Raw genomic sequence first — 99806 nt, 5'->3', positions numbered from 1 at the left:
AATATCCCGTTCTAAGCGCCATTTTATATGGTTAAATAATATTCAGTAAGAGCCTCGCGAATACGAGGCTTTTAATTTTATGTGACAAATATGCTGCCCTTAAAATATAAACTATTTATATATTTTAAAATCAGTCATTAGCAATAAATATATTTTTGACTATTTTTAAATCTCGTCTGTTTTTATATGTACATTAACGAATCACTCTTTTTTCATATAAAACAATAACGTAATAAAATAACTTGTTACGTCTTATTTTTCTATAACATTACCTAATAAATGGGTATATAGTTAATAACTTGTGGGTTACTGACGCGAACTATTAATGATTGCCTGCACTCATATATATGCCGTGAATGTATTCTCGCACTTGGTAAAATGGAAATTATATATAAAAGGAATTCGATATGCAGAGTGATATACTTATAGCCCTTCTTGCGCTTAATGGTGATTATCATTTTTTTAAGCAGGATGACTATATAACACGTAATCATTGGTCAGATGAAGACCCTACGAAACGCCAGGGTTCCTGGACCGGGAATCAATATGATGAACATGGGAAAGTGATTGCTTATGGAAATGGTGCAGGCGTCTGCGAAGGCTTAGTTGCTGCCTATATGATTTCAGGGAAAAGTTGGAGTAACTTTCAATCATATGTCGCAAGCGCAAGTGGTAAAAATTTAATACGTGGCTTGACCAACCTCCAGTGGATATCTCCAAAGGTGCGTTCTGCTAACGGGATTAAAAAGTCTGACATACGAGAAGATATTTTAAAGGCTCATCATGTGATTTATTTAAATGCAGCAACTCTACCCGCCAGTGCTATGTATGAAAATGGTGGGGCTGGAGTTTTCGATAATATTGACCCCTCAATTTGTTATATGATTGCTATGTGCAGCGGCCAAAGTGGTCACGCGATAAGCATGAGATTTAATGATGGTAGGATACGACTTTTTGACCCCAATTATGGTGAGTTTTCTTTTGCTTACGTTAATAAAAAAAGTAAGGGAATGAGTATTTTCATTAGTTTTCTTTTAAATGTGTATTATCCAGGTAAGTACACAACTTTTATTATAGAATCATATATGCCCACTAGAAAATAATCATATTTGTCACTTTATGAGAATGATTCGTGATAATGTGTTTTTTGCGATCATGATCTAAAATTTCCAATGAAAAAAGACGGGTCTAAAATATTTACGTTCTATTCAGTATATTGTTAATTAGATCCGGTCATTTCCATCTCAGTCATTGAAAACGGGTCAATGTTTTTTAATATCATGATGGGAAAATGTTAATTTTTCCCATCATGTTTGTTGTTTTATGTATAAATGTTCAGAGCTTCAAACCTTCCCCACCGCTCCAAACACCAGTCTTCCCTGATGGAACGTCGCTTTCACTTCAGACACCCGCGCCACGGCTTCTGCCGAGCAACTGGCGTCGACCAGGATCATTTCGGCGCTGTCGTTGACGGCCGGCCACTGCCGTTTACCGGCATCGTCAAGCGGCAGGACGTTGCCGGTGGCGATGGCGAGGGAGCGCGTGAGGCCGAATTCGTCGGAGTTACCATACAACTGGGCATAAAGGCTGGCTTTTTCCAGCATGCTGCCGGTGCCAAACGGTGACCAGTGGTCGATCACGCTGTCGGTGCCGGTCATGACGAAGACGCCGTTCTGGCTTAGTTGCGGCAGCGGCATATTCAGTTTGCCGAGTGGAATGGTGGAGGCGACAGTGAACTGCTGCTCGGAAAGCCCCGCGATCACTTCTTCAAGTTCCGTGCCCTGCATCATGGCCAGCGCGAAACCGTGGCTGAGCGTTACCTTGCCTTTCAGTTGCGGATTTTTCTCCACGGTATGAATCATGTATTTTACCGCCGCGATCCCGGCGGGCGTAGTTTCATGCAAATGAATATCCACGCCTTTTTGGGTATCCAGTGCAATCTGGAACATTGCGTCCAGCGACTTTTCCATCGCGCCGTCGACGTTGGTTGGATCCAGCCCGCCGACGTACTGCACGCCCATTTGCATCGCTTCGCGCATCAGGCCATCGACTTTCGAATGCAGTAAACCGTGCTGCGGAAACGCAACGATCTCACAACTGAAATCCTGCTGATGTTTTTCCAGCGCAATTTTCAGATGCTCGAGGCTTTTCAGGCCGCTGACCGGATCGATATTGCAGTGACTGCGCGCCACGGTCGTGCCTTTGGAATGCAACAGGCCAATGATTGCTTCGGCATGTTCGACCGACGTCGGCAGCAGTTTGGGGATCAGCACCTGCTCGCGGGCAATCATATCCATGATGGTTTTGCCTTTCCGCGGGCGTGGCGCTTCCCATTTGCCGCCGTAAAACGTCTTATCGAGGTGAATATGCATATCGCGCGTGGCGGGGAGCAGAAGCAGCCCTTTGGCGTCAAAAGCCGGTAACGTGCTGGCCGGTGCGCCGTTCGCGGGCTGAATGGCGACGATCTTGCCGTTATTGATTTCCAGATTATATAGCCCGGTTTGGGTGCCGATGATCATATCGCCTTCACGCTCGAAGCCTTCCTCCAGCCGGACTTTGCGCAATTGGTAGTGGGGCGCGGAAATTGCGGTGATCTGGCCAGTGTCCTCGCATTTTTCGGATTTATTGCCTGCGCTGACCGTCGATGCCGAGGCCATGCCGGTGGCCAGTAACGCGCTGGTCGCGGTGATTTTGGCGGTATGAGAGAGAAAGTTTCTGCGGCTTTGTTGCTGAGGATTTTGCACGTCGAATTCCTTAATCACGATGCTCAGAGGATGTTGCTTTTCCCTTCACCCTAAAAGATTACGCCGGTTCCGGCTGCGATATTTGCCACTGCCAGCCAGTGGCAAATGCAATGGCTAGCTGAGCTGACAAAATGCACGCAGTTTTCCGGCCAGTGCGATTTGCGCAGGCGTGGCATCGGGGCGATAAAACAGTGCCAGTTCGACGTTATCGATCGGCGGTAAGCCGCTCTCTGCGCCCAGAACCCTGTGCTCCGGCAGGCGGCAACGGGCGGGCAGCAACGTAACGCCTAATCCGGCGGCGCTCGCCGCGACCAGCGCGGCAAGGCTGGCGCTGCTGTAGCTGATCCGCCAGCTGCGCCCGATAGCATCCAGCGCCTGACACAGCTCGTCGCGATACAGCGCATTGAGTGGAAACAGCACCAGCGGCACCGGGTCGCGCTCAAATGCCGGAAACTCGGCGCTGTCGAGCCACAGCATCGGCTCGGGGCGCGACGCGTTGGCTTTCTCGCCGGTCAGTTGCTTCACCAGAATAATATCCAGCATGTCTTGTTGCCAGGCGCGGCGCAGCTCATGGCTCAGGCCGCTGGTGACGTCGAGACGAATATGTGGATGTTCGCGGCAAAACTGCGCCAGCAGCGAAGTCGTCGCGGCGGCAAAATCTTCGGGCACGCCGAGACGCACTACGCCGTCGCGCCACTGATCGCTCAGAGCGTCGTGCGCTTCGCCGTTGAGTGCGATGATCCGGCGGGCATAGCCGAGCAGCCGTTCGCCCTCTTCGGTGAGCTGGACCTGATGCGATGTGCGTTCCAGTAACGGTTTGCCGAGCGCCTCTTCCAGCCTGCGAATCTGCTGGCTGACCGTCGATTGTGATAAATAGACGCGATCGGCGGCGCGGGTAAAGCTGCCGGTCTCGGATACGGCCACGAAACTGAGTAACTGCTGCGGGCTAAACATCGGATAGCGATTCATTTCATCACTACTTCTGGTTGTGGTATTGGAAATCTGAATACATCGAAGAGTATCAACCTTCGCCGTCACGCACCAGACTGACGCATTACCACGCGATTGCCGCCCTCATGCTTCACTCCTGATCCACAACAGCGCCTCGTTTTAGTGCAATTCCTGCTTATTTCGCCTCTGACGATTTCGCTTAAGATTGTATACAAGCCATTCGTGGCAAATCGCGGTTGTGGTACAGAAATTGCTTTTTCCTTGTGAGACTTCAAGGAGAAAAACATGAAAGCGATCGTGATTGGTGGCGGTATTGGCGGTACGTGTGCGGCGATTGCGCTGAAGCGTTTTGGTATTGAGACCGCTGTATACGAGGCGGTGAAAGAGATCAAACCGGTCGGCGCGGCGATTTCCATCTGGCCAAACGGCGTGAAATGCCTGAATTATCTCGGCATGAAGGACGCGCTGCGTGCGCTCGGCGGACAGATGCGCTTCATGGCATACAAAGAATATCAGCAAGGCCAGACCATGACGCGATTCAGTATGGATCCGCTGATTCAGAGCGTCGGCGAACAGCCGTATCCGGTGGCACGCGCCGAACTGCAGTCGATGTTGCTCGATACCTATGGTCGCGACGAGGTGCAGTTCGGCAAGCGCGTGACGCACGTCGAAGAGTCCGCTGACAGCGTCACCGCCTGGTTTGACGACGGTACATCAGCTACCGGCGATCTGCTGATTGCCGCCGACGGCACCCATTCGGTGATCCGCCAGCACGTGCTGGGTTACGCCACTGAGCGCCGTTACGCCGGTTACGTTAACTGGAACGGGCTGGTGGATATCGACGAAAGCATCGCGCCCGCCGATCAGTGGACGACGTTCGTCGGCGAAGGCAAACGCGTTTCCCTGATGCCGGTGAGCGGTAACCGTTTCTACTTCTTCTTCGATGTGCCGCTGCCGAAAGGTTTAGCGGAAGATCGCGCCACCGTGCGCGAGGATTTACTGCGCTATTTCGCCGGATGGGCGGAGCCGGTGCAGAAACTGATCGGCATGATTAACCCGGAAACCACTAACCGCGTCGAAATCCACGACATCGATCCGTTTATGCAACTGGTGAAAGGGCGTATTGCGTTGCTCGGCGATTCCGGCCACAGCACCACGCCGGACATTGGGCAGGGCGGCTGCGCGGCGATGGAGGATGCCGTCGTGCTGGCCAATGTGCTGCAAACCAACTCTTTAGGGATTGAAGATGCGCTGTTGCGCTATCAGGAAAAACGCGCTTACCGCGTCAAGGATTTAGTGCTGAAAGCGCGCAAGCGCTGCGACGTCACCCATGGCAAAGAAATGGCGGTGACCGAGCAATGGTACGAAGATCTGAAACAGGAAACCGGCGAGCGCATTCTTTCCGGCATGTGCGAAACCATTTTGGGCGGGCCGCTGGAATAATCTCTCCGTTTTTGTGATCTGAAGGGGAATGTCCTGGGCATTCCCCTTTAATCAACCTTAAAGTTCTCTGCGTTTTTGCCGAAAATAGCATCAGTAGGATCATGATATCCACTGGCGTTATGCGCAAAAACATAGGGACTTATCGGCATGACAATCAATGCTCTGGCAGGAAATCAGTCGGTTACGCCGTTGGTAACCGCAATAAAAACAACGGCGACGGTGTCTTCCGCTGCGGCGCAACAGCAGGCTGCTACCACGCAGTCGACAGCTGTTACCCTCGGTCAGGCGACAACCAGTACGCCGGTTTACACCATCACCCGGCCCGCTTTGGCCTGGGAAAGTGCATCTGGCGATCTTCTTTCTTCCAAACTTGCAGGTAACTTCAGTGCCTCCGGGAATGCGGCGCGTTTTGCCGGTCTTGGCTCGGCGCTGATGGAACGCTTTGCACACAACGGCGGAAATTATTCGCAGTCGGTGATCAGACAGACAGCTTCTTCGCAGGCGGATTCCGCCACCTCGCTGGCGACCGTTTCCAGACAATCGCAACTGCACACCAAAGCCGATAATCAGATCAGCCTGAGCATCAAAACCGCCAGCGGCGCACTGGTGGATATCACGCTCGGCAGTGATACTGATGGCCTTGGCGTACAGGTCAACGTCAGCAAAGGCACGCTGAGTGATGCCGACCGGCAGGCGCTGGCGAAGATGGCGGACGGTTTTCAAAAAGCGATTGATGGCCTGACGGCGCAACCGCCAAAGCTGGATCTGAGTGGCCTGACGACGTTTGATACCTCGGTGCTGACGTCTGTCGATCTGCACGCCAGTCTGGGTACGGAAAATACGCAGACGCTGGATTTCCACGCCGACGCCAGTACCCGCTCGGTGAAATCCACCGGGATCGACGGCACTGTGGATATCAGCGTGGACATGAGTAAGCGCGCACTTCTGGGCAGCGAAAGTCAGCAGACGCAGGCGCTGAATCAGTATCTGAAACAGTTTGACAGCGCGGGAGTGCGCGGCAACGCCAATGATTCTCTGATGACGATGTTCAAAGATGCCTTCACGGCGCTGAACAGTCATTACGGTGAGACGTCGACGACGCACCAAAGCAGTGGCAAAGAGCCTGTCTATTTCTCACTGACGAAGACTGATAAAAACATGGTTTCCGGGCTGGCGGATTTCACGGCGTCAATCTCGCAGACGCCGGGGGATAAAACCAACCCAATGCGCCCTGATGAAGTGGACACCTTCTCCTATCAGGTCTCGCAATCGAGCAACATCAACGGGACCAGCTCGCAGGATCGCAACATCTCTCAGAAGCAGCAGTCACATCTGGTCGCCAGCTACCACAAATCGCTGACGACGGGTTTACAGCTCAACCTGACGACTGACCGAAACTCGCAAAATTACCTGTATTATCAGATTGATGATAAAGCCGAGAGCAGCACTAATATTCAGTATCAGAAGGGCGCCCTGGTGAGTGCATCGGTGGACCAGAGCGCCAGCACGTCCACGCGTATCCAAAAATATGTGAAGGGATGGCTGGAGTCAGACACCACCACGCCGGTGGAAACGTCGAAAACCACTGATCTGCTCGGTAAGCTGCAATCAGCATGGGAAAATGATAAATCGCGGATGTCATTCCAGGATTATCTGACTAAGCACACGTTGCCGGACCTGAGCGGTCTGGTGTTGCTGGAGTCTGATCCTAATCAGCTTCAAAAAAGTTCAGCGACGTTCTGATCGCGCTCCAGGCAGCCTCGCGAGAGGCTGTCAATCTTCCTCATACCATCTCAAACTTCGCGCCTTTCAGAACAATGTCTGCAAATTGCAGATGATGCATAAACTCGCGCAAAATCAGCAAAGTGGCGGCGAAATCATTGCCGTCGGGTAACCCTTCAAAGTGCGCAGGTCGGCCGTTAATCACCAGTGCCAGCCGGTCAAACGTGCGCTCGACGGCCTCGACGGACAGCGTCATGACTTCATTTTCCGCCACGCCGGCAATCCGGGCGAGCGCGCGGATATCGTTGTCGCTACTGAACAGATGCGCGCCTTGCGGAATGTCATGACGAATGCGGCTGACCTCATCTTCGACCACCATGATCGCCGTTTCCATTTCATCCGGGGTTGGCGGAGAGTGACGAAAATAGCCGACGGAGGTCAGCTGCGAGCCGAGCGTCAGCGGCAGAGTTTTGTCCTCGCCATCGGTATTTCTGACAGTAATCAGCGTTTCTTCGCTGCCGATATGCAGCAGTACAGCAGGTGTTGTCATCAGCGATTCTCCAAAACGTGTGTTTTCTAACTTACTCTGAATACCCCCGAACGGTCTATCCCGCCAGCAGCACATTACGTCGCGCAAACTCTTTCACCATCCAGTCGATAAACACCCTTACACGGGGCGAAAGCTGGCGGTTGCGCGGATAAAGCAGGGAAACCGGCATTGAACCCACCGGGAAATTCGCCAGAATTTGCACCAGTTTTCCCTGAGCCAGATCCTCTGCCAGGCCGTACTGCGGCACCTGAATGATCCCCATCCCGCGCCGTGCGGCTTCTTTCATGCTTTCTGCGCCGCTGACTGACAGGCTGGTCGGCAGCATCACTTCGCGTGGTTTTCCCTGGTGTCGAAATACCAGCGGTAACAGGCCGCCGGTCGCGCTTGAGCGGTAGCCAATCATCCGGTGAGTACTGAGATCGTCTGGCGTATCGGGTGTACCGAAGCGTTGCAGATACGCCGGGCTGGCGCAGGTGATTTCAGCCAGCGTCCCCAGCGGGCGGGCTACCATATCGCTGTCTTTCAGCTCTCCGGCGCGGATCACGCAGTCAATGCCTTCGCGCACCAAATCCACCAGCCGGTCACCTTCGCTGAGGTAAAACTCGATATCAGGATACTGCGCCAGAAAATGCGGCAGACCCGGCAGCAAGAAATGTCGTGCCAGCGTCCCGTGCGCATCTACCCGCAGCAGCCCTTTGGGTTGCGCACCCGCGAAGGCCATTTCAGCATCTTCCACGTCGGCCAGAATGCGCAGGCAGCGCTGATAATAGGCTTCACCATCCAGCGTCGGACTGACGTGGCGCGTCGTGCGTTGCAGCAGGCGGACATTCAGCCGCGCCTCCAGCTGCTTTATTGCATCCGTAACCGTTGAGCGTTTGAGGCTCAGATTCTCGGCGGCCTGCGTGAAACTGCGCAGTTCCACCACGCGGGTAAACAGCCGCATGCTGTCGAGTTTATCCATGATGATTGTTCGCCTTTTCCGGATAGTGATATCGAATATCGGGGAATTATCCGGCAGCGTCAATCCGCTATGCTTTGTTCACTGACCGACAATTAGCCTTAAGGAAATATTCTATGACTTCTTCGACTCAACACAAAGTGGCGCTGGTGACCGGCGCATCACGCGGTATTGGCGCGGCGATTGCTGAGCGTCTGGCGCAGGACGGCTTTACGGTGATCGTGAACTATGCACGCGGCGCAGCAGAGGCCGATGCGGTGGTAAGTAAGATCGAACAAGCGGGCGGAAAAGCGGTCAGCGCACAGGCTGATGTCAGCGATGCAGCCGCTGTCCGCCGGATGTTTGCCAGCGCAGAACAGGCGTTCGGCGGCGTTGACGTGCTGGTGAATAATGCCGGGATCATGATGCTCTCCGCCATTGCCGACACCGATGACGCCGCGTTTGACCGGCTGATTGATATCAACCTGAAAGGCACTTTCAACACCCTGCGTGAAGCGGCGAAAAATCTGCACGACGGTGGCCGCATCATCAATTTCTCCTCAAGCGTGGTGGGATTATATCAGCCGACGTATGGCGTCTACGCCGCGACGAAAGCCGCAGTGGAAGCGCTGAGCCGTGTCCTGACTAAAGAAATGCGTGGCCGCAATATTACCGTGAACACGGTAGCGCCCGGTCCGACGGCAACGGATTTATTCCTCAACGGTAAATCCGGGCAACTGATTGAAAACATCACCAAAATCGCGCCGCTCGAACGCCTCGGCCAGCCGCAAGACATCGCCTCCGTCGTCGCTTTCCTCGCAGGCCCCGACGGTGCGTGGATTAACGGGCAAACGCTGAAGGCGAACGGGGGGATTGTTTGAGGGGATTTGTATGCCGATAAGCACCAGCCTGCGTGGCGCGCCGGACGAAGTGCGGGTGAACAACCTCGGTTCACCCTGTGTTGTCGCTACCACGCACATCTACACGATGGGCTGGCGTCACCGGCAGGGAAACACTGTTGGCCTGAAGCGGCTTTACTCTGCTTAAATCACGCGTACTGCGCTTCACCGTTGCCGAAGGACCAGTTTTCTTTCGGCACTTCCACCAGACTGATGAAGACATCTTCCAGACGCAGACCGACTCTTTCATGCAGGCCATAGGCCACGGCGTGGTAGAAGGCTTTCTTCATTTCCACCGTGCGGCCGGTGTTAAGTGTTATCTGAATGACGATGCAGTTAGGGCTGCGCTGGATATCCAGATAATCCGGAGAAATCATCATTTCTTCCGGAGAGTGTTCGGCTATGACAATAAACCGATCGTTCTCAGGCACGTTCATCTGGGTACGCAATGCTTCGTAAATGGTATCGCCCACAGTTTTACGGTAGGTTTCGGGTTTTCCTTCAACCATATCAATTCGAACAAATGGCATCTTCGTATCCTCATTTTTATTTGCAGGGCGCGCATCTCGCTGGATGCGGCCTTTCAGGTATGCATGATAGGAAGAGATGTGTCGAGTTGAATTTTGTACGAATTATTTCTTTATGTTTTTTCTTTCTCTTAAAGTTATTTTTTAAATAGATGAAAACTAAGCATCCACTTAAGTGAAATAATGCAATTTACAATAAAATTAATAAGTGATGAAGAATGATATTTATCATGCCTTTATCATTTATTTTTTGGTATTTTATGTTTCCTTTTTCTGACAACAACAGTTTTCAGACTCCATCGTAATAATTTGTACAAGCTAAGGTATAAACCTTCGCTTCTGTATAGGTTTCAAAGGGATCATGATGCTATCAAAAGTGCTGGAATCTTTGCTGAGTACAATGAACTCGACAACGATCACTGATTGTTTTATTTGGGCTGTTATCGCGGTATTTTTAGGTGCTTTATATGCCAGAAAAAAAGGTAAATCATCACATTTCCTGGAATATGCACCTACTTTGATGACTGCGCTTGGGATCCTCGGAACCTTCGTAGGGGTTGTCATCGGGCTTCTGCATTTCGATACAACCAATATAGAACACAGTATTCCTGTTTTACTTGGCGGCCTAAAAACAGCGTTTATTACGAGTATTGTCGGAATGGTGGGTGCATTAGCTTTTAATATTTTAGATAGATTACTCCCGTCATCTAAGGCCAATGGTATCACTTCGCCAGTGACCGTAACGCCTGACCATATACATGAAGTACTCCAATCCCAGCACAAACTCTTAGAAAGAATAGCCTTTGGATTTGATGGGAATGATGAGGTTTCGTTAGTCGGGCAGCTTAAATTGTTGCGCACAGATATGAGTGATATTTCTAAATCTCAGAGAAAATACCATGAAGACTTCAGCGATAAGTTATGGGTAGAACTTACCCATTTTGGTGATTTAATGGCGAAGGGTGCCACTGAGCAAATCATTGAAGCGCTGAGAAAAGTGATTGTTGATTTTAATAATAACCTTACTGAACAATTTGGCGAAAATTTTAAGGCTTTGGACAGCTCGGTGAAAAAGCTTGTTGAGTGGCAGGACGCTTATAAAGATCAGGTCGACGTGATGGGCGAGCAATATAAGCAAAGTGTCGATTCCCTGATGGAGACAAAACAGTCAGTTGCGGGGATTTGGGAAGAGTGTAAAGAGATCCCACTCGCGATGGCAGAATTGCGAGACGTGTTGCAAGTTAACCATCATCAGATTGGAGAGCTTTCACGGCATTTAGAAGCCTTTGCCATATTACGAGATAAAGCAATAGAAGCCGTCCCTGCGATTCAGTCGAAGCTGGATGAAGTGGGTGAACATCTGAAAGCAGGGGCGTTGAGTGTCAGCACTTCCCTTGAGCAAACGGGGGGACAATTGCTTATCAATGCCAATGCAATGCGTATTGCTTTGGACGAAGGCGCCGAAGGTTTTAGAAATTCTGTGACACAGACTCAGCAATCATTTGCTTCGATGGCTCATGACGTTGCGAACTCTTCCGAGTCACTCACCACCACATTGGGCGATACCGTTGAGGAAATGAAATCCAGTGCTGTTGAACTGCTAAACGCAATGCAAAATTCAGTGAAGGAAATGGGAACTAAGTTACATGAGCATTCGGTCGGATTGTCGGGGATGATGAAAACTCAGTCTGATGAACTGGCAAGCGTGATGAAAAGCAACTCAAGTAATATGTTGGATAATTTGCAGATTTCTTTTGAAAAAGCTAATTCCGGTCTTAATGCACATGTCAGTGATTCCATCGGGCGTTTTGGCGAAGCTATTAACACTCAACTCAAGGCGTTCGAAGAGGCAACGGACCGAGAAATGAACCGTGAATTACAGAATCTTGGGAATTCACTCATCTCTATTAGTAAAGGATTTGTTAATAATTACGAACAGCTCATTAAAGAGTATCAATCTTATATGGTACAGGTGAAGTTGTTAATTGATGAAAAAGGCAGCCGCAGGTAAATAAAATGGAGAGAATTTTAGGGAAGTCGACAACTGTCACTAAGCAAGATAATGAACACTGGATATCCATGTCAGATCTGATGGCAGGATTAATGATGGTGTTTCTTTTTATCTCGGTGGCTTACATGCATTATGTGCAAGTCGAGAAGAATAAAATTAAAGAGGTTGCGGTAGCCTATCAAAATGCTCAGACAGAGCTCTATAATGCACTTGAGTCTGAATTCGCCAAAGATTTACCTAATTGGGATGCTGAAATAGATAAGCAAACTCTGGAGTTCAGATTTAAATCCCCTGATGTTTTATTTAAAACGGGTAGTTCTGACTTGCAGTTGGGATTTAAGTCAACGCTCGATAGTTTCTTCCCACGTTACCTGGCAGTATTGGATCAATTTAAAGACCACATTACCGAAGTCCGGATTGAAGGCCATACCAGCAGTGACTGGACAGGGACATCTAACCCTGATGTCGCATATTTTAATAACATGGAACTTTCACAAGGCAGAACCCGTACTGTGCTTGAGTATGTCTACGAAATGGATGACATAGTCACTCAACGTCCCTGGATAAAGGCTCATTTCTCAGCAGTAGGATATTCATCATCGCACCCTGTCATGACCGAAAAGGGGCGAGAAGATCCACAACGTTCAAGGCGAGTGACATTCAAAGTGCTGACTAACGCTGAACTCCAAATACGACGGATCATTCAGGAGTAATTCGATGAAACTCAAGATTGATTTCTCCGAACTCGTTAGTTTGGGAAAACGTATGCTTCCTGAGGGTGTGGATTTTTTTCTTGATAAAAAAATATCTGATTTTGGCCCGATAGATATTGAATTAAAGTTTGGGAAAGAAATCGAGATCGGGGAGTTAGACGCCGGTACGGGCTTAATTTCTTATCAGGGACGTCAGGTTTTGCTTTATATCAGAGATCATTCCCGCACTTACGATGCTGCAATTTCGGATCCCATTCAAGGAAGACGGTTTCATATTGCATGGTGTAAAACGCTTGAAGACATGAGAAGTAAAGGTCGGTTTGAAAAATATCATGCTACTAACCGACTCGATGGTTTTTTTGAAATTGATGATGGTCAGGGGCGACATCAGGATGTGGATTTACGCGTTTGCATGAACTGTCTGGAGCGATTAAATTATCGTGAAAGTGCTAATAGATCCATTAAGCGGACAGTATTCAATAGCTTTGTTTTAAAAGATTTTTTTGCACATTACAGTACATGTTTCCGCTATATGCCAGCCGGGTTATTTACAGAGCCCAATAGTGGCTATTCATCCGACTGGAAGACGATATCGGCTCGTATCAGGGCAAGAGAGAAATACATCTGCAATGATTGTGGTGTCGATATGAGTTTGCACCGAAACCTCTGTGATACTCATCACAAAGATGGTGTGAAATACAATAATTCCGATCTGAATTTAGAGGTTGTTTGCAGAGATTGTCATCGAAAAAAACCGCTGCATGGCGGAATGCATCTTACAGCCCATGATATGAAGATAATACAAATGAGTCGTTTACAACAAAAGCTTCTCACTGCCAAAAGTTGGAAAGATATTTATTCCCTAACGGACACTTCACTTCATGGTGATCTTCAAATTTTAGAAACTCAAAGATACTCTTTGCCTCAACTTTGCCATCAGGTCAACGATGAGCGAAATACGGTCATAACTCTGGACGCTGCGTGGGCCGCAGAGAAAATAGCTATTAATCTTGTCCCCGTTAAATTGCCGGGGTGGACAATTTTTACCGTAGGAGAAGCTGTGGCCTTTTTGAACGGAGCCTAAAGATTGCCTGCCAAGGGCAATCTTTAGGCTGCAAAATGACCGCTAACTTCTCACCACCGCCACTTTTCGTCTGAAGACTTCCAGCCAGCTCGGGCGGCAGAACATCACCAGATTACCGAGCAGAATGAGCGCCAGTCCGGCGACGGCGTTGGTGTGCCATTGATAGCCTTCGTAGAAGGTGGAAACCGTCAGGGCGACCAGCGGGAAGAGCAGGGTGCTGTAGGCGGCCTGACTGGCACCGATGCGGCCTACCAGCGTGAAGTAAATGCCGAAGGCGAGTACCGATCCGAATATCGAAAGGTAGACCAGCGAACCGAGGTACTGCGGGGTCATATCGATGGCAAACGAAGCGCCCTGAAACAGGCTCAGTACGCCCATCACCCCGGTGCCGTAGAACATCGCGTAAGTGTTGGTCGAGAGCACGTCCAGACCGCGGCGCTGATGGCGGGCGCTGATCATATTACCCAGCGAGAAACCGTAAGTGCCGAGCAGGCTGAGGCCGATGCCTTTCAGCAGTTCCGGTGCGATGTGGGCAGCGCTCAGGTCATGCCAGAACAGCGTGACGATCCCCGCCAGCCCGAGAAGGGACGCCGGGATTACCGCAGGTGCCAGCTTTTGACGGAAAAACAGCATACCGTTGAAGGCGTTAAACAGCACCGCCATCGAAAAAATCACCGATTCCAGCCCGCTGGTGATGTAAGCCGCCGCGTGATAGAAGCAGTAAAAGTTAAAGGCGAAGACGCAGCAGCCCTGCACCATGCAGAACAGGTGGTCTTTGAGCGCCAGACGACGCAGGCGACGTGCGGCCAGCAGCGCCACCAGCATGATCACCGCCGCCAGCAGGAAGCGGTAAAAAATCGACACCGTCACAGGCACATCGCCCTGTTGCAGGTAAATCGCAAACCAGGTCGTGCCCCAGATAATAATCACCGAGATATAAAGCAGTGCATTCATGGACTTCTCTCATTAAAAATATTGGCCTGAGAGAAGTGTGCGGGAAGGCGGCGGCGTTGGCGTTCAACGGCTTGCGGTGAGTTGCAGATTCTTGCGCATTTTTTCGTGCACAGCAGCAGCAAAATCTGGCTCTGATGCCGCCATAACCCGTAAACTGGGCGTCTTCTTTCTTCCACCGGTGCGTGCCATGACTAAGGTTTATCAGGCTTTCGACACGCTGCGTAAGCACAAAGCGGTTCTGCACGACAGTGTGGAGCTGGGTTCCGGCATCCAGCTGGCGGCCTGGTCGAATAAAAATGACACCGTGACGCAGGAAAGCCCGGATCACCATACGCTGAGCCTGTACGTCGCTGACGGTTACGAGTGCTATCACAAAACCCGCGGCGGCTGGCGCAACGGCGGCGGGCCGGACCGGTTCTGCATCATGCCCAAAAACAGCATGTCCAGCTGGGATGTGCGTGATGATTTGTCGTTCGTGCATCTGTATTGCTCCGACGAGCATCTGCGGCATCTGGTGGAGCAAACCTGGGATCGCAGCCCTGCGGCTATTCAGATGGAAGAACGCACGTTCGAGGAAGATCCGCAGATTACCCTGCTGTATCGCCACTTTTTACTCAGCAGTCAGTGGCAGGAAAACAGCAATCAGCTGATGCTCAGCAGCGCAGCAAATCTGCTAATGGCGCATCTGGTAAAAAACTATACCCATCTGCAATGGGCACTGCCGACGGTGCGCGGCGGGCTGGCTCCGCATATTCTTAATCGCGTGAAAGACTATATTCATGCCCATCTTGCACAACCCCTGATGCTGCCTGAACTTGCACTGCTGGCCGGGCTCAGCGAATTCCATTTTGCGCGCATGTTCAAACAAAGTATGGGCATGGCGCCACATCAGTACGTGATGAATGCCCGTTTGATCCGCGCGGAACAGCTGCTGAAAACCACGGGTATGGAGATCACTGCTATCGCGCTGGAATGCGGGTTCAGCTCCACCAGTCACTTCAGTAATCGCTTTAAATCCGTACGCGGGATGACGCCGACCGCGCTGCGCAGCGGCATTATCGTCTGAAATACTTCCCCTTCTCTTTTGCTCTCTTCCCGTCCGCTCGGTTCCGGTGCTAATTTAACGGCTGTCCACATTATCAGAAAAAATCTCAGGGAAAATCATACCTACCCAAGCCCCCGTTATTGAAACCGAACGCCTGATTTTACGCGGTCATCGTGCAGAAGATTTTGAAGCGATTGCTGCGCAGTGGGCCGATCCCGCCGTAGTGAAATATATCGGTGGAACGCCGTCGAGCCGCGAAGCCAGCTGGAGTCGCTTGCTGCGTTATCCCGGCCACTGGCAGATGCTCGGTTTTGGTTACTGGATCCTGTACGAAAAAAACAACGGCGCGGAAGGTGCGTTTGCCGGTGAGATTGGGCTGGCGGATTACCAGCGTGAAATCACCCCCTCGCTCGACGGCATGGCGGAAATGGGCTGGGTGATTGCGCCTGCCTTTCACGGAAAGGGTTACGCTTTCGAAGCTGCGCAGGCGGTGCTGAAATGGGCCGATACACATCTCGATCGTCAGCTATGCTGCATTATTGACCCGCAGCATCAGGCGTCAATCCGGCTGGCGGAGAAGTGCGGATTTGTCGCAGAAACCGACACCACTTATCACGGCTCGGCGACGCGGATTTTTCTGCGCCGCACGTAACCTCGCCAGTCATTCTGGTTGTTCCATTTAGCAGGGGAAATCATGCTGAAGATTCTGGGTAAATCGACGTCGATCAATGTGCGCAAGGTGTTGTGGACCTGTCACGAGCTGGGACTGGACGTTGAACAGGCGCAATTTGGTTCGGGTTTTCAGTCCACTCAGACGCCGGAATTTAAGGCGCTGAATCCGAACGCCATGGTGCCTGTGCTGCTCGACGACGAGTTTGTGCTGTGGGAATCCAACGTGATATGCCGCTATCTGGCGGCGAGGGAAGGGCGGGAGGATTTACTGTCGTCGGATCCGAAACGCCGTGCGCTGGCCGAACAATGGATGGACTGGCAAGCGGGCGAGCTGAACAATTCCTGGCGCTATGCGTTTCCGGCGCTGGCGCGCAACAGTCCGCAGCATACCGACCCGGCGCTGATTGATGCGGGTGTCAGCGAATGGAACCGCCATATGCAGATGTTGGAAGAACAACTCCAGCGCAGCGGCGATTACGTGCTGGGCGATAATTTTTCGCTGGCGGATATCCCGGTCGGGCTTTCCGTTAACCGCTGGTCGATGACGCCGATGTCGCGCCCGGCGCTGCCTGCGGTCTCGGCCTATTATGACCGGTTGAATCAGCGCGAGGGTTACCGGCTGTTTGGCCGAAATGGCATGGTATGAAGGGTGTCTGGTGATCTAAAACCGGAGAAATAACAAAATGACGCAGCACGGTATCGCGCTGCGTCATTATACTTTTTGTATTTTTAAAACAAACGCATCGGTTTATTTAAAATCAACTCTCATAAGCTCGGGAATGGTCTGGCCATGCGTCGAGTAAACGCATTTATCAATATAACTTTTAAACGCTGCGGGTTTGGGAATGCCCATATCCATCAGTCGGGAATTATCAAATTTCACATTTAATTGTGCGAAACCGCCGTAAAGCTTAATGGCGCGTAGAATAATCTTGTCATTACATGGGCCAAGTACATCTTTAAACTGTTTCCGGATGCCCGTGAATTCCTGATAACTGATCTGTTCATACTCGCTAATAATGCGCGGCGTATTATTGGCTTGCGCCACCGACGTATCAATTTCATGGAAAGGGGTACACATTTCTTCGCCGGAGGAAATATGGTAGAAGCTGTGACTGAGTTCATCGGCCAGGCATAATTTCACCAGCACCATGGCGCAGTAATCCACAGGAATAACATCGACTTCATCATCGAGGTTACAGGTGAATTTTTTGAGTTTAATCGCCATCATGAACACCCAGAAAATGCTGCTGGAAGGCTGGCAGCCATACTGGGTGTGACCGACGATAATAGACGGACGCGCGACCACAAACGGCAACGTCGGGCATTCTGAACGTACCAGATTCTCGATAGCGCGTTTGGAAATGGTGTACTGCACCAGATCTTCGTTGTGCTCGTTGTCCGGCATTCCTTCGTAGAACACGCTGTCTTTGTCCGGCATCGAGGCCATCGCCGTGCCGACGTGGACAAAACGCTGCAAGCCTTTCACCTGCGCCATGCGTTTGGCGAAGACCAGCGAGCCTTCGACATTCACCCGCCACATTGCCGGATTATTGCCGAACGAGGCAATCGCGGCGCAATTGATCACATGGGTGACGTTATCTAAACGCGCATCGTGAATAAAACTCTCCGGCTCGGCAAGGTCACCGGTCAAAATAGATTGTTCGGTGAGTGCGGAAAGTATTTCATCGCTTAATTCAAATTTTTTTAGATTATCGATAATTCTGGCGAGTCCCGTCGCATTATCGTCGGCCCTGACTAATAATAATATCTGGTTTTTTGCCGTAAGTTTCTGGCGTAAGAGATATTCGATAACTGCGCCGCCGACAAAACCGGTGGCTCCGGTAATTAAAATGCTGTTCATCTTTAAGACCTGCAACGGGAAAGTCCTGCGACAGTACCACCGGCATGATAAACGGAACGTATACCGTTTTTTGCGCTTATTAAACGGTAGCTCAACAGCACGAAAAGCTTAAAGATTTGGAAAAGTTCATTTTTATTTAAAAATTAAATAACTGGCATTTCTTACTTACACGGGGAAACATTTTAATTAAACGGTGATGGAATAATAAATCATCATTTAAGTCAAATTACACCGTAATCTCTCGATGAGGAAAGCCGAAGCGCGGACGACATTTTTTTGCAGGTAAAAGTGAGAAGATACGTGCAGAAAGTATCCACCATGCTGTCACTACGTTAAACTAGTGATGTTTAGGGGGTCTGTCTTTTGACCGGTCTATAGCGATAACGAGGATGACGCGAACGGCGTGTCTGGTGTGTAATGCAGGGAATATTGCGCAGGTCATTCCCTCACGCGCTGAAATAAGGTACAAGGCTGCATGAAAATCCCAAATAGAATCCAACCTCTGGTGGATGACGGCCTGATAGACGATGTGGTCCGTCGACTGAAAAGTGGCAAAGAAGCCGACGTTTACACTGTTTTATGCGGTGAAGAGATCCGTTGCGCCAAGGTTTATAAGGAAGCGACGCAGCGCAGCTTTAAGCAGGCTGTGCAGTATCAGGAAGGCCGAAAAGTCCGTAACAGCCGCAACGCGCGTGCGATGCAAAAAGGCTCGAAGTTTGGCCGTAAGCAGCAGGAAGAATCCTGGCAGACGGCGGAAGTCGATGCGCTGTTTCGTCTGGCAAATGCCGGCGTGCGCGTTCCGCAGCCCTATATCTGCCTCGACGGCGTGCTGCTGATGGAACTCATCACCGATGGCGACGGTGTTGTTGCGCCGCGTCTGAGCGATGTGATCCTGACAGAAGAGGAAGCCGTCGCGGATTTCGAGACGATGATCCGCAACATCGTGCGTATGTTGTGCGCCGGTATCGTTCACGGCGATTTATCAGAATTTAACGTGCTGATGGATGCCGAAGGGCCAGTGATTATCGACTTGCCGCAGGCAGTGGATGCGGCAGCCAATAACCATGCCGAATCCATGTTTGAGCGCGATGTGAATAACATGACCGAATACTACAGCCGCTTTGCACCGCAGCTGGCGACCACGCGTTTTGCGAAAGAAATCTGGGCATTGTATGAAGATGGCAAACTGACGCCGGAAACCATTCTGACCGGTGAGTTCGCAGAAGATACGCATAAAGCCGATGTAGATTCACTGCTCGATGAAATCATTGCCGCCGAAGATGAGTTTTACGATCGTCAGCGGGCAATGAAGGAAAGAGATTTCGACTGAGTTGCTCAGTCAGGCATCACCGCATGTTTCCCGCAAAAACCGGCGTTCTGCAAAATATGCTGGCCGGTTTCTGAAAGGATGAAATCCGCCAGCGGTTTCGCTTTTCCGGTACAGGTGGCAAGCGCATAGCTGGCGCGCACGTTATAATCCGCAGGAATATTAAAGACCTCCAGCTCATCGTTTTCCCGCAGCAGGGTGGCGTAACTGGTGTAGCCGATAAACACGTCGGCCTGCCCGGTGCAAATCAGCCATTCTGCCGCCAGTTTCCCCTCCGGCACTTTCGCCGAGTTCTCACCGCCCACCAGTCGTAAGGCTTTATTGCGCAGTATCGCACCGGCATCCGGGTGGCGGCGTTCGATCTGCTCGAACATCTTCCAGGTGTAATCGCCGGACGGATCGCTCAGCGGCGTCGATGTCGCGAGGCGAAAGCGCGGATCCAGCAGTACGCTCAGCCAGTTCAGCTTCTCCAGATCTGGCCCTTTACGCGCCGTCACACACAGACTGTTGCCGCAGAAAGTCTCCACGCTCAGCGCTTTACCGTGCTGCTGCAACGCCAGCGGATGCGTGGTGTTAGCCGAGGCGAATAAATCCGTTTTTTCCCCTTTTTCGATTCGCTCACGCAGCAGCCCGGCGGGGCCAAATTCCGTCACCACTTTGATGCCGGTTTGTGCCAGGAACGCCTCACACAGGGGCGCCCACGCCCGTCGCAGGCTGCCTGCGGCGAGCACTTTGATCGCTTTGGTCATCAGATCTCCTTGTCACATTGCTTGAAAATAAGCGCGATGCCGGAGAAGAGGATTATTTCCCGGCGTGCGGGGCTTCTGCGGCGGGTTTGAAATCCGTCCGGTAGAAACGCTGATAGTAGGCATCCGCCTGCTTTTGCATGTCGATGTCAGTGAATTTTTGCGGATAGAGTTTTTTCGCCATCCACAATTCACCGATCGCCATCGCTTCAGGCATCGGATAGCCCCAGGCCTTGGCGTATTCAGGCATCAGGTACACACGATGGTTTTTCACCGCGTCAATGCTTTGCCAGTTTGGGTCGCTGACTATCTGTCCGACCACTTCCGGATACCTGTCCTGTACGAAGATCACCTGTGGATCCCAGGCGATCACCTGTTCCAGCGACACCTGTTTGTAGCCTTTCACCGTCGCGGCGGCCACGTTCATCGCCCCCGCACGGGCCATCATCAGCCCGGTATATTTTCCGGAACCGTAGGTGGTCAGGTCAGGATTGGCCATGTACGTGCGGATGCGCTGGTCAGCCGGAATGGCTTTCAGCCGTTCGCCGGTTAACTGGCGCTGTGAAAAAGTATAGTCGATCAATGCCTGCGCCTGTTTCTGGCGGTTCACCACCTCACCAATCAACTGAATGCCCTTCTTCAGTCCTTCGGTATAAGCTTTGTCCTCATCCGGCAACGCCGGGTTCATTTTGTGTTCTTCGCCCTTCGGATCGTCACGCAATGAAACCGCCACCACGGCGATGCCGGTCTGGCTAATCTGGTCGATCATTTCCTGCGGTGCATAGTTGGTAACGAACACCACCTGCGGATGCAAAGCCACCACGCTTTCCAGATTTACGCTGGTCAGGTCGCCCACCACCGGCGTTTTCACCAGAGACGGCGCGAGACGCACGTAGCCGCTGCCGAGCTGCTGCTGCCAGTTATTGAGCACGCCGACGATGTCTTTCGTGGCGTCCAGTTGCACCAGCAAATTAAGGGTCTGATGTTGCAGCACGACCACGCGATCAACGTGATCGGGGATGGTGACCTGACGACCCAGCTGGTCGGTTATCTGGCGGGAAGCGAGAGCGGAATGCGAAGCAAGGCTCAGAACGAGTCCGAGTAGAACAGTGGATGAAAAAGCGCGCACGGGGAAATCCTCTGGTTTCGTTATGCAGAGGATTATATAGCGTTAAGGGCGTGATGAATATGACCGACGACAATGCCGCTTTTAGAAACAGCACTGTCGCAAAAGAGCAGGTTACTTACGGCCTTCGGTAAGCATTTTCACCGCCAGCCCGCCGAGCACGGCGCCCATCAGCCAGCGCTGAATGACCATCCACAAAGGACGCCCGGCCAGAAATGCCGCGATATAGCCCGCTGAAACCGCGATCAGCGCATTAAACGTAAAGCTGACCATGATTTGCGAACCGCCCAGCACCAGTGACTGCATCAGCACATGCCCTTGTGACGGCACAATAAATTGCGGCAGCAACGACAGGTACAACACTGCGGCTTTCGGGTTCAGCAGATTGGTCACCAGCCCCATGGTGAACAGCTTTTTGTTGCTGTCTCGCGGTAAATCTTTCACCTGAAACGGCGAGCGGCCGCCGGGTTTTACTGCATTCCACGCCATATACAGCAGGTATGCCGCGCCACAAATCCGCAGCGCATCATAGGCGAACGGCACTGCCATCAGCAATGCGGTGATGCCCAGCGCTGAAAACACCATGTAAAACAAAAAACCGACCACTACGCCGCCGAGCGAGATAAGACCTGCTTTCGGGCCCTGACACAGCGAACGCGAGATCAGGTAAATCATATTCGGTCCGGGCGTGAGCACCAGCCCGACGCAAATCAGTAAAAAGGGCAGCAAATGGGCGGCATCGGGCATGGCATTCTCCGGGGGAATCAGAAACGTTAAGCATAAAGATATAGAGGTTTTTAGGCTGTCTTGGCAAGCCTTCAGAAAATGATTATCACGCCGGTTGTCATCCTGCCTTCATCCTCTCCAGATAAAATCAGGTACATTCTATGAGAGCGACTTTCCCTTCAGACTATAAATCAGGATTGATAATGAGCAATACCACGATGTCGGCGCGTCTGGCGAAAGCCAGCCATATTGCGGCTCAGGCCGCTGAACTGGCGTTGGGATTTTTTAACCGCCGTGACAGCATCGAAGTCAGCAGTAAACGCACGCAGGATTTTGTGTCGGAGGCCGATGTGGCGGTAGAGCAGTTTATCCGTGCGCAGCTGGCTGAGCATTTCCCGCAGGATGCCGTCATCGGCGAGGAGATGGGCGGCGTGCTGACGGATGCGGCCTGTTGGGTGATCGACCCGATTGACGGCACGTCGAATTTCCTGCGCGGTTCGCCGCTGTGGGGCGTGTCTCTGGGGCTGGTGGAGAACAAGAAGCCGGTGATCGGCGTGGTGGCCCTGCCGGTGCTGAACGAGTTATTGGCCGCAGAATCCGGTAAAGGCATCTTCCACAATGGCAAACCTTTCCGCCGTGATGACCGTTTCGGCGATGTGCAAATTGTCTCACTGGGCGACAGTTCGGATGACAAGCTGGATGAAGCCTCGGCGTTTTATCGCGGCCTGCGTGCGGCTGAGTGGTCGGTGCATTGCTATCGTTGCACCACCATCGGCATGGTGTTCGCCGCGAAAGGAATTATCGACGGTCACCTGCAGCGCCGCACCACGCTGTGGGATATTGCCGGTGGCGCGGTGCTGTGTCAGGAAGCCGGTTTACAAACTGTCGTCCGCTTTACCGGCACCGCGGGAAACGAAAATTATCGTCATATGGCGGTCGCCACCGGAACACCTTCCCTGATGGCAGCGACAGAACCGTTATGGCCTGATTTCGAGCCGCGCTGAGGCTTTATTTTTGCTTAACTGCGCTCCCGGTTATTTTCGGGGGCACAGCGGAAAATGCGATTGCCATCCCTCTTTACTGACGTTAAGTAACATCCTGAATTCGTCCAGTAACCGGCTGATTACAGGATAAATAATTGAATTTAACAAAATGAAATATTGTTTCATTTCACCATAAAGTTCCCCTCCGCGCTGCCGTTATCTCTGATTCCCGTCACTCACCTTGTTGTGTCCTGATGAACAAATTGACCAAGCTTTCTATTCTTAACCGTCTCCTGGGAGCGTTTGCGCTCGTACTTTCCCTGATGCTGGTAATGGCGGCTACCTCCGCCTGGCAGTTGAAGAACATTAATCAGCAAATTGAAGACTACCGGGCATACCGTTTGCCGGGCGTGCAGTACCCGCTGGTGATGCGCGGCACGCTGGCCGAGCTGCGCCTGCAACAGGTGCAATATATTGCCTCCCCGCAGGGTGCGCCGCGCGACGGCCATCGGGTAGAAATCATGCAGGCGGTAGAGAACTTTAAAGCCGCTGAAAATGCTTACCGCAACCTGAACAGCGGCGGCAGTCAGTCGGCGCTGTTTAAGCAAATCGTCGCTAACTTTGAGCAGTTTTCGCTGGCTAACGATCAGGTCATTGAAGCGATGGCGCGCAATGATATTGCGCAGGCCACGCAAATCAGCGGTGACAACTCACGTAAATACCGCACGCAGCTGATGGCCGATTTGGCCCGGCTGGTCAAAGACGAAGTGAGCAACAGCGAGCAGGCGGCTGCCTCGGCGCGCAGTCATTATCACGCCGCCAGCGTGCTGTTTCTGGTGCTGGTGATTGTGGCGTTGCTGATGTCTCTCGGTATGGCGCTGTTGCTGGCGCGAAATCTTAACCGGCAACTGGGCGGCGAACCGGCATATGCGGCGTCAATCATGCAGGAGATTGCGGCGGGGAATCTGGCGACGGACATTATCCTGCGCCCTGGCGATACAAGCAGTTTGCTGGCGTCGCTGAGCAGCATGAATCAGCAGCTCAATCAGACCATCCATCAGATTATGAGCGGCAGCGAGTCGATCAATCATGCCGCCAGCGAGATTGCGCAGGGCAACATCGATTTATCGCAGCGCACCGAAGAGCAGGCGGCGTCGCTGGTGCAGACCAGCGCCAACATGCAGAACCTGACGACGACGGTCAGCCAGAATGCAGATAACGCGCGAGAAGCCAGCCAACTGGCGCATGCGACGTCTGAGACGGCATCGCAGGGCGGGTCGATCGTCAGCGGGATGCAGGCACACATGCGTGACGTTTCCGGCAGTTCGAAAGAAATCATCAATATCATCAGCGTAATTGAAGGGATTGCCTTCCAGACCAATCTTCTGGCGCTGAATGCCGCCGTGGAAGCGGCGCGGGCGGGCACTCAGGGCAAAGGTTTTGCGGTGGTCGCCAGCGAAGTGCGCGTGCTGGCGCAAAAAAGCGGGCAGGCGGCGAAGGAGATTAAAAACCTGATCCACGGCACCGTGACAAAAATCGCCGAAGGGTCGCAGCAGGCCGATCGTGCCAGCCAGGCAATGAACGAGATTGTGAATTCAGTGAATAAAGTGGCAGGGATCGTCAGTGAGATTTCCACCGCCAGCACCGAGCAACATACGGGCATTCATGAAGTCGGGATTGCGGTGGATCAGATGGACAGGGTGACGCAGCAGAACGCCGCGCTGGTGGAACAGGCCGCTGCGGCGGCGCAATCGCTGACGGAACAGAGTCTCGAATTGCGCAACGCCGTGCGGTTTTTCCGCACGGCGGTCGAATAAGTCAGAAGCGCTTCAGGGTTGCTGCGTAATGGTCAGCTGCGGCTCCCACGCCGAATCCGGGTGCCGGGCGATTTGCTCAGGCGTCATCGGGCGTCCGAGCAGGTAACCCTGAAGGGTGTCACAGCCCAGCTGGGTCAGGAAATCCTGCTGCTGGGTGGTTTCCACACCTTCGGCCACCACTTTCAGATTCAGCGTCTGGCCGAGGGCGATAATCGCCGAGACAATGCTGGCGTCTTCGCTTCCGGCAATCAGATCGTTGATAAAGGCGCCGTCGATTTTCAGCTCGCTGGCCGGTAAACGTTTCAGGTACAGCAGGCTGGAATAGCCGGTGCCGAAATCATCAATCGACGCCTTCACGCCAAACTGCGTCAGACGCTCGAGGATCGCCACGCTGACGTCCGGGTTGCGCATCGCGGTGGTTTCGGTCACTTCCAGCGTCAGCATCGCCGGTGGAATGTGATGACGTTCCACGGTATCGATCACCATCTCCACCAGATTTGCCTGCTCAAATTGCAGCGCGGAAAGATTAACGGCCACCGTCCAGGTGGTGTGCCCTTGGAGGTGCCATTCACGCAGCTGGCGGCAGGCTTCATTCAAAACCCATTCGCCGATGGGAATAATCAGACCGGTTTTTTCCGCCAGCGGAAGGAACACGTCCGGGCTAAGGGTTTTCCCATCACGTTCCCAGCGTAGCAGGGCTTCGAAACCGCTGACCGGCCCGTAAGGCGCGATAAATTTCGGCTGATAATGCAGGCGCAGCTCATGGTGTTCGATAGCCAGACGCAGATCGTTAAGCATCTGTAGCTGGTTCTGTGCATTGGCGTTCATCGACGGCTGGAAGAAGCTGTGGCCGTTGCGCCCGGAGTTCTTGGTGTGGTACATCGCCGCATCGGCATTGAGCATCAGCTCACGTTCGTTCTCGCCGTCGCCCGGATATACCGCGATACCAATACTGGCGGAAACCAGCAGCTCATAGCGGGAAACGTAGAACGGTCGCGCAATCAGATGCACCAGTTTATCCGCCAGCTGCGAGGCATCGGTAGGCTCGGTGATTTCGGTCAGCAGGACAAATTCGTCACCGCCCAGACGCGCCAGCGTATCCGATGCGCGGACATGCGAGAGCAGGCGTTCGGTCACCGAGATCAGCAACTGATCGCCAATGTGATGGCCAAAGGCGTCGTTCACTGCTTTAAAACCATCAAGATCGATAAACAGCACTGCAAACTCAGATTCCTCGCGCACCGCTTTCTGCACCGCCTGACCGAGGCGGTCTTCAAGCAGTAAACGGTTTGGCAGTTTGGTCAGGTTGTCGTGCAGCGCCAGTTGCGTCAGCTCGCGGTTGGCCTGCGCCAGCGAAGAGGCCAGTACCGAGGTGCGCGCCTGCATACGGCCATCGAGCACCGAGATAATCAGCGTGATCGCCAGTATCGCCAGCGTCACGACAATGACCAGCAACGCCAGCCAGTTGTTATCCACGCCGCTGTACTCCGCCATGCTGTGGCTCATTGGCGGGAAACTGGCCGCAGCCATGCCGATATAGTGCATTCCGACAATTGCGGTGCCCATGATCACCGCCGCGCTGATGCGCAACAAACGCACATTCGGCGACTGCTGGCGCAAATGGAACGCCATCCACAGCGCCGCGCCCGAGGCCACCACGGCCACCAGCACAGACACCATCACCCACGGTATGCTGTATACGATAGCGGGCATCATGCGCATCGCCGCCATGCCGGTGTAATGCATCGCGGCAATCCCGCCGCCCATCAGCAACGAACCGGCCAGTAAGCGCATCATCGGCAACTGTGGCAGGCACACCAGCCACAGCGCAAAGGCGGAAGAGATAATGGCGATGAGCATAGAAAGCAAGGTGATCAGAGGGTCGTAACCCATTGATATTGTAGAATTGAATGCCAGCATTCCGATGAAATGCATCGACCAGACACCGATCCCCATGGCGATGGCGCCACCGGTTAACCAGAGACGGGAGGCCTTTCCCTGAGTGGTCGCGACCCGACCGGCCATATCCAGCGCGGTATAAGAGGCAAGCATTGCAACAATGAATGAAAACATCACCAGCACATTGTTGTAATTACTGGAAAACATGTAAGGCTCCACACAAGCAGGGGTCAAAAACGACAGGCTATTTTTATATTCGGCATTAATCGCAGTAGAGTTATTAAACGCGAATGAAGTCACGAGAGAGTTTTTCGTGTAATTAAGATTAATCTGTAAGTGAATTTAATCAAATAAAAATATAGAGCCACACAATTACACCTGCGAACAGCGTGGTTTTTAAAAGCGTGATAAACAGAGAGCGAAACTGTTGTCTATAGTTAACAAATAATTAAACGTCACGGGATAGAACAGAATTATGATTAAAGTGCATCATCTGGATAATTCACGTTCACAGCGAATTCTGTGGATGCTGGAAGAAGTGAGCGTCCCTTATGAAATTGAGCGTTATCAGCGGGATAAATCCACTATGCTGGCGCCCGCTTCACTTAAAAAAGTGCATCCTCTGGGAAAATCACCGGTGCTGGAAGACAACGGGCTGATCCTTGCCGAGTCGGGCGCCATCATTGAATACTTGCAGGAAGTTTATGATGCCGAAGGGCTGCTCAAACCGGCCGCCTTTGCCGAGCGCCAGCAATACCGTTACTGGATGCATTATGCTGAAGGTTCGCTAATGCCGCTGCTGGTCATGAAGCTGATATTTGGCCGATTAGGTAAGCCGCCGATGCCGTGGCTGATCCGTCCGATTGCCGGTGCTATCGGGCAGGGGGTGCAGAAAAATTACATCGACAAGCAGCTGGTGACCCACATGGATTACCTCGAGCAACATCTCGCCACCCATCCTTATTTCGCCGGTTATCAGTTCAGCGCAGCTGACATACAGATGAGCTTCCCGGTCGAGGCCATCAGTGCGCGCGCCGGGCTGGGTAAATATCCTCATCTGAATGCGTGGTTATCAAATGTCACGGCGCGCCCGGCTTATCAAAAAGCCCTGGAAACAGGAGGGCCATTTACGATAATGCGCTAGGCTTTTTTAAACCCTCTGAGTTTTAACACTGCTGTTATTTTTATTTCTGGCGTTCATTAGTGAAATATTTTACTTAATGAGCGCTTCTAAAAATAACCCTTAAAAACAGTCATGCTATTTTTGATTTTCATTTGTCCGATCTCTGCTCTGGTTTTCTCTCTTCTTTTTCAGTGTCTGTTTTTAATTCTGATGCCGCTTTCCTTCCTTTTCCCCCACCCGCGATTTCTCCATTGCCGTGCCCGCGTGCGCAACCGATACCGTTCAGTAAATCGCCATGGGAGTGAAATTGCAGCAAATCCGCATTTTTATTGACCGGACAAAGGTAAATTGTCGGCAAACGGAGTTGAAAAGAGGGTATAAGAGGCCGGATAATCGTTTGCGCCAAATTTTAGTCCCGCCATACGCGATGTGAGTTAAACGTTTGCCCTGCGGTGTTGATGCCGGTTTCGCCGGTGTTCATCGCAGCAGGCAGGGAAGCGAACGTGAAGAAACGATTTCATAATGACCACGCAGGCTATTCAGTAAAGACATCCAGAGGATTTCCCATGTCGAGTCAACAACCTCAAACGGGCCGCGCGATTGCGCCAAAGGGCCCGCTTGATGCTTATTTCAAAATCAGTGCGCGTGGCAGTAACGTGCGTCAGGAAGTGATCGCCGGGTTAACGACGTTCCTGGCCATGGTGTATTCGGTGATTGTGGTGCCGTCGATGCTCGGCAAAGCGGGTTTCTCTCCGACCGCGGTGTTTGTCGCGACCTGTCTGGTCGCCGGTTTCGGTTCCCTGCTGATGGGGCTGTGGGCAAATCTGCCACTGGCGATTGGTTGCGCCATCTCCCTGACGGCGTTCACTGCGTTTAGTCTGGTACTCGGTCAGCACATCAGCGTGCCGGTTGCGCTGGGCGCGGTCTTCCTGATGGGCGTGTTGTTCACGATTATCTCGGTCACTGGGATCCGTTCGTGGATATTGCGCAATTTGCCGATGGGCGTTGCGCACGGGACAGGCATCGGTATTGGTCTTTTCCTGCTGCTGATAGCCGCCAACGGTGTTGGCCTGGTGGTGAAAAATCCTTTAGACGGTTTGCCTGTCGCGCTGGGTGCCTTCACCTCTTTCCCCGTGGTCATGACGTTGCTTGGTCTGGCGGTGATTTTCGGCCTTGAAAAACTGCGCGTGCCGGGCGGCATTCTTCTGGTGATCATCGCGATTTCGATTATCGGTCTGATTTTCGATCCGGCAGTGAAATATCAGGGCTTATTCGCGATGCCTTCTCTGGCGGGCGCGGATGGCAAATCAGTGATTTTCGATCTCGACATCATGGGCGCGATGAAAGCGGCAGTCTTGCCAAGCGTTCTGGCGCTGGTGATGACAGCGGTCTTCGATGCCACGGGCACCATCCGTGCAGTCGCCGGGCAGGCTAATCTGCTGGACGAAAAGGGTCAGATCATCAGCGGCGGTAAAGCTCTGACAGCCGACTCCGTCAGCAGCATTTTCGCCTCACTGGTAGGTGCTTCTCCCGCTGCGGTTTACATTGAGTCAGCCGCAGGTACGGCGGCGGGCGGCAAAACCGGCCTGACGGCCACCGTTGTCGGCGTGTTGTTCCTGCTGATGTTGTTCCTGTCTCCGCTCTCTTATCTGGTGCCGGCTTATGCCACCGCGCCAGCGCTGATGTACGTCGGCCTGCTGATGCTGAGCAACGTTAACAAGCTGGATTTCACAGATTTTGTCGATGCCATGGCGGGTTTGTTATGCGCGGTATTTATCGTGCTGACCTGTAACATCGTCACAGGGATCATGCTGGGCTTCAGCGCGCTGGTGATTGGCCGTATCTTCTCGGGGGAATGGCGCAAGCTTAACGTCGGGACGGTGATCATCGCGGTGGCGTTGGTGGTGTTTTATGCGGGTGGATGGGCTATCTAATGCCTGGCCGGGCATTTGGCGGCCTTAATTTTTGATCGAAGTTTTCGGTTTCTCAATAGCGGTGATCGTTTAACTTACCGCGCGTAAAACTAGCAGAGGAGAAAAGCTTTTCCCCTCTGCACTCTCCTCGCTTTTTCAAACACGTGCCATGCAGACGGGCTATTTTTCAGGTCAAGACCTTGGGTTGCCACCCAAACCGGCCTTAAGAGGCGCCTGTCGCCGCGCCTCTTAAGAATCTCTGGCTCTTTCAAACATGTGCCATGCAGACGGGCTATGTTTCAGCGGCTTCTGTGATTGCCGCAAAATCTCGCCGCTGCGCGGTGCCCTCCGGTCGGGTTACAACCCGCGCAAAAAAAGCCGCGCGGTTTTCCACCTCTCCCTCCGGCGTGATTTTTGAAAGCGGCCAAAGCTTTTTAGGTCACAACTCCACCGGCTCGGAACATTTGAGAAAACCCAATACGTTGAGCAAATTTTCTGGTTTTGTTTTTTTAAATGTTGAGATGGCGCGATCGAAAAATCCTGCCGAACGGAGCAGACTGAAGACTCAGTGCTTCAGCAACGAGCCCCCGACCGTGCGTTTAAATGCGGGTTTAAGCACGCTCTGATTTAAAAAAACGCCTCTTTTGATCTACTATTCCCCCTGTATGTGTCAGACGCTGTCTGATTGAAATCATAAAAACAAGAGTCTAAGGAAAGCATGGAAATATTCTTTACCATTCTGATTTTGATTCTGGTGGTGTCGCTCTCCGGTGTCGTAACCAGAATGTTGCCGTTTCAGGTTCCTCTTCCATTAATGCAGATCGCCGTCGGTGCCTTGCTGGCCTGGCCGAATTTCGGTTTGCACGTGGATTTCGACCCGGAACTGTTTTTAGTCCTCTTCATTCCGCCGCTGCTGTTCGCAGATGGCTGGAAAACCCCGACCCGTGAATTCCTCCACCACGGGCGCGAAATACTTGGGCTTGCGCTGGTACTGGTGCTACTCACCGTCGTCGGTATCGGCTATCTGATTTATATGATGGTGCCGGATATTCCACTGGTTGCTGCGTTTGCGCTGGCTGCCGTGTTGTCACCGACCGATGCCGTGGCGTTGGGCGGGATTGTCGGCAAGGGTCGCATTCCGAAGTCGATCATGAGTGTGCTGGAAGGTGAAGCGCTGATGAATGACGCGTCCGGTCTGGTGTCGCTGAAATTCGCCATTGCCGTGGCAATGGGCACGATGATCTTCACTGTCGGTGGGGCGAGCGTCGAGTTCCTGAAAGTCGCCATCGGCGGCCTGATGGCCGGTGTCGCGGTGACGTGGTTGTACAGTAAATCGCTGCGCATCATGAGCCGCTGGAGCGGAGATGACCCGGCGACGCAAATCGTGTTCCTGCTGCTGCTGCCATTCGCGTCTTATCTGATTGCCGAACACATCGGCGTATCGGGCATTCTGGCCGCCGTCGCCGCCGGTATGACGATCAGCCAGTCCGGTATTATCCGCAATGCGCCGCTGGCGATGCGTCTGCGTGCGAACAGCGTCTGGGCGATGCTTGAGTTTGTGTTCAACGGCATGGTGTTTATCATGCTGGGCCTGCAACTGCCGGGCATTCTGGAAAACTCGATCGATCAGGCAACGCATGATCCGTCTATCGTGACCTGGCACCTGTTCGCCGACGTCGGGATTATCTACTTCGCGCTGCTGATCCTGCGTTTCGTCTGGCTGTGGGTGATGAAGAACTTCAGCAACCGTTTCCTGAAAAAGAAACCGCTGCTGTTCGGCAGCTACAGTACGCGTGAGCTGTGGGTGGCCTCGTTTGCTGGTGTGCGTGGGGCCATTACCCTTGCTGGTGTGCTGTCGATTCCGCTATTCCTGGCCGATGGTTCTGCCTTCCCGTCGCGCTATCAGCTGGTCTTTCTGGCGACCGGCGTCATTCTGTTCTCGTTAATTGCCGGTGTGATTGCCTTGCCGTTCCTGCTCAAAGGCGTGGTTGTCGCCGATGGCTCGGCGTATCGCGAAGAAGAGCGCATGGCGAAATCCATTGCGGCGGAAGTGGCGATCGAAAGCCTGCATAAGATGGAAGAACGTCTGGCGGCCGATACCGAAGAGAACATTGATGAACAGACGCTGAAGGAAATCAGTTCGCGGGTGATCGGGACTCTGCGGCGAAGGACGGCGAACCGTGATGACATGGAAACCGCACTGAAGCTGGAAAACCTGGAGCGACGTTTCCGCCTGACCGCGCTGCGCGCTGAGCGTGGCGAGCTGTATCACCTGCGCGCCACGCAGAAAATCAGCAACGAGACGCTGCAAAAACTGCTGCACGACCTCGATTTGCTGGAAGCTCTCCTCGTGGAAAAAGAAGTGTAACGTCCGCCAGATGAGTGTAAAAAGCCCGCTTTAGCAAGCGGGCTATCACTAGCACAGGTGATACTTCGTGGCCTGCCTGCGCCATTAGCTTCAATGGCGCATTCCAGGGATAAAGGAATAAGCAACATCTTAAAGCGCAACGATTAGCGCATGCTGTTTTTAATAACATGTGTATTAAAACATGTTATTAAAAACAGTATTGACACTGTTTTAAAAATCCGTAAATTAGCCATCAACAGCGGCGTTATAGGAGTTTGCTGTTGAAGTTGAGTTGTAGTTGATTAGTTTTGAATAAGTGTAAAGTGTTATTTGCGATAAAGGCCACGAAGTGTTTTTGTATGGGATGTCCGAGGTTAAGAGAAGTTTAAAATCTTAAATCGGCAATGCTTTAAGGCTCTGTAGTTGATATATCAAATCGCAAAGTAGTGACGTTAGCGCGACGATGTAAGGCCATGATACAAAGAGTGATTGTTTGCGATATGGGTTTTAGGATTTTTTGGTTAAGTCATCGCAACGAAAGTAAGGCCATGCATCAAAAATATATGTCGCGAGGGGAAATGTACTTGTTTAAGGTGCCATTCTCGAGTTGTATTATCAGAGTGGTGTAGTTTAAACGGGAAATAGAGGGAGGTTTAGTTAGTATTAACCCGATATTATCTTAGTGAACGTGTGCATTTAAAAGCAGTACCATGAGCAGTAATAATCAGTAAGTCCATTAATGTTAAATCTTAAGTTCGTAGTACCTTAAAAGCCCTGACTGCAATGGTCAGGGCTTTTATTGTTTATGCATCAACACTGAATTTCCCTCTATCCTCCCCCCTTTTTTAATGCTTCGCCGCTATCTGCCTAATTATTCATCAAAAATTAATCCTTGCTTAAAAAATCAAACCAAGCCTATTATGATGGCATCGGTTTGGAACACAGACCTTATGAAAGCAGTTTTAGTAAAGCAGTCCTCATTTCAAGCGTTATCCTAGATACCCCTTCTTCATGAGCCTCCTCCTAAGTGCCCAATAAGTAAAACTCTGCAAAACAGGCCATCTTTGCTGCATAAGCGGCTCAAAAAAATGAAAGGAAGTATCTATGTCTAACAAAATGACTGGTTTAGTAAAATGGTTTAACCCTGAAAAAGGCTTCGGCTTCATCACTCCTGAAGACGGTAGCAAGGACGTGTTCGTACACTTCTCCGCCATTCAGAGCAGCGATTTTAAAACCTTAGACGAAGGCCAAAAAGTGGAGTTCTCTATCGAGAACGGCGCGAAAGGCCCGTCAGCAGTAAACGTTGTCGCGCTTTAATTGCCGATAATTGCACTAACATTTACGACAGCGATGAAGGCCTGAGCCTGAGCCTGAGCAGATAAGTGATAGTGATAAAAAAACCCGCCTTGAGCGGGTTTTTTCATTTTTATCCGTGTTGCGCCGGTTTCCAGTAATCCCGACACAGCGTAATCCATGCCTGTGCGCTGTTGGAAAGGTAACTGCCGTCGTGCCAGATTAGGCCGAGTTGCCACGGCAGCAGGGGCACCAGCGGCAGCCACATCAGCACGTTTTTATCCAATCGCTGACAGATGGGTTCGGGCAGGATCGCGACGCCCATGCCGGTTTGCACCATCGCAGCCAGGAAGTCCCATTGCCCGCTGCGGGCGGCGATTTTCGGAATGAAACCTTGCGCAGCAAAGGCGTCCATCAGTTGCCGGTAAAGCGCGAAATCTTCGTTGTAAATCAGGATGCTTTCTTCCGACAGCTCGCTAAGGGCGATGCTGGTGCGGTTCTGCCAGTGCGGTGTACGTGGCACCACTACGCACAGCGGATGGCTGAAGAGGAGAAGCGACGCGATAGAGGGGACGGCATCGGCGGGCAGGGCGGTAAGTGCCAGATCCAGTTCGCCGGAAATCACCGCCTGTTGCACGGTCAGCCCGCCAAATTCGGAGATGACCAGTTCGATGCCCGGATATTGCTGGCGGAAACTGCCGATCAGCGGCGCTATCTGTGTGCCAACCATCGGCGGAATGCCCAGCCGCAGGTGGCCTGATTTCAAGGCGTTAATGTCCTCGAGTTCGGCCTCCAGTTGCCGAAACTCTTCGAGGATATTCAGCCCGCGCTGATAAAGCGCCTGACCGCTGTCGGTCAGGCGTAAGCGCCGCCCTTCACGGACAATCAGTGTGCATTCCAGCTCTTCTTCCAGATGCCGCAGCATTTTGCTGATAGTCGGTTGGGTGACGAACAGCTTTTCCGCCGCGCGGGTGAAGCTTTGCTGGCGGACCACTTCGACGAAATAACGTAGCGTACGAACGTCCATCTTTGAGTATTCCGTTTTGGAATCATTTTTATGATTTTAATTCATTTCTTTACCGGTTTCCTGCCAGCGTATACTTCATTTCTTCTCTTATTTCGCCTTTCGAGGTCGTTCCCATGTTGTTGGCGTTGCGCACTAAAGCGCCGTCCCTGCTGATCCGCTGTCAAATCCCCGTTCAGGTGATTTTATATGCGCTTTTATTTGTAATTGCCGATCGTCTTGTCACCGCGCTGCATCTGCCGTTACCCGCCAACATTGTCGGCATGCTGATGCTTTTGCTGCTGATTATGTGCCGTGTGTTACCACTAAAATGGGTGAAGGCCGGTTCGCGCTGGTTGCTGGCGGAAATGCTGCTGTTCTTCGTGCCCGCGGTGGTCGCGGTAGTGAATTACGCGCAGTTGCTGATGATCGAAGGCTGGAAAATTTTTCTGGTGATTGGCATCAGCACTGTGCTGACACTCGGCGCAACGGCGTTAGTTGTCGATCGGGTTTACCGGCTGGAACAGCGTCTGGCGGCGAGGAAGGCATCCCGTGACTGATCTGCTCATCAGTATTATGTGTTTTGTCATCACGCTTGGCCTGTACTACGCCAATAAAAAACTTTACCGCCAGCGCCGCACGTTGCTGCTGATGCCGCTGGTGTTCACGCCGATCGTGCTGGTGGTGTTGCTGGTCGCGACGCACACGTCGTATCAGGATTATATCGGTGAAACCCACTGGCTGCTGTGGCTGCTCGGGCCGTCAACGATCGCCTTCGCGGTGCCAGTATATGAAAACATGGCGGTGATCCGTCGTCACTGGATGTCGCTCAGTGCGGGTGTGCTGACGGCTATCGTCGTGGCAGTCAGCAGCTCGGTCTGGCTGGCGAGAATGCTGACGCTGCCGGAAGAAATTCAGCGCAGTCTGGCGGTGCGTTCGATTACCACGCCGTTCGCGCTGGCTGCGGCAAAACAAATGGGCGGGCAACCAGATCTGGTGGCGTTGTTTGTCGTGATCACCGGCGTATTTGGTATGGCCGTCGGGGATATGTTGTTCCTGCGACTGGCGGTGAAAAGCGGGCTGGCGAAAGGTGCCGGGTTTGGCGCAGCATCCCATGGCGCCGGGACTGCACGGGCGTATGAACTGGGGGCTGAGGAGGGCGTTGTGGCGAGTCTGGTGATGATGTTGGCGGGAGTCGTGACGGTGGTGATGGCGCCAGCGATTGGGATCTTGATGTGGTAGCGACCCCCCGTGTCTTACGTAAAGGTCAAATTCTTCGGCTGCCGCCCAAACCCGCGTCACGGGTCGGCGGCAACCACTACTTTCTTAACATTGGCGCGATTAAACACCGCCCCGGTGTTTAACGTTAATGAATAACCTGCGATAAGAACTCCCGGGTTCTCGCAGATTTAGGATTCGCAAAGAACTCCAGCGGTGGCGCTTCCTCCACGATCTCCCCGCGATCCATAAAGATCACGCGATCAGCGACAGTCCGCGCAAATCCCATCTCATGCGTCACGCATAACATTGTCATGCCTTCTTCTGCTAACCCGATCATAGTGTCTAAGACTTCTTTTACCATTTCCGGATCCAGCGCGGACGTCGGTTCGTCGAACAACATGATCTTCGGCTTCATACACAGCGAACGGGCGATGGCAACGCGCTGTTGCTGGCCGCCGGAAAGCTGGCCGGGGAACTTGTGGGCGTGCTCGGCAATGCGCACGCGTTTGAGATAATGCATCGCCAGTTCTTCCGCCTCTTTCTTGGGCATCTTACGCACCCAGCACGGCGCCAGCGTGCAGTTTTGCAACACGGTCAGATGCGGGAACAGATTGAAGTGCTGGAACACCATGCCGACTTCCGTGCGTACGCGTTCGATGTTACGCAGATCATCGTTGAGCTCCGTGCCGTCAACGATGATGCGGCCCTGCTGATGCTCTTCCAGATGGTTGATGCAACGAATGGTCGTTGATTTACCGGAACCGGACGGGCCACACAGCACAATGCGCTCGCGCGGTTTGACGCTCAGATTGATGTCTTTCAATACGTGGAACTGTCCGTACCACTTATTCACGTTTTCCAGCGTGATCATCATATTTTGGTTTTCAGTGACTTGATGGTCGCTCATGGTTTACCTCAGTGTGCGGAACGTCCGGTGTGAAAGCGTCTTTCCAAATGCTGGCTATAACGCGACATGCTAAAACAGAAAATCCAATAAACGGCGGCGGCGAAGACGTAGCCTTCGGTCGACATACCGAGCCACTCAGGGTCGACGGTGGCTTGCTGTACGCTGCTGAACAAATCAAACAGGCCGATGATGATCACCAGGCTGGTGTCTTTAAACAGCGCGATAATGGTATTGACCAGACCCGGTATTACCATTTTCAACGCCTGCGGCAGAATGACTAATCCCTGCGTCCTCCAGTAGCCCAGCGCCAGAGATTCAGCAGCTTCGGTCTGCCCTTTAGGCAGCGCCTGTAAACCACCGCGTACCACTTCCGCGACATACGCCGACTGGAACAGCACCACACCCACCAGTGCGCGCACCAGTTTGTCGATGTTGGTTCCTTCGGTCATGAACAGCGGCAGCATCACCGAGGACATGAACAGCACGGTGATGAGCGGCACGCCACGCCAGAACTCGATGAAAATCACCGACAGGATGCGGACGATCGGCAGACGCGAACGTCGCGCCAGCGCCAGCAAAATCCCCAGCGGTAACGCCCCGGCGATACCCACGGCGGCAATGATAAGTGTCAGCGTCAGGCCGCCCCACTGGCGGGTTTCGACGCGGCTGAGACCAAAGAATCCGCCGTACAGCATGAACCAGGTGAAGATCGGAAAGAGGACGATCCATACCGCGATATAACGTCCGCGACGCGGCATCGCTTTAAAGAAGATCGGCGCAAGAGTCAGCAGCCCGACAATCAGCGTGAGGTTGATGCGCCAGCGCTGATCGCCCGGATACAGGCCGTACATAAACTGTCCGAAGCGCTGATGCACAAAGACCCAGCACGCACCGGCTTTGGTACAGTCTGCGCGCGTGGTACCCACCCAGTTTGCCTGGAAGACAATCCAGTTGAGCATCGGAGGGATCACCAGCCACATCAGCCACAAACAAAATACCGTCAGCAGGCTGTTGAACCAGCTCGAAAACAGATTTTTGCGCGCCCACAGCACGGCAGTCCCCAGCGGCGTGCCGGGCTTCACGGCTCTGACTCCCGGAGGAAGTGTTGTCATCGTCATGAGTTTCCCTTAACGCTCGACCAGCGCAATACGCCGGTTATAAATGTTCATCAGGAACGAGATCAGCAGGCTGATGATCAGGTAAACCGACATGGTAATGGCGATGGTTTCAATCGCCTGACCGGTCTGATTGAGCACCGTACCGGCAAACAGCGACACCATATCCGGATAACCGATAGCGGCAGCCAGCGAGGAGTTTTTGACGATATTCAGGTACTGACTGGTCAGCGGGGGAATGATGACCCGCATCGCCTGCGGTAAAATGACCTGACGCAGCGTGACCGGATTCGGCAGGCCGAGAGAACGGGCGGCTTCATGCTGACCATGCGATACCGACTGAATACCGGAGCGGATCACTTCGGCGATAAACGTCGAGGTGTAGACCGACAGCGCCAGCGTTAACGCCGCCAACTCAGGTATCAGCACCATGCCGCCACGGAAGTTAAATCCGCGCAGGGCAGGTACGTCCCAATGCACCGCAGGCCCGAAGAACAGGTGTGCGAGAGCCGGGAAAACCAGCAGCATCAGCACAGCCCAAGGCCAGATACGCCAGACGCGGCCAGTGTGAATCTGACGAAAATGGTTGTAACGCTTGAGGGCGAAAATGCCGAAAACGGCCAGCAGCAGGGCGATGAAACCGGCCAGACTGCCTGGCGATAGTTCCGGCGACGGCAGGTATAAACCGCGGTTGCTGACGAAGGCCAGATCAAATGCATTGAGACTTTGACGCGGGCCTGGCAGGTTACGCAGTACCGCGAAATACCAGAAGAAGATTTGCAGCAGCGGGGGAATATTACGGAACGTCTCAATATAGACCGTCGAGACTTTGCGAATCAGCCAGTTATCGGAGAGGCGTCCTAATCCAATAATGAAACCGAGAATCGATGCGAACACGATGCACAGCGCCGAGACCAGCAGGGTATTAAGCAGGCCAATGACAAAGACGCGGGCGTAGGTGTCGCCTTCCTGGTAATCAATGAGATGCTGAACAATGCCGAAACCGGCACCTTTTTCAAGAAACGCAAATCCCGAGGTGATCCCTCGTGTAGTCAGATTGGTAATGGTGTTGTGGAGAAGGTAACCGAGACAGGCTACCAGCAACACCACCGCGAAAATTTGGTAAATCCAGGCGCGGACTGCCGGGTTGGTCAGCGAGAACGAAGCCTTTACGGTTGGGCGTTGCGACATTATTAACCTCGACCTGCAGGTAAAACCCTGGAAGTGATGCACCGGGGAACGACCGGTGCATCAGCATCCTTAAACACTTTTCAACGTCAGGAACCAGGGATATTTAGCGAACCGGTGGTGCGTACTGGATCCCGCCTTTATTCCACAGGGCGTTCTGACCACGTTTGATTTTCAACTCGCTGCCCTGACCGACGTTGCGTTCAAAGCTTTCGCCGTAGTTACCGACTTGTTTAACGATTTTCACTACCCAGTCGTTAGGGACTTTCAGGTCAGCGCCGTAGGTCCCTGTTTTGCCCAGCAGATTGCTCATGTCCGGCGTAGTCGGGTTAGCAGCCAGCTGATCGACGTTGGCAGAGGTCACTCCCATTTCTTCAGCATTCAGCATGGCGTACAGAGACCAGCGAACAACGGCCAGCCAGTCTTCATCACCACGACGAACAACCGGGCCGAGAGGTTCTTTCGAAATCACTTCCGGCAGAACGATGAATTCATCCGGTTTGCCCAGTTTGATGCGCAGTGCATACAGCTGAGACTGGTCAGAGGCGAGGGTGTCGCAGCGGCCTGAATCCAGCGCTTTAGCACTTTCGTCAGAACGGTCGAAGGTCACCGGCGTGTAGGTCATTTTGTTGGCTTTGAAGTAGTCAGCGACGTTCAGCTCAGTATCAGTACCGGCCTGCAGACAGACTGTCGCGCCGTCGAGCTCTTTGGCGCTTTTCAGGCCGGCTTTCTGGTGCGTCAGGAAGCCGATGCCGTCGTAGTAGTTGACCCCAGCGAAGATCATTCCCATGCCCGCGTCGCGGGAAGAGGTCCAGGTGGTATTACGTGACAGGATGTCCACTTCGCCAGACTGCAGCGCGGTGAAGCGCTCTTTGGCGGTCAGCGGTGTGTATTTTACTTTCTCAGCGTCACCAAATACGGCAGCGGCGACTGCGCGGCAAAGATCTACGTCGATACCGGTGAATTTGCCTTTTGAGTCAGCGTAGGAGAAACCCGGTAAACCGTCGCTGATACCGCATTGTACGAAACCTTTCTTTTTAACAGCGTCCAGAGTAGTACCGGCATGCGCCTGACCAGCCAGTGTCACGAAGCTTGCTGCGGCAATCAGCGTTGAGAGCAATATTTTTTTCATAAAGCGTCCTGTGAGACAAAACTGAGAATTATTATTGTGTGAGTGCCGGGGCACCCTGTCTGTTTTGGGGCGTCGCCCTCTGCACCTGTCATTGCAAGGGGAGTGCCAACATCGAAAAACGGCCATCAATCTAGTCACAGTGAGGAATTGCTCAGTAACATTGATGTACGTTATGAAATGTATTGCCCTGTTTCAGTGCGCGGTCAATGTGACTGCCGTAAAAGGGTGCGGAGAATTTATTATTTGGAGTGCAGATCTCGTTGCTTCTTAATCATTCGAAAACAGAAGCATTTCGTATGATTAAGGCGCGGCAGGAAGGATTTATTTAGAGCAGGGCGTTGATCAGTGCGGCGCGTTACGGCTAAACAGGCAATAAAAAACCCACGCGAAGTGGGTTATTTTAAGCCGCGGCGGATATTATTCCGCCTGATCTTTACTGCCATTGATCAGTTTACGGGCTGCGGCGATTTGGTCGTTATCCGGCGTCTTAGGCTTGGTTTTGTTAAGCGCGGTGCTGAGGCTCGAACGTCCCCAGAGGTCAAAACTGTCGTCATCTTTAAGGTGATCAAAAATGGAAGGCGCAGCGTCGGATTTTTTAGCCATGAGGGTTACCGGTCTCTTATCAGATGTTGTTCAAATAAAAAGCCCGACGCGGTGGCATCGGGCTTGATGTAGTTATCACGTCTATAGGTAGAGCGAAGGCGTGCCCGCCGGGCGGGTTTTAAAGCGGCGATGGAGCCAGAGATACTGGTCTGGCGCGCGCATAATTTCGGTTTCAATGATGCGGTTCATGTAAGCCGCAGCGGCCAGTTCGTCATCGATAGGGTAATCCTGTAACGCCGGCTGAATCACCAGGTCATAACCTTTACCGGCCGGTTTACGCACCAGGACCACGGTTATTAACGCGGGTTTGGCCAGACGTGCCAGCATGTAGGTGCCACTGGTAGTGGCCGCTTCATCAACGGCAAACAGCGGGGCAAACACGCTGCCGCGCGGGCCGTAGTCCTGATCTGGTGCAAACCAGACGGCTTCGCCCTTTTTCAGCGCATGAACCATGCCGCGTAAATCTTTGCGATCCAGCATCGCTTTGTTAGAACGCATACGACCCCAGGTCTGCACGAATTCCATCGCTTTATTGTTATGCGGACGGTACATCGCCATCATCGGCTGACATAACCCCATCGCACGGCCACCCAGTTCCAGCGACATAAAATGTACGCCGATAACCAGTACGCCCTGATTGTTTTCCTGCGCCTTTTTCAGATTGTGCAGACCGCTGACGTCAAACCAGCGTTTAACACGGGCGTCTGACCAGAACCAGGCCATGCCGGTTTCAAGTAAGCCCATGCCAAGAGATTCAAAGTTGCTGACAATTCTGGCTTCTACCTGTTCTGGCGTGAGATCAGGGAAACATAATTGCAGGTTGCGGCGGGTGATCGACACGCGGCGTTTCAGAAAACGCATGGAAGTACGGCCAAGCCAAACGCCTAACCGGTATAAGACCGGATAAGGAAGCTGAACCAGAAGAAACAGAATGCCGAGACCGAACCAGGTCAGCCAGTAGCGTGGATGTAAAAACGAAGCCTGAAATCGTGGAGATGTCATAAATGCCTAATCATCTGCATAAAAAAACCGGTGTAACGCGTGGCGAATAGCGCGGCGCGGTACGGATTATCCTGCAAAGAGTGGGACAACACATGTCTGGCAATGTTTTATAAAAGCCGCCAATTGACGAAACTTTTACATTAACAGACGGTACATTGAGAAGACGGGATCGCGAAGCTGAAGGGCTGTCCGTAGGCGTTGAGCGGGCGAATACGACTCTTACGGAAAGTATAACATGTTCTATCATCGTTCCGGAGAGGGTAATTTTCTGATAATTACACGAATTTGCATCCAATTTTGGATGATTTAAAAGACCATTTTAAAACACCACGCAAAGCAGGGCTTTACCGTTGATAAAGCGCTCAGACCGGGGTGGGAGAGCGACATACTTTGGTGAAAAGGTATGCCGCAAACCGGCTTATCGATACAGCGGATTGCTCATCACCGAGTAACGGCCACTGCCGTAAAGCGCAATGACAATAGCGGCCATAAAGTAGTAAACAATATCTTCAATCGCCCATGCACCGACCGGTGACAGCGCGAACGTATGGTGAACCCCAACCATCAACCAGGCGACGACCATGGTGGCAGCGGCAGAAAGTGCCGCCAGACGGGTGAAGATCCCCAGTATCATCATGATCGGGGCAATCACTTCGCCGATGATCACGCCATACGCCACGAATGCTGGAATGCCATAACCCGCCAGCATCCCCTGAATGCCACTCAGCCCGTCGTGTAACTTATGCCAGCCATGAAAAATCAGCAGCCCGTAGGTGATACGTAACAGCAGAATTGCCAGATCAGGCTTATTCAGCGCGGCGGTAAAACGCGTATAAAGTTGCTTCATTGATTGCCACTCCCCAGAGATGATTTTTTTGTCACTCTAAAGTAATTCTTAATCGTTGAATGCGGGAGAGAATTATTCTCATTGCGGTTGATCTGGGTTAAGTTTTGAGCGGATATGACAAGCAGAATTCTTACGCGGATATAAACAAAAAAGGCGCTCCCCTTGCGGAAAAGCGCCTTTTCAAGACAACGACTGATTAGTATCAGTTCATGCCGTATTCTAACAATCATGGTATGTAGCGGTAAATCACAGTCCAGTGATTTGTATTTATTTACTTGATATTTATCAGTTATTTCATAATTCCCGTACATCCTTGTATATGTCGGTACAGGCTCATACACTTGACGGTGTATCACGTGGTGTATCACGTGGAAAATATGGACTGAGATTTTGGACGGTGAAATGGCTGGTGGCACAAACAAACTGAGCGATAAAAAGCTGAGGTCAATCCTGAATGTCTCGCGGGATGGTGAAGCACTTATCTCAGATGGCGACGGGCTAAGCGTTCGTGTATCCAAAACTGGTGTGATTAGTTGGGTGTACGCTTACCGGTTGGGCGGGCGCGGGGCAAAGCTGGAACGTCTAAAGCTCGGGAATTATCCGGACATGCCTTTGAAGTTGGCGCGTGAGAAGCGCGATCAGTGCCGCGCCTGGCTGGCAGATAGCAAAGACCCGAAGCACCAGTTGAGTTTCACCACCACGGAAACCCTAAAGCCGGTCACAGTTAAGGACGCGCTGCTTTACTGGATCACCGAGTATGCGACCGACAACCGGGCCAATGTCACGCGACATAAAGCTCAGCTCGAGAAGCATATTTACCCCTTTATTGGTTCCCTGCCGCTGGCGCAGTGTGAAACCCGGCATTGGCTCGAATGCTTTGACCGGATCAAGAAAGATTCGCCTGTGGCCGCCGGTTATGTCTTTCAGATGTCCAAACAGGCTTTGAAGTTCTGCCGGGTGCGGCGCTATGCCGTCAGCAATGCCTTAGACGACCTGACCATACCTGATGTAGGCAGTAAGCAGGAAAAAGGGGACAGGGACCACTCTGATGACGAGATAGGCCAGATCTGGCAGGCCAGCCAGCAATTAAAATTTAAAACTTACTACGCCTCGATGCTGCGCCTGCTGGTGACGTTCGGCTGCCGTTCTCAGGAGGCCCGGTTATCCACCTGGGCTGAGTGGGACCTTAAGAAATGGGTATGGACAGTGCCAAAGGCTCACAGTAAAGGCGGAACTAAGATTGTGCGCCCTGTTCCTGAGGCTCTCCGCACGTTTATAGAGGATCTACACCGACAGCATTCAGGTAGCGGCCTGCTGCTGGGGGAGGTGAAGGAATCATCTGCAGTGAGTCAGTGGGGACGTCTGATCTGGAAGCGGCTGGGGCATGCTGAACCATGGTCACTTCACGATATCCGGCGCACGTTCGCCACAAAGCTTAATGATCTGGGCGTTGCCCCGCATGTTGTTGAACAGCTTTTGGGGCACACAATGCCAGGCGTAATGGCCGTTTATAACCTGAGCCAATACATGCCTGAAAAACTGGAAGCGCTGAATATGTGGTGCGAGCGCCTATCTTTGCTGGCCGGTGAACATGAAAATGTTATTTTATTGCAGGTGAGAAAATGAATCTTCCAGAAAGATTATATTATCCATTACATGAAGCAGCTGAAAAATTAGGGTGTCAGATTAAAGATGTAATCCACTTCGGTGCCACAGGCGCGTTAAATATATCTATTTATATCAGGCAATGGATTGAAACAGAAGAATCGAAGTTTGTTGTCGTTTACGATGCTCTCAATGTTGATGCTGATCAGGGGAGCTCTGGTGATTTTAAATCAATAGAGGGTGATAGTTGGGGAGTTCATGGAATATATAAAAAGATTTTACCAGAAGACGATATAGCTCAAAGCGCAACCTTTGCTAAATGGTTTGGGGGTTTTTTTTACATATCACCAAGCGACTTAGTGGATTTCGAGTTTAACTATGATAGCGAAGTGATAACAATACATTTCCTCGACACGCATTGCTCAGAATATTTTGATGGATCAATTCAACTAAATAACATAAAAGGAATTGAAATACCTGCAAGATATATTTGCATTATGGAAGATGATATTAACTCAATTAATCACTCCGGTGAAATGCCACAGCCTTTGGAACAAACTTCGGTAAAGAGAAAACCTAATCATAATAAACAGAGTCAGTTCATTAAAGCTTTAATTGAAATACATTATGGAATCACTCAATCAGATAATGTTTATGAATTGATGAAAGAAGGAAGTAAGCACACTCCCCTCGGGCGGATGCGTGAAGATTTTGAAAACGTGGGATTTAGACTGCCTGCCGGGCATAAGACCGTTCAATTATGGCTAGATGGCGTTGACCTTGATCCCTTGGAAATTTCCAAATCACCCATGGAAATTTCCAAAAAGTAGAAAGTCGCCACGCTTAAATACCCTCACTTACAGCCATGTACGAGGGTGTTATCTATGGACAATCAACAAACTATCTCCGACCGTATAATCCGCGAATCTGAATGTCGCCAAATCACTGGCCTATGCCGTATGCACCGCTACAACCTGGAAAAGCAGGGTAAATTTCCGTGCCGCCGCCAGCTCGGCGGGCGCTCTGTGGGCTGGTTACTTTCTGAGGTAAATGGGTGGGTTCACAGCCAGCCAAAATCTCAGATCAGCCAAGTTGCATGAGGTGGAGCATGACAAATAAACCTGACGTGTCAGTACTCTGCTTTGAAGGGCATAAAGTCCGTGTCCTGCAGCTATCCGCTGAGCCTTGGTTCATTGCCAAGGATGTCTGCCAAGCCCTTGAGATAGTCAATCACCGCATGGCGCTTAAGGCTCTGGATCATGACGAAAAGGGGGTAAATTTAACTTACACCCCTGGCGGGCAGCAGTTAATGCGCATCGTTTCTGAGTCCGGTTTCTACAAGCTGATTGCGCGGAGCCGGAAAGCCAGCACACCCAATACTTTTGCCCACCGTTTTAGTAACTGGGTATTCCGCGAAGTTATCCCTTCCATCCGAAAATATGGCGCTTATGGCGTGCCCTGGGCGTTGCTTCATGATTTTACCCGCCGTTCCGCCGACTCAGTTGACCGAGGTAGCCAGGCTGGCAGGGCTTTGGTGATCCGGAAGATTGAAAAGCATCAGCTGGCGCATGAAGAAAAGCATTTATTGGATTGTTTCCAGCCGCGGCTGGCGCTTGGAGGGGAATCAGATGCTGAATAAAACAAAGGCGGCCATGCCGGGCCGCCAGTGGTACACATCAAAACGTATCGAAAACGATATTAGCATAGTGATCGATCAGGTCAATGCGTGCAATTTTGCTCACATCTCTTTTAACTACGGGAAATCCCCCGGGGTAACTGCGGCAATGGCACGGTTACCGACCGTGTTGCAAATCTGCAACTCACTTATTGCAGGGGGTATGCGCCGTTGGAGCACACCCCTATCTCCCAAGTTTTCGGGAGATCTCCAATCGGCGGAAAACTCCGCTGATACCTGGTTGGCCGAGAAGCCGGCTGATCAGCCTTTTGGTTCAATTCCCCGCCGCATTAGCTCTGCTCGGGCTAACCCCTTCAGCCAATTACCCAGGCTTACTCCCTCGCGGCTGGCCGCTTCATTCAACTGTTGTCGCAGTTCTGGGGTAATGCGGATTTGGAAAGTAGGTGATAGACCTTCGCCTTTGGGAGTTTTATCTCTTTTGATTGTTGACATGTACGTACGTAACCTCATAGTATGGGTTTTGTTATGTACGTACGTTATCACGTCGTATTTACAAAAAGCAACGCCCCGGACTGTTCGAGCAGTACCGAGGCGTCTCACCAAACCGTTAATCGAGGTAACAGTTATGGCTGATATCCAGTCTACCCAAACTCATCCTAAATTCACATGGCGTTTTCTGGCGCTCGATGCCAGAACCCGCAGCGTCATTCAAATAACCGCCACTACTGAACGCGAAGCCCGTGATCAGGCGCCGGTTGGTTGCGTGATGGTATTCGCTGGCCGCCTGCCTGTTCAGGGGGTATCTCATGCCTAATTTCAAATGGTCAGATATCGATATCGAAGACGAACTCCGGCTGATGGAAACCCTTCTTGCAGCACCGTTGTACATGAACGATGACAACGAGATAGAGCACGACATAGCGATCACCCTGATCGATAAAGTGCTGTTGCGCGTACGTGATTTGAAAAGAGCCAGTGAGGTGCGTCATGCGTGATATCTACCATGCTGTCGTGGGTAGTTCTGACCTACTCAAAAACCTCTCCCAAGAAGCGCTGACTGATTACAAAAACAACTGTGGGGACGCTGCATCAGGAATAGTTTTCGCACTTACCACACTGGGCTGCTTGTCCATGGAAGCTTGTGATAGTGACGAATATTCAGATGAAGAATGCCGAAGAGACATGATGGGTTTAAGTAGCGCTTTGAAGCACTTGCCACGACTGATGCAGGCCCTTGATCAGAACCGTGAGAACGCCGATTACGAATTAAAACGCCGGGGGGCAACCAAATGATCAGCCCAATCAAATTTAACGAGCTGGAAAAACGTGTTGCCGCCCTTGAGCTGGCGCTTGCTGCAATGTCCTGGAAGGATGCCTGTCCAGAAGGTATGGCCCCATTAACCACTATGGCGGCTGAGATGGGTATTTCCACCAAGAAGGCTGAGGAGCTGGCGCGTAACAGCGGCGTACTGATTGTCCGTCATGGCGCCAGCTATGCGGTGCATGAAGCCAAATTTCGTGAGGCGGCGCTGATCATCTTCAAAGGGGCAAAACGCCAGTGCCGCAGCAAGTACTGGTATCACCCGCTGATCGGTAAATTCACTATGACACGGAGGCCACAGCTATGACCATGTCTGTTTTAGAGCCGGAAATCATGTCTGATGCGCTGTTCTCCTGCGTTTATCGGTGGATCAACGGCCACCCAATCGACAAGAAAGAGGCCAGTGCTGCCGCTGCCCGTCACCGCGACAAAGCTACCACCTTCGGCGCACTGGCTCAGAAGTTAAAGAGCCTCGTTCCTGGTGCTGGTGCAACTTATGAATCGCTCTGTGAGAGTGGCTTGATCTTGACTGACACTGAAAAGCAGAAGAAAGCACGGGCCGAGCTGGTAGCCAAATACCTTGGAGAAAATGACGTTAAGGCACTGCTTTGTGACAGTGCGCGGATCAACCGCCTGTTCCCTGCGCCAGTCGTCAAGAGATCGGACAGAAAGCCAGAGCCATTTGTCGCTTTGGATGGTGGGACGCCGACGCTTAATCAGATGGGGCCGAGCCAGCGCGGGGAAGTTTTGCTGGCGCATTATGATGGACGGCTGGCGCTGAATGGTGACTCGGATACCGTACATCACTACAACGGCGTTATCTGGGATCCGGTTCCTGATAAAGCGCTGGCGCGGGAAATGGCCGCTATCTTTATGGAATCACGGGTTCCGTACTCAATGCCCAGCATGAAGAACGCCGTAGACACCATGAAGCTGAGCCTACCGCTCATGGAACCAACCGCCCGTAATCTGATTGGTTTCAGTAATGGGGTTTTTGATACCCGGGAAGGCGTATTTAGGAAACATAGCCAGGCTGACTGGCTGCTGATCGCCAGTGATGTAGAGTTCATTCAGGCCGAGGAAGGTGAGAGCCTGGCCACTCATGCGCCAGCGTTCTGGAAGTGGCTAACCTGGTCAACGGCGGGCAACGAGCGAAAAGCCGATAGAGTGCTGGCGGCGCTTTATATGGTGATGGCAAACCGTTATGACTGGCAGCTATTCCTTGAGGTGACGGGCGCAGGTGGCAGCGGCAAAAGCGTCATGGCCGAGATTTGTACTATGCTGGCCGGTAAGGGCAACACTGTATCAGCCAGCATGAAGGCGCTGGAAGAGCCGCGAGAAAGGGCGCTGATTGTCGGGTTCTCGCTGATTATCATGCCTGATATGACCCGCTATGCCGGTGACGGGGCAGGGATTAAAGCCATAACCGGTGGTGACAAGGTAGCCATAGACCCGAAACACAAAGCCCCGTATTCGACCCGGATCCCGGCTGTGATTCTTGCCGTCAACAATAACGCTATGTCATTCAGCGACCGGAGCGGCGGTATATCGCGGCGGCGGGTGATATTCAATTTCTCGCAGGTTGTGCCTGAGAATGAGCGTGATCCGATGCTGTCCGAAAAGATAGAGGCTGAATTACCGGTGATAATCCGCCATTTGCTGACTCGATTTGCGGATCAGTCAGAGGCCAAGCGCCTTTTGTTCGAGCAGCAGAAATCAGAAGAGGCATTAGCCATAAAGCGTGAAGGCGATTCGCTGGTGGACTTCTGCGGCTACCTGATGGCGTCCGTGCAGTGCGACGGTATGTTTATCGGTAATGCCAGCATCATTCCGTTCAGCCCGCGCAAGTATCTGTATCACGCCTATCTCGCCTATATGCAGAGTAACGGGCTTAACAGGCCGGTATCACTTACCCGGTTCGGTACGGATATGGCTGGTGCGATGGCGGAGTATGGGAAGGAATACATCAGAAAGAAAAGTACCAAGGGAAATATGCGCTCAAACATCCGGCTGGCTGAGGATGCCGAGGAGTGGCTACCTGCCGCAACAGGGGGCACAGAATAAAATTTATTAAATAAGTCTCCACCCGTCTCCACTCATTAAATTATGTGTTTAAAAACATATGGTTAATGGGTGGATACTTTAGTTTTAACTCTCCACCTACTCTCCACCTCTCCACTCATTAACCAAGAAGGTGGTGACTTGAGGTGGTGACTTGAGGAGACTTGAAAATATACTAACCACCCATTAATACTATGATTTAAATGAAGAAAATGTCTTGGGTGGAGAGGTGGACACTTAAAAGCATAATTTATTTTTTATCTGATTTATTGAGGAAATTTTGATGCAAAGACTTATGCAAATTAAGGAAAAATTGGAAGTGATTGAGGCTGCACTTGCAGAACAATATCCCCGCTTTCATCCAGACCCAGCTATCACCGATTTAGTTACTGAGCTGAAAGACCACGTTCAGGAGGAACGAAAGAAAATCCAAAGGCAGCATTCGCGAGGCGAGTTATCAGAGTTTGAACGTTGTTTTATTGCGCATGCTATAAATGATGTTTATCAAAGTTCTATTGATAAAATCAGGCGGGGTTCAAAGCCAAGTGATCATATGAACTTTCATATCTTTGATAGTTCATCAACCTTGACTTACTGGTTATCTCGGATAAAAGACCATGAAGAAAAGCAGAATTAACATGCCATCACATCTGGCCGGGGAAACCCGGTTTTTTTGTGCGTGTAGAATTATGATTAGAAAAATTGCTCTTTACGATAAAAATAATTGATCGTATGATTCTTGCACCAATACTGGATAAATATCAGGGGTAAGAATGCCGACGAAAAAGAAAGGTCAGGCCGTGCATATCGACGCTGACACGATGAACAAGATTGAGGCTTATCAGGACTGGTGCCGTAAAAACCGCCCTGAAATGCCGATACCGACTAAAGGGCAAATCGTCCGCAACAGCGTGCATTACTGGTACAACGCTTCGCTGGGGGCATGGCTATGAAAAGCTGGTTCTCCATCAAGGCTAAAGCGGCTGGCGCTGCTGAAATCAAGATTTACGACGAAATTGGCATGTGGGGCATTACCGCCCGTCAGTTCTCCGACGAGCTGGCCGCGCTGGGGCAGGTAAAGCAAATCAGCCTGTTTATTCATTCCCCGGGCGGTGACGTGTTCGACGGGATCGCTATTTACAACCTTCTGAAAAAACACCCCGCCAATCTGACCGTGCATATCGATGGCCTCGCTGCGTCTATGGCTTCGGTTATCGCGATGGCCGGCGACAAAGTAGTGATGCCTGAAAATGCCATGCTCATGATTCACAAGCCCTGGGGCATCTCTGGCGGGAATGCTAAAGAGATGCGCGACTACGCCGACCTGCTGGACAAGGTTGAGGCCGTGCTCATCCCAGCCTATGCCAGTAAAACGGGCAAATCTGCCGACGAGTTGGCGCAGATGCTTGAGGGTGAGACCTGGCTCAACGGTCGTGAATGTGTCGAGCAGGGCTTTGCCGATGAACTGGAGCCAGCGGTAAACGTCATGGCTCGTCTGGAATCAAAAAGAATTGAGGAATTTGAAGCTATGCCAAATGCATTGAAAAACATGATCACCGCGCCACAGGGTTCAGTAAACCCGCCAGCAGCACCAGAGCAGCAACGTATCAACGGCATTAAAGACCTGTTTGCCATGTTCGGCGGCCGTCATCAGGAATTGCAATCAACCTGCGTCGAAGACGCCTCCTGCACTGTAGATCAGGCCAAGGATAAGTTGCTGGCGCTGATGGGCAAAGATGCAACCCCGTCCAATAAAACCGGCAGCAATGCGCACATCTACGCAGGCAACGGCAATATCACCGGCGACGGCATCCGTCAGGGGCTTTATGCCCGGCTCGGACATGACCAGGCAGAGCGCGGCAATCCGTACACCATGATGTCGCTCTTTGATATGGCGAAAGCCTCTCTGACAGACCGTGGGATCAGCGTTGCGGGGTTCGGCAACCGCATGCAGATTGTGAACCTTGCGTTCACCCATACCACCAGTGACTTCTCTTCCATCCTTGCCGGTGGTGCTGAGAAGTCTGTGTTGATGGGCTGGCAGGACAGCGGTGAGACCTTCCAGAGCTGGACGAAAACCGGCTCACTCTCCAACTTCCATGAGTCTAAGCGCGTTGGCCTGAACGGGTTCACGTCACTGGATAAGGTACCGGAGGGCGCGGAGTACAAGTATGTGACCACCAGCGATCACGGCGTGCCAATTGCGCTGGCCACCTACGGCAATATCTTCTCCATCACGCGACAGGCCATTATCAATGATGATCTGTCACAGCTGACTACCATTCCTCAACTGATGGGCCGCGCTGCGTCACGCACGGTCGGTAACCTGGTTTATGCCGTGCTGACCGACAACCCGAAATACACTGACAACAAAACGCTGTTCAGTGCTGACCACCACAACCTGATCGCTAAGAGCATGGATATGGACGGTCTGACAGAGGCACGTAGGGCAATGCGCCTGCAGGAAGATGCAGACGGCAACCCGCTGAACGTTACCCCGGCTTACATCATCGTTCCTGCCGCGCTGGAAGGTGCAGCCATGCGTACAGTGCAGTCAACCTCTTCACTGTTCCAGATCGGTACACAGACCGTGGGGAGTGACACCAATCCTGTATTCAACCAGAACGCCGGTATAGCCAACACGGTGCAAAACATGGGTCAGGTCATTGTTGAACCACGACTGGATAAGAAGAACGCGCAGCAATGGTATGTGGCATCAGCCAAGGGCAGCGACACCATCGAGGTGGCGTATCTGGATGGCATGGATACGCCTTACCTCGAAGAGCAACAGGGCTTCACGGTTGATGGTGTTGCATGGAAGGTGCGCATCGATGCAGGCGTGGCCGCGCTGGATTATCGCGGGCTGGTCAAATCGACCGGGCAAGCTTGATTTAGTTGCAAATGAAATGATTCAAAATGAAAGGTACTCCCGGCGGGAGTGCCTGCCACGGGGCGGCGGACTCGCGGAAAACGGCTAGTTTTCGTATTTCTATCGTCATCATCATCATCAACTGGTGAGTTCAAATAAGAGGTTATATATCAATGAGATTGCGCGTTTTGAATGAAAATGAGGTTGCACTTGAGGTGATAAACGGCGTCCCTGTGTGCAGCATCAGCGAAATTTCCCGCTTTCTGGAAGTTGACCGGGCTACCGTAGCGAAAGTTATTAAGAAACATAATATTAAGCCTGCCCGATTGAGAAAAACTCACCCGATTTACCCGCTGCCAGTTGTGGCGAGAAGGGTAATTAATAGCCGTTTCTGGTGAATTTTATCGAGTCAGCACATTCAGCAGGTTGTTGTTGCTGATTTTTATAAGTTTATTACTTTTATATCTGTTGAAAGACCTGTCAGAGGTGACGAATGCTCAAGAAAATGATTCTGGAAGGTGCAGCGGCCAAAAAGTTTGGCAAAGTTCATCAGTTTCACGTAGTAGACCTGAATGAAATGATCAGAGCTATGTGCTCTCAGGTGAAGGGATTCAAAAAGTACTTATCGAATGCCCACCTCAAAGGCGTGAAATTCGCCTTCTACAGCGGTAAGAATAATATCTCGCTTGATGAATTCGACATGTCAGCAGCGGCCACCGAATACAAAATGGTTCCTGTGATTCAAGGTGCGAAACGCGGAGGGACATTACAACTCGTTATTGGCGCAGTTGCATTAGTTGCAGCATTCTTTACTGCTGGCGCGTCAATGGCTGCATGGGGTGCTGCTTTAAGTGCTGGGGCTATGTCGGCTACGACTGTCCTGACTGGTATTGGTCTGAGCATGACGATCGGCGGTGTGGTGCAGATGCTCACGCCACAACCCAGCTTTAACGTCGGGGCATCCTCTGATGCTGACAACAAAGCCAACTACGCCTTTGGCACGCCGGTGAATACGGTTGCAATGGGTTATCCGGTACCGCTGCTTTACGGGGAGCGTGAAATCGGAGGGGCGATCATAAGCGCCGGTATTTTCTCCAGCGATCAGCAATAAATATCAAGGGTAGATAGCCATGCTGAACAGAGAGAAAGTGGAGGCGACAATATTAGCGCTCGCAAGCAAAGAAGGAATTGTGCTTAACGGCCAGGATAAACTGGTAATGCGCACCAGCCTATCTAACGTGCTGGCAGCTAAAGAACGCCACCGGCAAAGGATGGGCACAAGTGAATTCCAATGGAAGAAGCCAGCCCCACCAAAGCGATAATCAAACAACATTCACATCGATCATCGTATTCAACTTTCCAAACTTAGCCAATCTTAGGCATTTGAGAAACGCCGTTTGTTCATAGCGGTATATCTTCGTACACAGCTCCGTGTATCACGTGGTGTATCACGCATAAACAAAAAGGCGCTAATCCATAGAAGGAAAAGCGCCTTTTTTCAATAGGTTGACTGATTAGTATCAGTTCATGCCGTATTTTTTCAGTTTCTTACGCAGCGTACCGCGGTTGATACCCATCATCAGGGCCGCACGAGTCTGGTTGCCACGGGTGTACTGCATCACCATGTCCAACAGTGGCTGTTCAACTTCAGCCAAAACCAACTCATACAGGTCATTCACGTCCTGACCGTTCAGTTGAGCAAAATAGCCCTTAAGTGCTTGTTTTACCGAGTCACGCAGAGGCTTTTGAGTCACCTGGTCTTGTGAGTTTACGGTTGAAACGGTCAGTACGTCAGAATTCACGCGTTGTTCGAACATAGTTCTGTCAGCTCTTTTTTGTTACGCAAGATTTTCGAAATATGCTTCCAACGCCTCCAGCTGTTCGCTGGCATCCTCTATGGCGTTGAAGGAGCGCCGAAACTGGTCACTCGGGGCATGTTCCTGGAGATACCATGAAACATGCTTACGGGCGATACGGAATCCCTTGCCTTGACCATAAAAGTCGTGCAGTTCCCGTACGTGCCCTATTAACAAGCGCTGTACCTCACCCAAAGGCGGTGGCGGTAACAGTTCCCCTGTGTCCAGATAGTGCTGGATTTCCCGGAAGATCCAGGGTCTCCCCTGAGCGGCACGTCCTATCATCAGAGCATCAGCTCCGGTGTAGTCGAGCACCGCTCTGGCTTTATGCGGGTCAGTTATGTCGCCATTCGCGATAATCGGAATGGAAACACTCTGCTTAACTGTCCGAATACTGTCGTACTCTGCATCTCCATTGAAAAGGCAGGCACGGGTTCGGCCATGAATCGTCAGGGCCTGAATACCACAGTCTTCAGCCAATTGGGCAATTTGTACACAGTTACGGTGTTCCGGTGCCCAACCAGTACGAATTTTCAACGTGACTGGCACATCTACCGCGTTAACCACGGCAGTGAGGATTTGTTTGACCAAATCCGGATACTGCAACAGCGCAGATCCTGCCAGTTTGCGGTTCACTTTCTTGGCCGGGCAGCCCATATTGATGTCAATGATCTGCGCACCGCTCGCCACATTAATTCGGGCGGCAGCCGCCATATCTTCGGGATCGCAACCGGCAATTTGCACGGCCCGGATTCCCGGTTCATCGTTATGCACCATACGCAATCGGGACTTGTCCGTCCGCCACACTTCCGGATTGGAAGAGAGCATTTCGGATACAGCCATCCCAGCACCCATCGCATGACATAAGGCACGAAACGGTCGGTCTGTTATACCGGCCATTGGGGCCGCAATCAGGCAATTTGTAAGCTGGTGGTGTCCGATGCGCATAGACTTAGAATGACCATACTGATGTCCGCAAGGGCGCGTATATTACGCATTTTTGATGTGAGATGAAAGGCCAAACTTTGAGCGATTTGATAAGAAAATGCCTTACGACAGCTAATGTGTTGAGGCGTTTTTTATTTTATTGAACATTAACATTGAGTTAGGTGTGATTGGCTAAATTGTGCGCTTGAAGAAATTCCTAATATCTCTCTAAATCACCCTGTTATAACAGGTGATTCTAAGGGCTTGATCGCCGTTTTAAGCATCAACAACCACAAAATTCTGTGATGCAGGTCGCTATATGGTCAGAAAGTAACTTCTTTTTAGGAAATGTGGAAAGGATTAACCCGTGAAAAGAGAGGCAGCAGAAGCGAGTTCTGTGCCTCATTTGGCAGACGTAGTTATTCAGCGACGATGACGCGGCCGTGCAGGTCCTGCACAGGGCGATTATTGGCATGATGCATCGCATGCTGGAATTTCTCCAGCTGCGCTTCTGACAGCGTCTGAGGCTGTTTCATCACCAGCCAGCGAACGCCCTCGGTGCACGGTGGCGTGGTCAGCGAACCGCTAAAGCGATAGTGATTGTGTTCAGCAGGCAGCAATTTCGCCAGATTCACTTTTTCAGTGATATTTGCCGGTTTGCCTTGTTCAGAGGGCATCTTTTCCCAGATTTTCGCCAGTTCTTTATTTTCATCACCCACGTTGAACATCACTGCGACCACGGCGATTTCACCCGCGGCGTTGGTATGAACAAAGTGAGCTTCCATCGGGAAGGATTTTCCATCGATGGTGTTTTCGCTTGGTGAATGGAAATGGAACTGTTGCAGTGTGAAGGTTTCACCATCTGCAATGAGGGTGTCGCCCTTAGGAACGTTGACCTGCACGCTGTGGCCGTTGTTCACGATGCTTTCAGGCGAAGCCAGATAGCTCAAAGATAATGGCGTGGCGTGAACCGTGAAAGAGTTATGGATATCGACGGGTGACTGGTTCTTTCCGTTAGTACATTCGCTGAATTCCGGACTGATTTTGGACCAGTTTTGCGGAGCGCCATTACCTTCGTAAGACCAGTGTGTTTGTTCACTGGCAAAGGCAGAAATGCTGCAAGCGGCCAGAATAATGGCCAGTAATTTGAATTTCATGGAACATCCCTTTTCTAAAGTCGTAGAAACACATGGATAAAAACCGCGTGGATTGTAATGACTTTATAAAAAGGTAAATAGAGCAAAAAGTGGCAGGGATCACTTCACAGATCAGATCGCACTTAATGTGCAGGAAATAGCCCGCTCCTGAGGGGAACGGGCATGAAATTGCAGGGATCAGGCTTTTTTAACGCCGGTGATCCGGCACCATTCTTCTTTCTCAGCCACGGCATCCAGCTCGAACTTATCCTGATAAGCATCGGCCACGCTTTGCGCCTGACTCGCCAGAATACCGGAAAGCCCAAGACGGCCGCCTGCCACCGGTAACACGCCAATCAGCGGCGCCAGTTCACGCAGCGGGCCGGCCAGGATATTGGCGACCACCACGTCTGCTGACAGGTTCTCTGGCTGATCTTTTGGCAGATACAGCGACAGACGCTCGGATACGCCGTTACGTTCGGCGTTATCGCGGCTGGCCTGAATCGCCTGGGGATCGATGTCGATCCCGACGACGTGTTTCGCGCCCAACTTCAGCGCGGCGATCGCCAGAATGCCGGAGCCACAGCCGAAGTCGATCACGGTTTTATCGGTAAGATCCAGACTGTCGAGCCATTGCAGGCACATCGCCGTGGTCGGGTGAGTCCCGGTGCCGAACGCCAGGCCCGGATCCAGCATCACGTTCACGGCGGTCGGATCCGGGACGTCACGCCAGCTCGGGCAAATCCACAGACGCTCGCCAAAACGCATCGGGTGGAAGTTATCCATCCACTCGCGTTCCCAGTCTTTGTCTTCCAGTTGTTCGATTTTGTGTACGAAACCTTTGCCCAGCAGCGGCTCGTTCTCCAGCATGGCAACGACTTCTGTCATGTCGGTCTCGGCATCGTACAGGCCGATAGCATCGGTATCGCCCCACAGCAGGGTTTCACCCGGCAGTGGTTCAAACACCGGATTATCATGCGTGTCCTGGAAAGTGACAGACACCGCACCACTTTCGATAAGCGCGTCGCTCAGCGTTTCTGCATCATTACCGGTGGTGTTAATTTTCAGTTGGATCCAAGGCATAGCGATTCTCTTCTTAGCAATCTGTTAAATCAGTGCCGCCCGGTCAGGACGGCTTGAGTGCGGTTTCGCGCGGCTGTACGCCAAATTTATTGCCGATGTAAAACGCCAGCAAGCCCAGCGACAGCGACGGCACAATCGGATGCAGACCGGCAATGTGCAGGTCGATACTGGCGAGCAGGGTATAACAAACTGCGCCAACAATCATTGAGCTCAGCGCACCAGTGGCATTCGCGCGCTCCCAGTAAAGGCCGAGCACCAGCGGCCACAGGAACACCGCTTCCAGCCCGCCAAAGGCCAGAAGATTAAGCCAGATAATCATTTCAGGCGGACGCCACGCGGCCAGTACCACCAGTAAACCAAGGATGAATGTCGCCCAGCTGGAGAAGCGTTTCAAACGGCGCTCATTGGTGATTTGCTCTGGTTTGACGCCGAGGTACAGATCTTTAACAATCGTTGCGGACGACTGTAAAAGCTGCGCGTTGATGGTCGACATAATCGCGGCCATTGGCGCTGCAAGGAAAATCCCAGCGGCATAAGGCGGCAGGACAGTGATCATCAGCGTGGGAATGACCTGATCGGGTATTTTCAAATCCGGCAAGATAGCGCGACCCAGCGCCCCGGCCAGATGCATCCCAAACATCAGAATAGCGACCACCACGGTGCCGAGCACGATACCGCGGTGCACCGCTTTGCTGTCTTTGTAGGAGATACAGCGCACGGCGGTGTGTGGCAGGCCGATCACCCCAAAGCACACTAAAATCCAAAAGGATGCCATAAACGGTAGCGAAAGAACGTCGTCGCCGCCATGGACGGAAACCAGTTTCGGGTCGATCTGTTGCAGCTTATCAACCGCGGTGTGCAGGCCACCGGCCGCATGAATCACCGCCACCAGCAGCAAAATCGTGCCCAGCAGCATCACCAGTCCTTGCATCGCATCGTTGAGCACGCTGGCACGGAAACCGCCAAACGCGGTGTATAGCGCAATACTCACGCCAAAAATCAGCAGACCGGTGTCGTAAGGGATCCCGGCCGCTGTTTCCAGAAGACGTGCGCCGCCGATGAACTGCACGGTCATTGCCCCGAGGAACGCCACCAGCAGGCTGAGGCTTGCCAGCCAGACCAGCAGACGGCTCTGATAGCGTGCGAACAGCATATCGTTGAGGGTGACGGCGTTATAGCGCCGCGCCAGAATAGCGAATTTTTTGCCCAGCACGCCGAGCGACAGCCAGACCGCCGGCAACTGGATCATTGCCAGCAGCACCCAGCCGAGGCCGAATTTATACGCCGCACCCGGTCCGCCAATAAAGGAGCTGGCACTGATGTACGTCGCGGTGAGGGTCATCGCCAGGACGAAGCCGCCCATTGAGCGATTACCGAGGAAGTACTCGGTGAGGAAGCTGCCCTGTTGACGGCGGGTGTAGGCATACACCGACAATCCGAAGACCAGCAGCAAATAGGCGATCAGCGGCAATAAGACTTCAGTCTTCATGACTGTCCTCCAGCGGAATGTCGCGATAGATGACGCGCACCATCAGCCAGCTCAAAAGAATAAAAATCAGCGGAACCAGAAGGCAGGCCATCTCGAACCAGTGCGGAAGACCGGTTATGCCCTGTTTATTATCAGGAATATAAGCGGCAAAACACCACGCCAGCAGATAAGCAATGGTCAGCCCGAATGCCCAGCGGGCTTCCCGGTTGGCTTGCAGAAAACGTTTATCAAATGTCATTTTCTTCTCCCCCTAAACGTAAAAAAGGCCGGAATATCCGGCCTTGATAAGAGAGTACGCAACGGTACGGTCTTTTTATTTTTCCTGCAAACCGAGTTTTTTCTCCAGATAGTGGATGTTAGTCCCACCGATCTGGAAGTTCTCGTCATTCATGATGCGTTGTTGCAGTTCAATATTGGTCTTGATGCCGTCGATGATCAGTTCCGCCAGTGCATTTTTCATGCGGGCGATGGCCACTTCACGGGTTTCGCCGTAAGTGATCAGTTTACCAATCATGGAATCGTAGTACGGAGGCACGGTGTAGCCTGCGTAAATGTGCGATTCCCAACGAACACCGAAACCACCAGGCGCATGGAAACGAGTGATTTTGCCCGGGCTTGGCAGGAAGGTGTTTGGGTCTTCCGCGTTAATACGGCATTCCACCGCATGGCCTTTGACACGCACTTCGTCTTGCTTGATCGACAAAGGCTGGCCGGATGCGATCCGCAGCTGCTCTTTGATCAAGTCCACACCGGTGATCATCTCAGTAACCGGATGTTCAACCTGGATACGGGTGTTCATTTCGATGAAGAAGAACTCACCGTTCTCGTACAGGAACTCGAAAGTACCCGCACCGCGGTAGCCGATATCCACACAGGCTTTGGAACAACGTTCACCGATGAAGCGACGCAGTTCTTCTGTAATGCCAGGTGCTGGCGCTTCTTCCACGACTTTCTGGTGACGACGCTGCATGGAGCAGTCACGTTCGGCCAGATAGACTGCATTGCCCTGACCATCGGCCAGTACCTGAATTTCCACGTGACGTGGATTTTCGAGGTATTTCTCCATGTACACCATGTCATTGTTGAAAGCCGCTTTGGCTTCAGCACGGGTCATGTTGATGGACTGCTCGAGATCTTTGTCGCTGCGTACAACGCGCATGCCACGACCACCGCCGCCGCCAGAGGCTTTGATGATGACCGGATAGCCGATGCGTTTTGCGAAGCCACGGTTAAGATCCATGTCGTCGCCCAGCGGGCCGTCAGAACCCGGCACGCAAGGAACGCCAGCGGCTTTCATCGCGTGGATTGCAGACACTTTGTCGCCCATAAGGCGGATAGTTTCTGCTTTCGGGCCGATGAAGATGAAGCCAGAACGCTCAACCTGCTCTGCGAAATCCGCATTCTCGGACAGGAAACCATAGCCAGGGTGGATAGCCACCGCGCCAGTGATTTCTGCTGCAGCGATAATTGCAGGGATGTTCAGATAGCTTTTAACTGAAGGTGCAGGGCCAATACAGACGGTTTCATCTGCCAGCAGCACGTGTTTCAGGTCACGGTCAGCGGTGGAGTGCACAGCAACGGTTTTGATGCCCATTTCTTTACAGGCACGCAAAATACGCAGGGCAATTTCGCCGCGGTTCGCGATAACAATTTTATCTACCATGGTACGCCTCGTTTATTCGATGACGACCAGCGGCTCGTCGAATTCAACCGGTTGGCCGCTTTCTACCAGAATTGCTTTAACAACACCGGATTTGTCCGCTTCGATTTGGTTCATCATTTTCATCGCTTCAACGATGCAAAGAGTATCGCCAGCATTCACTTTCTGGCCCACTTCGATAAAGGCTTTCGCGTCCGGGCTTGGCGTGCGGTAGAAGGTACCTACCATCGGGGAGCGAACGATGTGACCACTGATTGCAGCCGGAGCAGCGGCTTCAGCAGGTGCTGCTGGAGCGACCGCAGCAGCCAGACCCGGCTGCTGTTGAACAGGCATAGCGTAAGCCTGTTGCATCATAGGATAAGCCTGCGCAGGTGCAGCACGGCTGATACGAACTGACTCTTCACCTTCAGAAATTTCCAGTTCAGAAATACCTGATTCTTCAACCAGTTCGATCAGTTTTTTAATTTTACGAATATCCATGGGTGTGATTCCGTACTCTTTTTGCGTAGAAATTAGTGGGTTTTAGACAAGCGATTAACTGCTGCCTGTAAAGCAAAGTGGTAGCCGTCTGCGCCAAGTCCGCAAATGACGCCCACTGCGATGTCGGAAAGATAGGAATGATGCCGGAACGCTTCGCGGGCATGTACATTTGACAGATGGATTTCGATAAACGGAATCGAGACCCCCAGTAATGCATCGCGTAGCGCCACGCTGGTATGGGTAAAGGCCGCGGGATTGATCAGGATAAAATCGACATTTCCGCGTGCCTGATGAATGCGTTCAATCAGGACATGTTCTGCGTTAGATTGCAGATGGCTCAGTGCCACATCAGCGGCAGCAGCCTGCGTTTCCAAACCTTTAACAATATCGTTGAGCGTGGTGTGTCCGTACGTTTCAGGCTCACGGGTACCTAACAAATTCAGGTTAGGACCGTTCAGTAGCAAAATGTCAAACTTATGCGCCATTGTGAGCCTATCTCCGGCAATTAGACAAAGATTGTAGAAAATACCCTGATGTCACCGATTTGTCACCTGTTTCGGGGCAAATCGTCCTGTCTCCTCAACATGAGGTCGGGCATTATAATGATATCGTGGCAATTAGCAGCTAAATACTGGTCTTATCAGCGAAGATAATCAACCCTCGGCCGGTGCAAGAGGGTTGATTTACAGGAATTATGAGGGGCAGAACACAGAAAAGTTCCGCAGCCTATCGCAGCCACTGGCGGAATTTCTTATAACGAAGTGCCAACAAAATGGCGGCGATTGCCGCGTAGATCACGGGTTGTGGCGATAACACTTTCACCGACCAAAGATAGTGGATCGGCGCAAGAATGGCGATCAGATAGATAAAATTATGCAATTTCTGCCAGGTTGTGCCCATTTTACGCTGTGCCCACAGCGTCGAAGTGCAGGCCAATGCCAGCAGCAGTATCCAGCTGATAATCCCCAACGTGAGATAGGGGCGCGAAATCAGTTCACTGCCTAACAGTCGCAGGTTACTGACCCCCAGTTCGAGGAAGGAATAACTCAGAAGATGCAGTGTTCCCCACGCAAAACACCACAATCCCAGCAGACGGCGGGTGCGGATCAGCAACGGTTGCTTGCCATAGCGTGCAACCGGCGTCACCAGCAGCGTCACCAGTAAAAATTTCAGCGTCATGCGACCGGTAAAGTGCTGAATGTCTTTCGCCGGATCGGCGCTGAACCAGCCCTGATCGACAGAAAGCAGCAGCCATATAAAGGGCAGGATTGCGGCAAGCCAGATGATGACTTTCAGCCAGGTAATGTTTGCAGGGCTCAGACGGCGCATACGTATGACTTCCTTTCCTTAATAGAACTTACGAAGATCCATGCCGTGATACATCGACGCCACCTGTTCGGCATAACCGTTGAACAGCAGCGTAGGCTGACGCTTGACGTCGAGTAATCCGCCTGCGCCGATAAAGCGTTCTGTTGCCTGCGACCAGCGCGGATGATCCACATGCGGGTTCACGTTGGCATAAAAGCCGTATTCGTTGTTGGCAATCTGATTCCACGTCGTTGGCGGTTCATCTTTGGTAAATTTGATATTCACGATCGATTTGATGCCTTTGAAGCCATATTTCCACGGCACCGTCAGGCGGATAGGTGCACCGTTTTGTGGCGGCAACGCTTTGCCATAAACGCCGACGGTCAGCATCGCCAGCGGATTCATCGCTTCATCTATACGCAATCCTTCCACGTACGGATAATCCAGCCCGCCGCCAATAAACCGGTCTTTCTGGCCGGGCATGTGCTCCGGGTCATACAGCGTGGTGAAGGCCACATAGCGTGCGTTGCTGGTAGGTTCAGCGAGTTTGAGAATATCACTCAGCTGGAAACCAACCCAGGGCACCACCATCGACCACGCCTCGACGCAGCGCATACGGTAGATGCGTTGCTCGAGCGGGAAGCGCTTCATGATGTCATCCATATCCAGCGTCATCGGTTTACCGACTTCGCCATCAAGGGTGATCTTCCACGGCGATGTGACCAGTTGCCCCGCATTGGCAGCCGGATCGGCCTTGTCCAGACCAAATTCATAGAAATTATTGTAACCGGAGACTTTATCTTCCGGCGTCAGCGGCAGGTCATTCTGATAGGCAGCAGGTTTGCTGAAGTCCAGCGGTTTACCCGAAGGTGCAGGCGGTCGGTCGTGGCCTTTAAACCAGGAGAGAATATCCGCCTGGGCCGTCTGCGGCAGTGCCAGTGCTGCAGCGCTAATCCCCAGCGCCTGCAACACTTTGCGGCGATCGTAGAATATGCTTTCGGGCGTGACATCCGCCTCGGTGAGTTTGCGGGGTTTGTACATGGCAGTCTCCGGTTTTAAACATCAAACGCATTCATAATTTTTATGATTATTCAGACAGCATGGCGTGTAACTCCGGCTTTTGCGAGGTATGGAAAGTAAAAACGAATTTCTAAAAAGTGATCGGAAGTATAACAATTCTGAATTAATGGGTTTTTCAGTTGCTATGCTATGAATGTATGTCAAATCCTGTTTCTCTTACTGAGGTAATATAGCCACGTTTTTTATGGCAGGAGAACGGTCCTGTTTTCACTTCACCGTAGCGAGTAAGGCACAGGGATGCGATTTACTACCCGACTCTCAGCACTGATTTCGATGTTAGTTGCGCTGGCAATGTTGTTGATGTTGCTCGGCGTGACCTTTAGTTTTATCTATCTGAATAAGCAAAACACAGAGCAACATCTTCAGGCACTGACGACGACCTATGACCAGGCGCTGCTGACCCAATCTCCCGAACAAGCGCAGCGCTGGCTGCCGCAGGCGATGCGCATGCTGGACGTCACCGATATTGTGGTGAAACTCAACAGCTCCACTGTGTACGAGTACCACGAACGTCCGGATTTACACCGCTCGTGGGACAGCGTGATGCCTGAATACAACACGGCCATTTACCCTCTCATGCAACACCCCGATATGTCGCTGCATGTGTCTTATATTGACCCCGTCAGCAGTTACATCCGTTCCATGCGCTCGACGCTCACCATCAGTGTGGCGATCCTGATTATGTTCGGCATGGTATTGCTCAGTTTTCGCTGGCTGCGACAGGAAACCGATGGCGTTGAGAAGCTGGAAGATCGCGCGATACGGATTTTACGCGGTGAGCGCGAGGGACTGACCGGAAATCTGGGCGAATGGCCGCATTCCGCCAGCAGCGCCATTGATCTCCTGCTGACCGATCTTAATGAAGCCCGCGAGCAGCGCAGCCGCGTTGATACTCTGATCCGCGCCTACGCCCAGCAGGATTCACAAACCGGGCTCAGTAACCGCTTGTTCTTTGATAATCAGCTGGCGACGCAGCTGGAAGAAGAGGGCACACATGGTGTGATCATGCTGCTGCGCCTGCCTGATTTCGACCTGATGCGTGAAACTCACGGTCAGGCGATGGTCGATGAGTTGCGCTCCGCGATGGTTAATCTGCTCTCAACCTTTGTGATGCGCCACGTTGATGCCTTACTGGCGCGTTACTTCCACAGTGATTTTGCCGTTCTGCTGCCACACCGGACGCTCAAAGAAGCTGAAGTGATGGCGGCGCAGCTGGTCAATGCGCTCGGGGTATTACCGACGTCGTCGCTGATTGATCGCGATGCCCTGATGTACATCGGCATCAGCGCCTATCGTTTTGGCCAGACGCCGGATCAGGTAATGGATATGGTTCAGCAGGCAACGCGTCACGCGGCGTTCCAGGGCAGCAACAGCTGGTTTATTTTCGACAATAATGTGCCTGAGAAAGGGCGCGGCAGCGTGCGCTGGCGAACCTTACTGGAAAATACACTGGCGCGCGGCGGGCCGCGTTTGTATCAGAAACCGGCCTTCTCCCGAAATGGTAAACTCGATCATCGTGAATTACAGCGCCGCGTCTTCGACGGGGAGAATGAGTTGCTGGCCGCAGAGTTTGTGCCACTGGTCGTGCAGTTCGGTCTTTCTCAAAGTTACGACCGCATAATGATAAGTCAGATTATTCCGTTACTTAACCGCTGGCCGGACGAAACGTTGGCATTTCACCTGACGGTTGATTCATTATTGCAGCGCTCATTTGTTCGCTGGCTGCGCGATACGCTGCTTCAGTGTGAAAGATTACAGCGAAATCGGATTTTGATTGAACTTGCTGAGGCAGATCTTTGTCAACATACCGACCGCCTGCGTCCTGCGATTCGTTTATTGCAAGGTTTAGGCTGTCGTCTGGCAGTTTCACAGGCCGGTCTGACGGTGGTCAGTACCTCTTATCTGAAAACCTTCCCGGTGGAAAGGGTCAAACTTCATCCGGGTCTGGTGCGCGATATAGATAAAAGAATTGAAAATCAGCTGTTTGTACAAAGCCTGCTCAGTGCATGTGAAGGGACTCAGGCTCTGGTCTTTGCCTCCGGCGTGCGAACAAAGGATGAGTGGTCGATCCTGCTGAGTAAGGGGATCCACGGTGGCCAGGGTGATTTTTTTGCCGGACCGGAGCCCGTTGAACCGGTTGGTAAAAAATATTCACACAACAGCGATGTTTAAGTGACCGTAAACCGATTATTTAACGTAGAATGACCCAGCTTTCGACCGACTCCCTTGCCTGGCATACGGTGCTTATCATCTGGCCGCGGGTTGACGGAGATTCCTGGTGAAAGTGTAAGAATTTATGTGCGGTGTTGCTACTTCGCCTGGGTGCCTGCCCGAGGTAAATCTAGCCTGCGATACAGAATTATATCGCAGTGCCATCAGCCTCAAAAAGTCACCTCAAGTGAATGGCGACATCGCGGACAATTTTCACGTAAGCAGGACGTTTTTGCGCCTTGTCGCTGCTTCGCGTGGTTGGTAAAGTAGGCGGATTTTATTTTCCGCCCCCAGCTAGCAGGATTATCCTTTCGTTATGTTTAAGAAATTTCGTGGCATGTTTTCCAACGACTTGTCCATCGACCTGGGTACCGCCAATACCCTCATCTATGTAAAAGGACAAGGCATCGTGCTGAATGAGCCATCAGTTGTGGCAATTCGTCAGGATCGTGCTGGTTCACCTAAAAGCGTTGCTGCTGTTGGTCACGACGCAAAACAGATGCTGGGTCGTACTCCCGGCAATATCGCAGCTATTCGTCCAATGAAAGACGGCGTTATCGCTGACTTCTTCGTGACTGAGAAAATGCTGCAACACTTCATTAAGCAAGTTCACAGCAATAGCTTCATGCGCCCAAGTCCGCGCGTGCTGGTTTGTGTACCGGTCGGCGCAACGCAAGTTGAACGCCGTGCTATTCGTGAATCCGCACAAGGTGCTGGTGCACGTGAAGTGTTTCTGATTGAAGAACCGATGGCTGCGGCGATCGGTGCGGGTCTCCCTGTCTCAGAAGCCACCGGTTCTATGGTGGTGGATATCGGCGGCGGTACCACGGAAGTGGCTGTGATTTCCCTGAACGGCGTCGTGTATTCCTCTTCTGTACGTATTGGTGGTGACCGCTTCGATGAAGCTATCATTAACTACGTGCGTCGTAACTACGGTTCCCTGATTGGTGAAGCCACAGCTGAACGTATCAAACACAGCATCGGTTCGGCGTATCCGGGCGATGAAGTGCACGAGATCGAAGTGCGTGGCCGTAACCTGGCTGAAGGCGTTCCGCGTGGTTTCACGCTGAATTCCAACGAAATCCTGGAAGCGCTGCAAGAGCCGCTGACCGGTATCGTCAGCGCAGTGATGGTTGCACTGGAACAATGTCCGCCAGAACTGGCGTCTGACATTTCCGAGCGTGGCATGGTGCTGACCGGCGGTGGCGCGTTACTGCGCAACCTCGATCGTCTGCTGATGGAAGAAACCGGTATTCCGGTGGTAGTCGCAGAAGATCCGTTGACCTGCGTTGCTCGCGGCGGCGGTAAAGCATTAGAAATGATCGACATGCACGGCGGCGACTTATTCAGCGAAGAGTAATCTCAGCGACGATTTGATTGATGACGGAATACGTTTTTTCCTTTATTCCTCTCAAAAAATAGTCTGCCCGGGAAGGTGGTTGTCCGTCAGGTAAAACCTGCAACGCGAAGTGTGCAGTGTTCAATGTGGATCCGCGCAAACACTGTCTAAACTGAGAATGTTTAGGCGGTGTTTTCGGCTATCCCATGAGATTGCCGCCTTTTCTGTCAGGGGAAGCATTGACTTCGTCTGACTGAAACCTTCTGTTGCCGAGGAACTCGCATATTTTATGAAGCCAATTTTTAGCAGGGGACCTTCCCTGCAACTGCGACTTTTTTTGGCTATTCTTACGGCCATTGTCCTGATTGTTGCCGACAGTAAAATAGGTACGTTTGTTAAAATCCGCACCTATATGGATACTGCCGTCAGTCCCTTCTATTTTCTGTCAAACGCCCCGCGTGAATTCTTAGATCAGGTTTCCTCGACGTTCGCGACGCGCGGCCAGCTCGAGCTGGAAAACCGTGCTTTGCGCCAGGAATTGTTGCTGAAAAACAGCGACCTGATGCTGCTTGGTCAATACAAACAAGAGAACGCCCGTTTGCGTGAGCTGCTGGGCTCGCCGCTGCGTCAGGACGAGCACAAAATGGTGGCTCAGGTTCTGTCTACCAGCGACGATCCGTACAGTGATCAGGTCGTCATTGATAAAGGCAGCAATAGCGGCGTTTACGTCGGCCAGCCGGTGATAAGCGATAAGGGCGTTGTTGGTCAGATCGTTGCCGTCGGTGCACTCACCAGCCGTGTGCTGCTTATTTGCGATGCGTCCCATGCCCTGCCAATTCAGGTGTTGCGTAACGATATCCGCGTGATCGCTGCCGGCAGCGGCTGTGCGGACGATCTGCAACTGGAACATCTGCCAAGCAATACCGATATTCGCGTCGGCGATGTACTTGTCACCTCTGGTCTCGGTGGCCGTTTCCCTGAAGGTTATCCGGTGGGCGTGGTGTCTTCTGTCAAAGTCGACAACCAGCGCGCTTATACGGTGATTCAGGCACGTCCGACGGCCGGTCTGCAACGTCTGCGTTATCTGCTACTGCTGTGGGGCTCGGATCGCAACGGTGATCATCCGTTGCCGCCTGATGAAGTCCATCGTGTGGCCAATGAACGTCTGATGCAAATGATGCCTCAGGTATTGCCGCCGCCGGGTGATATGGGGCCTCCGGCACCGCTTCCGGCACCGGCAACCGGCACTGTGACGGCACCGGTTAGCACATCCGTGACGCCGAGGGCGACGCGATGAACAGCTACCGGAGCCACGGACGCTGGATTATTTGGCTATCCTTTATCATAGCCATGTTGTTGCAGGTCATGCCGTGGCCTGAACAGATCTATATGTTCCGGCCCTCCTGGTTGTTGCTGATCTTGATTTACTGGGTGATGGCATTACCGCACCGCGTCAACGTCGGCACCGGTTTTATTGTCGGTTTCATCATGGATTTGATCCTCGGTTCAACGCTGGGTATTCGTGCGCTGGCGTTTGCCATCACCGCTTATCTGGTCGCGTTCAAATTCCAGTTATTCCGCAATCTGGCACTCTGGCAGCAGGCGCTTATCGTCATGGTGCTGTCGCTGGCGGTAGACGTGATGGTGTTCTGGGGCCAGTTCATGGTGGTGAACGTGTCGTTTCGCCCTGAAGTTTTCTGGAGCAGCGTGGTGGACGGTATTCTGTGGCCGTGGCTGTTCTTGCTGATGCGTAAAATTCGTCGTCAGTTTGCTGTTCAATGAGGATGTTATGACCGAACTTTATCTCGCTTCCGGATCGCCACGCCGGCGTGAATTGCTGGGGTTACTGGATCTGCCTTTTGAGCGTCTGGTAACTGACGTGGCGGAAGAACGTCAGCATGATGAAGCACCGGACGCGTATGTTATGCGTCTGGCGAAAGATAAAGCGCGAGCCGGTGTTGCGGTCGCGACGGAAGATCTGCCGGTGCTGGGCGCGGACACCATTGTGGTTCTCGACGGTAAAGTGTTGGAAAAGCCGCGTGATGAATCGCAAGCCGCTGTTATGCTTAATGCATTGTCCGGCAGGCAGCATCAGGTCATGACCGCTGTCGCTTTCGCTGACAGGCGAGATTGTCTAAGTACGCTGGTTGTGACTGATGTCACCTTTCGTTCGCTATCTGCCGATGACATTGCACACTATATTCTGAGCGGTGAGCCCATGGATAAAGCGGGCGCTTATGGTATTCAGGGAAAGGGCGGTTGTTTCGTCCGTGAAATTCGCGGCAGTTACTATGCAGTCGTGGGGCTCCCGCTGGTGGAGACTCAGGAGCTGCTCAATGAATTTGCTGCCTTACGCGAGCTTAGGAGAAAACATGACAGCTGAATTACTGGTCAATGTCACGCCGTCTGAAACCCGCGTGGCCTACATTGACGGTGGCATTCTGCAGGAAATCCATATTGAGCGCGAAACCAAGCGCGGGATTGCCGGCAACATTTATAAAGGACGAATCAGTCGCGTATTGCCTGGGATGCAGGCCGCGTTTGTTGATATCGGACTTGAGAAAGCCGCGTTTTTACACGCGTCTGACATCATGCCGCACACTGAATGTGTCGCCCGTGATGAGCAGAAAAATTTCAACGTGCGCGACATCGCAGAACTGGTGCATCAGGGCCAGGATCTGATGGTGCAGGTGGTGAAAGACCCGCTCGGTACCAAAGGCGCGCGTCTGACTACGGACATCACTCTGCCTTCACGTTATCTGGTGTTTATGCCGGGTGCGTCGCACGTGGGCGTTTCACAGCGCATTGAAAGCGAAGCCGAGCGCGATCGCCTGAAACGTATCGTCTCTGAATATTGTGACGAGCACGGTGGCTACATTATTCGTACCGCCGCCGAAGGCGTGGGCGAAGAAGAACTCAAGCAGGATGCAGCTTATCTCAAGCGCCTGTGGACCAAGGTGATGGAGCGCAAACGTCGCAACAAAACCAAGTACAAATTGTACGGCGAGCTGGCACTGGCGCACCGCGTGCTGCGTGATTTTGCCGGTGAAGCGCTGGATCGCATTCGTGTTGATTCCCGCCTGACCTATGAATTACTGGTGGAATTTACCAGTGAGTACATGCCGGAAATGACCAGCAAGCTTGAGCATTACAACGGCAAGCAACCGATTTTCGATTTGTACGATGTGGAAAATGAAATCCAGCGTGCGCTCGAGCGCAAGGTGGAACTCAAATCCGGCGGCTATCTGATCATCGATCAGACCGAAGCCATGACCACCGTGGACATCAACACCGGTGCGTTCGTCGGCCATCGCAATCTGGAAGACACCATTTTCAACACCAACACCGAAGCGACGCAGGCGATTGCCCGCCAGCTGCGGTTACGTAATCTCGGCGGTATCATCATCATCGACTTTATTGATATGTCGAATGAAGATCACCGCCGTCGCGTATTGCACAGTCTTGAGCAGGCGTTGTCGAAAGACCGCGTGAAAACCGGCATTCACGGTTTCTCTGCGCTCGGTCTGGTTGAAATGACCCGCAAACGCACCCGTGAAAGCGTCGAACATGTGTTGTGCAGCGATTGCCCGACCTGTCATGCGCGCGGCACGGTGAAAACCGTCGAAACGGTATGCTACGAAATTCTGCGCGAAATCGTGCGCGTGCATCATGCGTATGATTCCGACCGCTTCCTGGTTTACGCCTCGGCGGCCGTGGGCGAAGCGCTGAAGGGCGAAGAATCCCATGCACTGGCTGAAGTCGAAATTTTCGTCGGCAAACAGGTCAAAGTGCAAGTGGAGCCGCTCTACAGTCAGGAGCAGTTTGACGTCGTGATGATGTGATCTGAAGGCAAAGTGTCAGATGCATCAGGAAGTAACAGGTTTCCATTGCCGTCTGTACGGGTGAAGACCGGTATGGAATGGGAAACAAGGAGAGAAGTTTGAGGCGACTGCCCGGTATCTTATTAACCACCAGCGCAACCCTTGTCGTGATAGTGGCTTTGGTGATCAGTGGCTTACGTCTGGCGTTGCCTCAGTTGAGCCGTTTCCAGAATCAGCTGGTCGAAAAAGTTGAATCCGTCACGGGCGTGCCGATCGAACTGTCACAGATCAGTGCCAGCTGGAAAACCTTTGGCCCGATTATGGAGATCCGCGGCCTGCAGGTCACGTTGCCGGATGCCAACCTGAAGGTTCAGCGTATCACCATGGCGCTGGACGTCTGGCAATCGATGCTGCATCTGCGCTGGCAGTTCCGCGATCTCACTTTCTACAATATGCAGTTGGATCTCAACAGTACGTTGGGCGGAGACAACCAAGGCAACGGCCTTAAGCCCAACCGCATCAGCGATATTTTCCTCCGGCAGGTGGATCACTTCGACCTGCGCAACAGTCGTATTTCCTTCCTGACCCCGTCCGGCCCGCGCGCCGAATTTGATATCCCGCAGCTGACCTGGCTGAACACGCACAACCGCCACCGTGCCGAGGGGCAACTGAGCCTGTCGAGTTTCAACGGCCAGCATGGCGTGGTGCAACTGCGTATGGATCTGAACGATTCCAACGGCCTGCTGAACAACGGCAAGATTTACCTTCAAGCCGACGATATCGACATGAAACCGTGGTTTAGCCGTTGGCTGCGCAGCAACACCGGTCTTGAGACGGCTAATTTCAGTCTGGCGGCGTGGCTGACCGTACGCAACGGCGATGTCTACGCCGGTGACGCGCTGCTGAAGGCCGGTTCCGCGACCTGGAAAACCGGTGATGATCTACACCGTCTGGACGTCGATAACCTGACGCTGCACGGAAACCGTCAGGGCAATGGCTGGCAGCTCGGTACTCAACAGCTGAACATCAAAACCGACGGCGTCGCCTGGCCGAAAGGTACGCTGGAGGCACTGTATCTGCCGGAAAATAACGAATTTCTTGGCCCGTCGCAGGGTGAAGAACTGCGCATTCGCGGCACCAATTTGCAACTGGAACGTCTCGGGCCGGTCATTCCGACCATTTCTTTCCTTACCCCGACGCTGTTAGAACGCTGGCAGGATCTGAAACCGGCGGGCAATATCGATCGCCTCGCGCTCGACATTCCGCTTAAACAACCTGAACACACCCGTTTTATCGCCGACTGGCACGATGTCAGCTGGCAGCGCTGGGAATTACTGCCGGGTATTAATCATTTCAACGGCAGCCTGAAAGGCAGCGTGGCCAGCGGTCAGCTAGACGTCAAACTGAAAGACAGCCTGCTGCCTTACGGGGAGATGTTCCGCGCGCCGCTGGATGTGAGTGCGGCAACCGGGTCCATCAGCTGGACGAACGATCAGGATGGCTGGACGCTGTCCGGTAAAGACGTCGACGTCAAAGCCGATGCGCTGTGGGCGAAGGGCGATTTCCACTATGCTCAGCCGGCAAAAGGCGAGCCGTGGCTGAATATTCTGGCTGGTATCCGTCTGTACGACGCCGGACAGGCGTGGCGCTACTTCCCTGAACACCTGATGGGTAAACATCTGGTGGATTATCTGACCGGCGCGATTAAAGGCGGTCAGGTGGATAACGCTACGCTGACCTTCAACGGCAATCCGCATCACTTCCCGTTCAAAAAGAACGAAGGGCAGTTCCAGGTCTGGGTGCCCCTGCGTCATTCCACATTCGAATTCCAGCCGAAATGGCCAGCGCTGACCGATCTGGATATCGATCTCGATTTCCTCAACGACGGCCTGTTCATGAAGGCTGAGCACACCAAACTGGGCAATGTTGATGGTAATAATGTTGTCGCCAATATTCCTGACTATCTGAAACAAAAGCTGTTTGTTGATGCCGACCTGCGCGGTTCGGGCAAAGATATCGGCGATTACTTCATGAATACGCCGCTGCACGACACGCTGGGCGGCGCATTGCAGGAGCTGCAAATCAGCGGCGAAGTGAATGGCCGCTTACATCTGGATATTCCGCTGGACGGCGAGGAAGTTCGCGCGACCGGTGGCGTGACGCTTAAAGACAACAGCCTGCTGATCAAACCGCTGGAAAGCACGATCAGCCATCTCAGCGGTCAGTTCAGCTATGACAACGGCAACCTGCAAAGCAATCAGTTAACCGGCACCTGGTTCGGGCAGCCAGTCAACGTGATGTTTAGCACGCAGGAACTGGCGGATGACTTCAAAATTCAGGTCGGTCTGAACGCAAACTGGCAACTTTCGAAATTGCCGGGTCTGCCTGCCGCAGCGGCGAGCAAAATTTCCGGAGGAACGCCGTGGAAGGGTGACGTCAATATCTCCCTGCCGCACAAAGGCACACCCAACTACACCGTGGATGTGAACGCCGATCTGAAAGATGTGAGCAGTCACTTACCTGACCCGCTGAGCAAAAAGGCCGGAAACGCCATGCCACTGTTGGTGAAGGTGAAAGGCGATTTACACAGTTTCAATCTCGAAGGTGTGCTGGCGGGTAAAGATCATTTCAACAGCCGCTGGTTGCTGCGTAAACAGCTGAAACTGGATCGTGCTTCCTGGCAGGCCAATACCAAAAAAACGCCGCCGCTGCCCGCAGACAGCAGCCTGACGCTAAACCTGCCGCCGCTCGATGGCGAAAGCTGGCTCGGTTTGCTGTCGCCGGATAAAGCCGCGCAAAGCAGCAGTAATGGTAAAAGCGGCAACGGAAAAATGGCCGGATTCAGCTTCCCGCATGAAATCATCCTGACGACACCGGCGCTGACGCTGGGGGGACAGGTATGGAATGACCTGACGATAAGCTCCACGCAGGGGCGTCAGGGCATGGAGATCAAGGCGAAAGGCAAAGAGATTGACGGCACGCTGAACATGAACGACAACGGTCCATGGCTGGCGAACCTCAGCTATCTCTATTTCAACCCGCAATGGACGGTGGCCGATGTCGCAGGCAGCGGCAAACCGGCGGGGAATCCGTTTGCCAGTGACAAAGTTTCCTTCGCCAGCTGGCCTGCGGTGCAGTTGCGCTGTGAGGTCTGCTGGTTCCTCGGTCAGAACTTCCGTAAGGTGAACGCCGATGTGACACCGCAGGGCGATCAACTGATGCTGCGCAACGGCCTGATCGACACTGGCGTCGCGCGTCTGGACGTGCAGGGCGACTGGAAACAGAATGCTCAGGGCGAAAGTACCGGCCTGAAGGGCAAGCTGAGCGGCAAAAATATCGATCAGGCGATGTCTTTCTTTGGCGTCACCACACCGCTGAAGGGCGCGCCGTTTGACATCAACTTCGACCTGCACTGGAAATCCGTGCCGTGGAAACCGGACGTCAGTACCCTTAACGGCACGCTGAAAAACGAGCTGGGTAAAGGTGAAATCGCCGACGTCGGCGGTGGCCGTGCCGGTCAGTTATTGCGTCTGGTGAGCTTCGACGCATTGCTGCGTAAGCTGCGCCTCGATTTCAGCGATACCTTCGGAGAGGGCTTCTACTTCGATTCGATCAAATCGACCGCATGGATTAAAGACGGCACGTTACACACCGACGATCTGTTGGTTGACGGGTTGGCGGCGGACATCGCCATCACCGGCAAAGTGAATTTTGTGAATCAGCAGCTGGATCTCCAGGCCGTGATCGCCCCGGAAATTTCCGCTACCGTTGGCGTGGCAACCGCCTTTGTGATTAACCCGGTGGTCGGCGTGGCGGTGTTTGCTGCCAGTAAAGTGCTCGCCCCGCTGTGGAATAAAATTTCGCTGATTCGCTATCAGATAACCGGCACCATCGCGGAGCCGCACATTAATGAAATTCTGCGTAAACCTGTCAACGCACCGAAGGCCGCCGCGCAGTAATGCCATAAAGATGGCGGCAGGCAACCTCGTGCGGGCTGTGTTAGGCTGTTAATAACCCTGTAACAATGGATTGTCCGGTGGACTGAGGTTATCTCTGCACCTCAGCACGCCGGATTTTCGTCTAAAAGAGAGTGAACATCTATGAGTCTGGCCTTAGTCAGTGAGCAGTTACTAACTGCCAATAATCTGAGTCATCAGGATCTGTTTTCCGTTTTGGGCCAGTTGTCAGAACGTCGTCTCGATTACGCCGATCTCTTTTTCCAGTCCAGCTTCCATGAAGCCTGGGTGATCGAAGACAGCATCATCAAAGATGGGTCTTACAATATCGATCAGGGCGTCGGCGTGCGCGCCATCAGCGGCGAGAAAACCGGTTTTGCCTACGCCGATCAGATAACACTGAATGCGCTGAACCAAAGCGCCACGGCGGCGCGCAGTATTGTCCGCGAACAGGGCAACGGAAAAACGCGAACGCTGGGCGAAGTGGCCTACAAATCTATGTACTCTGCGCTGGATCCGCTGCAAAGCCTGTCGCGCGAAGCGAAAATTGACCTTCTGCATCGCGTGGACAAAATTGCCCGCGCGGCCGATAAGCGCGTGCAGGAAGTCAGCGCCAGCATCACCGGCGTCTATGAAACCGTACTGGTCGCAGCGACAGACGGCACGCTGGCGGCGGATATCCGTCCGCTGGTGCGTCTGTCCGTCAGCGTACTGGTCGAGCAGGATGGCCGCCGTGAGCGCGGCTCCAGCGGTGGCGGTGCGCGCGTCGGGTATGATTACTTCCTCGAAACTGTGAACGGTGAAGTGCGCGCCGAAGCTTTTGCACGTGACGCCGTGCGTATGGCGCTGCTGAACCTGACGGCGGTTGCTGCACCGGCTGGCGGTATGCCGGTGGTGCTGGGCGCGGGCTGGCCGGGCGTTTTATTGCACGAAGCGGTGGGTCACGGGCTGGAAGGCGATTTCAACCGTCGCGGTACGTCGGTCTTTAGCGGTCAGATGGGCAAACTGGTGGCATCTGAACTGTGTACCGTGGTCGATGACGGTACGATGCACGGTCTGCGTGGCTCGCTGGCGATTGATGATGAAGGCGTGCCGGGCCAGTACAACGTGCTGATCGAAAACGGTGTGCTGAAAGGCTACATGCAGGACAAACTGAATGCGCGCCTGATGGGCGTTGCGCCGACCGGTAATGGCCGTCGTGAATCTTATGCGCATCTGCCTATGCCGCGTATGACCAACACCTACCTGCTGGGGGGGAAATCCACGCCGGAAGACATCATCAGCAGCGTCGAATATGGTCTGTATGCACCGAACTTTGGCGGCGGTCAGGTGGACATCACCTCCGGCAAATTCGTGTTCTCCACGTCCGAAGCCTATTTGATTGAAAAGGGTCGCATCACCAAACCCGTTAAGGGCGCTACGCTTATCGGTTCCGGTATCGAAGCGATGCAGCAGATTTCCATGGTCGGTAACGATCTGGCGCTCGATAAAGGTGTCGGTGTATGCGGCAAAGAAGGCCAGAGCCTGCCGGTCGGCGTCGGCCAGCCGACCCTCAAGCTGGATAATCTGACGGTGGGCGGCACGGCGTAATCTCTACTCTTTTTGTTTTTATCCCTCCCCTTTGATAAGGGGAGGTTAGGTGGGATTTTGGTGTGTTTTTTCCAGACATCACTCCCACGGCATCCCCTTCTTCCCCTGCCGGTAGCCCTGATATACCTTGCCGACCTGTTTGAAGTAATCCGTCAGATAGTTAATGCAGACCTGCACTTTCAGCGGCAGTTTGTCTTTTTCGGTGTACAGCGCGTAGACCGGGCGCGGATCTGACTGATAGCTGCGAAACAGAATCTCAACGTCTCCGGCGTTAATCTCTTCGATAATCCACATCAGCGGTACGTAGGCGATGCCGACGCCTGCTTTCAGCCAGCGGATCATCGTCTGCGAATCGTTGGTGACGAAGCGTCCCTGCGGATTGATACGGGTGGTGATACCTTCGGGGGCGATGAGTTCAAATTCACTGTCCGGACGGACGCTGTACTCCAGCCATGAGAAATTCACCATGTCCGCCGGTTTTTCCGGCGTGCCGTGCTGAGCCAGATAACTGCGGGCGGCGCACACCACCATCGGCATCGAACCGAGTCGCGTGGAGAACAGACTCGAGTCCTGCAACGCCCCGACGCGGATGACTACGTCTAAGCCGTCGGCGATCAGATCCGGCGCCGGGATGCCGGTGACCAGATTGACGGTCAGGCCGGGGTATTCACTGAGCATTTCGGCGGTCATCGCAGCAAGAACATTTTGTGCCATTGTTGATGAGCTGCCGATGCGTAACGTCCCGGTGGGTGTGTTGTTGAAGGCGTATAATTGCTCATGCACTTCACGCACGTCATGAAGCATTTTCCGGCAGCCCTGATAATAAATTTTTCCGGCTTCGGTCAGGCCGATACTGCGGGTGCTGCGGTTTAATAATTTGATTTGTAACTCATTTTCAAGCTTTGAGATCGTCTGGCTGATGGCGGAAACGCTCATGTCAAGGCGTCGCGCCGCGGCGGTAAATGAGCCGCTCTCCACAACCTGAGCGAAAATTGACATGCGTTTTAATCGGTCCATTGTTAACTCTGGCTTAAAAGTGATTTAGATCACATAACGTTGATCCCTTGATAATAAGCAGGCTAATATACCCTTCCGGGCGATAAACCTCAGGTTTCAGTTATCCTGATTGCTTACCTTCGCACACTTCCCTGGCAACCCCACAGTTTCCATCTCTGCCTCCCGTGAATTATTTCTCCGGGTTTGTGAGCTGTTGCCTAAAATAATGAATAATGTGCGCGCGGGATTAACCAGCATTTCTGCCGTCATACTGCCCGTCGTCATAATGTAAGGAATTTTTGATGAGTTTGCTTCCGGTAATGGTGATTTTCGGATTGTCGTTTCCCCCGGTGTTCTTTGAAATACTGCTGGCGCTGGTGGTGTTTTTCCTGCTGCGGCGCGTTTTGCAGCCTACGGGAATTTACGACTTTGTCTGGCACCCGGCGTTGTTCAACACAGCTTTGTACTGCTGTCTTTTCTACCTGATCTCCTGCATGTTCGTCTGAGGGCGTTGTGAAAAATTTCTCTATAAAAATAATACGTTATCTAATTACGCTGATTCTTGTCGTTCTGGCTGTCATCGCAATCTTCAAAGCCTGGGCGTTCTACACTGAATCACCGTGGACCCGTGATGCCAAATTTACCGCTGACGTGGTATCCATCGCACCCGACGTCACCGGTCTTATCACCGATGTGCCGGTCATTGATAACCAGCTGGTGAAGAAGGGGCAAGTGCTGTTCAAAATCGATCAGCCGCGTTATCAGCAGGCGCTGGACGAAGCGAGCGCTGACGTCGCGTACTATCAGGCGCTGGCCGCTGAGAAAAAACGCGAAGCCGGACGTCGTGTGAAACTGGGTGTGCAGGCGATGTCGCAGGAAGAGATCGACCAGGCGAACAACGTGCTGCAAACTGCACAACATCAGCTGGCGAAAGCCCAGGCTGCGCGCGATCTGGCGGTGCTTGATCTCCAGCGCACCGTGGTTGTTGCCCCTGCCGATGGCTGGGTGACTAACCTCACCGTGCATCCGGGTAACTACATCAACCGCGGTTCGACCGCCGTCGCGCTGGTGAAGAAAAACTCCTTCTATATTCTTGCCTATCTGGAAGAAACGAAACTGTCCGGCCTGAGCAAAGGTGACCGCGTGGAAATCACGCCGCTTGGCAGCAATCGCATCATGCACGGCACGGTCGACAGCGTGGCGGCCGCGGTAACCAACAGTTCATCCTCTGCGGCAACCAACGGGCTGGCGACTATCGACAGCAACCTCGAATGGGTACGTCTGGCGCAGCGTGTGCCGGTCAAAATTGTCCTTGATGATGCCGATCAGCTGCATCCGTATCCGGCAGGCACTACGGCGACCGTTGTGATTACCGGCAGTCACGATCGTAAGCAAACCGACGGTTCGCCGTTCCGTCGTCTGTTACACCGCCTGAGAGAATTTGGCTAAGGCCGGAAGATGAATAGCGTACTTATTCCCCGTGTCCGTTTTGCGTTTAAGCTGACGTTCGCGATCCTCGGCGCGCTGGTGCTCGGGTTCTATCTGCAACTCGAAACCCCGCGCTGGTCGGCCATGACCGCCGCCATCGTGACCTCCGGCCCTGCGCTGGCGGCCGGTGGCGAGCCGTTTGCCGGTGCCATCCGCCACCGTGGTTTTCTGCGCGTTATCGGCACCTTTATCGGCTGTCTGGCCGCACTGGTTATCGTGATCGCCACGGCGCGTGCACCGGTGGTGATGCTGCTCCTGTGCTGTATCTGGGCGGGCGTCTGCACCTGGTGGTCTTCGCTGGTTCGCGTCGAAAACTCCTATGCGCTCGGTCTGGCCGGTTACACCGCGCTGATTATCGTCGTCACGTCCGCCGCCACGCCGCTGCAAACGCCGCAGTTTGCGGTAGAGCGTTGCAGTGAAATCGTCCTCGGAATTTGTTGTGCGATCGTCGCTGATCTGTTGTTTTCTCCCCGTTCTATCAAAAAAGATATCGACCGCGCCGTCAGTCAGCTGTTGCTCGATCAGTTCGCGCTGATGCGGATTTGCGTAAACAACGCGTCAAAGGAAGACATTGATAAATCGTGGAATAATCTGGTGAAAAGCACCACGGCGCTCAACGGCATGCGCAGCAGTCTGATGATGGAATCATCACGCTGGCAGCGCTGCAACCGGCGTCTAAAAGCGCTGCACAGCACCTCGCTGAGCATGATTACGCAGGCCTGCGAAACCTATCTGATCCTGCAAAACACGCCGGAAAGATTGTCTCCGGAATTGAAGGCGATGTTCGATGAACCCGCGGAAACCATCGCGGATGTACACCGCCGGCTGAAACTTCTGCGTCAGACCATTACCGGTTCGCACAGTGATAACGTCCTGATGACCATCAGCGCCTGGGCCGGAGCGGCTACCCGTGCGCTGTTGCTGATGAAAGGCGTTCACACTAATAGCAGCATCAGCAGTATTGAAAGCAGCGTGCTGGACAGCGAAGTGGTGGTGCGACCTGCTTCGGCGGAGCGCCATCATGCGCTGATTAACGGCCTGCGCACCTTTACCGCGACCGCCATCGGCTGCCTGATGTGGCTGTGGACCGGCTGGACGTCGGGCAGCGGCTGCGTGGTGATTATCGCCGTCGTGACCTCGCTGGCGATGCGCACGCCTAACCCGAAAGGCATGGCGATGGACTTTATCGTCGGTATGCTGCTGGCGATCCCGGTGGGGTCGATGATGTTTATGCTGATCATGCCCGCGACGCAGCAAAGCCTGTTCCTGCTGTGTCTGTCTCTGGGGATTTTCACCTTCTTCATCGGTATTGAAGTGACCAAGCGCCGCCTCGGTATGCTTGGGCTGCTGGCGGGGACCATCAATATTCTGGTTCTGAGTAACCCGATGAAATTCAACGTGACGTCGTTTCTGGATAACGTCACCGGTCAGGCGATCGGTACGGTGATTGCAATGGTGGTGCTGCTGGTGGTGCGTGATAAATCGCGGGAGAAAACGGGCCGCACGCTGCTTAACCGCTTTATGAGCAGCGCCGTTTCCGCGCTGACCACCAAAGCCTATCGCCGCCGCGAGAACCATCTGCCTGCGTTATACCATCAGTTGAATCAGCTGCTGGTGATGTTCCCGAACGACATCGGTAAATACCGCCTGGCGCTGATGCTGATAATCGCGCATCAGCGGATGAAGCTGGCGGAAGTGCCGGTGAACGACGAACTGTCGGCCTTCCATAAGAAAATCCGTAATACGGCTGACCACGTAGTGTCAGCCTCGGGCGAAGGAAAGCGGACGTATTATTATCAGCGCTTGCTGAGTGAGCTCGGGGAGTATCAGGAAAAACTGGTGGAATACGACGCGCCGCTGAAAGTCACCGAACCTGTGCGGCGCCTGACCGACATGCTGCACCGTTATCAGCATTCGTTCGTCGCCTGAGTCAATCAAAAGCAGGGCCGATGCTGAAAAGCACCGGCCTTTTTCGTTCTCTTTTACGTCGGGAATGCTTCGCGATCTTGCGGCCCGATGGCCCGCATAACGCGGCACGGGACGCCTGCCGCGACTACATTCGCCGGGATAGATTTTGTGACCACGCTGCCTGCGCCAATCACGCTGTTACGACCAATCGTTACGCCCGGATTCACCATTACGCCCGCACCCAGCCAGACGTTATCTTCAATCACAATTGGCAGGGAGAACTGTTGCCCGGTGATGCGGATTTCCGGATCGATGGGATGCCCGGCGGTGGCGAGGGTCACATTCGGCGCAATCATCACGTTATCGCCGATGGTGACCGTGGCGTCATCTACCAGCGTGAGATTGAAGTTGGCGTAGAAGTTCTTGCCGATGTGCGTATGCGTGCCGTAGGCCACGCGCAGCGGCGGTTCAATCCAGCCGTTCTCGCCGATGCTGCCCATCATGTCTTTCAGCATCCGCTGGCGCTTTTCCTCTTCCGAGGGGCGGGTGAGGTTGTAATCGTACACCCGTTCTTTCCCTGCGCGGCGCTCTTCCGGCAGCCCTTCGCCCATGTCCGTATACAGCTCGCCGATATTCATTTTTACGCGTGTCGACATCCCTTTTCCTTAATTATTAAGACCGTGATAACTCAGTTTACTCACCGGCTTTGCGGTTGTGAACGTGTGACATTCCACTTTGCGAGCTGTGTCTCTCAGTGCTGTCTGAGAGACGCTTCCTCCTGAGCCGCTATACTTATTTCTATTCATTGCTTTAAACGGCGTACGTCAGGAGGATTTACATGTCTGCCCACCCTAAGAAACTGTCCGAACATCCTTTATTTAAGACCGGTTATTTCACCGGCGGTAAATGGCATGAAGCCAAAACCACGTTTGATGTGCTGGATCCGGCCACCGGCGACGTGGTGGCAAAAGTCGCCAAAGCCGGGAAAGCGGAAACCGAAGCGGCGATCAAAGCGGCCAGCGATGCCTTACCGGCGTGGCGCAAAACCACTGCCAAAGCACGTTCTGAAATTTTGCACCGCTGGTATGAGCTGATGCTGGAGAACAAACAGTTTCTCGGCGAGCTGATGGTGGCGGAGCAGGGCAAACCGCTGAAAGAGGCGCTGGGCGAAGTCGATTACGCCGCCAGCTATCTGCAATGGTTCAGCGAAGAAGCTAAGCGCGCGAACGGCGAAATTATTCCGCCAGCAAAAGCCGGTTCCCGCATTTTTGCCACCCGTGAACCCGTCGGCGTGGTCGCGGCAATCACACCGTGGAATTTCCCGCTGGCGATGCTGACCCGCAAACTCGGCCCGGCGCTGGCGGCAGGTTGTACCGGCCTCATTAAACCGGCGAATAACACGCCGCTTTCGGCCTTCGCGCTGTTACAGCTGGCAAAAGACGCCGGTGTGCCTGATGGTGTGATAAACGGCGTGGCCGGTGATACGCATGCCATCAGTGACGCCATCATGGCCAGCGACAAAGTGCGCAAAGTCTCCTTCACGGGGTCGACCGAAGTGGGCAAAACGCTGGTGCGTAACAGCGCCGACACCATGAAAAAAGTGTCGATGGAGCTGGGTGGCAACGCGCCGTATATCGTGTTTGACGATGCCGATCTCGAAGCCGCCGTCAAAGGCGCGATCACCTGTAAATTCCGTAACACCGGACAGGTCTGCGTGTGCATCAACCGCATCTACGTGCAGGACGGCGTTTACGATGCATTCGTTTCTCGTCTGGTGGAAGAAGTGCGCAAACTGAAAGTCGGCAACGGCATGGATGACGGCGTGATTGTCGGGCCGCTGATCGACATCAAAGGGCTGGAGAAAGTAGAAGATCACGTCAAAGATGCGCTGGAGAAAGGCGGACGACTGATGGAAGGCGGCGAGCGTCACAAGCTCGGCGGCAACTTCTTCCAGCCGACGGTGATTGCCGATGCCACCGACGATATGAAAGTCGCCCACGAAGAAACCTTTGGCCCGCTGGCGGCCTGTTTCCGTTTCAAAACGGAAGAGGAAGTTATTCAGCGCGCCAATGATACTCCGTTCGGGCTGGCAGCTTATTTCTACAGCCAGAACCTGCAACGCGTTTTCCGCGTCGCGGACGCGATTGAAAGCGGCATGATCGGCGTGAACGAATGCGCGATTTCCAACGAAGCCGCGCCGTTTGGTGGGGTGAAAGAGTCCGGTCTGGGGCGCGAAGGGTCGGTGCTGGGGCTGGAAGAGTATTTGCAGGTAAAAACGTTACATTTAGGAAATCTATAAGTCACCTTTTCAGAAAGCGGATTCTAGGAAACAATAAAGAGGAACACATCATTTCCGGCTATGCACAAAGGACGTCAATGAAGGTATTTAACGGGCTGCGTTCGCGCACGCTGATGATGGTCGCCGCCGTGATTCTGGGGCTGTCCGGCGTCGCCGGGCAGGTTGTCGCGAAAACGACATACAACTCTGGCACCATCGTATCGGGCACCGATGAGAAAACGGTAGTCAGCTATTTACGCCAGAATCACCGGTTGCCTGACAACTACATCACCAAGAAAAAAGCGCGGGAAGCGGGCTGGGATGCACGTTCCGGTAATCTTTGCGACGTGCTGCCGGGAAAAGCCATTGGCGGTGACCGTTTCTCGAACCGGGAAGGGCGTTTACCGACAGCGTACAAACGGGTCTGGCGTGAGGCGGATATCAACTATCGCTGCGGACGTCGCGGCGCTGATCGTGTGCTGTTTGCCAGCGACGGGCTGATTTATGTCAGCCGTGACCATTATCAGAATTTTGTTCGGGTGGAGTAATGTCGATGAATAAAGTGAGCTTCGATTTTAATCACATCCCGGATTTACCGGCATTCTATGCCGAGTTTGTCCGTCAGTTTGCACTGACAGAAAGCTTTGGCGCGAATCTGGATGCACTTTGGGATGAAGTCACGGGCGGGATTGCGCTGCCGGTGGAGATAGATTTTATCAATCTGACTGCCAGCCGTAAGCGGCGTTTCGGCGCACTGATTTTGCTGTTTGAAGAGGCAGAAGAAGAGCTGGAAGGCGAGTTGCGTCTGAACCTGCTGGAGAAACCTGTCGCGAAAGCGAAAGGCTGAAAACAAAAAACCCGCCTTTCAGCGGGTTTTGTTTTTTATTCCTGGGCCTGAGCCAGTTCGCGCAGATACTGGAAAATCTGGCGGTAAGATTTCGGCGGTTTGTTGGTCGCTTTCTCTTTCTGTGCGTTGCGGATTAATGCACGCAGCTGCTGGCGGTCGGCTTCCGGATACAACTCCAGCACCGTTGGCACCGCTTCATCGCCTTCTTCGACCAGACGGTCACGCAGCATTTCCAGTTTATGGAACAGCGAAACCTGCTGGTTGTGGCGGTTTTTGAGCTTGTCGAGCGCGGTTTCAATCGGCTCCACATCGCGCGAACGCAGCATTTTACCGATCAGCTGTAACTGGCGGCGACGGCCTTCTTTTTTGATTTTCTGAGCTAAATCGATGGCCGCACGCAGATCTTCATCCAGCGGCAGTTTATCGAGTGAGTTTTTACCCAGATCCACCATTTCTGCACCGAGATCTTTCAGCGCCTCGGCGTCACGTTTGATTTCACTTTTACTGACCCAGATGATCTCATCATCTTCTTCGTTCTCATTATTCTCGGGAACGTCATCGAGCCAGTCGTCAATTTTCTTTGTCATGGGCGCTTCCTCTTATCGAGGTAATCCTGTCAGTTTGATTGTGCTTTATTGCTTCGGCGGCATTATGCCACAGAGATGGCTATTCTGTTGCAACTTCGGTCTTAACAACGCCGCACGCCATGCGAAATTATGGCGAGTCTCTGTTAGACTCAAAAGTATAAGTATCTGTGTTTCAGTGTAGAACAATCCCTTTTATCTCATAAGCGATGGCATGCCGATGAACGTAGTGAATCAAGTTGCGCAGCAGCGTAAAACCCTCGAACAGGCCGTATCTCAGGCATTAGAACTGGCGAAAGCGGGTTCAGACGCCGCGGAAGTGGCGGTCAGCAAAACCACCGGTATCGGCGTCAGTACACGTTTTGGTGAAGTCGAGAACGTTGAATTCAACAGCGACGGCGCGCTGGGCATCACCGTTTACTATCAAAACCGCAAAGGCAGCGCGTCTTCCACCGATTTAAGCCCGGATGCGATTTCCCGCACCGTGCAGGCCGCGCTGGACATTGCCCGTTACACCTCGCCGGATCCCTTCGCAGGCGTCGCGGATAAAGAGATGCTGGCGTTCGACGCGCCGGATCTGGATTTATTCCATCCGGAAGAGCTGGATCCGGATCGCAGCATTGAGCTGGCGGCGCGCGCTGAACAGGCCGCGCTGAAAGCCGATAAACGCATCACTAACACCGAAGGCGGCAGCTTCAATAGCCATTACGGCATTCGCGTCTTTGGCAACAGCCACGGCATGCTGCAAAGTTATTGCTCGACGCGCCACTCGATCTCCGCCTCAGTCATCGCCGAGCACGAAGGCAACATGGAGCGCGATTACGCGTATTCCATCGCCCGTAAAATGAGCGATCTGAAAGACCCGGAATGGGTTGGCGCAGAGTGCGCACGCCGCACGTTGTCGCGTCTGGCACCGCGTAAATTGCCGACCATGCACGCACCGGTGCTGTTCGCTGCCGAAGTGGCGACCGGCCTGTTTGGCCATCTGGTTGGGGCGATCAGCGGCGGCAGCATTTACCGTAAATCTTCCTTCCTGCTCGACAGCCTTGGCGAACAGATCCTGCCCGAGTGGCTGACCATCGAAGAACATCCGCATCTGTTGCAGGGGCTGGCCTCGACGCCGTTCGACAGCGAAGGTGTACGCACCCAGCGTCGTGACATCGTTAAAGCGGGCGTGCTGCAAACCTGGCTGATGACCTGCTATTCCGCGCGCAAACTCGGTCTGCAAACCACGGGGCACGCAGGCGGCATCCACAATTGGCGCATCGCCGGTCAGGGTGACGACTTCGCCGGCATGTTGCGTAAGCTGGACAAAGGTCTGGTGGTGACGGAACTGATGGGGCAGGGCGTCAGCGGCGTTACCGGCGACTACTCCCGCGGTGCGGCAGGTTTCTGGGTCGAGAACGGTGAAATCCAGTATCCGGTAAGTGAAATCACCATCGCCGGTAACCTGAAAGACATGTGGCGCGATATGGTCGCCATCGGCAGCGATATCGAAACCCGCAGCAACATCCAGTGTGGTTCTGTATTGCTCCCGTCGATGAAAATCGCCGGCGAATAATCTCCCGAAGCAGCGGTCGCCCGATCGCTGCTTACTTTTTCCCTCGCCTATCACGCCTCTTTACAAAAAAAGTCGTTCCACTTTGCCCCTTCTCAGCCTATTTTTATAAAGCCTTACAAGCAATGTCGTTTTAAATAACAAATTTATAACAATAGAGAGACTCCCTTATGCGTAAACATCTGATGGCGTTAGCCGTAGTGGCTTTATTAGGAAGCAGTACGGTCGCACTGGCGGCAGATTTAGAAACAGACATGGACACGATTGCCGATAACTACGGCAAAGTGTTGAAAACCAACGATCAGGCGGAACTGACCACCGGTCTGGCGAACATGAAAGCAGCAGCGGAAGATGCGAAGAAAGCGACCCCACCGAAGCTGAAAGGCAAAGCGCCGGACAGCCCCGAGATGAAGGACTACCACAAAGGGCTCGATACGCTGATTGGCCAGATCGATTCGGCTGCTGCTTTAGCTAAAGCGGGCAAAGTGGATGAAGCGAAGAAAGAAGCTGAAGGATTTAAGGCGACCAGGAATGAGAACCATAAGAAATTTAAGTAAATGATGCAGCCCTGGTCCTCCCCCTGCGAAGGGGGAGGACGGGAGGGGGTTTTAATGACAAAACCATTGGCTGTACATACTACAAATTATTGATTTGTTTGTTATACCCCACCCCGATCCTCCCCTTCGCAGGGGAGGGAATTAACGGACTTTAACGCCGCAGTTCGCCGGCTGCTTCCGGCTGAAACAATAACTCCAGCACCTCGATCCGGCTGTCTTCTCCGTTCGGCATCTTCCATGTGATACTTCCACCCACGCGCACGCCCAGCAACGCTGCCCCAAGCGGTGCCATCACTGATAACTGCTCGTTACTGTCTTTCAGCGCCGCCGGATACACCAGCGTGCGGATATGTTCTTCGCCCTCTTTACCTTCTGTAAAGCGAACCTTGCTGTTCATCGTGACCACGTCGGCGGGCATGTCTTCTGGCGGCAAAATCTCTGCGCGATCCAACTCTTCATTCAGGGCATCTGCGACCGGGCTGTTGGCATAGGCAGGCTGCGCCAGCAGGGTGTCCAGGCGTTCTGCGTCAAGTTCGCTGATGGTCAGTGTCGGTTTGCTCATAACATTCTCCAGGATTCCTTTTGCATCACCCGCTTCGTGCGGATGGGTTGCCAGTAGGCAAAAAATAACACCCCCGCGGGTAAGCGCAGGGGTGTCAGTAATTTGCGGATGTTCTTTGATACTAGGCACTCTTAAGCGGAAATGAAAGGGATGTGATGGAATTATTCCGCAGTGCGAAAATTCCGATAACCAGTGAAATACGCTGCTACAGACGGTAATACTCAGTGATATGACGACTTAACTTATCGTTTTGCGAATTGGATCTGCTCAGCTCATTGTATTTCCACTTCGAACTGGAAAAAGACGGTCTACACAGGAAATCCCCTTGGGGTTAGGGTAAAGACAGACGAAATAAACGGCTGAAATTAGAGAGTCAGGCAAGGAGAGAGGTAACCGCGAGTGAATAACGCAAGCGCATCTGTTAAGGGGGCCGGGCAAATTGAATTGAAAGACGCCGCGGTGACCACAGAGCAAGTTTTAAAAGATATTCAGGCCATGCAAAGTGCAAAAAATATCTATACCACAGATGTTCAGTTGCAAATGTTAACGTCTCACGTTAAAGCCATGGTATTGCGATCTATTACCGGTGAGCCGTTACCTGAAGTCGAAAAAGAATTATTTGATGAGATCTCTGATGACTCCATGAAAATGGCAGAAGAGGTGATCGGCTGGTTCGGAAATTTACCCATCGAAGAAGCCTATTTGCTCTCGGTGCATTTCGAAGTCGCACGCGACAACGAGCCAAAATAAATTTCACATACCGTACAGCGAATTAATTGGAGAGATAAATCATGGGACAAGTATTAGTCGTGATAGGCGACCGTTTAGGTAAAGGGCAGAAAGTCGCAGCAGGCGTAGAAGCGGCAGGCGGAAAAGCCATTGTTGTCCCTGGTATGGCAGCAGATATGAAACTCGGCGACGTGATGAAAGCAGAAGGCGCGACCTTTGGTATTTCTTTCTGCGGCAGTGGCGGCGCGGGTGCGATTACCGCACAAAACAAATATGGATATAAAGCCAAATACGGGATGCGCTCAGTGGATGAAGGTGTCACCGCAATTAACGAAGGCTGTTTGGTATTAGGGTTTGGATTTATGGATAAAGAAGAACTGGGTCAGCGCCTGGTGGAAGCTTATAACAAAAAGTATGGTCAGGCGTAATGAAACAACAATCAACCACGACAGTTCGGGTTGAGGGAAAAGGCGAAAATAAGGCTGCCGCCTTTTCTTCCGCACTGAGTCAGGTTCAGCGAACCGTTCTCAAAGCTTCGGTGAATAATGTCTTGCTGCGCATTGAACCGCAGGACGTCAAGGTAATTAAAGCCGAAGAGTCCGTTAAAAGAGAAAAGTTTCTGTTCTTTTTTCTGGCCAGGGAAAAAAAGAGTTATTACGTGGCGTTAGACATTACCGTCAACCTGACTGTTATTGATACGGAACAGGTAGTTTTTGTCACGAAATAAAAACGTTAGCTATAAATGACAAGGATATACTGATGTTTTTAATTATTTTATTTAAGTCGCTTATTATCGGCGGACTGGTCGGGGTGGGCGTAGGTGCGGGTGCCGCACGTATGTTCCACGCGCCTACCGTGCAAGGAATGGGGGCTTTTCGTACTCTTGGGGAATTAAATTCCTGTGAAGGCGATCCGGCTTCGCATTTTTCATTCGGTCTGGGCTTCTTCTTTAACGCCTGGGCATCTTCTGTTGCGGCGGGGTCTTTCACTCAGGACGTCGACCACCGCATCATCCCTCACTGGGCGACCGCGGCACTGATGTTCAAAAACCGCAACGTCGCTGAAACCATGCATGATCCGCGCAAGATGGCGATTGCGGGCGGCATCATCGGCATGATTGTCGTGGCCTTCCTCAACACCACGGCCTCGGCGGTACCTGCTGCATTACAGGTCACGGCGATCAAAGTGCTGGTCCCTGCGGCAAACTTGCTGGTGAACACCGTCATGCCGGTGATTTTCTGGCTGGCTGCGATTGATGCAGGACGTCGTTCAGGTTTCTGGGCCACCATTTTTGGCGGTCTGGCGCAGATGATCATGGGCAACGCCGTACCGGGTCTGGTGCTGGGTATCCTGATCGGGAAAGGCGTCGAAGAAAGCGGCTGGAACCACGTCACCAAAGTGATGATGGCGGCGATTATCGCGCTGTTCGTTCTCAGCGGCTTCTTCCGTGGTTTCGACGTCAAACTGTTGCAGTCATTCATGCTGGACGTTCCGACATGGCTGAACGGCATCCACAACTCCATCAGCGGCAAGTAAGGGGAAATGACAATGGAAGAACAAGCCAAACGTGGTTTCTGGTACGCCGAATGGTCGTTCCCGATCTTTGTTGGATTGCTGTCCTCCGGCGTATTCGCCGGGACGCACATGTATTACCTGTATGGCATCGGGGCGTTTAACGAAGTGGCATTCGTCTCGATGTTGCGCTCAGGCATGGATACCGGCGTGTATGGCGCAGTGGCGGCCTTCGGTGCCAGCTTCCTGTTCGCCCGCATCATCGAAGGATCCCTGGTCGGGATTTTAGATATCGGCGGTGCTATCCAGACCGGTATCGGCCTTGGCGTGCCGGCGATGTTACTGGGCGCGGGGATCATCTTCCCGGTTGCGAACTTTGCAGCCTCGTTGGTGACCGGCCTGATCCTTGGTTTAGCCGTGGGTTACATCATCATTCTGGCGCGTAAATTCACCATCAATCAGAGCAACTCGACCTACGGGGCGGACGTGATGATGGGCGCGGGTAATGCCTCTGGCCGCTTCCTCGGGCCGTTGATTATCCTGTCCGCGATGGCCGCGTCGATTCCTATCGGTCTGGGCTCGTTGCTGGGCGCGTTAGGTTTTTATCTGTGGCAAAAGCCGATCACCGGCGGTGCCATTCTTGGTGCGATGGTGCTGGGCGCGATTTTCCCGGTTTCCCTGTAGGAACGGCAGTAAAAAGCAGTAACCGGGCGTCGGAACGCGCTTCTGAGGCCCGGCCTTACGCAGAAGAAAGACGGAGAATAGAGAATGTATGATCTGATCATCCGACAGGCAAAAAGCACAGACGGCAGCCTGATGGACATCGCCATCCGCGACGGCAAAATCGCCGCCCTTGGCGTCCCGGCGGACGCATCCGCCCGCCACGTTCTCGATCTGCACGGCAAGGTTTACGCCAGCGCGGGCTGGATCGACTCCCACGTTCACTGTTACCCCAAATCACCGATTTATCATGATGAAGCCGATCTGATCGGTGTCGCGAGCGGCGTCACTACCGTGGCCGATGCCGGAAGTACCGGCGCGAATGATGTCGATGATTTCTATCAAATCACCCGTGCGGCGAAAACAAACGTCTACGCGTTTCTGAATATCGCCCGCACCGGCATTGTCACTCAAAACGAACTGGCCGATATGGCGCAGATCGACAAAGCGGCGGTGCGTAAGGCTATCGAAAAAAATCCCGGTTTTATCATCGGTATTAAAGCCCGCATGAGCAGCAGCGTGGTCGGCCAGAACGGTATTGAGCCGCTGGTGCGCGCTAAAGAAATTCAGCAGGAAAATGATGATTTACCGCTGATGGTTCACATCGGCAATAACCCGCCGAATCTCGACGAAATCGCAGATTTACTCACCTCCGGCGACATCATCACCCACTGCTACAACGGCAAGCCGAACCGCATTCTGTCGCCGGAAGGCGTGTTGCGCGATTCGGTGAAACGCGCACTGAGCCGTGGCGTGCGGCTGGATGTCGGTCACGGCTCCGCGAGTTTCAGCTTTGAGGTGGCAGAACTGGCCATCAGGCAGGGCATTTTGCCGCACACCATCAGCTCCGATATTTACTGCCGCAACCGCATCAGCGGGCCGGTTCACAGCCTGGCGACGGTGATGTCCAAATTCTTTAGCGTCGGCATGACGTTGCCACAGGTGATTGATTGCGTCACCTCGCACGCCGCCGATGCGCTACGCCTGCCAGCCAAAGGGCGTCTCGACGTCGGTGCCGACGCCGATCTGACCCTGTTTGAGCTGCGCCATGCTCCGCAGGTCTTTATCGATTCCGAAGGTCAGTCCGTGAAGGGCGAAAGTTTGCTGGTGCCTCTGGCCGCTGTGGTCGCGGGCGTCACCCTGTTAACCGAAGAAGGGAAATCTGCTCATGTCTTCTGAACACTCGTTATATGAAAAGTATCAGTTAAAACAGGTCATTAATGCTTCCGGCCGCATGACCATTCTCGGCGTGTCGACGCCGCGTGAAGAAGTGGCGGCCGTGGTGAATACCGGCCTGAATCATTTCTTCGAAATGAAAGATCTGGTGAACAAAACCGGCGCATACATCGCCAGACTGCTGAATGTCGAAAGCGCAGTCGTGGTGTCCTGTGCGTCTGCCGGGATCGCGCAGTCGGTCGCGGCGGTGATCGTCAAAGACAACGCGTGGCTGCTGGAAAATCTGCACGCTGCGCCGCTGGAGGTTCCGCACGACATCGTGCTGCCAAAAGGCCACAACGTGAATTTCGGTGCGCCGGTTGCCACCATGGTAACGATGGGCGGCGGCAAAGTTGTCGAAGCCGGATACGCAAATGAATGCTCGGCGGCACAGCTGGCGGCCTGCATCACGCCGCGCACGGCGGCCATCATGTACATCAAATCGCATCACTGTGTGCAGAAAAGCATTCTCTCCGTAAAAGAGGCGGCGGCGGTAGCGCAGGAACATAACCTGCCGCTGATCGTCGATGCGGCTGCAGAAGAAGATCTGACCTGTTACTACGAAATGGGCGCGGATCTGGTGATTTACAGCGGTGCGAAAGCCATCGAAGGGCCGACCAGCGGTCTGGTGCTGGGTAAAAAACAGTACGTCGGATGGGTGAAGCTGCAATCCGGCGGCATTGGCCGCGCGATGAAAGTCGGTAAAGAGGGCATTCTTGGCCTGACGCAGGCGATTGAAAGTTACATCACGTTGCCGAAAACCACCGGCCAGGAAATGGTCGATAAAATGACGCCATTCATTGCCAGCCTGAATGAAATCAACGGCGTCACCGGCCGTGTGGTCTGGGACAGCGCCGAGCGCGACATTGCCCGCACGGAAATTACCTTCGATGAAGCGGTGCTGGGCTGGAAAACCAAAGCCATTGTGGAGGCGATGAAAAACGGCGATATCGCCATTTATTTCCGCGGTTATCGCGCCAACGAAGGCAAGATTGAAGTGGATGTGCGCAGCGTGACGCCGCCGCAGCTCGCCATCGTCGCCAGCCGTTTCGAACATCTTTTCAGTGGAGAGAAAGCATGAAGCTGACCCCTAATTTCTACCGTGACCGCGTCTGCCTGAACGTGCTGGCAGGCTCGAAAGACAACGCCCGCGATATCTATGAGGCGGCGGAAGGTCATGTGCTGGTCGGCGTGCTCTCCAAAAATTATGCCGATGTGGCGAGCGCCGTGGCGGACATGAAGGAATATGCCGCGCTGATTGAAAACGCGTTATCCGTTGGCCTCGGTGCGGGCGATCCGCGTCAGTCTTTGATGGTCAGCCAGATTTCTGCCCAGGTGCAGCCGCAGCACGTCAATCAGGTGTTTACCGGCGTCGGCACCAGCCGTGCGCTGCTGGGCCAGAACGACAGCGTGGTCAACGGTCTGATTTCACCGACCGGCAAAGCGGGTTTTGTGAAGATCAACACCGGGCCACTGAGCTCAAAGGCCAGCGATGCGATTGTGCCGGTGGAAACGGCCATTGCGCTGCTCAAAGACATGGGCGGCAGTTCGGTGAAATATTTCCCGATGGGCGGACTGAGCACCCGTGACGAATTCGCGGCGGTCGCGCGCGCCTGTGCGGAACAGGACTTCTGGCTGGAGCCGACCGGCGGTATCGATCTGGAAAACTTCGAGGCGATTATGGAAATCGCGCTGGCGGCGGGGGTGACGAAAATCATCCCGCACATTTACAGCTCAATCATCGACAGTGCGACCGGTAATACCCGTCCTGAAGATGTGAAAACTCTGCTGGCCAGCGTCAAAAAGCTGGTGGGCTGAACGTTCTGACCTTTCCTGCGCGGTAAGCCGTCTGCGCGGTTAAACCCTCTGCGTTCTCCCGGCCACGGGCGGGCGCGGAGTCTCTCGTTTGTCTGACAACCCCGTTTGAGGAAATGTATGAGAAACTGGTTTCTGATTTCAGGTTTAACCTCCGCGATGCTGGCCGTTTCAGCCATGCCGCTCTACGCAGCCGAAAAAACTATGACGCCACACTTTGCTTATGTCGGCACCTACAACCCGAACGGGGAAGGTGTTTACCGCTTTAAATTCGATCCTAAAACCGGGGCGCTGAGCGAGAAGACGCTTGCCAGCCAGCTGCCTAATCAGGCGCAGATGGTGCTCAGCCACGATGGCAAAACGCTGTTCGTCGGCAGTGAAATCGATAATTACAACGGCGGTAAACATGGCGCAATCGCCGCTTACCGTATCGCACCGGAAGACGGCAGCCTGACGCTGATTAATCAGGTGGATTCCGTAGGCGCGGGACCGGTGTATTTGTCATTGACGCCAAAGGGTGATCATCTGCTGGTCGCCAATTACATCAGCGGCATCGTGGCGGTATTCCCGGTGGCGGCTGACGGCAAACTCAGTGACGCCAGCAACAGCCAGCAAGATTCCGGCCCGGCGGGCGCAGGCAAACCAGCGGCCGCTGCCGAAGGCAGTTTCGCGGTGAGCGATCACAACGGGCCGCACGCGCACATGATCGCCACCGATCCTTCCGGCAAATTCGTGTTCTCTACCGATCTCGGGCTGGACAGGATTTATCAGTGGAAGCTGAACGCAAAAACCGGCGTGTTGGAAGCCAACAATCCGCCGTTTATCAGCGCCTCTTCAGCAGGTGCCGGGCCGCGTCATTTTGTCTTCCATCCCAACGGGAAAGTGGTTTTCCTGATCAACGAAGAAGCTTCGACGCTGACCAGCTACCGCTTTGACGCCACTAACGGCACGCTGACCGAACTGCACAGCCTGTCTTCGTTGCCTGCCGGTTTCAAAGGCACCAACTTTGCAGCAGGTATTGTGTTGAGCAAGGACGGCAAGCATCTGTACGTGGCGAACCGTCTGCACAACAGCATCGCGCAGGTGAGCGTGACCGGCGAGGGTGCAATGAAATGGAGCGATGAAACCTGGACACGGGGTGATTACCCGCGCACGCTGACCTTGTCACCGGACGGCAAATATATTTACGCAATGAATCAACGAAGCGATAACATCACTACATTCAAGGTATCGCCGGACAGCGGTAAACTGACCTTCGTCGACCGCTACGTGGCGGTCGCCAGTCCGTCGCAGCTGGTGATCGCGCCCTGATTGATAAGATACCACGTCAGAACCAAACCCCATTCGTCCAGGCGGATGGGGTATAGCTGCAACAATATGGAACAACAATGGTGAGATTTCCCAATCAACGGCTAGCGCAACTTTTTGATGCGTTACAGACCGAAACCCTCCCTCAGGATGAGCTGGCCAGGCGTCTGGAGGTGTCAACGCGCACCGTGCGTGCGGATATCACCTCGCTCAATGAAATTATTGCCGGTTACGGCGCGACTTTTGTGCACAGCCGTGGCAGCGGTTATCAGCTGCGCATTGACGATCAGGCGCTGTTCTCGTCGTTGCAGCAATCGACACAACGTAAACCGAACCCGACGCCGCGCACTGCTGCCGAACGGGTGAAGACGTTGCTGATCCGCTTTTTGACCTCAGCTTTTTCACTGAAGCTGGAAGATCTGGCCGATGAATGGTTTGTCAGCCGGGGAACCCTGCAAAATGATATGGCTGAGGTGAGGGAGCATCTGACGCGCTACCACCTGAATATCGAAACCAAACCGCGTTACGGCATGAAGCTGTTCGGCGCAGAACTGGCGATCCGCGCCTGTCTGACCGATTTACTGTTTCAGCTCGATGCCGAAGAGCAGGCCAATCCGCTGCTGAAAGCCGAGAGTCTGGAGCCAGAGGCGCTGGTGCCGCTGACGCGGTTCATGCATCAGCTGCTGACGCAGTCGTCTATTCAGCTGACCGATGCGGGTGAGCAGTATCTGATTCTGTACTGTGCGGTGGCGATCAAGCGCATTACCGGCGGTTATCCGCTGACGGATTTCGACGCGGAAGAGGGCGATCCGGCGGTGAAGCAGGTCTCCCTGCGGCTGGCGGAAGAGCTGAAAAGTCTGGTCGGTAAGGAAATTCCGGCGTCCGAAGAGGCGTATTTACGGGTGAATATCGCCGCGCGTCGCGTGCAGAACATTCTGCCGACCGACATTAACGCCGATGACGATGAATCGCTGGTCGATTACATTCTTTCGTATATCAACGCGCACTATAACTATGATTTGCAGGGCGACAAGCAGCTACGTGCGGATCTGCTCACGCATATCAAGACCATGATTACGCGGGTGAAATATCAGATAAACATCCCTAATCCGCTGCTGAGTAACATCAAACAGCATTATCCGATGGCGTATGACGTTACGCTGGCGGCGGTCTCCAGTTGGGGGAAATATACGCCGTATACGCTGAGCGAAAACGAAATCGGTTTTCTGGTGCTGCACATCGGCGTCGGGCTGGAGCGGCACTACGACATCGGCTATCAGCGCCATCCGCAGGTAATGATGGTGTGCGATACCGGCAATTCCACCATCCGTATGATTCAGGCGCAGATCAGCCGTAAGTATCCGCAGCTGGTGATGAAGCAAATCGTATCCTTGCGCGATTACGAGAAACTGGAGCACATTGACGAAGATTTTATTATCTCGAATGCGCGCATCAGCGAGAAGAATAAGCCGGTGGTGGTGCTGTCGCCGTTCCCGACGGAATATCAGATGGAACAGCTCGGTAAGCTGGTGCTGGTGGATCGCACCCGGCCTTATATGCTGGAAAAATTCTTCGACGAAAAACACTTCATGATCATCAACGAACCGATGACGCAGGCGGAGCTGTTTCGCCATGTGTGTTCGCAGCTGGAAGAAGAAGGGTATGTCGATCAGGCATTTTACCCGTCGGTGGTAGAGCGCGAGGAAATTGTCTCTACCATGCTGGGTGAAGGCATTGCATTGCCGCATTCGCTAGGCTTGCTGGCGAAGAAAACCGTGGTGATCACCTTGCTGTCGCAGCAGGGCATCGCCTGGGGCGAAGGGGAAACGGCGCATGTGATTTTCCTGCTGGCGATCAGCAAGGCAGATTACGAAGAGGCGATGGCGATTTACGATTTGTTCGTGACGTTTGTGCGGGAGCGTTCGATGAGCCGTTTGCTGAGCAGTGAGAATTTTGAGAGCTTTAAGGCCATTGCGATCGACTGTTTAAGCCGCATCTAATACGGCTTAAACAGGGGGGTAATTCTCAGTCTTCATCGAATCCGGAATTAATCAGATTCACTACGGCGCTCAGCGCTTCAGCTTCATCGGGGCCGGTGGCTTCGATTTCGATTTGCTGGCCTTTCGGCGAATCGAGCATCAGCAGGGCGATCACGCTGCTGGCTTCCGCTTCAATGCCTGTGCCGTTGCGCAGCATCACTTCTGATTCAAAACTCTGCACCAGTTCAAACAACTTCATCGCCGGACGGGCGTGCATCCCTAACCGGTTTTTGATTTCTACCGTTTGTTTCACCGTCATGATTTGCGTTTTTCCAGCGTGCGATGGCGGGACTGAACATTCTTCCCACGGGAACGAAAATAGTCGGCCAGTTCTTCCGCGATATACACCGAACGGTGTTTACCGCCAGTACAACCAATGGCGACGGTCAGATAGCTGCGGTTGTTGGTCTCCAGCGCGGGCAGCCATTGTTCGAGATAGCTGCGGGTCTGGTAGATAAAGTTGTGCACTTCGGTATGACGGTCGAGGAAGGCTGCGACGGGCTTATCCAGGCCAGTCATCGGGCGCAGTTTCGGATCCCAATGCGGGTTCGGCAGGAAACGCACGTCGAAGACGTAATCGGCATCAATCGGCAGGCCATGTTTGAAACCAAAGGATTCGAAGACCATCGTCAGTTCGCGTTCACGTTTGCCCAAAAGGCGGGTACGCAGCATTTCTGCCAGCTCGTGAACCGACATTTCGGAGGTGTCGATGATCAGATCGGCGGCGGAACGCAGCGGTTCGAGCAGATCGGCTTCTTCATCGATGGCACTTTCGAGGGACAGATTTTTGCTGGAAAGCGGGTGCAGACGACGGGTGTCGCTGTAACGGCGGATCAGGGTATTGCGGTCGGCGTCGAGGAACAGCAACTGCGGCGAGAAACTCTCGGGCAGTTGTGACATCGCATACTCATAAACTTCCGGTGTTTCTGGCATGTTGCGCACGTCAATGCTGACGGCGGCGGACGTATTGCGCTCGACAAGCGTCTGGGCAAGCTGCGGCAGTAACACCACCGGCAGATTGTCCACACAGTAAAATCCCATGTCTTCTAATGCCCTTAGGGCAACCGACTTCCCGGAACCGGAACGGCCGCTGACTATCATCAGCACCATGGTGTCACTCCCCTGGCATTCAGTGTTCAGAATTCACTTTCCCGGCGTGCGGCCGGGAATCTTAAAATTATTCGTTTTCTGTCATTATCTTGAACAGTTCTTCGTCGCTTTGCGCTCCGCGCAGTCGGCGACACACTGTTTTATCTGCCAATTTCTTGGCCACTAAAGACAAGGTGTGTAAGTGGGTTTTACATTGATCTGCAGGAACCAGCAAGGCAAAAAGCAGATCTACCGGCTGATTGTCGATAGCGTCAAACGCGATCGGTTGTTCGAGCTGAATGAACACGCCGACGGCGCGTAACGTATCTTCTTCCAGCTTGCCGTGCGGGATGGCGATCCCGGCACCGATCCCGGTGCTGCCCATACGCTCACGGGTCAAAATGGCGTCGAAAATCACCTGTGGTGACAAATTCAGTTGTTTGGCCGCCAGCTCGCTGATGATTTCCAGCGCACGTTTTTTGCTGGCGCAATGAACGCCGCTTTTGGTGCATTCGGCATTGAGCACCGACGTTAATTGCATTGCTATATCGTTGATCATGTCATCTTCACTTTTGCGCTGATTCACCCTTAAAGCTATATCGGCTCGTTCCCCGAAGGTCACAAGCCGATGCCTGAAGGTTTGTAGCACAGGGTTGGCTACATGAATGTCAGTGCTGTTTCAGTTTGTCTTTATGTTTGTTCAGCTGACGGGCCAGTTTATCAACCAGGCCGTCAATCGCTGCGTACATATCCTGATGTTCCGAGGTGGCATGCAACTCGCCTCCGTTCACATGCAGTGTCGCTTCCGCGACTTTTTGCACTTTTTCAACGCTTAACACCACATACACCTGATTAATCCTGTCGAAATACTGTTCTAACTTCGCCAGTTTCAACGAGATAAATTCTCTCAGGGGATCGGTGATCTCAATGTGATGTCCGGTAATGTTGAGCTGCATAATGTCTTCCTTCTCTGTTGAGGTCAAACTAACTGTTTACGCTGGTTTGAGGGCGGGATGGACAAAGACTCTCGGTATTTTGCAACGGTACGGCGTGCAACCATGATGCCCTGATCGGAAAGCAGGGTTGCTAACTTACTGTCGCTCAGCGGTTTTACAGGATTCTCCGCTGCAATTAATTTCTTCACCAGCGCCCGGATTGCGGTGGACGATGCCTCGCCGCCGCTGTCAGTACTGACATGGCTGGAGAAGAAATACTTCAGTTCGAAAATGCCGCGCGGGCTGTGCAGGAACTTCTGCGTCGTCACGCGCGAAATCGTCGATTCATGCATTTCAACGGCGCTGGCGATATCGGCCAGCACCATCGGTTTCATGTATTCATCACCCATCTCAAAGAACGCCTGCTGCTGTTCGACAATGCAGCGCGTGACCTTCAGGAGGGTATCGTTACGGCTTTCCAGACTTTTGATCAGCCACTTGGCTTCCTGCAGATTGCTGCGGATAAACTGTCCGTCGCTGTCGCTGCGGGTGGAATTGCCCATCGCGGCGTACTGCTGGTTGATCTTCAGCCGTGGAATGCTGTCTGAGTTCAGTTCGACCGACCAGACGCCGGACACTTTGCGCACCAGTACATCCGGGATCACGTATTCGGATTCGCCGGTATTGATCGACTGTCCCGGACGCGGATCAAGAGACTGGATCAGGAGCATCGCTCCTTTCAGTGTATCTTCTTTTAGACGGGTTGATCGCATAAGTGCACGGAAATCATGGTTCGCCAGCAGATCCAGATGTTCGCTAATGATAAGTCTGGCTTCTGTGATGAAAGGCGTTTCCGGGACGTACTGGGAAAGCTGAATCAGCAGGCAGTCGCGCAGATCGCGCGCCGCCACACCCACCGGGTCAAAACGCTGAACGCGCTTTAGAACGGCTTCGACTTCATCCATGGTGACGTTTTCATCGCCGATACTTTCGAGGATGTCGTCGAGAGAAATTGTCAGGTAACCGGTGTCATCCACGGCGTCGACAATGGAGGTCGCGATAGCGGCGTCGGTGTCAGAAAACGGCGTCAGCTCGACCTGCCACATCAGGTAATCCTGCAATGTCTGGGTCGTTTCGCCCTGATACACCGGCAGTTCGTCGTCGCTGTAATCATTGCCTGTCCCGGACGGCGTGCCCGCGGTGTAAATCTCATCCCAGGTGGCGTCGAGCGGCAGCTCTTCGGGCATATCTTTCTGCTCGAGGGCTTCGCGGGTATCCAGACCTTCACTGTCAGGGGTTTCGACTGCATCGATTTCATCGTGCAGGTCAGTTTGTTCCAGCAGAGGGTTGCTCTCCAGCGCGAGTTGGATCTCCTGTTGGAGCTCAAGCGTGGACAATTGCAACAGACGGATCGCCTGTTGTAATTGAGGAGTCATGGCCAGTTGTTGGCTGAATCTGAGTTGCAAACCTTGCTTCATATCTTGGCTTTATATCCGTAGATGAGTTCAAACGGCAACACGTCGGTCAGAACCGGCCCGCTTCATTGTAAAGCGAAACAGGCGCGGTTCAGGCGGCGCAGATCACAGACGGAATTCTTCACCCAGATAAACACGTTTTACTTGTTCATCAGCAAGAATGTCGGTTGGCGTGCCGTGGGCGATCAGTTTGCCCTGACTGACGATGTAGGCGCGTTCACACACGTCGAGGGTTTCACGAACGTTGTGGTCGGTAATCAGCACGCCGAGGCCGCTGTCACGCAAGTGCTCAATGATTTTTTTGATGTCGATAACGGAAATCGGGTCAA

At 52.9% G+C, this 99806-nt stretch carries 103 protein-coding genes (1 of these 103 cut by a window edge); 61 read left to right on the top strand and 42 right to left on the bottom strand.

Annotated elements, in window-relative coordinates:
• Window positions 1-407 precede the first annotated feature (407 nt).
• A complete protein-coding gene (locus I2123_RS21960) occupies window positions 408-1103 on the top strand; it encodes a YopT-type cysteine protease domain-containing protein (RefSeq protein ID WP_112168434.1) in 696 nt (231 codons plus the stop codon).
• 240 nt (window positions 1104-1343) lie between these two features.
• Here I2123_RS21960 and I2123_RS21955 read toward each other — a convergent pair whose 3' ends face one another.
• Window positions 1344-2744 carry an amidohydrolase family protein gene (locus I2123_RS21955; protein WP_213051524.1) on the bottom strand — a complete coding sequence of 467 codons (1401 nt, stop codon included), beginning with the start codon at window positions 2742-2744 and terminating at the stop codon, window positions 1344-1346.
• A gap of 114 nt (window positions 2745-2858) precedes the next feature.
• On the bottom strand, window positions 2859-3713 hold the full coding sequence (locus I2123_RS21950; RefSeq protein ID WP_213051523.1) for a LysR family transcriptional regulator: 855 nt from the start codon (window positions 3711-3713) through the stop codon (window positions 2859-2861).
• 267 nt (window positions 3714-3980) lie between these two features.
• Here I2123_RS21950 and hpxO point away from each other — a divergent pair, with 267 nt between their 5' ends.
• Window positions 3981-5138 (top strand): FAD-dependent urate hydroxylase HpxO, encoded by a 1158-nt coding sequence (gene hpxO, locus I2123_RS21945; RefSeq protein WP_112168431.1) that lies wholly within the window; start codon window positions 3981-3983, stop codon window positions 5136-5138.
• A gap of 147 nt (window positions 5139-5285) precedes the next feature.
• Window positions 5286-6881, top strand: a complete 1596-nt coding sequence (locus I2123_RS21940; protein ID WP_213051522.1) for a hypothetical protein — start codon at window positions 5286-5288, stop codon at window positions 6879-6881.
• Between the two features lie 40 nt (window positions 6882-6921).
• On the opposite strand, the gene I2123_RS21935 is transcribed toward I2123_RS21940, so the two are convergent.
• On the bottom strand, window positions 6922-7410 hold the full coding sequence (locus I2123_RS21935; protein ID WP_213051521.1) for a hypothetical protein: 489 nt from the start codon (window positions 7408-7410) through the stop codon (window positions 6922-6924).
• A gap of 55 nt (window positions 7411-7465) precedes the next feature.
• The gene (locus I2123_RS21930; protein WP_213051520.1) at window positions 7466-8371 is read right to left on the bottom strand and encodes a LysR family transcriptional regulator; all 906 of its coding nucleotides are present in this window, start codon (window positions 8369-8371) and stop codon (window positions 7466-7468) included.
• Between the two features lie 113 nt (window positions 8372-8484).
• On the opposite strand from I2123_RS21930, the gene I2123_RS21925 reads away from it, so the two are divergent.
• Window positions 8485-9228: an SDR family oxidoreductase gene (locus I2123_RS21925; RefSeq protein WP_112168427.1), complete on the top strand. Its 744-nt coding sequence runs from the start codon at window positions 8485-8487 to the stop codon at window positions 9226-9228.
• Window positions 9229-9238: 10 nt separating this feature from the next.
• Window positions 9239-9394 carry a hypothetical protein gene (locus I2123_RS21920; RefSeq protein WP_167457512.1) on the top strand — a complete coding sequence of 52 codons (156 nt, stop codon included), beginning with the start codon at window positions 9239-9241 and terminating at the stop codon, window positions 9392-9394.
• Window position 9395: 1 nt separating this feature from the next.
• Here I2123_RS21920 and I2123_RS21915 read toward each other — a convergent pair whose 3' ends face one another.
• Entirely contained in the window at window positions 9396-9776 is a 381-nt protein-coding gene (locus tag I2123_RS21915; RefSeq protein ID WP_112168426.1) for a tautomerase family protein, read from the bottom strand.
• A gap of 361 nt (window positions 9777-10137) precedes the next feature.
• Here I2123_RS21915 and zorA2 point away from each other — a divergent pair, with 361 nt between their 5' ends.
• The 3 genes from zorA2 to zorE all read left to right on the top strand — a co-directional run bounded on the left by zorA2 (window position 10138) and on the right by zorE (window position 13581).
• Window positions 10138-11784: a type II Zorya anti-phage system protein ZorA2 gene (gene zorA2 / locus I2123_RS21910; protein WP_213052591.1), complete on the top strand. Its 1647-nt coding sequence runs from the start codon at window positions 10138-10140 to the stop codon at window positions 11782-11784.
• A gap of 80 nt (window positions 11785-11864) precedes the next feature.
• Complete coding sequence (zorB2, locus tag I2123_RS21905) at window positions 11865-12497, top strand: type II Zorya anti-phage system protein ZorB2 (RefSeq protein WP_244879933.1); 633 nt, start codon at window positions 11865-11867, stop codon at window positions 12495-12497.
• Window positions 12498-12501: 4 nt separating this feature from the next.
• On the top strand, window positions 12502-13581 hold the full coding sequence (gene zorE, locus I2123_RS21900) for a type II Zorya anti-phage system protein ZorE (protein ID WP_213051519.1): 1080 nt from the start codon (window positions 12502-12504) through the stop codon (window positions 13579-13581).
• Between the two features lie 42 nt (window positions 13582-13623).
• On the opposite strand, the gene I2123_RS21895 is transcribed toward zorE, so the two are convergent.
• Entirely contained in the window at window positions 13624-14535 is a 912-nt protein-coding gene (locus I2123_RS21895) for a DMT family transporter (protein WP_213051518.1), read from the bottom strand.
• A 187-nt stretch (window positions 14536-14722) separates the two neighbouring features.
• Here I2123_RS21895 and I2123_RS21890 point away from each other — a divergent pair, with 187 nt between their 5' ends.
• The 3 genes from I2123_RS21890 (at window position 14723) to I2123_RS21880 (ending at window position 16898) form a co-directional block, all read left to right on the top strand.
• Entirely contained in the window at window positions 14723-15601 is an 879-nt protein-coding gene (locus I2123_RS21890; protein ID WP_213051517.1) for a helix-turn-helix domain-containing protein, read from the top strand.
• Between the two features lie 97 nt (window positions 15602-15698).
• Window positions 15699-16232 (top strand): GNAT family N-acetyltransferase, encoded by a 534-nt coding sequence (locus I2123_RS21885; RefSeq protein WP_213052589.1) that lies wholly within the window; start codon window positions 15699-15701, stop codon window positions 16230-16232.
• A gap of 42 nt (window positions 16233-16274) precedes the next feature.
• Entirely contained in the window at window positions 16275-16898 is a 624-nt protein-coding gene (locus tag I2123_RS21880) for a glutathione S-transferase family protein (RefSeq protein ID WP_213051516.1), read from the top strand.
• A 102-nt stretch (window positions 16899-17000) separates the two neighbouring features.
• On the opposite strand, the gene I2123_RS21875 is transcribed toward I2123_RS21880, so the two are convergent.
• A complete protein-coding gene (locus I2123_RS21875; protein ID WP_112168419.1) occupies window positions 17001-18116 on the bottom strand; it encodes an SDR family oxidoreductase in 1116 nt (371 codons plus the stop codon).
• 475 nt (window positions 18117-18591) lie between these two features.
• Between I2123_RS21875 and I2123_RS21870 the strand changes: the two genes are divergently transcribed.
• Entirely contained in the window at window positions 18592-19446 is an 855-nt protein-coding gene (locus tag I2123_RS21870; protein ID WP_213051515.1) for a PA4780 family RIO1-like protein kinase, read from the top strand.
• A 5-nt stretch (window positions 19447-19451) separates the two neighbouring features.
• On the opposite strand, the gene modA is transcribed toward I2123_RS21870, so the two are convergent.
• From modA to I2123_RS21855, 3 genes are all read right to left on the bottom strand, one after another.
• A complete protein-coding gene (gene modA / locus I2123_RS21865; RefSeq protein WP_112168417.1) occupies window positions 19452-20192 on the bottom strand; it encodes a molybdate ABC transporter substrate-binding protein in 741 nt (246 codons plus the stop codon).
• A 52-nt stretch (window positions 20193-20244) separates the two neighbouring features.
• Window positions 20245-21318 carry an ABC transporter substrate-binding protein gene (locus I2123_RS21860; protein WP_112168416.1) on the bottom strand — a complete coding sequence of 358 codons (1074 nt, stop codon included), beginning with the start codon at window positions 21316-21318 and terminating at the stop codon, window positions 20245-20247.
• Window positions 21319-21429: 111 nt separating this feature from the next.
• On the bottom strand, window positions 21430-22062 hold the full coding sequence (locus tag I2123_RS21855) for a LysE family translocator (RefSeq protein WP_112168415.1): 633 nt from the start codon (window positions 22060-22062) through the stop codon (window positions 21430-21432).
• 182 nt (window positions 22063-22244) lie between these two features.
• Between I2123_RS21855 and I2123_RS21850 the strand changes: the two genes are divergently transcribed.
• Both I2123_RS21850 and I2123_RS21845 read left to right on the top strand, forming a co-directional pair.
• On the top strand, window positions 22245-23045 hold the full coding sequence (locus I2123_RS21850; protein WP_112168414.1) for an inositol monophosphatase family protein: 801 nt from the start codon (window positions 22245-22247) through the stop codon (window positions 23043-23045).
• 233 nt (window positions 23046-23278) lie between these two features.
• Entirely contained in the window at window positions 23279-24841 is a 1563-nt protein-coding gene (locus tag I2123_RS21845) for a methyl-accepting chemotaxis protein (protein WP_112168413.1), read from the top strand.
• Between the two features lie 12 nt (window positions 24842-24853).
• Here the strand turns inward: I2123_RS21845 and I2123_RS21840 are convergent, their stop codons facing one another.
• Entirely contained in the window at window positions 24854-26947 is a 2094-nt protein-coding gene (locus tag I2123_RS21840) for a putative bifunctional diguanylate cyclase/phosphodiesterase (protein WP_112168412.1), read from the bottom strand.
• Window positions 26948-27215: 268 nt separating this feature from the next.
• On the opposite strand from I2123_RS21840, the gene I2123_RS21835 reads away from it, so the two are divergent.
• A complete protein-coding gene (locus I2123_RS21835) occupies window positions 27216-27884 on the top strand; it encodes a glutathione S-transferase family protein (RefSeq protein ID WP_213051514.1) in 669 nt (222 codons plus the stop codon).
• Window positions 27885-28011: 127 nt separating this feature from the next.
• On the opposite strand, the gene I2123_RS21830 is transcribed toward I2123_RS21835, so the two are convergent.
• Window positions 28012-28269, bottom strand: coding sequence for a hypothetical protein (locus I2123_RS21830; RefSeq protein WP_213051513.1), 258 nt, complete (start codon window positions 28267-28269; stop codon window positions 28012-28014).
• Window positions 28270-28429: 160 nt separating this feature from the next.
• Here I2123_RS21830 and I2123_RS21825 point away from each other — a divergent pair, with 160 nt between their 5' ends.
• The 4 genes from I2123_RS21825 to cspE all read left to right on the top strand — a co-directional run bounded on the left by I2123_RS21825 (window position 28430) and on the right by cspE (window position 33440).
• Window positions 28430-29797: an NCS2 family permease gene (locus tag I2123_RS21825; protein ID WP_112168410.1), complete on the top strand. Its 1368-nt coding sequence runs from the start codon at window positions 28430-28432 to the stop codon at window positions 29795-29797.
• Between the two features lie 260 nt (window positions 29798-30057).
• A complete protein-coding gene (locus I2123_RS21820; protein WP_213051512.1) occupies window positions 30058-30402 on the top strand; it encodes a hypothetical protein in 345 nt (114 codons plus the stop codon).
• A gap of 92 nt (window positions 30403-30494) precedes the next feature.
• Complete coding sequence (locus tag I2123_RS21815) at window positions 30495-32144, top strand: Na+/H+ antiporter (RefSeq protein WP_112168408.1); 1650 nt, start codon at window positions 30495-30497, stop codon at window positions 32142-32144.
• 1083 nt (window positions 32145-33227) lie between these two features.
• Window positions 33228-33440 carry a transcription antiterminator/RNA stability regulator CspE gene (cspE, locus tag I2123_RS21810; protein ID WP_120131531.1) on the top strand — a complete coding sequence of 71 codons (213 nt, stop codon included), beginning with the start codon at window positions 33228-33230 and terminating at the stop codon, window positions 33438-33440.
• Window positions 33441-33549: 109 nt separating this feature from the next.
• On the opposite strand, the gene I2123_RS21805 is transcribed toward cspE, so the two are convergent.
• A complete protein-coding gene (locus I2123_RS21805; RefSeq protein WP_213051511.1) occupies window positions 33550-34443 on the bottom strand; it encodes a LysR family transcriptional regulator in 894 nt (297 codons plus the stop codon).
• 113 nt (window positions 34444-34556) lie between these two features.
• On the opposite strand from I2123_RS21805, the gene I2123_RS21800 reads away from it, so the two are divergent.
• Together I2123_RS21800 and I2123_RS21795 are read left to right on the top strand one after the other, a co-directional pair.
• Entirely contained in the window at window positions 34557-34979 is a 423-nt protein-coding gene (locus I2123_RS21800; protein ID WP_112168405.1) for a CidA/LrgA family protein, read from the top strand.
• The gene (locus tag I2123_RS21795; protein ID WP_112168404.1) at window positions 34972-35661 is read left to right on the top strand and encodes an LrgB family protein; all 690 of its coding nucleotides are present in this window, start codon (window positions 34972-34974) and stop codon (window positions 35659-35661) included. The genes I2123_RS21800 and I2123_RS21795 overlap by 8 nt, the downstream gene beginning before the upstream one ends.
• A 124-nt stretch (window positions 35662-35785) precedes the next feature.
• On the opposite strand, the gene I2123_RS21790 is transcribed toward I2123_RS21795, so the two are convergent.
• The 7 genes from I2123_RS21790 to I2123_RS21760 all read right to left on the bottom strand — a co-directional run bounded on the left by I2123_RS21790 (window position 35786) and on the right by I2123_RS21760 (window position 42434).
• Window positions 35786-36547: an amino acid ABC transporter ATP-binding protein gene (locus I2123_RS21790; protein WP_112168403.1), complete on the bottom strand. Its 762-nt coding sequence runs from the start codon at window positions 36545-36547 to the stop codon at window positions 35786-35788.
• An 8-nt stretch (window positions 36548-36555) separates the two neighbouring features.
• Window positions 36556-37665 (bottom strand): amino acid ABC transporter permease, encoded by a 1110-nt coding sequence (locus I2123_RS21785; RefSeq protein WP_112168402.1) that lies wholly within the window; start codon window positions 37663-37665, stop codon window positions 36556-36558.
• Window positions 37666-37674: 9 nt separating this feature from the next.
• On the bottom strand, window positions 37675-38853 hold the full coding sequence (locus tag I2123_RS21780) for an amino acid ABC transporter permease (protein ID WP_213051510.1): 1179 nt from the start codon (window positions 38851-38853) through the stop codon (window positions 37675-37677).
• Between the two features lie 103 nt (window positions 38854-38956).
• Complete coding sequence (locus I2123_RS21775; RefSeq protein WP_112168400.1) at window positions 38957-39982, bottom strand: amino acid ABC transporter substrate-binding protein; 1026 nt, start codon at window positions 39980-39982, stop codon at window positions 38957-38959.
• 417 nt (window positions 39983-40399) lie between these two features.
• Window positions 40400-40585, bottom strand: coding sequence for a hypothetical protein (locus tag I2123_RS21770; protein ID WP_112168399.1), 186 nt, complete (start codon window positions 40583-40585; stop codon window positions 40400-40402).
• An 81-nt stretch (window positions 40586-40666) separates the two neighbouring features.
• Window positions 40667-41587, bottom strand: coding sequence for a kdo(2)-lipid IV(A) palmitoleoyltransferase (lpxP, locus tag I2123_RS21765; protein WP_213051509.1), 921 nt, complete (start codon window positions 41585-41587; stop codon window positions 40667-40669).
• Window positions 41588-42005: 418 nt separating this feature from the next.
• Window positions 42006-42434: a DoxX family protein gene (locus I2123_RS21760; RefSeq protein WP_213051508.1), complete on the bottom strand. Its 429-nt coding sequence runs from the start codon at window positions 42432-42434 to the stop codon at window positions 42006-42008.
• Between the two features lie 402 nt (window positions 42435-42836).
• Here I2123_RS21760 and I2123_RS21755 point away from each other — a divergent pair, with 402 nt between their 5' ends.
• From I2123_RS21755 to I2123_RS21740, 4 genes are read left to right on the top strand one after another with little or no spacing between them, the layout of a single operon-like run.
• Window positions 42837-44060, top strand: a complete 1224-nt coding sequence (locus tag I2123_RS21755; protein ID WP_213052588.1) for a tyrosine-type recombinase/integrase — start codon at window positions 42837-42839, stop codon at window positions 44058-44060.
• Window positions 44057-44869: a hypothetical protein gene (locus tag I2123_RS21750; protein WP_213051507.1), complete on the top strand. Its 813-nt coding sequence runs from the start codon at window positions 44057-44059 to the stop codon at window positions 44867-44869. Before I2123_RS21755 ends, I2123_RS21750 begins: the two co-directional genes overlap by 4 nt.
• Before the next feature lie 54 nt (window positions 44870-44923).
• Window positions 44924-45139, top strand: coding sequence for a helix-turn-helix transcriptional regulator (locus I2123_RS21745; RefSeq protein WP_213051506.1), 216 nt, complete (start codon window positions 44924-44926; stop codon window positions 45137-45139).
• A gap of 8 nt (window positions 45140-45147) precedes the next feature.
• On the top strand, window positions 45148-45678 hold the full coding sequence (locus I2123_RS21740; protein WP_244879867.1) for a BRO-N domain-containing protein: 531 nt from the start codon (window positions 45148-45150) through the stop codon (window positions 45676-45678).
• A 297-nt stretch (window positions 45679-45975) separates the two neighbouring features.
• On the opposite strand, the gene I2123_RS21735 is transcribed toward I2123_RS21740, so the two are convergent.
• A complete protein-coding gene (locus I2123_RS21735; RefSeq protein ID WP_213051504.1) occupies window positions 45976-46167 on the bottom strand; it encodes a toxin-antitoxin system HicB family antitoxin in 192 nt (63 codons plus the stop codon).
• Between I2123_RS21735 and I2123_RS25750 the strand changes: the two genes are divergently transcribed.
• From I2123_RS25750 to I2123_RS25605, 10 genes are all read left to right on the top strand, one after another.
• Window positions 46100-46489: a host cell division inhibitor Icd-like protein gene (locus I2123_RS25750; protein ID WP_338053233.1), complete on the top strand. Its 390-nt coding sequence runs from the start codon at window positions 46100-46102 to the stop codon at window positions 46487-46489. The two genes, I2123_RS21735 and I2123_RS25750, sit on opposite strands and share 68 nt — an antisense overlap.
• Window positions 46482-46670 carry a hypothetical protein gene (locus tag I2123_RS21725; protein ID WP_213051502.1) on the top strand — a complete coding sequence of 63 codons (189 nt, stop codon included), beginning with the start codon at window positions 46482-46484 and terminating at the stop codon, window positions 46668-46670. The genes I2123_RS25750 and I2123_RS21725 overlap by 8 nt, the downstream gene beginning before the upstream one ends.
• On the top strand, window positions 46663-46968 hold the full coding sequence (locus I2123_RS21720) for a hypothetical protein (RefSeq protein WP_136376688.1): 306 nt from the start codon (window positions 46663-46665) through the stop codon (window positions 46966-46968). Before I2123_RS21725 ends, I2123_RS21720 begins: the two co-directional genes overlap by 8 nt.
• Window positions 46965-47303: a hypothetical protein gene (locus I2123_RS21715; RefSeq protein ID WP_213051501.1), complete on the top strand. Its 339-nt coding sequence runs from the start codon at window positions 46965-46967 to the stop codon at window positions 47301-47303. The genes I2123_RS21720 and I2123_RS21715 overlap by 4 nt, the downstream gene beginning before the upstream one ends.
• Window positions 47300-49060 (top strand): DNA primase family protein, encoded by a 1761-nt coding sequence (locus tag I2123_RS21710; RefSeq protein WP_213051500.1) that lies wholly within the window; start codon window positions 47300-47302, stop codon window positions 49058-49060. The genes I2123_RS21715 and I2123_RS21710 overlap by 4 nt, the downstream gene beginning before the upstream one ends.
• Window positions 49061-49340: 280 nt before the next feature.
• Window positions 49341-49694 carry a hypothetical protein gene (locus I2123_RS21705; protein WP_213051499.1) on the top strand — a complete coding sequence of 118 codons (354 nt, stop codon included), beginning with the start codon at window positions 49341-49343 and terminating at the stop codon, window positions 49692-49694.
• Between the two features lie 136 nt (window positions 49695-49830).
• Window positions 49831-50010, top strand: a complete 180-nt coding sequence (locus tag I2123_RS21700) for a hypothetical protein (RefSeq protein WP_213051498.1) — start codon at window positions 49831-49833, stop codon at window positions 50008-50010.
• Window positions 50007-51947: a ClpP-like prohead protease/major capsid protein fusion protein gene (locus I2123_RS21695; protein WP_213051497.1), complete on the top strand. Its 1941-nt coding sequence runs from the start codon at window positions 50007-50009 to the stop codon at window positions 51945-51947. Before I2123_RS21700 ends, I2123_RS21695 begins: the two co-directional genes overlap by 4 nt.
• Window positions 51948-52419: 472 nt before the next feature.
• Window positions 52420-53037 carry a tail assembly protein gene (locus tag I2123_RS21690; protein WP_213051496.1) on the top strand — a complete coding sequence of 206 codons (618 nt, stop codon included), beginning with the start codon at window positions 52420-52422 and terminating at the stop codon, window positions 53035-53037.
• 19 nt (window positions 53038-53056) lie between these two features.
• Window positions 53057-53248: a hypothetical protein gene (locus tag I2123_RS25605; protein WP_244879865.1), complete on the top strand. Its 192-nt coding sequence runs from the start codon at window positions 53057-53059 to the stop codon at window positions 53246-53248.
• 198 nt (window positions 53249-53446) lie between these two features.
• Here the strand turns inward: I2123_RS25605 and fis are convergent, their stop codons facing one another.
• The 11 genes from fis to msrP all read right to left on the bottom strand — a co-directional run bounded on the left by fis (window position 53447) and on the right by msrP (window position 62906).
• Window positions 53447-53743 (bottom strand): DNA-binding transcriptional regulator Fis, encoded by a 297-nt coding sequence (gene fis, locus I2123_RS21685; protein ID WP_004097144.1) that lies wholly within the window; start codon window positions 53741-53743, stop codon window positions 53447-53449.
• A gap of 21 nt (window positions 53744-53764) precedes the next feature.
• The gene (gene dusB, locus I2123_RS21680; protein WP_112168396.1) at window positions 53765-54730 is read right to left on the bottom strand and encodes a tRNA dihydrouridine synthase DusB; all 966 of its coding nucleotides are present in this window, start codon (window positions 54728-54730) and stop codon (window positions 53765-53767) included.
• Window positions 54731-55128: 398 nt separating this feature from the next.
• A complete protein-coding gene (locus I2123_RS21675; protein ID WP_213051495.1) occupies window positions 55129-55866 on the bottom strand; it encodes a carbonic anhydrase in 738 nt (245 codons plus the stop codon).
• 177 nt (window positions 55867-56043) lie between these two features.
• Window positions 56044-56928: a 50S ribosomal protein L11 methyltransferase gene (gene prmA, locus I2123_RS21670; protein ID WP_213051494.1), complete on the bottom strand. Its 885-nt coding sequence runs from the start codon at window positions 56926-56928 to the stop codon at window positions 56044-56046.
• A 43-nt stretch (window positions 56929-56971) separates the two neighbouring features.
• Complete coding sequence (gene panF / locus I2123_RS21665; protein ID WP_112168393.1) at window positions 56972-58417, bottom strand: sodium/pantothenate symporter; 1446 nt, start codon at window positions 58415-58417, stop codon at window positions 56972-56974.
• Complete coding sequence (locus I2123_RS21660; protein WP_213051493.1) at window positions 58407-58655, bottom strand: YhdT family protein; 249 nt, start codon at window positions 58653-58655, stop codon at window positions 58407-58409. Before I2123_RS21660 ends, panF begins: the two co-directional genes overlap by 11 nt.
• A gap of 75 nt (window positions 58656-58730) precedes the next feature.
• Window positions 58731-60080: an acetyl-CoA carboxylase biotin carboxylase subunit gene (gene accC, locus I2123_RS21655; protein WP_112168391.1), complete on the bottom strand. Its 1350-nt coding sequence runs from the start codon at window positions 60078-60080 to the stop codon at window positions 58731-58733.
• A gap of 12 nt (window positions 60081-60092) precedes the next feature.
• A complete protein-coding gene (gene accB / locus I2123_RS21650; RefSeq protein WP_056776171.1) occupies window positions 60093-60557 on the bottom strand; it encodes an acetyl-CoA carboxylase biotin carboxyl carrier protein in 465 nt (154 codons plus the stop codon).
• A gap of 32 nt (window positions 60558-60589) precedes the next feature.
• Complete coding sequence (aroQ, locus tag I2123_RS21645; RefSeq protein WP_112168390.1) at window positions 60590-61042, bottom strand: type II 3-dehydroquinate dehydratase; 453 nt, start codon at window positions 61040-61042, stop codon at window positions 60590-60592.
• A gap of 241 nt (window positions 61043-61283) precedes the next feature.
• Window positions 61284-61886 (bottom strand): protein-methionine-sulfoxide reductase heme-binding subunit MsrQ, encoded by a 603-nt coding sequence (gene msrQ, locus I2123_RS21640; protein ID WP_213051492.1) that lies wholly within the window; start codon window positions 61884-61886, stop codon window positions 61284-61286.
• 18 nt (window positions 61887-61904) lie between these two features.
• Window positions 61905-62906 carry a protein-methionine-sulfoxide reductase catalytic subunit MsrP gene (gene msrP, locus I2123_RS21635; protein ID WP_112168388.1) on the bottom strand — a complete coding sequence of 334 codons (1002 nt, stop codon included), beginning with the start codon at window positions 62904-62906 and terminating at the stop codon, window positions 61905-61907.
• Window positions 62907-63182: 276 nt separating this feature from the next.
• On the opposite strand from msrP, the gene csrD reads away from it, so the two are divergent.
• From csrD to tldD, 8 genes are all read left to right on the top strand, one after another.
• Entirely contained in the window at window positions 63183-65117 is a 1935-nt protein-coding gene (gene csrD, locus I2123_RS21630) for an RNase E specificity factor CsrD (RefSeq protein ID WP_112168387.1), read from the top strand.
• Window positions 65118-65472: 355 nt separating this feature from the next.
• Window positions 65473-66516 (top strand): rod shape-determining protein MreB, encoded by a 1044-nt coding sequence (gene mreB / locus I2123_RS21625; RefSeq protein WP_013577291.1) that lies wholly within the window; start codon window positions 65473-65475, stop codon window positions 66514-66516.
• A gap of 268 nt (window positions 66517-66784) precedes the next feature.
• Window positions 66785-67792: a rod shape-determining protein MreC gene (gene mreC, locus I2123_RS21620; protein ID WP_112168386.1), complete on the top strand. Its 1008-nt coding sequence runs from the start codon at window positions 66785-66787 to the stop codon at window positions 67790-67792.
• Window positions 67789-68277, top strand: a complete 489-nt coding sequence (gene mreD, locus I2123_RS21615) for a rod shape-determining protein MreD (protein WP_112168385.1) — start codon at window positions 67789-67791, stop codon at window positions 68275-68277. The genes mreC and mreD overlap by 4 nt, the downstream gene beginning before the upstream one ends.
• A gap of 7 nt (window positions 68278-68284) precedes the next feature.
• Window positions 68285-68878, top strand: coding sequence for a Maf family protein (locus I2123_RS21610; RefSeq protein ID WP_112168384.1), 594 nt, complete (start codon window positions 68285-68287; stop codon window positions 68876-68878).
• Entirely contained in the window at window positions 68868-70337 is a 1470-nt protein-coding gene (rng, locus tag I2123_RS21605) for a ribonuclease G (protein ID WP_112168383.1), read from the top strand. The genes I2123_RS21610 and rng overlap by 11 nt, the downstream gene beginning before the upstream one ends.
• Before the next feature lie 98 nt (window positions 70338-70435).
• A complete protein-coding gene (yhdP, locus tag I2123_RS21600) occupies window positions 70436-74275 on the top strand; it encodes an AsmA2 domain-containing protein YhdP (protein ID WP_213051491.1) in 3840 nt (1279 codons plus the stop codon).
• A 141-nt stretch (window positions 74276-74416) separates the two neighbouring features.
• Complete coding sequence (tldD, locus tag I2123_RS21595; RefSeq protein ID WP_213051490.1) at window positions 74417-75862, top strand: metalloprotease TldD; 1446 nt, start codon at window positions 74417-74419, stop codon at window positions 75860-75862.
• Window positions 75863-75940: 78 nt separating this feature from the next.
• Here tldD and aaeR read toward each other — a convergent pair whose 3' ends face one another.
• Complete coding sequence (gene aaeR, locus I2123_RS21590) at window positions 75941-76879, bottom strand: HTH-type transcriptional activator AaeR (protein WP_112168380.1); 939 nt, start codon at window positions 76877-76879, stop codon at window positions 75941-75943.
• 281 nt (window positions 76880-77160) lie between these two features.
• Here aaeR and aaeX point away from each other — a divergent pair, with 281 nt between their 5' ends.
• From aaeX to aaeB, 3 genes are read left to right on the top strand one after another with little or no spacing between them, the layout of a single operon-like run.
• On the top strand, window positions 77161-77364 hold the full coding sequence (gene aaeX / locus I2123_RS21585) for a p-hydroxybenzoic acid efflux pump operon protein AaeX (protein ID WP_015698919.1): 204 nt from the start codon (window positions 77161-77163) through the stop codon (window positions 77362-77364).
• 7 nt (window positions 77365-77371) lie between these two features.
• Window positions 77372-78307 (top strand): p-hydroxybenzoic acid efflux pump subunit AaeA, encoded by a 936-nt coding sequence (gene aaeA / locus I2123_RS21580; RefSeq protein WP_112168379.1) that lies wholly within the window; start codon window positions 77372-77374, stop codon window positions 78305-78307.
• Window positions 78308-78316: 9 nt separating this feature from the next.
• Window positions 78317-80275, top strand: a complete 1959-nt coding sequence (gene aaeB / locus I2123_RS21575; protein WP_112168378.1) for a p-hydroxybenzoic acid efflux pump subunit AaeB — start codon at window positions 78317-78319, stop codon at window positions 80273-80275.
• A gap of 53 nt (window positions 80276-80328) precedes the next feature.
• Here the strand turns inward: aaeB and I2123_RS21570 are convergent, their stop codons facing one another.
• Window positions 80329-80910, bottom strand: coding sequence for a maltose acetyltransferase domain-containing protein (locus I2123_RS21570; RefSeq protein ID WP_213051489.1), 582 nt, complete (start codon window positions 80908-80910; stop codon window positions 80329-80331).
• A gap of 182 nt (window positions 80911-81092) precedes the next feature.
• Between I2123_RS21570 and I2123_RS21565 the strand changes: the two genes are divergently transcribed.
• From I2123_RS21565 to I2123_RS21555, 3 genes are all read left to right on the top strand, one after another.
• Window positions 81093-82553, top strand: coding sequence for an NAD-dependent succinate-semialdehyde dehydrogenase (locus tag I2123_RS21565; RefSeq protein ID WP_213051488.1), 1461 nt, complete (start codon window positions 81093-81095; stop codon window positions 82551-82553).
• A 77-nt stretch (window positions 82554-82630) separates the two neighbouring features.
• Window positions 82631-83080 (top strand): ribonuclease domain-containing protein, encoded by a 450-nt coding sequence (locus I2123_RS21560; RefSeq protein WP_112168375.1) that lies wholly within the window; start codon window positions 82631-82633, stop codon window positions 83078-83080.
• 5 nt (window positions 83081-83085) lie between these two features.
• Entirely contained in the window at window positions 83086-83379 is a 294-nt protein-coding gene (locus I2123_RS21555; protein ID WP_112168374.1) for a barstar family protein, read from the top strand.
• A gap of 35 nt (window positions 83380-83414) precedes the next feature.
• Here I2123_RS21555 and yjgA read toward each other — a convergent pair whose 3' ends face one another.
• A complete protein-coding gene (gene yjgA / locus I2123_RS21550; RefSeq protein ID WP_112168373.1) occupies window positions 83415-83966 on the bottom strand; it encodes a ribosome biogenesis factor YjgA in 552 nt (183 codons plus the stop codon).
• 217 nt (window positions 83967-84183) lie between these two features.
• Between yjgA and pmbA the strand changes: the two genes are divergently transcribed.
• Complete coding sequence (gene pmbA, locus I2123_RS21545) at window positions 84184-85524, top strand: metalloprotease PmbA (RefSeq protein ID WP_112168372.1); 1341 nt, start codon at window positions 84184-84186, stop codon at window positions 85522-85524.
• A 167-nt stretch (window positions 85525-85691) separates the two neighbouring features.
• Window positions 85692-86078 carry a cytochrome b562 gene (cybC, locus tag I2123_RS21540; RefSeq protein WP_112168371.1) on the top strand — a complete coding sequence of 129 codons (387 nt, stop codon included), beginning with the start codon at window positions 85692-85694 and terminating at the stop codon, window positions 86076-86078.
• Between the two features lie 151 nt (window positions 86079-86229).
• On the opposite strand, the gene rnk is transcribed toward cybC, so the two are convergent.
• Window positions 86230-86640: a nucleoside diphosphate kinase regulator gene (rnk, locus tag I2123_RS21535; protein ID WP_213051487.1), complete on the bottom strand. Its 411-nt coding sequence runs from the start codon at window positions 86638-86640 to the stop codon at window positions 86230-86232.
• Between the two features lie 399 nt (window positions 86641-87039).
• On the opposite strand from rnk, the gene I2123_RS21530 reads away from it, so the two are divergent.
• The 10 genes from I2123_RS21530 (at window position 87040) to I2123_RS21485 (ending at window position 95939) form a co-directional block, all read left to right on the top strand.
• Window positions 87040-87390, top strand: coding sequence for a PRD domain-containing protein (locus I2123_RS21530; RefSeq protein WP_112169165.1), 351 nt, complete (start codon window positions 87040-87042; stop codon window positions 87388-87390).
• 41 nt (window positions 87391-87431) lie between these two features.
• Window positions 87432-87797 carry an SFCGS family glycine-rich protein gene (locus I2123_RS21525; protein WP_013577270.1) on the top strand — a complete coding sequence of 122 codons (366 nt, stop codon included), beginning with the start codon at window positions 87432-87434 and terminating at the stop codon, window positions 87795-87797.
• Window positions 87797-88096, top strand: coding sequence for a DUF4312 family protein (locus tag I2123_RS21520; RefSeq protein ID WP_112169167.1), 300 nt, complete (start codon window positions 87797-87799; stop codon window positions 88094-88096). The genes I2123_RS21525 and I2123_RS21520 overlap by 1 nt, the downstream gene beginning before the upstream one ends.
• Window positions 88097-88128: 32 nt before the next feature.
• Window positions 88129-88905 carry a DUF4311 domain-containing protein gene (locus tag I2123_RS21515; protein ID WP_112169169.1) on the top strand — a complete coding sequence of 259 codons (777 nt, stop codon included), beginning with the start codon at window positions 88129-88131 and terminating at the stop codon, window positions 88903-88905.
• Between the two features lie 12 nt (window positions 88906-88917).
• Entirely contained in the window at window positions 88918-89565 is a 648-nt protein-coding gene (locus I2123_RS21510; RefSeq protein WP_112169171.1) for a DUF4310 family protein, read from the top strand.
• 84 nt (window positions 89566-89649) lie between these two features.
• Window positions 89650-90780, top strand: a complete 1131-nt coding sequence (locus I2123_RS21505) for an amidohydrolase/deacetylase family metallohydrolase (protein WP_213051486.1) — start codon at window positions 89650-89652, stop codon at window positions 90778-90780.
• Window positions 90770-91897, top strand: coding sequence for a DgaE family pyridoxal phosphate-dependent ammonia lyase (locus tag I2123_RS21500; RefSeq protein ID WP_213051485.1), 1128 nt, complete (start codon window positions 90770-90772; stop codon window positions 91895-91897). Before I2123_RS21505 ends, I2123_RS21500 begins: the two co-directional genes overlap by 11 nt.
• On the top strand, window positions 91894-92634 hold the full coding sequence (dagF, locus tag I2123_RS21495) for a 2-dehydro-3-deoxy-phosphogluconate aldolase (protein WP_213051484.1): 741 nt from the start codon (window positions 91894-91896) through the stop codon (window positions 92632-92634). The genes I2123_RS21500 and dagF overlap by 4 nt, the downstream gene beginning before the upstream one ends.
• A 117-nt stretch (window positions 92635-92751) precedes the next feature.
• The gene (locus I2123_RS21490; protein WP_213051483.1) at window positions 92752-93942 is read left to right on the top strand and encodes a lactonase family protein; all 1191 of its coding nucleotides are present in this window, start codon (window positions 92752-92754) and stop codon (window positions 93940-93942) included.
• Between the two features lie 77 nt (window positions 93943-94019).
• Window positions 94020-95939 carry a BglG family transcription antiterminator gene (locus I2123_RS21485; protein WP_112169181.1) on the top strand — a complete coding sequence of 640 codons (1920 nt, stop codon included), beginning with the start codon at window positions 94020-94022 and terminating at the stop codon, window positions 95937-95939.
• 25 nt (window positions 95940-95964) lie between these two features.
• On the opposite strand, the gene npr is transcribed toward I2123_RS21485, so the two are convergent.
• The 6 genes from npr to lptB all read right to left on the bottom strand — a co-directional run.
• Complete coding sequence (npr, locus tag I2123_RS21480; RefSeq protein ID WP_112169183.1) at window positions 95965-96237, bottom strand: PTS phosphocarrier protein NPr; 273 nt, start codon at window positions 96235-96237, stop codon at window positions 95965-95967.
• Complete coding sequence (gene rapZ, locus I2123_RS21475) at window positions 96234-97088, bottom strand: RNase adapter RapZ (RefSeq protein ID WP_112169185.1); 855 nt, start codon at window positions 97086-97088, stop codon at window positions 96234-96236. The genes npr and rapZ overlap by 4 nt, the downstream gene beginning before the upstream one ends.
• Window positions 97089-97155: 67 nt before the next feature.
• Complete coding sequence (gene ptsN, locus I2123_RS21470) at window positions 97156-97626, bottom strand: PTS IIA-like nitrogen regulatory protein PtsN (protein ID WP_112169343.1); 471 nt, start codon at window positions 97624-97626, stop codon at window positions 97156-97158.
• Between the two features lie 109 nt (window positions 97627-97735).
• Window positions 97736-98023, bottom strand: coding sequence for a ribosome hibernation promoting factor (gene hpf / locus I2123_RS21465; RefSeq protein ID WP_112169187.1), 288 nt, complete (start codon window positions 98021-98023; stop codon window positions 97736-97738).
• 23 nt (window positions 98024-98046) lie between these two features.
• A complete protein-coding gene (gene rpoN / locus I2123_RS21460; protein WP_213051482.1) occupies window positions 98047-99480 on the bottom strand; it encodes an RNA polymerase factor sigma-54 in 1434 nt (477 codons plus the stop codon).
• Window positions 99481-99582: 102 nt separating this feature from the next.
• Window positions 99583-99806 carry the 3' end of an LPS export ABC transporter ATP-binding protein gene (gene lptB / locus I2123_RS21455; RefSeq protein ID WP_112169191.1) on the bottom strand. Its footprint extends 502 nt past the window's final position, so the window shows 224 of its 726 coding nt (coding positions 503-726); the start codon falls outside the window, past its right edge; the stop codon is at window positions 99583-99585.

It is taken from the genome of Rahnella inusitata (assembly GCF_018288855.1).
GTDB lineage: Bacteria > Pseudomonadota > Gammaproteobacteria > Enterobacterales > Enterobacteriaceae > Rahnella > Rahnella inusitata.
The sequence above is the reverse complement of the archived record's forward strand: the minus strand, read 5'-3'. Positions and strand labels throughout refer to the sequence as shown.

Coding starts and splice junctions, on each gene's coding strand:
- I2123_RS21960 (WP_112168434.1), top strand. CDS start 408: ATGCAGAGTGATATACTTATAGCCCTTCTTGCGCTTAATGGTGATTAT.
- I2123_RS21950 (WP_213051523.1), bottom strand. CDS start 3,713: ATGAATCGCTATCCGATGTTTAGCCCGCAGCAGTTACTCAGTTTCGTG.
- hpxO (WP_112168431.1), top strand. CDS start 3,981: ATGAAAGCGATCGTGATTGGTGGCGGTATTGGCGGTACGTGTGCGGCG.
- I2123_RS21940 (WP_213051522.1), top strand. CDS start 5,286: ATGACAATCAATGCTCTGGCAGGAAATCAGTCGGTTACGCCGTTGGTA.
- I2123_RS21935 (WP_213051521.1), bottom strand. CDS start 7,410: ATGACAACACCTGCTGTACTGCTGCATATCGGCAGCGAAGAAACGCTG.
- I2123_RS21930 (WP_213051520.1), bottom strand. CDS start 8,371: ATGGATAAACTCGACAGCATGCGGCTGTTTACCCGCGTGGTGGAACTG.
- I2123_RS21925 (WP_112168427.1), top strand. CDS start 8,485: ATGACTTCTTCGACTCAACACAAAGTGGCGCTGGTGACCGGCGCATCA.
- I2123_RS21920 (WP_167457512.1), top strand. CDS start 9,239: ATGCCGATAAGCACCAGCCTGCGTGGCGCGCCGGACGAAGTGCGGGTG.
- I2123_RS21915 (WP_112168426.1), bottom strand. CDS start 9,776: ATGCCATTTGTTCGAATTGATATGGTTGAAGGAAAACCCGAAACCTAC.
- zorA2 (WP_213052591.1), top strand. CDS start 10,138: ATGCTATCAAAAGTGCTGGAATCTTTGCTGAGTACAATGAACTCGACA.
- zorB2 (WP_244879933.1), top strand. CDS start 11,865: ATGGCAGGATTAATGATGGTGTTTCTTTTTATCTCGGTGGCTTACATG.
- zorE (WP_213051519.1), top strand. CDS start 12,502: ATGAAACTCAAGATTGATTTCTCCGAACTCGTTAGTTTGGGAAAACGT.
- I2123_RS21895 (WP_213051518.1), bottom strand. CDS start 14,535: ATGAATGCACTGCTTTATATCTCGGTGATTATTATCTGGGGCACGACC.
- I2123_RS21890 (WP_213051517.1), top strand. CDS start 14,723: ATGACTAAGGTTTATCAGGCTTTCGACACGCTGCGTAAGCACAAAGCG.
- I2123_RS21880 (WP_213051516.1), top strand. CDS start 16,275: ATGCTGAAGATTCTGGGTAAATCGACGTCGATCAATGTGCGCAAGGTG.
- I2123_RS21875 (WP_112168419.1), bottom strand. CDS start 18,116: ATGAACAGCATTTTAATTACCGGAGCCACCGGTTTTGTCGGCGGCGCA.
- I2123_RS21870 (WP_213051515.1), top strand. CDS start 18,592: ATGAAAATCCCAAATAGAATCCAACCTCTGGTGGATGACGGCCTGATA.
- modA (WP_112168417.1), bottom strand. CDS start 20,192: ATGACCAAAGCGATCAAAGTGCTCGCCGCAGGCAGCCTGCGACGGGCG.
- I2123_RS21855 (WP_112168415.1), bottom strand. CDS start 22,062: ATGCCCGATGCCGCCCATTTGCTGCCCTTTTTACTGATTTGCGTCGGG.
- I2123_RS21850 (WP_112168414.1), top strand. CDS start 22,245: ATGAGCAATACCACGATGTCGGCGCGTCTGGCGAAAGCCAGCCATATT.
- I2123_RS21845 (WP_112168413.1), top strand. CDS start 23,279: ATGAACAAATTGACCAAGCTTTCTATTCTTAACCGTCTCCTGGGAGCG.
- I2123_RS21840 (WP_112168412.1), bottom strand. CDS start 26,947: ATGTTTTCCAGTAATTACAACAATGTGCTGGTGATGTTTTCATTCATT.
- I2123_RS21835 (WP_213051514.1), top strand. CDS start 27,216: ATGATTAAAGTGCATCATCTGGATAATTCACGTTCACAGCGAATTCTG.
- I2123_RS21825 (WP_112168410.1), top strand. CDS start 28,430: ATGTCGAGTCAACAACCTCAAACGGGCCGCGCGATTGCGCCAAAGGGC.
- I2123_RS21820 (WP_213051512.1), top strand. CDS start 30,058: ATGCAGACGGGCTATGTTTCAGCGGCTTCTGTGATTGCCGCAAAATCT.
- I2123_RS21815 (WP_112168408.1), top strand. CDS start 30,495: ATGGAAATATTCTTTACCATTCTGATTTTGATTCTGGTGGTGTCGCTC.
- cspE (WP_120131531.1), top strand. CDS start 33,228: ATGTCTAACAAAATGACTGGTTTAGTAAAATGGTTTAACCCTGAAAAA.
- I2123_RS21805 (WP_213051511.1), bottom strand. CDS start 34,443: ATGGACGTTCGTACGCTACGTTATTTCGTCGAAGTGGTCCGCCAGCAA.
- I2123_RS21800 (WP_112168405.1), top strand. CDS start 34,557: ATGTTGTTGGCGTTGCGCACTAAAGCGCCGTCCCTGCTGATCCGCTGT.
- I2123_RS21790 (WP_112168403.1), bottom strand. CDS start 36,547: ATGAGCGACCATCAAGTCACTGAAAACCAAAATATGATGATCACGCTG.
- I2123_RS21785 (WP_112168402.1), bottom strand. CDS start 37,665: ATGACGATGACAACACTTCCTCCGGGAGTCAGAGCCGTGAAGCCCGGC.
- I2123_RS21780 (WP_213051510.1), bottom strand. CDS start 38,853: ATGTCGCAACGCCCAACCGTAAAGGCTTCGTTCTCGCTGACCAACCCG.
- I2123_RS21775 (WP_112168400.1), bottom strand. CDS start 39,982: ATGAAAAAAATATTGCTCTCAACGCTGATTGCCGCAGCAAGCTTCGTG.
- I2123_RS21770 (WP_112168399.1), bottom strand. CDS start 40,585: ATGGCTAAAAAATCCGACGCTGCGCCTTCCATTTTTGATCACCTTAAA.
- lpxP (WP_213051509.1), bottom strand. CDS start 41,587: ATGACATCTCCACGATTTCAGGCTTCGTTTTTACATCCACGCTACTGG.
- I2123_RS21760 (WP_213051508.1), bottom strand. CDS start 42,434: ATGAAGCAACTTTATACGCGTTTTACCGCCGCGCTGAATAAGCCTGAT.
- I2123_RS21755 (WP_213052588.1), top strand. CDS start 42,837: ATGGCTGGTGGCACAAACAAACTGAGCGATAAAAAGCTGAGGTCAATC.
- I2123_RS21750 (WP_213051507.1), top strand. CDS start 44,057: ATGAATCTTCCAGAAAGATTATATTATCCATTACATGAAGCAGCTGAA.
- I2123_RS21745 (WP_213051506.1), top strand. CDS start 44,924: ATGGACAATCAACAAACTATCTCCGACCGTATAATCCGCGAATCTGAA.
- I2123_RS21740 (WP_244879867.1), top strand. CDS start 45,148: ATGACAAATAAACCTGACGTGTCAGTACTCTGCTTTGAAGGGCATAAA.
- I2123_RS25750 (WP_338053233.1), top strand. CDS start 46,100: ATGCGGATTTGGAAAGTAGGTGATAGACCTTCGCCTTTGGGAGTTTTA.
- I2123_RS21735 (WP_213051504.1), bottom strand. CDS start 46,167: ATGTCAACAATCAAAAGAGATAAAACTCCCAAAGGCGAAGGTCTATCA.
- I2123_RS21725 (WP_213051502.1), top strand. CDS start 46,482: ATGCCTAATTTCAAATGGTCAGATATCGATATCGAAGACGAACTCCGG.
- I2123_RS21720 (WP_136376688.1), top strand. CDS start 46,663: ATGCGTGATATCTACCATGCTGTCGTGGGTAGTTCTGACCTACTCAAA.
- I2123_RS21715 (WP_213051501.1), top strand. CDS start 46,965: ATGATCAGCCCAATCAAATTTAACGAGCTGGAAAAACGTGTTGCCGCC.
- I2123_RS21710 (WP_213051500.1), top strand. CDS start 47,300: ATGACCATGTCTGTTTTAGAGCCGGAAATCATGTCTGATGCGCTGTTC.
- I2123_RS21705 (WP_213051499.1), top strand. CDS start 49,341: ATGCAAAGACTTATGCAAATTAAGGAAAAATTGGAAGTGATTGAGGCT.
- I2123_RS21700 (WP_213051498.1), top strand. CDS start 49,831: ATGCCGACGAAAAAGAAAGGTCAGGCCGTGCATATCGACGCTGACACG.
- I2123_RS21695 (WP_213051497.1), top strand. CDS start 50,007: ATGAAAAGCTGGTTCTCCATCAAGGCTAAAGCGGCTGGCGCTGCTGAA.
- I2123_RS21690 (WP_213051496.1), top strand. CDS start 52,420: ATGCTCAAGAAAATGATTCTGGAAGGTGCAGCGGCCAAAAAGTTTGGC.
- I2123_RS25605 (WP_244879865.1), top strand. CDS start 53,057: ATGCTGAACAGAGAGAAAGTGGAGGCGACAATATTAGCGCTCGCAAGC.
- fis (WP_004097144.1), bottom strand. CDS start 53,743: ATGTTCGAACAACGCGTGAATTCTGACGTACTGACCGTTTCAACCGTA.
- dusB (WP_112168396.1), bottom strand. CDS start 54,730: ATGCGCATCGGACACCACCAGCTTACAAATTGCCTGATTGCGGCCCCA.
- I2123_RS21675 (WP_213051495.1), bottom strand. CDS start 55,866: ATGAAATTCAAATTACTGGCCATTATTCTGGCCGCTTGCAGCATTTCT.
- prmA (WP_213051494.1), bottom strand. CDS start 56,928: ATGCCTTGGATCCAACTGAAAATTAACACCACCGGTAATGATGCAGAA.
- panF (WP_112168393.1), bottom strand. CDS start 58,417: ATGAAGACTGAAGTCTTATTGCCGCTGATCGCCTATTTGCTGCTGGTC.
- I2123_RS21660 (WP_213051493.1), bottom strand. CDS start 58,655: ATGACATTTGATAAACGTTTTCTGCAAGCCAACCGGGAAGCCCGCTGG.
- accC (WP_112168391.1), bottom strand. CDS start 60,080: ATGGTAGATAAAATTGTTATCGCGAACCGCGGCGAAATTGCCCTGCGT.
- accB (WP_056776171.1), bottom strand. CDS start 60,557: ATGGATATTCGTAAAATTAAAAAACTGATCGAACTGGTTGAAGAATCA.
- aroQ (WP_112168390.1), bottom strand. CDS start 61,042: ATGGCGCATAAGTTTGACATTTTGCTACTGAACGGTCCTAACCTGAAT.
- msrQ (WP_213051492.1), bottom strand. CDS start 61,886: ATGCGCCGTCTGAGCCCTGCAAACATTACCTGGCTGAAAGTCATCATC.
- msrP (WP_112168388.1), bottom strand. CDS start 62,906: ATGTACAAACCCCGCAAACTCACCGAGGCGGATGTCACGCCCGAAAGC.
- csrD (WP_112168387.1), top strand. CDS start 63,183: ATGCGATTTACTACCCGACTCTCAGCACTGATTTCGATGTTAGTTGCG.
- mreB (WP_013577291.1), top strand. CDS start 65,473: ATGTTTAAGAAATTTCGTGGCATGTTTTCCAACGACTTGTCCATCGAC.
- mreC (WP_112168386.1), top strand. CDS start 66,785: ATGAAGCCAATTTTTAGCAGGGGACCTTCCCTGCAACTGCGACTTTTT.
- mreD (WP_112168385.1), top strand. CDS start 67,789: ATGAACAGCTACCGGAGCCACGGACGCTGGATTATTTGGCTATCCTTT.
- I2123_RS21610 (WP_112168384.1), top strand. CDS start 68,285: ATGACCGAACTTTATCTCGCTTCCGGATCGCCACGCCGGCGTGAATTG.
- rng (WP_112168383.1), top strand. CDS start 68,868: ATGACAGCTGAATTACTGGTCAATGTCACGCCGTCTGAAACCCGCGTG.
- tldD (WP_213051490.1), top strand. CDS start 74,417: ATGAGTCTGGCCTTAGTCAGTGAGCAGTTACTAACTGCCAATAATCTG.
- aaeR (WP_112168380.1), bottom strand. CDS start 76,879: ATGGACCGATTAAAACGCATGTCAATTTTCGCTCAGGTTGTGGAGAGC.
- aaeX (WP_015698919.1), top strand. CDS start 77,161: ATGAGTTTGCTTCCGGTAATGGTGATTTTCGGATTGTCGTTTCCCCCG.
- aaeB (WP_112168378.1), top strand. CDS start 78,317: ATGAATAGCGTACTTATTCCCCGTGTCCGTTTTGCGTTTAAGCTGACG.
- I2123_RS21570 (WP_213051489.1), bottom strand. CDS start 80,910: ATGTCGACACGCGTAAAAATGAATATCGGCGAGCTGTATACGGACATG.
- I2123_RS21565 (WP_213051488.1), top strand. CDS start 81,093: ATGTCTGCCCACCCTAAGAAACTGTCCGAACATCCTTTATTTAAGACC.
- I2123_RS21560 (WP_112168375.1), top strand. CDS start 82,631: ATGAAGGTATTTAACGGGCTGCGTTCGCGCACGCTGATGATGGTCGCC.
- I2123_RS21555 (WP_112168374.1), top strand. CDS start 83,086: ATGAATAAAGTGAGCTTCGATTTTAATCACATCCCGGATTTACCGGCA.
- yjgA (WP_112168373.1), bottom strand. CDS start 83,966: ATGACAAAGAAAATTGACGACTGGCTCGATGACGTTCCCGAGAATAAT.
- pmbA (WP_112168372.1), top strand. CDS start 84,184: ATGAACGTAGTGAATCAAGTTGCGCAGCAGCGTAAAACCCTCGAACAG.
- cybC (WP_112168371.1), top strand. CDS start 85,692: ATGCGTAAACATCTGATGGCGTTAGCCGTAGTGGCTTTATTAGGAAGC.
- rnk (WP_213051487.1), bottom strand. CDS start 86,640: ATGAGCAAACCGACACTGACCATCAGCGAACTTGACGCAGAACGCCTG.
- I2123_RS21525 (WP_013577270.1), top strand. CDS start 87,432: ATGGGACAAGTATTAGTCGTGATAGGCGACCGTTTAGGTAAAGGGCAG.
- I2123_RS21520 (WP_112169167.1), top strand. CDS start 87,797: ATGAAACAACAATCAACCACGACAGTTCGGGTTGAGGGAAAAGGCGAA.
- I2123_RS21515 (WP_112169169.1), top strand. CDS start 88,129: ATGTTTTTAATTATTTTATTTAAGTCGCTTATTATCGGCGGACTGGTC.
- I2123_RS21510 (WP_112169171.1), top strand. CDS start 88,918: ATGGAAGAACAAGCCAAACGTGGTTTCTGGTACGCCGAATGGTCGTTC.
- I2123_RS21505 (WP_213051486.1), top strand. CDS start 89,650: ATGTATGATCTGATCATCCGACAGGCAAAAAGCACAGACGGCAGCCTG.
- I2123_RS21500 (WP_213051485.1), top strand. CDS start 90,770: ATGTCTTCTGAACACTCGTTATATGAAAAGTATCAGTTAAAACAGGTC.
- dagF (WP_213051484.1), top strand. CDS start 91,894: ATGAAGCTGACCCCTAATTTCTACCGTGACCGCGTCTGCCTGAACGTG.
- I2123_RS21490 (WP_213051483.1), top strand. CDS start 92,752: ATGAGAAACTGGTTTCTGATTTCAGGTTTAACCTCCGCGATGCTGGCC.
- I2123_RS21485 (WP_112169181.1), top strand. CDS start 94,020: ATGGTGAGATTTCCCAATCAACGGCTAGCGCAACTTTTTGATGCGTTA.
- npr (WP_112169183.1), bottom strand. CDS start 96,237: ATGACGGTGAAACAAACGGTAGAAATCAAAAACCGGTTAGGGATGCAC.
- rapZ (WP_112169185.1), bottom strand. CDS start 97,088: ATGGTGCTGATGATAGTCAGCGGCCGTTCCGGTTCCGGGAAGTCGGTT.
- ptsN (WP_112169343.1), bottom strand. CDS start 97,626: ATGATCAACGATATAGCAATGCAATTAACGTCGGTGCTCAATGCCGAA.
- hpf (WP_112169187.1), bottom strand. CDS start 98,023: ATGCAGCTCAACATTACCGGACATCACATTGAGATCACCGATCCCCTG.
- rpoN (WP_213051482.1), bottom strand. CDS start 99,480: ATGAAGCAAGGTTTGCAACTCAGATTCAGCCAACAACTGGCCATGACT.